Source organism: Microbulbifer maximicatervae (SeqCode) (assembly GCF_052467305.1).
Genome location: NZ_CP174306.1, coordinates 4977202 through 5092544, shown reverse-complemented (window position 1 = coordinate 5092544; position 115343 = coordinate 4977202). Strand labels below are relative to the sequence as shown.

Annotated in this window: 72 protein-coding genes (2 of these 72 only partly in view); 20 read left to right on the top strand and 52 right to left on the bottom strand. The window is 51.2% G+C overall.

What is annotated here, in order from left to right; translation table 11 throughout:
* From ACJJI4_RS22170 to ACJJI4_RS22160, 3 genes are all read right to left on the bottom strand, one after another.
* Positions 1-20762, bottom strand: the 5' portion of a protein-coding gene (locus ACJJI4_RS22170) for a filamentous hemagglutinin N-terminal domain-containing protein (protein ID WP_444926491.1). 472 nt of this gene lie to the left of the window's left edge; 20762 of the gene's 21234 nt are visible here — the first part of the coding sequence; the start codon lies at positions 20760-20762; the stop codon falls past the left edge of the window.
* 111 nt (positions 20763-20873) lie between these two features.
* The gene (locus ACJJI4_RS22165; protein ID WP_444895413.1) at positions 20874-22859 is read right to left on the bottom strand and encodes a ShlB/FhaC/HecB family hemolysin secretion/activation protein; all 1986 of its coding nucleotides are present in this window, start codon (positions 22857-22859) and stop codon (positions 20874-20876) included.
* Positions 22860-22942: 83 nt separating this feature from the next.
* Positions 22943-25564, bottom strand: a complete 2622-nt coding sequence (locus ACJJI4_RS22160; protein WP_444926490.1) for a bifunctional serine/threonine-protein kinase/formylglycine-generating enzyme family protein — start codon at positions 25562-25564, stop codon at positions 22943-22945.
* Between the two features lie 589 nt (positions 25565-26153).
* Here ACJJI4_RS22160 and ACJJI4_RS22155 point away from each other — a divergent pair.
* The 6 genes from ACJJI4_RS22155 to ACJJI4_RS22130 all read left to right on the top strand — a co-directional run bounded on the left by ACJJI4_RS22155 (position 26154) and on the right by ACJJI4_RS22130 (position 31473).
* Positions 26154-26642, top strand: a complete 489-nt coding sequence (locus ACJJI4_RS22155) for an Hcp family type VI secretion system effector (RefSeq protein ID WP_413664127.1) — start codon at positions 26154-26156, stop codon at positions 26640-26642.
* A 164-nt stretch (positions 26643-26806) separates the two neighbouring features.
* Positions 26807-28714: a type VI secretion system Vgr family protein gene (locus tag ACJJI4_RS22150; protein WP_444926489.1), complete on the top strand. Its 1908-nt coding sequence runs from the start codon at positions 26807-26809 to the stop codon at positions 28712-28714.
* A gap of 13 nt (positions 28715-28727) precedes the next feature.
* Positions 28728-29306: a DUF6931 family protein gene (locus tag ACJJI4_RS22145; protein ID WP_444926488.1), complete on the top strand. Its 579-nt coding sequence runs from the start codon at positions 28728-28730 to the stop codon at positions 29304-29306.
* A 3-nt stretch (positions 29307-29309) separates the two neighbouring features.
* The gene (locus ACJJI4_RS22140) at positions 29310-29603 is read left to right on the top strand and encodes a PAAR domain-containing contractile injection system baseplate protein (protein ID WP_413664124.1); all 294 of its coding nucleotides are present in this window, start codon (positions 29310-29312) and stop codon (positions 29601-29603) included.
* Positions 29604-29662: 59 nt separating this feature from the next.
* On the top strand, positions 29663-30079 hold the full coding sequence (locus ACJJI4_RS22135) for a DUF6795 domain-containing protein (RefSeq protein WP_444895416.1): 417 nt from the start codon (positions 29663-29665) through the stop codon (positions 30077-30079).
* Between the two features lie 224 nt (positions 30080-30303).
* Positions 30304-31473, top strand: a complete 1170-nt coding sequence (locus ACJJI4_RS22130; RefSeq protein WP_444906601.1) for a lipase family protein — start codon at positions 30304-30306, stop codon at positions 31471-31473.
* A 118-nt stretch (positions 31474-31591) separates the two neighbouring features.
* Here the strand turns inward: ACJJI4_RS22130 and tssH are convergent, their stop codons facing one another.
* The 18 genes from tssH to ACJJI4_RS22040 all read right to left on the bottom strand — a co-directional run bounded on the left by tssH (position 31592) and on the right by ACJJI4_RS22040 (position 55950).
* Complete coding sequence (tssH, locus tag ACJJI4_RS22125) at positions 31592-34261, bottom strand: type VI secretion system ATPase TssH (protein ID WP_444926487.1); 2670 nt, start codon at positions 34259-34261, stop codon at positions 31592-31594.
* Positions 34262-34302: 41 nt separating this feature from the next.
* A complete protein-coding gene (gene tssG, locus ACJJI4_RS22120; protein WP_444926486.1) occupies positions 34303-35433 on the bottom strand; it encodes a type VI secretion system baseplate subunit TssG in 1131 nt (376 codons plus the stop codon).
* Entirely contained in the window at positions 35397-37226 is a 1830-nt protein-coding gene (gene tssF, locus ACJJI4_RS22115; protein ID WP_444926485.1) for a type VI secretion system baseplate subunit TssF, read from the bottom strand. Before tssF ends, tssG begins: the two co-directional genes overlap by 37 nt.
* On the bottom strand, positions 37226-37699 hold the full coding sequence (gene tssE, locus ACJJI4_RS22110; protein WP_444895421.1) for a type VI secretion system baseplate subunit TssE: 474 nt from the start codon (positions 37697-37699) through the stop codon (positions 37226-37228). The genes tssF and tssE overlap by 1 nt, the downstream gene beginning before the upstream one ends.
* A gap of 5 nt (positions 37700-37704) precedes the next feature.
* On the bottom strand, positions 37705-39219 hold the full coding sequence (gene tssC / locus ACJJI4_RS22105) for a type VI secretion system contractile sheath large subunit (protein WP_444926484.1): 1515 nt from the start codon (positions 39217-39219) through the stop codon (positions 37705-37707).
* Between the two features lie 107 nt (positions 39220-39326).
* Positions 39327-40814: a type VI secretion system contractile sheath large subunit gene (gene tssC, locus ACJJI4_RS22100; protein ID WP_444895423.1), complete on the bottom strand. Its 1488-nt coding sequence runs from the start codon at positions 40812-40814 to the stop codon at positions 39327-39329.
* Positions 40811-41332, bottom strand: a complete 522-nt coding sequence (gene tssB / locus ACJJI4_RS22095; RefSeq protein WP_413664115.1) for a type VI secretion system contractile sheath small subunit — start codon at positions 41330-41332, stop codon at positions 40811-40813. Before tssB ends, tssC (ACJJI4_RS22100) begins: the two co-directional genes overlap by 4 nt.
* Positions 41333-41376: 44 nt before the next feature.
* A complete protein-coding gene (gene tssA, locus ACJJI4_RS22090) occupies positions 41377-42681 on the bottom strand; it encodes a type VI secretion system protein TssA (RefSeq protein WP_444926483.1) in 1305 nt (434 codons plus the stop codon).
* A gap of 178 nt (positions 42682-42859) precedes the next feature.
* Positions 42860-43630 (bottom strand): hypothetical protein, encoded by a 771-nt coding sequence (locus ACJJI4_RS22085; RefSeq protein ID WP_444926482.1) that lies wholly within the window; start codon positions 43628-43630, stop codon positions 42860-42862.
* Positions 43631-43779: 149 nt separating this feature from the next.
* Positions 43780-44505 carry a SapC family protein gene (locus ACJJI4_RS22080; RefSeq protein ID WP_444926481.1) on the bottom strand — a complete coding sequence of 242 codons (726 nt, stop codon included), beginning with the start codon at positions 44503-44505 and terminating at the stop codon, positions 43780-43782.
* A gap of 16 nt (positions 44506-44521) precedes the next feature.
* Positions 44522-45199, bottom strand: a complete 678-nt coding sequence (tagF, locus tag ACJJI4_RS22075; RefSeq protein WP_444895427.1) for a type VI secretion system-associated protein TagF — start codon at positions 45197-45199, stop codon at positions 44522-44524.
* Positions 45200-45213: 14 nt separating this feature from the next.
* Entirely contained in the window at positions 45214-48756 is a 3543-nt protein-coding gene (tssM, locus tag ACJJI4_RS22070) for a type VI secretion system membrane subunit TssM (RefSeq protein WP_444926480.1), read from the bottom strand.
* Positions 48757-48813: 57 nt separating this feature from the next.
* Entirely contained in the window at positions 48814-49677 is an 864-nt protein-coding gene (gene icmH, locus ACJJI4_RS22065; protein WP_413664109.1) for a type IVB secretion system protein IcmH/DotU, read from the bottom strand.
* A gap of 1 nt (position 49678) precedes the next feature.
* Positions 49679-51016, bottom strand: coding sequence for a type VI secretion system baseplate subunit TssK (gene tssK / locus ACJJI4_RS22060; RefSeq protein ID WP_413664108.1), 1338 nt, complete (start codon positions 51014-51016; stop codon positions 49679-49681).
* A 72-nt stretch (positions 51017-51088) separates the two neighbouring features.
* The gene (gene tssJ, locus ACJJI4_RS22055) at positions 51089-51748 is read right to left on the bottom strand and encodes a type VI secretion system lipoprotein TssJ (RefSeq protein WP_413664107.1); all 660 of its coding nucleotides are present in this window, start codon (positions 51746-51748) and stop codon (positions 51089-51091) included.
* Complete coding sequence (gene tagH / locus ACJJI4_RS22050) at positions 51726-53567, bottom strand: type VI secretion system-associated FHA domain protein TagH (protein ID WP_444926479.1); 1842 nt, start codon at positions 53565-53567, stop codon at positions 51726-51728. The genes tssJ and tagH overlap by 23 nt, the downstream gene beginning before the upstream one ends.
* A gap of 86 nt (positions 53568-53653) precedes the next feature.
* Positions 53654-55150, bottom strand: coding sequence for a type VI secretion system contractile sheath domain-containing protein (locus ACJJI4_RS22045; protein ID WP_444926478.1), 1497 nt, complete (start codon positions 55148-55150; stop codon positions 53654-53656).
* Positions 55151-55230: 80 nt separating this feature from the next.
* Positions 55231-55950, bottom strand: a complete 720-nt coding sequence (locus ACJJI4_RS22040) for a transposase (protein ID WP_444895432.1) — start codon at positions 55948-55950, stop codon at positions 55231-55233.
* A gap of 190 nt (positions 55951-56140) precedes the next feature.
* On the opposite strand from ACJJI4_RS22040, the gene ACJJI4_RS22035 reads away from it, so the two are divergent.
* The 3 genes from ACJJI4_RS22035 (at position 56141) to ACJJI4_RS22025 (ending at position 61227) form a co-directional block, all read left to right on the top strand.
* Positions 56141-57004, top strand: coding sequence for a Stp1/IreP family PP2C-type Ser/Thr phosphatase (locus ACJJI4_RS22035; protein ID WP_444926477.1), 864 nt, complete (start codon positions 56141-56143; stop codon positions 57002-57004).
* A 23-nt stretch (positions 57005-57027) separates the two neighbouring features.
* The gene (locus tag ACJJI4_RS22030; protein ID WP_444926476.1) at positions 57028-60111 is read left to right on the top strand and encodes a DUF6531 domain-containing protein; all 3084 of its coding nucleotides are present in this window, start codon (positions 57028-57030) and stop codon (positions 60109-60111) included.
* A gap of 93 nt (positions 60112-60204) precedes the next feature.
* On the top strand, positions 60205-61227 hold the full coding sequence (locus ACJJI4_RS22025; protein WP_444926475.1) for a succinylglutamate desuccinylase/aspartoacylase family protein: 1023 nt from the start codon (positions 60205-60207) through the stop codon (positions 61225-61227).
* Positions 61228-61234: 7 nt separating this feature from the next.
* Here the strand turns inward: ACJJI4_RS22025 and ACJJI4_RS22020 are convergent, their stop codons facing one another.
* The 13 genes from ACJJI4_RS22020 to ACJJI4_RS21960 form a co-directional block, all read right to left on the bottom strand.
* A complete protein-coding gene (locus tag ACJJI4_RS22020; RefSeq protein ID WP_444926474.1) occupies positions 61235-62455 on the bottom strand; it encodes a lytic murein transglycosylase in 1221 nt (406 codons plus the stop codon).
* 177 nt (positions 62456-62632) lie between these two features.
* Positions 62633-63286: a PAQR family membrane homeostasis protein TrhA gene (gene trhA, locus ACJJI4_RS22015; protein ID WP_282930278.1), complete on the bottom strand. Its 654-nt coding sequence runs from the start codon at positions 63284-63286 to the stop codon at positions 62633-62635.
* 141 nt (positions 63287-63427) lie between these two features.
* Positions 63428-64750 carry an adenylosuccinate synthase gene (locus tag ACJJI4_RS22010; RefSeq protein ID WP_444926473.1) on the bottom strand — a complete coding sequence of 441 codons (1323 nt, stop codon included), beginning with the start codon at positions 64748-64750 and terminating at the stop codon, positions 63428-63430.
* A 112-nt stretch (positions 64751-64862) separates the two neighbouring features.
* A complete protein-coding gene (locus ACJJI4_RS22005; RefSeq protein ID WP_413664099.1) occupies positions 64863-66056 on the bottom strand; it encodes an ATP phosphoribosyltransferase regulatory subunit in 1194 nt (397 codons plus the stop codon).
* Between the two features lie 199 nt (positions 66057-66255).
* Complete coding sequence (gene hflC / locus ACJJI4_RS22000; RefSeq protein WP_282930281.1) at positions 66256-67128, bottom strand: protease modulator HflC; 873 nt, start codon at positions 67126-67128, stop codon at positions 66256-66258.
* Positions 67129-67139: 11 nt separating this feature from the next.
* Positions 67140-68294 carry an FtsH protease activity modulator HflK gene (gene hflK, locus ACJJI4_RS21995; protein WP_282930282.1) on the bottom strand — a complete coding sequence of 385 codons (1155 nt, stop codon included), beginning with the start codon at positions 68292-68294 and terminating at the stop codon, positions 67140-67142.
* A 186-nt stretch (positions 68295-68480) separates the two neighbouring features.
* Entirely contained in the window at positions 68481-69791 is a 1311-nt protein-coding gene (gene hflX / locus ACJJI4_RS21990; RefSeq protein ID WP_444928261.1) for a ribosome rescue GTPase HflX, read from the bottom strand.
* Between the two features lie 131 nt (positions 69792-69922).
* Positions 69923-70207 (bottom strand): RNA chaperone Hfq, encoded by a 285-nt coding sequence (gene hfq, locus ACJJI4_RS21985; protein ID WP_020413623.1) that lies wholly within the window; start codon positions 70205-70207, stop codon positions 69923-69925.
* Between the two features lie 191 nt (positions 70208-70398).
* Positions 70399-71322, bottom strand: a complete 924-nt coding sequence (gene miaA, locus ACJJI4_RS21980) for a tRNA (adenosine(37)-N6)-dimethylallyltransferase MiaA (protein ID WP_444928260.1) — start codon at positions 71320-71322, stop codon at positions 70399-70401.
* Between the two features lie 70 nt (positions 71323-71392).
* Positions 71393-73279, bottom strand: a complete 1887-nt coding sequence (mutL, locus tag ACJJI4_RS21975; RefSeq protein WP_413664096.1) for a DNA mismatch repair endonuclease MutL — start codon at positions 73277-73279, stop codon at positions 71393-71395.
* Between the two features lie 45 nt (positions 73280-73324).
* Complete coding sequence (locus ACJJI4_RS21970; protein ID WP_444926472.1) at positions 73325-74635, bottom strand: N-acetylmuramoyl-L-alanine amidase; 1311 nt, start codon at positions 74633-74635, stop codon at positions 73325-73327.
* 55 nt (positions 74636-74690) lie between these two features.
* Positions 74691-75185: a tRNA (adenosine(37)-N6)-threonylcarbamoyltransferase complex ATPase subunit type 1 TsaE gene (tsaE, locus tag ACJJI4_RS21965; RefSeq protein WP_444926471.1), complete on the bottom strand. Its 495-nt coding sequence runs from the start codon at positions 75183-75185 to the stop codon at positions 74691-74693.
* On the bottom strand, positions 75185-76666 hold the full coding sequence (locus tag ACJJI4_RS21960) for an NAD(P)H-hydrate dehydratase (RefSeq protein WP_444926470.1): 1482 nt from the start codon (positions 76664-76666) through the stop codon (positions 75185-75187). The genes tsaE and ACJJI4_RS21960 overlap by 1 nt, the downstream gene beginning before the upstream one ends.
* Before the next feature lie 134 nt (positions 76667-76800).
* Between ACJJI4_RS21960 and queG the strand changes: the two genes are divergently transcribed.
* A complete protein-coding gene (gene queG, locus ACJJI4_RS21955; RefSeq protein WP_444926469.1) occupies positions 76801-77910 on the top strand; it encodes a tRNA epoxyqueuosine(34) reductase QueG in 1110 nt (369 codons plus the stop codon).
* 13 nt (positions 77911-77923) lie between these two features.
* Here queG and orn read toward each other — a convergent pair whose 3' ends face one another.
* Positions 77924-78463 (bottom strand): oligoribonuclease, encoded by a 540-nt coding sequence (gene orn, locus ACJJI4_RS21950; RefSeq protein ID WP_444892595.1) that lies wholly within the window; start codon positions 78461-78463, stop codon positions 77924-77926.
* An 86-nt stretch (positions 78464-78549) separates the two neighbouring features.
* Between orn and rsgA the strand changes: the two genes are divergently transcribed.
* Genes rsgA through asd form a run of 3 tightly spaced genes read left to right on the top strand, consistent with a single transcriptional unit; the run spans position 78550 to position 81270 of the window.
* Positions 78550-79590 carry a small ribosomal subunit biogenesis GTPase RsgA gene (rsgA, locus tag ACJJI4_RS21945; protein ID WP_444926468.1) on the top strand — a complete coding sequence of 347 codons (1041 nt, stop codon included), beginning with the start codon at positions 78550-78552 and terminating at the stop codon, positions 79588-79590.
* Positions 79587-80381 carry a sulfurtransferase gene (locus ACJJI4_RS21940; RefSeq protein WP_444926467.1) on the top strand — a complete coding sequence of 265 codons (795 nt, stop codon included), beginning with the start codon at positions 79587-79589 and terminating at the stop codon, positions 80379-80381. Before rsgA ends, ACJJI4_RS21940 begins: the two co-directional genes overlap by 4 nt.
* A 25-nt stretch (positions 80382-80406) precedes the next feature.
* Positions 80407-81270: an archaetidylserine decarboxylase gene (gene asd, locus ACJJI4_RS21935; RefSeq protein WP_444926466.1), complete on the top strand. Its 864-nt coding sequence runs from the start codon at positions 80407-80409 to the stop codon at positions 81268-81270.
* Positions 81271-81323: 53 nt separating this feature from the next.
* Here asd and ACJJI4_RS21930 read toward each other — a convergent pair whose 3' ends face one another.
* The 11 genes from ACJJI4_RS21930 to ACJJI4_RS21880 form a co-directional block, all read right to left on the bottom strand.
* Positions 81324-82676, bottom strand: a complete 1353-nt coding sequence (locus ACJJI4_RS21930) for a cyclic di-GMP phosphodiesterase (RefSeq protein ID WP_444926465.1) — start codon at positions 82674-82676, stop codon at positions 81324-81326.
* Between the two features lie 170 nt (positions 82677-82846).
* Positions 82847-83926, bottom strand: a complete 1080-nt coding sequence (hemE, locus tag ACJJI4_RS21925; RefSeq protein WP_108731435.1) for a uroporphyrinogen decarboxylase — start codon at positions 83924-83926, stop codon at positions 82847-82849.
* A 160-nt stretch (positions 83927-84086) separates the two neighbouring features.
* Positions 84087-85505 (bottom strand): glutamate synthase small subunit GltD family protein, encoded by a 1419-nt coding sequence (locus tag ACJJI4_RS21920; protein WP_282930294.1) that lies wholly within the window; start codon positions 85503-85505, stop codon positions 84087-84089.
* A gap of 20 nt (positions 85506-85525) precedes the next feature.
* Positions 85526-89974, bottom strand: a complete 4449-nt coding sequence (gene gltB / locus ACJJI4_RS21915) for a glutamate synthase large subunit (RefSeq protein WP_444926464.1) — start codon at positions 89972-89974, stop codon at positions 85526-85528.
* A 344-nt stretch (positions 89975-90318) separates the two neighbouring features.
* Positions 90319-91404, bottom strand: a complete 1086-nt coding sequence (gene aroB, locus ACJJI4_RS21910; protein WP_444926463.1) for a 3-dehydroquinate synthase — start codon at positions 91402-91404, stop codon at positions 90319-90321.
* A 67-nt stretch (positions 91405-91471) separates the two neighbouring features.
* Positions 91472-91993 (bottom strand): shikimate kinase AroK, encoded by a 522-nt coding sequence (gene aroK, locus ACJJI4_RS21905; protein WP_444928259.1) that lies wholly within the window; start codon positions 91991-91993, stop codon positions 91472-91474.
* On the bottom strand, positions 91993-94167 hold the full coding sequence (locus ACJJI4_RS21900; RefSeq protein ID WP_444926462.1) for a type IV pilus secretin PilQ: 2175 nt from the start codon (positions 94165-94167) through the stop codon (positions 91993-91995). The genes aroK and ACJJI4_RS21900 overlap by 1 nt, the downstream gene beginning before the upstream one ends.
* Positions 94167-94697, bottom strand: coding sequence for a pilus assembly protein PilP (locus tag ACJJI4_RS21895; protein ID WP_444926461.1), 531 nt, complete (start codon positions 94695-94697; stop codon positions 94167-94169). Before ACJJI4_RS21895 ends, ACJJI4_RS21900 begins: the two co-directional genes overlap by 1 nt.
* Complete coding sequence (locus ACJJI4_RS21890; protein WP_444926460.1) at positions 94694-95314, bottom strand: type IV pilus inner membrane component PilO; 621 nt, start codon at positions 95312-95314, stop codon at positions 94694-94696. The genes ACJJI4_RS21895 and ACJJI4_RS21890 overlap by 4 nt, the downstream gene beginning before the upstream one ends.
* A gap of 15 nt (positions 95315-95329) precedes the next feature.
* On the bottom strand, positions 95330-95902 hold the full coding sequence (locus ACJJI4_RS21885; protein ID WP_444926459.1) for a PilN domain-containing protein: 573 nt from the start codon (positions 95900-95902) through the stop codon (positions 95330-95332).
* Position 95903: 1 nt separating this feature from the next.
* A complete protein-coding gene (locus ACJJI4_RS21880; RefSeq protein ID WP_444926458.1) occupies positions 95904-96980 on the bottom strand; it encodes a pilus assembly protein PilM in 1077 nt (358 codons plus the stop codon).
* A 148-nt stretch (positions 96981-97128) separates the two neighbouring features.
* Between ACJJI4_RS21880 and ACJJI4_RS21875 the strand changes: the two genes are divergently transcribed.
* Entirely contained in the window at positions 97129-99789 is a 2661-nt protein-coding gene (locus tag ACJJI4_RS21875; RefSeq protein WP_444926457.1) for a penicillin-binding protein 1A, read from the top strand.
* A gap of 63 nt (positions 99790-99852) precedes the next feature.
* Here ACJJI4_RS21875 and ACJJI4_RS21870 read toward each other — a convergent pair whose 3' ends face one another.
* From ACJJI4_RS21870 to pilG, 6 genes are all read right to left on the bottom strand, one after another.
* Positions 99853-100332, bottom strand: a complete 480-nt coding sequence (locus tag ACJJI4_RS21870) for a chemotaxis protein CheW (RefSeq protein ID WP_413664076.1) — start codon at positions 100330-100332, stop codon at positions 99853-99855.
* A gap of 35 nt (positions 100333-100367) precedes the next feature.
* The gene (locus ACJJI4_RS21865; protein ID WP_444928258.1) at positions 100368-106610 is read right to left on the bottom strand and encodes a hybrid sensor histidine kinase/response regulator; all 6243 of its coding nucleotides are present in this window, start codon (positions 106608-106610) and stop codon (positions 100368-100370) included.
* 163 nt (positions 106611-106773) lie between these two features.
* Positions 106774-108915, bottom strand: coding sequence for a methyl-accepting chemotaxis protein (locus ACJJI4_RS21860; protein ID WP_444914978.1), 2142 nt, complete (start codon positions 108913-108915; stop codon positions 106774-106776).
* Between the two features lie 160 nt (positions 108916-109075).
* Positions 109076-109615 (bottom strand): chemotaxis protein CheW, encoded by a 540-nt coding sequence (locus ACJJI4_RS21855; protein WP_444926456.1) that lies wholly within the window; start codon positions 109613-109615, stop codon positions 109076-109078.
* Between the two features lie 16 nt (positions 109616-109631).
* Positions 109632-109994, bottom strand: coding sequence for a twitching motility response regulator PilH (gene pilH / locus ACJJI4_RS21850; protein WP_108731421.1), 363 nt, complete (start codon positions 109992-109994; stop codon positions 109632-109634).
* A 235-nt stretch (positions 109995-110229) separates the two neighbouring features.
* Entirely contained in the window at positions 110230-110625 is a 396-nt protein-coding gene (gene pilG / locus ACJJI4_RS21845) for a twitching motility response regulator PilG (RefSeq protein ID WP_020413651.1), read from the bottom strand.
* 350 nt (positions 110626-110975) lie between these two features.
* Here pilG and gshB point away from each other — a divergent pair, with 350 nt between their 5' ends.
* From gshB to ACJJI4_RS21815, 6 genes are all read left to right on the top strand, one after another.
* Positions 110976-111932 carry a glutathione synthase gene (gene gshB / locus ACJJI4_RS21840; protein ID WP_444926455.1) on the top strand — a complete coding sequence of 319 codons (957 nt, stop codon included), beginning with the start codon at positions 110976-110978 and terminating at the stop codon, positions 111930-111932.
* A gap of 92 nt (positions 111933-112024) precedes the next feature.
* On the top strand, positions 112025-112936 hold the full coding sequence (locus ACJJI4_RS21835) for an energy transducer TonB (protein WP_444914979.1): 912 nt from the start codon (positions 112025-112027) through the stop codon (positions 112934-112936).
* Between the two features lie 34 nt (positions 112937-112970).
* A complete protein-coding gene (locus tag ACJJI4_RS21830; protein ID WP_282930307.1) occupies positions 112971-113555 on the top strand; it encodes a YqgE/AlgH family protein in 585 nt (194 codons plus the stop codon).
* 20 nt (positions 113556-113575) lie between these two features.
* Entirely contained in the window at positions 113576-113998 is a 423-nt protein-coding gene (gene ruvX, locus ACJJI4_RS21825) for a Holliday junction resolvase RuvX (RefSeq protein ID WP_444926454.1), read from the top strand.
* Between the two features lie 77 nt (positions 113999-114075).
* Positions 114076-114993: a hydroxymethylbilane synthase gene (gene hemC, locus ACJJI4_RS21820; protein ID WP_444926453.1), complete on the top strand. Its 918-nt coding sequence runs from the start codon at positions 114076-114078 to the stop codon at positions 114991-114993.
* A gap of 1 nt (position 114994) precedes the next feature.
* On the top strand, positions 114995-115343 hold the 5' portion of the coding sequence (locus ACJJI4_RS21815) for a uroporphyrinogen-III synthase (protein ID WP_444926451.1). The gene runs 434 nt beyond the window's last position; only the first 349 of its 783 coding nucleotides appear in the window; the start codon lies at positions 114995-114997; the stop codon falls past the right edge of the window.

Below are 115343 nucleotides of genomic sequence, written 5' to 3'. Positions count from 1 at the left end.
GCCGTAATATGTGTATCTCCGTAGGTTTCAGCAGTAAGTGCCCCAAAGCCTAAGCTCGCCAGCTGTACGTTACCTCGCCCAGCATCGATTTCATCAATTACCAGGTCCTCTTGAGCCAGTACAGTTATATCAACATCAGGACCAGAGGTCGCTATCCCAAGAACACCAACATCAGATTCAATGTCTACTTCTCCAGCAACGGTAAGCTCTGCACGATTTGCTTTCAGCACACCTCCGATAGTGCCGCTCGAACTGCTCACCACACTAATATCTCCAGTGCCATCGTAGCCCAATCGCATGCCACTAGAATGGAAAGATAATCCCGCCCCGTCACTATTAAATGGACCAGAGTAATCGCCACCATCGACAAAATCAAAACTCAAGTCTGTTTCCAGAGATAAATTACTCGCGGTGTTATCAAGCAGCTCAAATTCAGAGAAATCGTAATTACCTACACTATTTCCTGTAGAGAAAATCTGCCAAACATCGTCGGACATATTGTACTGGAAGGAATCGTTTCCAGAGCCGCCGGAAAGTGCAACAGCATGATCTCCCGCAGTATCCACCTGTAAATAGTCGTCACCGTCACCTAGCGAAATACTATCGATAGTAGTGCCAGAAAGCGTTACTGCATCGTCGCCTTCTCCACTGTCTATACCGTTAAGCTGCCCCCCAGACAAATTGAAGATATCCACTCCAGTACCAGCATAAATATATTCTATACCGCTAAATGAAAGTGACTTCTCGCTTGTCGACACACTATTTTGCGAGGCCGTTATATCCCAGTTTGCATCCACATTAGCGCCATAAAGCGAATCTTCAGCACTACCAGCAGATAAACTCTCCAAACCAGCAAAGGTTACCCCGCCTACAGTCATCGTATCCAAGCTGCTAAATACGTACTCACTAGCAACATCTTGGCCAACATAAACACCGGCGCCCTCAACAAGCTCTAGATTATCAAACTCAACAGAAATACTATTAACCGTAGCCACAGCGCCGCCGCTTACTAGCGAATTATCATTGACGCTAGAAGTCCAGGTTGCTCCATCCGCGATTACCGTATCATCTCCAGTCCCGGCATCAAGTATTTCCAGGCCTGTAAAATTGATACCTGCAACGCTGATATCCCCCTCAGAAGAGAGGGTAAATTGATCATTACCTGAAGTACCAATTAACTTATCCGCACCATCATAACTTGTAACCGAATCAATTCCGGTAAAAGAAATACCTGCTGACTCAAGCCCATTATCAGTTAGCTCAAAAGTGTCATCAGCCCCAGTACCAAGTAATTGAGCATTATTAGTTGCAACTGCATCTATACCACTAAACTCAACATCGTTAACTGTGACTTCGCCATTCACACCGCTGAGTTGCCAACTAGTTGCATCACTTGAAATTTGGTCGCCAACACTTGTGCCAGCAGCTACTTGGGAAACCGAGCTGAAAGTAATTCCGCGAACCTTCAGTTCTTGCCCTAACTTACTTAGCTCAAATACATCCGACTGGTCATAGGTTGCTGCATCAACAATTGCGTTGTCAGCATCCACCATTTCAATGCCGCTGAAGTCGATACCCGTGATAGCGATATCGCCCTGATTTTGACCTAAGGTCCAACTCTCACTACTAATACTTTCTGTGCCAATAATCGAGTCTGAGGTTCCCGATGCTGCAATGCTAAACAGCGCAGAAAACTCCATATTGTCGACTGTAACCAAAGCAGCGCCACCCTCACTACTAATAGTGAAGTCGTCACTATTACTGCTGCTCAGGCTGCCGTCGCCACCGCTCAGGGCTTCGGCGCCGGTGATGGTGACGCCGTTGTGCACCACTTGGTTGTCGGTGGCGGTCAGGCTCCAGCCGTAGTTGGCGCCGCCGCTGACACTGTCGGCACTGCCGCTGGCGGCGATGCTGCTGAGGTCGGCGAAGACCATGCTGTCGACGGTCACTTCGTCGGCGTCATCATTAAAGCTGTAGCTGTCGGTTTCGCTGCTGCTCAGGCTGCCGTCGCCACCACTCAGGGCTTCGGCGCCGGTGATGGTGACGCCGTTGTGCACCACTTGGTTGTCGGTGGCGGTCAGGCTCCAGCCGTAGTTGGCGCCGCCGCTGACACTGTCGGCACTGCCGCTGGCGGCGATGCTGCTGAGGTCGGCGAAGACCATGCTGTCGACGGTCACTTCGTCGGCGTCATCATTAAAGCTGTAGCCGTCGGTTTCGCTGCTGCTCAGGCTGCCGTCGCCACCACTCAGGGCTTCGGCGCCGGTGATGGTGACGCCGTTGTGCACCACTTGGTTGTCGGTGGCGGTCAGGCTCCAGCCGTAGTTGGCGCCGCCGCTGACACTGTCGGCACTGCCGCTGGCGGCGATGCTGCTGAGGTCGGCGAAGACCATGCTGTCGACGGTCACTTCGTCGGCGTCATCATTAAAGCTGTAGCTGTCGGTTTCGCTGCTGCTCAGGCTGCCGTCGCCACCACTCAGGGCTTCGGCGCCGGTGATGGTGACGCCGTTGTGCACCACTTGGTTGTCGGTGGCGGTCAGGCTCCAGCCGTAGTTGGCGCCGCCGCTGACACTGTCGGCACTGCCGCTGGCGGCGATGCTGCTGAGGTCGGCGAAGACCATGCTGTCGACGGTCACTTCGTCGGCGTCATCATTAAAGCTGTAGCCGTCGGTTTCGCTGCTGCTCAGGCTGCCGTCGCCACCACTCAGGGCTTCGGCGCCGGTGATGGTGACGCCGTTGTGCACCACTTGGTTGTCGGTGGCGGTCAGGCTCCAGCCGTAGTTGGCGCCGCCGCTGACACTGTCGGCACTGCCGCTGGCGGCGATGCTGCTGAGGTCGGCGAAGACCATGCTGTCGACGGTCACTTCGTCGGCGTCATCATTAAAGCTGTAGCTGTCGGTTTCGCTGCTGCTCAGGCTGCCGTCGCCACCGCTCAGGGCTTCGGCGCCGGTGATGGTGACGCCGTTGTGCACCACTTGGTTGTCGGTGGCGGTCAGGCTCCAGCCGTAGTTGGCGCCGCCGCTGACACTGTCGGCACTGCCGCTGGCGGCGATACTGCTGAGGTCGGCGAAGACCATGCTGTCGACGGTCACTTCGTCGGCGTCATCATTAAAGCTGTAGCTGTCGGTTTCGCTGCTGCTCAGGCTGCCGTCGCCACCGCTCAGGGCTTCGGCGCCGGTGATGGTGACGCCGTTGTGCACCACTTGGTTGTCGGTGGCGGTCAGGCTCCAGCCGTAGTTGGCGCCGCCGCTGACACTGTCGGCACTGCCGCTGGCGGCGATGCTGCTGAGGTCGGCGAAGACCATGCTGTCGACGGTCACTTCGTCGGCGTCATCATTAAAGCTGTAGCTGTCGGTTTCGCTGCTGCTCAGGCTGCCGTCGCCACCACTCAGGGCTTCGGCGCCGGTGATGGTGACGCCGTTGTGCACCACTTGGTTGTCGGTGGCGGTCAGGCTCCAGCCGTAGTTGGCGCCGCCGCTGACACTGTCGGCACTGCCGCTGGCGGCGATGCTGCTGAGGCCGGCGAAGACCATGCTGTCGACGGTCACTTCGTCGGCGTCATCATTAAAGCTGTAGCTGTCGGTTTCACTGCTGCTCAGGCTGCCGTCGCCACCGCTCAGGGCTTCGGCGCCGGTGATGGTGACGCCGTTGTGCACCACTTGGTTGTCGGTGGCGGTCAGGCTCCAGCCGTAGTTGGCGCCGCCGCTGACACTGTCGGCACTGCCGCTGGCGGCGATGCTGCTGAGGCCGGCGAAGACCATGCTGTCGACGGTCACTTCGTCGGCGTCATCATTAAAGCTGTAGCTGTCGGTTTCGCTGCTGCTCAGGCTGCCGTCGCCACCGCTCAGGGCTTCGGCGCCGGTGATGGTGACGCCGTTGTGCACCACTTGGTTGTCGGTGGCGGTCAGGCTCCAGCCGTAGTTGGCGCCGCCGCTGACACTGTCGGCACTGCCGCTGGCGGCGATGCTGCTGAGGTCGGCGAAGACCATGCTGTCGACGGTCACTTCGTCGGCGTCATCATTAAAGCTGTAGCTGTCGGTTTCGCTGCTGCTCAGGCTGCCGTCGCCACCACTCAGGGCTTCGGCACCGGTGATGGTGACGCCGTTGTGCACCACTTGGTTGTCGGTGGCGGTCAGGCTCCAGCCGTAGTTGGCGCCGCCGCTGACACTGTCGGCACTGCCGCTGGCGGCGATGCTGCTGAGGTCGGCGAAGACCATGCTGTCGACGGTCACTTCGTCGGCGTCATCATTAAAGCTGTAGCTGTCGGTTTCGCTGCTGCTCAGGCTGCCGTCGCCACCACTCAGGGCTTCGGCGCCGGTGATGGTGACGCCGTTGTGCACCACTTGGTTGTCGGTGGCGGTCAGGCTCCAGCCGTAGTTGGCGCCGCCGCTGACACTGTCGGCACTGCCGCTGGCGGCGATGCTGCTGAGGTCGGCGAAGACCATGCTGTCGACGGTCACTTCGTCGGCGTCATCATTAAAGCTGTAGCTGTCGGTTTCGCTGCTGCTCAGGCTGCCGTCACCACCGCTCAGGGCTTCGGCGCCGGTGATGGTGACGCCGTTGTGCACCACTTGGTTGTCGGTGGCGGTCAGGCTCCAGCCGTAGTTGGCGCCGCCGCTGACACTGTCGGCACTGCCGCTGGCGGCGATGCTGCTGAGGCCGGCGAAGACCATGCTGTCGACGGTCACTTCGTCGGCGTCATCATTAAAGCTGTAGCTGTCGGTTTCACTGCTGCTCAGGCTGCCGTCGCCACCGCTCAGGGCTTCGGCGCCGGTGATGGTGACGCCGTTGTGCACCACTTGGTTGTCGGTGGCGGTCAGGCTCCAGCCGTAGTTGGCGCCGCCGCTGACACTGTCGGCACTGCCGCTGGCGGCGATGCTGCTGAGGTCGGCGAAGACCATGCTGTCGACGGTCACTTCGTCGGCGTCATCATTAAAGCTGTAGCTGTCGGTTTCGCTGCTGCTCAGGCTGCCGTCGCCACCACTCAGGGCTTCGGCGCCGGTGATGGTGACGCCGTTGTGCACCACTTGGTTGTCGGTGGCGGTCAGGCTCCAGCCGTAGTTGGCGCCGCCGCTGACACTGTCGGCACTGCCGCTGGCGGCGATGCTGCTGAGGTCGGCGAAGACCATGCTGTCGACGGTCACTTCGTCGGCGTCATCATTAAAGCTGTAGCTGTCGGTTTCGCTGCTGCTCAGGCTGCCGTCACCACCGCTCAGGGCTTCGGCGCCGGTGATGGTGACGCCGTTGTGCACCACTTGGTTGTCGGTGGCGGTCAGGCTCCAGCCGTAGTTGGCGCCGCCGCTGACACTGTCGGCACTGCCGCTGGCGGCGATGCTGCTGAGGCCGGCGAAGACCATGCTGTCGACGGTCACTTCGTCGGCGTCATCATTAAAGCTGTAGCTGTCGGTTTCGCTGCTGCTCAGGCTGCCGTCGCCACCACTCAGGGCTTCGGCGCCGGTGATGGTGACGCCGTTGTGCACCACTTGGTTGTCGGTGGCGGTCAGGCTCCAGCCGTAGTTGGCGCCGCCGCTGACACTGTCGGCACTGCCGCTGGCGGCGATGCTGCTGAGGTCGGCGAAGACCATGCTGTCGACGGTCACTTCGTCGGCGTCATCATTAAAGCTGTAGCTGTCGGTTTCGCTGCTGCTCAGGCTGCCGTCGCCACCACTCAGGGCTTCGGCACCGGTGATGGTGACGCCGTTGTGCACCACTTGGTTGTCGGTGGCGGTCAGGCTCCAGCCGTAGTTGGCGCCGCCGCTGACACTGTCGGCACTGCCGCTGGCGGCGATGCTGCTGAGGTCGGCGAAGACCATGCTGTCGACGGTCACTTCGTCGGCGTCATCATTAAAGCTGTAGCTGTCGGTTTCGCTGCTGCTCAGGCTGCCGTCGCCACCACTCAGGGCTTCGGCGCCGGTGATGGTGACGCCGTTGTGCACCACTTGGTTGTCGGTGGCGGTCAGGCTCCAGCCGTAGTTGGCGCCGCCGCTGACACTGTCGGCACTGCCGCTGGCGGCGATGCTGCTGAGGTCGGCGAAGACCATGCTGTCGACGGTCACTTCGTCGGCGTCATCATTAAAGCTGTAGCTGTCGGTTTCGCTGCTGCTCAGGCTGCCGTCACCACCGCTCAGGGCTTCGGCGCCGGTGATGGTGACGCCGTTGTGCACCACTTGGTTGTCGGTGGCGGTCAGGCTCCAGCCGTAGTTGGCGCCGCCGCTGACACTGTCGGCACTGCCGCTGGCGGCGATGCTGCTGAGGTCGGCGAAGACCATGCTGTCGACGGTCACTTCGTCGGCGTCATCATTAAAGATGTAGCTGTCGGTTTCACTGCTGCTCAGGCTGCCGTCGCCACCGCTCAGGGCTTCGGCGCCGGTGATGGTGACGCCGTTGTGCACCACTTGGTTGTCGGTGGCGGTCAGGCTCCAGCCGTAGTTGGCGCCGCCGCTGACACTGTCGGCACTGCCGCTGGCGGCGATGCTGCTGAGGTCGGCGAAGACCATGCTGTCGACGGTCACTTCGTCGGCGTCATCATTAAAGCTGTAGCTGTCGGTTTCGCTGCTGCTCAGGCTGCCGTCGCCACCGCTCAGGGCTTCGGCGCCGGTGATGGTGACGCCGTTGTGCACCACTTGGTTGTCGGTGGCGGTCAGGCTCCAGCCGTAGTTGGCGCCGCCGCTGACACTGTCGGCACTGCCGCTGGCGGCGATACTGCTGAGGTCGGCGAAGACCATGCTGTCGACGGTCACTTCGTCGGCGTCATCATTAAAGCTGTAGCTGTCGGTTTCGCTGCTGCTCAGGCTGCCGTCGCCACCGCTCAGGGCTTCGGCGCCGGTGATGGTGACGCCGTTGTGCACCACTTGGTTGTCGGTGGCGGTCAGGCTCCAGCCGTAGTTGGCGCCGCCGCTGACACTGTCGGCACTGCCGCTGGCGGCGATGCTGCTGAGGTCGGCGAAGACCATGCTGTCGACGGTCACTTCGTCGGCGTCATCATTAAAGCTGTAGCTGTCGGTTTCGCTGCTGCTCAGGCTGCCGTCGCCACCACTCAGGGCTTCGGCGCCGGTGATGGTGACGCCGTTGTGCACCACTTGGTTGTCGGTGGCGGTCAGGCTCCAGCCGTAGTTGGCGCCGCCGCTGACACTGTCGGCACTGCCGCTGGCGGCGATGCTGCTGAGGCCGGCGAAGACCATGCTGTCGACGGTCACTTCGTCGGCGTCATCATTAAAGCTGTAGCTGTCGGTTTCACTGCTGCTCAGGCTGCCGTCGCCACCGCTCAGGGCTTCGGCGCCGGTGATGGTGACGCCGTTGTGCACCACTTGGTTGTCGGTGGCGGTCAGGCTCCAGCCGTAGTTGGCGCCGCCGCTGACACTGTCGGCACTGCCGCTGGCGGCGATGCTGCTGAGGCCGGCGAAGACCATGCTGTCGACGGTCACTTCGTCGGCGTCATCATTAAAGCTGTAGCTGTCGGTTTCGCTGCTGCTCAGGCTGCCGTCGCCACCGCTCAGGGCTTCGGCGCCGGTGATGGTGACGCCGTTGTGCACCACTTGGTTGTCGGTGGCGGTCAGGCTCCAGCCGTAGTTGGCGCCGCCGCTGACACTGTCGGCACTGCCGCTGGCGGCGATGCTGCTGAGGCCGGCGAAGACCATGCTGTCGACGGTCACTTCGTCGGCGTCATCATTAAAGCTGTAGCTGTCGGTTTCACTGCTGCTCAGGCTGCCGTCGCCACCGCTCAGGGCTTCGGCGCCGGTGATGGTGACGCCGTTGTGCACCACTTGGTTGTCGGTGGCGGTCAGGCTCCAGCCGTAGTTGGCGCCGCCGCTGACACTGTCGGCACTGCCGCTGGCGGCGATACTGCTGAGGTCGGCGAAGACCATGCTGTCGACGGTCACTTCGTCGGCGTCATCATTAAAGCTGTAGCTGTCGGTTTCACTGCTGCTCAGGCTGCCGTCGCCACCGCTCAGGGCTTCGGCGCCGGTGATGGTGACGCCGTTGTGCACCACCTGGTTGTCGGTGGCGGTCAGGCTCCAGCCGTAGTTGGCGCCGCCGCTGACACTGTCGGCACTGCCGCTGGCGGCGATGCTGCTGAGGCCGGCGAAGACCATGCTGTCGACGGTCACTTCGTCGGCGTCATCATTAAAGCTGTAGCTGTCGGTTTCGCTGCTGCTCAGGCTGCCGTCGCCACCGCTCAGGGCTTCGGCGCCGGTGATGGTGACGCCGTTGTGCACCACTTGGTTGTCGGTGGCGGTCAGGCTCCAGCCGTAGTTGGCGCCGCCGCTGACACTGTCGGCACTGCCGCTGGCGGCGATGCTGCTGAGGTCGGCGAAGACCATGCTGTCGACGGTCACTTCGTCGGCGTCATCATTAAAGCTGTAGCTGTCGGTTTCGCTGCTGCTCAGGCTGCCGTCGCCACCGCTCAGGGCTTCGGCGCCGGTGATGGTGACGCCGTTGTGCACCACTTGGTTGTCGGTGGCGGTCAGGCTCCAGCCGTAGTTGGCGCCGCCGCTGACACTGTCGGCACTGCCGCTGGCGGCGATACTGCTGAGGTCGGCGAAGACCATGCTGTCGACGGTCACTTCGTCGGCGTCATCATTAAAGCTGTAGCTGTCGGTTTCACTGCTGCTCAGGCTGCCGTCGCCACCGCTCAGGGCTTCGGCGCCGGTGATGGTGACGCCGTTGTGCACCACTTGGTTGTCGGTGGCGGTCAGGCTCCAGCCGTAGTTGGCGCCGCCGCTGACACTGTCGGCACTGCCGCTGGCGGCGATGCTGCTGAGGTCGGCGAAGACCATGCTGTCGACGGTCACTTCGTCGGCGTCATCATTAAAGATGTAGTGGTCATCATAGATACTGCTGAGGGCACCATTGCCGCCACTCACAGTGCCGGCATCAGCAATAGTAATTCCAGCATGGACCACCTGATTATCACTACTTGCCAGCGCCCAGCCATAACCATCTAAGCCTATTACTCCAGCATCGTCAGCAATTAGAAGGGTTACACCTTCAAAATTTATCTCGTAATTAGTTGCTGCATTTTCTGCTGTAACAATCCAATCCTCACCGGTATAGCCTGTAACACTATTTGCAAACCCATTAGTTATTACATTTTCCACACTCGTGAAGTTGTATTCATATCCATTGCTCAGATCACCATCGGTATCTGATGCGATATGGCCACTCCCAAGAACATGAAAGTCACCTGACTGATCTGCTCCAATCGACAGGTAGCTCGCAGCGATGTCACTTAAATTAAGGAATAGAATGCCATTAATTTCACCGTCGTCTATATAAGCTTCATCGACTTCGAGCGTATCTGCTCCGCCAAGCGCATCAACAGTTTCCAGGTTGCTAAAGACAAGGCTGCCACCAACTTCTAGATCACCGCTATCAGTAAGGGCAAACTCATCTACTCCATCGGTGCCCAGTAGGATATCGGTATCTGAACCATCCCCTTTGCTATTAGCATCAATAGTGCGATTAAAGCCGGTAAACGCAATCTCATTCGCAGTGATTTCACTGTCACTCACCAGAGTAAAGGTATCACTCTCCTCAGAACCAACGATTACCCCTGTTGTGCTATCAGTAAACGTCACACTATCCATATTCTGGAAAGTAATGCCGGTATTAATTAGCTCTTTGGCAGTACCGGTGAGATCTACTTGTGTTGCGGTAATCAGGGTATCCGCATCACTGGCATCAGACTCGATACCCGCGTCGATGGTGCTGTTAAAGCCCGTAAAGCTAATCTCGTTTGCGGTAATTTCCGAGCTGCTGACGATCTCGAAAGTATCACTGTTACTGGAGCCCGCAATAATGCCGGTTGTGGCATCACTAAACGCCACACTGTCCATATTCTGGAAAGTGATACCGGTATTAATTAGCTCTTTGGCAGTACCGGTGAGATCTACCTGAGAAGCGGTAATCAGGGTATCCGCATCACTGGCATCGGACTCGACGCCCGCGTCGATGGTGCTGTTAAAGCCCGTAAAGCTAATCTCGTTTGCGGTAATTTCCGAGCTGCTGACGATCTCGAAAGTGTCACTGTTACTGGAGCCCGCAATTATGCCGGTTGTGGCATCACTAAACGCCACACTGTCCATATTCTGGAAAGTGATGCCGGTATTAATTAGTTCTTTGGCAGTACCGGTGAGATCTACCTGAGAAGCGGTAATCAGGGTATCCGCATCACTGGCATCGGACTCGACGCCCGCGTCGATGGTGCTGTTAAAGCCCGTAAAGCTAATCTCGTTTGCGGTAATTTCCGAGCTGCTGACGATCTCGAAAGTGTCACTGTTACTGGAGCCCGCAATTATGCCGGTTGTGGCATCACTAAACGCCACACTGTCCATATTCTGGAAAGTGATGCCGGTATTAATTAGTTCTTTGGCAGTACCGGTGAGATCTACTTGTGTTGCGGTAATCAGGGTATCCGCATCACTGGCATCGGACTCGACGCCCGCGTCGATGGTGCTGTTAAAGCCCGTAAAGCTAATCTCGTTTGCGGTAATTTCCGAGCTGCTGACGATCTCGAAAGTATCACTGTTACTGGAGCCCGCAATAATGCCCGTTGTGGCATCGCTAAACGCCACACTGTCCAAGTTTTGGAAAGTAATGCCGGTATTAATTAGTTCTTTGGCAGTACCGGTGAGATCTACTTGTGTTGCGGTAGTCAGGATATCCGCATCACTGGCATCCGACTCGACGCCCGCATCGATGGTGCTATTAAAGTCGGTAAAAGTGATGTCGTTAGCAATAAGTTCCGAGCTGCTGACGATTTCGAAAGTGTCACTGTTACTGGAGCCCGCAATAATGCCCGTTGTGGCATCGCTAAACGCCACACTGTCCAAGTTTTGGAAAGTGATGCCGGTATTAATCAGCTCTTTGGCAGTACCGGTGAGATCTACTTGTGTTGCGGTAATCAGGGTATCCGCATCACTGGCATCGGACTCGATACCCGCGTCGATGGTGCTGTTAAAGCCCGTAAAGCTAATCTCGTTTGCAGTAATTTCCGAGCTGCTGACGATCTCGAAAGTATCACTGTTACTGGAGCCCGCAATTATGCCGGTTGTGGCATCGCTAAACGCCACACTGTCCATATTTTGGAAAGTGATGCCGGTATTAATTAGCTCTTTGGCAGTACCGGTGAGATCTACTTGTGTTGCGGTAATCAGGGTATCCGCATCACTGGCATCGGACTCGATACCCGCGTCGATGGTGCTGTTAAAGCCCGTAAAGCTAATCTCGTTTGCAGTGATTTCCGAGCTGCTGACGATCTCGAAAGTATCACTGTTACTGGAGCCCGCAATAATGCCGGTTGTGGCATCGCTAAACGCCACACTGTCCATATTCTGGAAAGTGATGCCGGTATTAATTAGCTCTTTGGCAGTACCGGTGAGATCTACCTGAGAAGCGGTAATCAGGGTATCCGCATCACTGGCATCGGACTCGACGCCCGCGTCGATGGTGCTGTTAAAGCCCGTAAAGCTAATCTCGTTTGCGGTAATTTCCGAGCTGCTGACGACCTCAAAAGTATCACTGTTGCTGGAACCTGCAATAATGCCGGTTGTGGCATCACTAAACGCCACACTGTCCATATTCTGGAAAGTGATGCCGGTATTAATTAGCTCTTTGGCAGTACCGGTGAGATCTACTTGTGTTGCGGTAATCAAGGTATCCGCATCACTGGCATCCGACTCGATACCCGCGTCGATGGTGCTGTTAAAGCCCGTAAAGCTAATCTCGTTTGCAGTGATTTCCGAGCTACTGACGATCTCGAAAGTATCACTGTTACTGGAGCCCGCAATAATGCCGGTTGTGGCATCGCTAAACGCCACACTGTCCATATTCTGGAAAGTGATGCCGGTATTAATTAGCTCTTTGGCAGTACCGGTGAGATCTACTTGTGTTGCGGTAGTCAGGATATCCGCATCACTGGCATCGGACTCGACGCCCGCGTCGATGGTGCTATTAAAGTCGGTAAAAGTGATGTCGTTAGCAATAAGTTCCGAGCTGCTGACGACCTCGAAAGTATCACTGTTACTGGAACCTGCAATAATGCCCGTTGTGGCATCGCTAAACGCCACACTGTCCAAGTTTTGGAAAGTAATGCCGGTATTAATCAACTCTTTGGCGGTGCCGGTGAGATCTACTTGTGTTGCGGTAGTTAAAGTATCTATAACACCGCTATCAGCACCGGCATCAACAATTTCCAGGTTGCTAAAGACAAGGTTGCCACCAACTTCTAGATCACCGCTATCGGTAATGGCAAACTCATCTACTCCATCGGTGCCCAGTAGGATATCGGTATCTGAACCATCCCCTTTGCTATTAGCATCAATAGCGCGATTAAAGCCGGTAAACGCAATCTCATTCGCAGTGATTTCACTGTCACTCACCAGAGTAAAGGTATCACTCTCCTCAGAACCAACAATTACCCCTGTTATGCTATCAGTAAACGTCACACTATCCATATTTTGGAAAGTGATACCGGTATTAATTAGTTCTTTGGCAGTACCGGTGAGATCTACTTGTGTTGCGGTAGTCAGGATATCCGCATCACTGGCATCCGACTCGACGCCCGCATCGATGGTGCTATTAAAGTCGGTAAAAGTAATGTCGTTAGCAATAAGTTCCGAGCTGCTGACGATTTCGAAAGTGTCACTGTTACTGGAGCCCGCAATAATGCCCGTTGTGGCATCGCTAAACGCCACACTGTCCAAGTTTTGGAAAGTAATGCCGGTATTAATCAACTCTTTGGCGGTGCCGGTGAGGTCCACTTGTGTTGCGGTAGTTAAAGTATCTATAACACCGCTATCAGCACCGGCATCAACAATTTCCAGGTTGCTAAAGACAAGGTTGCCACCAACTTCTAGATCACCGCTATCGGTAATGGCAAACTCATCTACTCCATCGGTGCCCAGTAGGATATCGGTATCTGAACCATCCCCTTTGCTATTAGCATCAATAGCGCGATTAAAGCCGGTAAACGCAATCTCATTCGCAGTGATTTCACTGTCACTCACCAGAGTAAAGGTATCACTCTCCTCAGAACCAACAATTACCCCTGTTATGCTATCAGTAAACGTCACACTATCCATATTTTGGAAAGTGATACCGGTATTAATTAGTTCTTTGGCAGTACCGGTGAGATCTACTTGTGTTGCGGTAGTCAGGATATCCGCATCACTGGCATCGGACTCGATACCCGCGTCGATGGTGCTGTTAAAGCCCGTAAAGCTAATCTCGTTTGCGGTAATTTCCGAGCTGCTGACGATCTCGAAAGTATCACTGTTACTGGAGCCCGCAATTATGCCGGTTGTGGCATCACTAAACGCCACACTGTCCATATTCTGGAAAGTGATACCGGTATTAATTAGCTCTTTGGCAGTACCGGTGAGATCTACTTGTGTTGCGGTAATCAGGGTATCCGCATCACTGGCATCAGACTCGATACCCGCGTCGATGGTGCTGTTAAAGCCCGTAAAGCTAATCTCGTTTGCGGTAATTTCCGAGCTGCTGACGATCTCGAAAGTATCACTGTTACTGGAGCCCGCAATTATGCCGGTTGTGGCATCACTAAACGCCACACTGTCCATATTCTGGAAAGTGATGCCGGTATTAATTAGTTCTTTGGCAGTACCGGTGAGATCTACCTGAGAAGCGGTAATCAGGGTATCCGCATCACTGGCATCGGACTCGACGCCCGCGTCGATGGTGCTGTTAAAGCCCGTAAAGCTAATCTCGTTTGCGGTAATTTCCGAGCTGCTGACGATCTCGAAAGTGTCACTGTTACTGGAGCCCGCAATTATGCCGGTTGTGGCATCACTAAACGCCACACTGTCCATATTCTGGAAAGTGATGCCGGTATTAATTAGTTCTTTGGCAGTACCGGTGAGATCTACTTGTGTTGCGGTAATCAGGGTATCCGCATCACTGGCATCGGACTCGACGCCCGCGTCGATGGTGCTGTTAAAGCCCGTAAAGCTAATCTCGTTTGCGGTAATTTCCGAGCTGCTGACGATCTCGAAAGTATCACTGTTACTGGAGCCCGCAATAATGCCCGTTGTGGCATCGCTAAACGCCACACTGTCCAAGTTTTGGAAAGTAATGCCGGTATTAATTAGTTCTTTGGCAGTACCGGTGAGATCTACTTGTGTTGCGGTAGTCAGGATATCCGCATCACTGGCATCCGACTCGACGCCCGCATCGATGGTGCTATTAAAGTCGGTAAAAGTGATGTCGTTAGCAATAAGTTCCGAGCTGCTGACGATTTCGAAAGTGTCACTGTTACTGGAGCCCGCAATAATGCCCGTTGTGGCATCGCTAAACGCCACACTGTCCAAGTTTTGGAAAGTGATGCCGGTATTAATCAGCTCTTTGGCAGTACCGGTGAGATCTACTTGTGTTGCGGTAATCAGGGTATCCGCATCACTGGCATCGGACTCGATACCCGCGTCGATGGTGCTGTTAAAGCCCGTAAAGCTAATCTCGTTTGCAGTAATTTCCGAGCTGCTGACGATCTCGAAAGTATCACTGTTACTGGAGCCCGCAATTATGCCGGTTGTGGCATCGCTAAACGCCACACTGTCCATATTTTGGAAAGTGATGCCGGTATTAATTAGCTCTTTGGCAGTACCGGTGAGATCTACTTGTGTTGCGGTAATCAGGGTATCCGCATCACTGGCATCGGACTCGATACCCGCGTCGATGGTGCTGTTAAAGCCCGTAAAGCTAATCTCGTTTGCAGTGATTTCCGAGCTGCTGACGATCTCGAAAGTATCACTGTTACTGGAGCCCGCAATAATGCCGGTTGTGGCATCGCTAAACGCCACACTGTCCATATTCTGGAAAGTGATGCCGGTATTAATTAGCTCTTTGGCAGTACCGGTGAGATCTACCTGAGAAGCGGTAATCAGGGTATCCGCATCACTGGCATCGGACTCGACGCCCGCGTCGATGGTGCTGTTAAAGCCCGTAAAGCTAATCTCGTTTGCGGTAATTTCCGAGCTGCTGACGACCTCAAAAGTATCACTGTTGCTGGAACCTGCAATAATGCCGGTTGTGGCATCACTAAACGCCACACTGTCCATATTCTGGAAAGTGATGCCGGTATTAATTAGCTCTTTGGCAGTACCGGTGAGATCTACTTGTGTTGCGGTAATCAAGGTATCCGCATCACTGGCATCCGACTCGATACCCGCGTCGATGGTGCTGTTAAAGCCCGTAAAGCTAATCTCGTTTGCAGTGATTTCCGAGCTGCTGACGATCTCGAAAGTATCACTGTTACTGGAGCCCGCAATAATGCCGGTTGTGGCATCGCTAAACGCCACACTGTCCATATTCTGGAAAGTGATGCCGGTATTAATTAGCTCTTTGGCAGTACCGGTGAGATCTACCTGAGAAGCGGTAATCAGGGTATCCGCATCACTGGCATCGGACTCGACGCCCGCGTCGATGGTGCTGTTAAAGCCCGTAAAGCTAATCTCGTTTGCAGTGATTTCCGAGCTGCTGACGATCTCGAAAGTATCACTGTTACTGGAGCCCGCAATAATGCCGGTTGTGGCATCGCTAAACGCCACACTGTCCATATTTTGGAAAGTGATGCCGGTATTAATTAGCTCTTTGGCAGTACCGGTGAGATCTACTTGTGTTGCGGTAATCAAGGTATCCGCATCACTGGCATCCGACTCGATACCCGCGTCGATGGTGCTGTTAAAGCCCGTAAAGCTAATCTCGTTTGCAGTGATTTCCGAGCTGCTGACGATCTCGAAAGTATCACTGTTACTGGAGCCCGCAATAATGCCGGTTGTGGCATCGCTAAACGCCACACTGTCCATATTCTGGAAAGTGATGCCGGTATTAATTAGCTCTTTGGCAGTACCGGTGAGATCTACCTGAGAAGCGGTAATCAGGGTATCCGCATCACTGGCATCGGACTCGACGCCCGCGTCGATGGTGCTGTTAAAGCCCGTAAAGCTAATCTCGTTTGCAGTGATTTCCGAGCTACTGACGATCTCGAAAGTATCACTGTTACTGGAGCCCGCAATAATGCCGGTTGTGGCATCGCTAAACGCCACACTGTCCATATTTTGGAAAGTGATGCCGGTATTAATTAGCTCTTTGGCAGTACCGGTGAGATCTACTTGTGTTGCGGTAATCAAGGTATCCGCATCACTGGCATCCGACTCGATACCCGCGTCGATGGTGCTGTTAAAGCCCGTAAAGCTAATCTCGTTTGCAGTGATTTCCGAGCTGCTGACGATCTCGAAAGTATCACTGTTACTGGAGCCCGCAATAATGCCGGTTGTGGCATCGCTAAACGCCACACTGTCCATATTTTGGAAAGTGATGCCGGTATTAATTAGCTCTTTGGCAGTACCGGTGAGATCAACTTGTGTTGCAGTAATTAAAGTATCTATAACACCGCTATCAGCACCGGCATCAACAATTTCCAGGTTGCTAAAGACAAGGTTGCCACCAACTTCTAGATCACCGCTATCGGTAATGGCAAACTCATCTACTCCATCGGTGCCCAGTAGGATATCGGTATCTGAACCATCCCCTTTGCTATTAGCATCAATAGCGCGATTAAAGCCGGTAAACGCAATCTCATTCGCAGTGATTTCACTGTCACTCACCAGAGTAAAGGTATCACTCTCCTCAGAACCAACAATTACCCCTGTTATGCTATCAGTAAACGTCACACTATCCATATTTTGGAAAGTGATACCGGTATTAATTAGTTCTTTGGCAGTACCGGTGAGATCTACTTGTGTTGCGGTAGTCAGGATATCCGCATCACTGGCATCCGACTCGACGCCCGCGTCGATGGTGCTATTAAAGTCGGTAAAAGTGATGTCGTTAGCAATAAGTTCCGAGCTGCTGACGACCTCGAAAGTATCACTGTTACTGGAACCTGCAATAATGCCCGTTGTGGCATCGCTAAACGCCACACTTTCCAAGTTTTGGAAAGTAATGCCGGTATTAATTAGCTCTTTGGCAGTACCGGTGAGGTCTACTTGTGTTGCAGTAGTTAAAGTATCTATAACACCGCTATCAGCACCGGCATCAACAATTTCCAGGTTGCTAAAGACAAGGCTGCCACCAACCTCTAGATCACCGCTATCGGTAATGGCAAACTCATCTACTCCATCGGTGCCCAGTAGGATATCGGTATCTGAACCATCCCCTTTGCTATTAGCATCAATAGCGCGATTAAAGCCGGTAAACGCAATCTCATTCGCAGTGATTTCACTGTCACTCACCAGAGTAAAGGTATCACTCTCCTCAGAACCAACAATTACCCCTGTTATGCTATCAGTAAACGTCACACTATCCATATTTTGGAAAGTGATACCGGTATTAATTAGTTCTTTGGCAGTACCGGTGAGATCTACTTGTGTTGCGGTAGTCAGGATATCCGCATCACTGGCATCGGACTCGACGCCCGCGTCGATGGTGCTATTAAAGTCGGTAAAAGTGATGTCGTTAGCAATAAGTTCCGAGCTGCTGACGACCTCGAAAGTATCACTGTTACTGGAACCTGCAATAATGCCCGTTGTGGCATCGCTAAACGCCACACTGTCCAAGTTTTGGAAAGTAATGCCGGTATTAATCAACTCTTTGGCGGTGCCGGTGAGATCTACTTGTGTTGCGGTAGTTAAAGTATCTATAACACCGCTATCAGCACCGGCATCAACAATTTCCAGGTTGCTAAAGACAAGGTTGCCACCAACTTCTAGATCACCGCTATCGGTAATGGCAAACTCATCTACTCCATCGGTGCCCAGTAGGATATCGGTATCTGAACCATCCCCTTTGCTATTAGCATCAATAGCGCGATTAAAGCCGGTAAACGCAATCTCATTCGCAGTGATTTCACTGTCACTCACCAGAGTAAAGGTATCACTCTCCTCAGAACCAACAATTACCCCTGTTATGCTATCAGTAAACGTCACACTATCCATATTTTGGAAAGTGATACCGGTATTAATTAGTTCTTTGGCAGTACCGGTGAGATCTACTTGTGTTGCGGTAGTCAGGATATCCGCATCACTGGCATCCGACTCGACGCCCGCATCGATGGTGCTATTAAAGTCGGTAAAAGTAATGTCGTTAGCAATAAGTTCCGAGCTGCTGACGATTTCGAAAGTGTCACTGTTACTGGAGCCCGCAATAATGCCCGTTGTGGCATCGCTAAACGCCACACTGTCCAAGTTTTGGAAAGTAATGCCGGTATTAATCAACTCTTTGGCGGTGCCGGTGAGGTCCACTTGTGTTGCGGTAGTTAAAGTATCTATAACACCGCTATCAGCACCGGCATCAACAATTTCCAGGTTGCTAAAGACAAGGTTGCCACCAACTTCTAGATCACCGCTATCGGTAATGGCAAACTCATCTACTCCATCGGTGCCCAGTAGGATATCGGTATCTGAACCATCCCCTTTGCTATTAGCATCAATAGCGCGATTAAAGCCGGTAAACGCAATCTCATTCGCAGTGATTTCACTGTCACTCACCAGAGTAAAGGTATCACTCTCCTCAGAACCAACAATTACCCCTGTTATGCTATCAGTAAACGTCACACTATCCATATTTTGGAAAGTGATACCGGTATTAATTAGTTCTTTGGCAGTACCGGTGAGATCTACTTGTGTTGCGGTAGTCAGGATATCCGCATCACTGGCATCCGACTCGACGCCCGCATCGATGGTGCTATTAAAGTCGGTAAAAGTAATGTCGTTAGCAATAAGTTCCGAGCTGCTGACGATTTCGAAAGTGTCACTGTTACTGGAGCCCGCAATAATGCCCGTTGTGGCATCGCTAAACGCCACACTGTCCAAGTTTTGGAAAGTAATGCCGGTATTAATCAACTCTTTGGCGGTGCCGGTGAGGTCCACTTGTGTTGCGGTAGTTAAAGTATCTATAACACCGCTATCAGCACCGGCATCAACAATTTCCAGGTTGCTAAAGACAAGGTTGCCACCAACTTCTAGATCACCGCTATCGGTAATGGCAAACTCATCTACTCCATCGGTGCCCAGTAGGATATCGGTATCTGAACCATCCCCTTTGCTACTAGCATCAATAGCGCGATTAAAGCCGGTAAACGCAATCTCATTCGCAGTGATTTCACTGTCACTCACCAGAGTAAAGGTATCACTCTCCTCAGAACCAACGATTACCCCTGTTATGCTATCAGTAAACGTCACACTATCCATATTTTGGAAAGTGATACCGGTATTAATTAGTTCTTTGGCAGTACCGGTGAGATTTACTTGTGTTGCGGTAGTCAGGATATCCGCATCACTAGCATCCGACTCGACGCCCGCATCGATGGTGCTATTAAAGTCGGTAAAAGTGATATCGTTAGCAATAAGTTCCGAGCTGCTGACGATCTCGAAAGTATCACTACTGCTGGAACCCGCAATAATGCCGGTTGTGGTATTACTAAAATCTACCGCATCCAAATTCTGAAAAGTAGTCCCATTATTAACAAGCTCTTTTTCAGCACCGGTTAAATCTGCCTGGGTGGCGGTAATTAACTTATCAGTAACGCCACTATTAGAGCCGGCATCTACTACTTCTATATCGCTAAAAGATATACTAGTGGCGGAATCATCCTCACTCTTGGAAACACTAAAACTATGCTCTACAGCCCCGGAGCTAATATATTCAGCTTCGGATGAAAGCGTATATTTATCTTCTCCTTCACCACCGGTGATTACCGCAGTTCCAGAAAATTCTATATCACCAAGTTCGTTTTCTGAGCCCTCGCCAGACTGCCCCACTAAGAATGAAAAATTAGTAGCCTCGATAGAACCAGTATTAACAAATGAATCTGTCGTGTTAACCTCAAGTTGCGCATTGACATCTTCAGTTACTCCGTCAGATAGGAGAGAAACCTCTAGGTCTCCACTGTTAATAACACTCCCACCAGAACCAAAAAGACGAATTTTTCCATCACTGGTATCAATACCTCTAGCCTGAATAGAGCCTTCATTATTTACGGCAGCAGTGAATAAATCACTAGATACATTTGCTTCCATTAAGACAGTTGCAGACTCAATAGAACCACTATTAAGCACCGCACTTTCAACACCTAGCGTATTTTCCGCTACAGCAGATGTCACCTCAACTCCGATCAACCCATCGGAGTCAAAGGTTAAAGCAGCTGCATCCCCTGCTGCTAAAACCACTAACTCAGCTTGAATCAGTCCGGTTGTGTCAGCGAGAGAGGTATCTCCAAGGCTGTTCTCTACGTATTTACCTACGAGGACTGCACTAGATGCGTTAATAACGCCTCTATTAATAACAAAGCCCGCTTGACCATCAACGCCGGCACTTTCAAGTACGAAGTCCGTGTTTAAAAATTCCTCATCCGAGTATTCACTCGGGTCAATAGCAAGCCCAGAAACAGTGAGTGCGCCTACATTTACTGTCGCTGTTTCCGTGAAGAGAACCCCCCGAGGGTTCACCAAAATAACATGACCATCTGCCTGTATTGACCCGTGAATCGTACTTGCGCTTTCGTCAAGAATTCTATTGATAGCAATATCGCTTTCTGACTGCAGAAAACTAACTATCTCATCTTCCTCAACATCAAACGAATCCCAATCAATCGCTAAAAGATCTTGGCCTTGAGTAATGGTGGTTACATTACCAACCGTAGTTATACTGCTATCTTCAGCGCCGACGGTAATTACACCATTCTGTGGCGCAGCATGAACCAAAGGGCTTAGTATTCCAGCTACCATTCCAAAACATGTCAGATTTGACATTCTGATTGCTGAGGCCAGCTTAGTTAACTTCAGAGAATGTTTATTGCTTTTCATACCAGCACCTTTCGTAGAACTCCTGCTCAACTTCAGCTAATAAATAATTTTAACTAATTAGTTATAAAATACAGAAAAATCCGCATATACCGTCGGCTCATCCATATCGAGCCCCGTGCCTTCAATTGATGAGGCAGTCTTAATCGGCCAGGCTACCGATAGTTTACTGGCAAAAAATTCATTCCAGTTAAACTTAAAGAGTAAACCTCCACCGGCAAATCTCGCCCAATCATCTTGTTTGCCTTCTTTATAGTTATTTACGATGCCATAGCCAAAATCAGTAAATAACGCCATTTGAAACATATCATTTAGACGCTGATCAAATAGGATCGGATTTATCATATCTGGAAAAGTCATATACCATTCAGCAGATAATAGTCCTGCGGTATCAGCTGAAAAATCCCTTACATCAAACGCCCGCACCCCATTGGCCCCGCCGAGCGACAACTGTTCAAAAGCTGGCAAAGCACTATCACTATATTGTGCTCGGGCCTTGAGTATCAGACGTGATTGATCATCGCTAAATGGCATAGGTAAAAACAGGAGGGAACTGCCACTCAAAGAAAACTTAGCAAAATTATCACCGCGGTCCTCTTGCAGAGACTCCTCTAGCTCTCTTCGATGCTCTCCATATTGAACATTTGTACTCAATATATTAAGCATGGGAATCACACCACTAGAGAGATGATCAAAGTAAAGGCCCAGCTCTCCACCATATACGTGATCGCCCGGCTCATCAAAAGAAGTGATGGCCAAAAGATTAGACTTTTTCTCTGTTAAACTGAAAGAACCGGTAAGGTTAAAATCCCTAGATCTTCGGAATTTATGATCTAAAGTAATCGCATAACTTTTGTTATCACCATGTATATCCAGCTTATTTACTGTATTATCTGGGTCTTCTACGTCTTTTAAAATAAATTCATTGTGAGCAGCCGAGAATTGAACTCGAGTGCGGGGACCAAAAATTGGAAAACTATACTTAAACTGCCCCAAATCTGAACCAAAATTTGATTCATAATTAGTTAAGCTAGTCGATTTTAAATATCCAACGGAAAGAGCATCACCGATCCCTAAGGGATTTAGCCAGTCAATGGTTGTATAGAAACGTTGGTCGCCTGTGTAAGCTGAGCCATGGTTATCGGTTCTGAAGGTGGCTTTCCAACCTTTTGCATCTCGAACCTTTAAGTTAAGCCGTGTTTCGCCTGGATTTTCTCCTGCACTAAAATAGCCAGTAACATTTAAGCCCGGCAAGTCATTTAGTAGATAAAGCCCCTCCTCAATACTCTCATGATTAACTAATTTTCCACGCTGCCCCTCAAAAGGCTCTGCTAACTGCTCTAATGCATATCCCTTATTGTCTTCCGCAACAACCTGCCCTAACAAACCTTCTTGAACCGTGAGAGTAACCACACCGTTTTCAACTTCCTGTGCAGGAATTTGAACTTGCGCAAGAAATAAGCCTTGGCGACGATAGAAATTAGTGAGTTCCGCGGCTATTTCTTCAAGGTCCGCATAACTAATACCACGTTCTTTATTTTGCTTTTCGATAACACTAATTAATTTTCGCAATTCCGAAGGACCCAATCCGCCTGGATTGAACTGGGCATCCATACCATCCAGCAATACTGCTAGTTCTTCCAGATTCTCCACTGTATAGCCACTAGAAAGGATTTTGTCCTCCTTCATGAACTTAATACGCAGATCCTCAGCCATCTTCTCGACCGTTTCACGATCAATACCGAATTCTGGGTACTCTTCCAGACGGTGGAAATGAAATTTTTTGATTGTAATTCGCGGTCCTTGATTCCTTTGAGATACTTCTGGAATTTCAGTATCCAGATTAGGGGCTTTTGCTTCGTAAGTGCGCTGCAAAAAATCCTTAGTTACATCAGCCTCATTAACTGTGGCTGTATCTTGATCAAAAGCCTCTCTAACCTGACTTCTAAAACTCGAACCTTCATCCTGAGCATAACCAGGACATTGAAACAGTAAAAAGCTAGCAGCCACCGCGAATGCCAGCTTATTTTTTTTAAGCCCGAGCATTTTTCCCCCAGACAATTAATTTAAGAAATTTCAGTATGCCAAGCTGTTGTGTACTTATTTCAGTCTCGGTCAAAAACAGATTATTAATTTACATCCCTAACAATACGAAACCCTGTTAATCGATCTGGCTCGCCAGTATGGTGCTTCTTGGTTATTGCCAAACAACGACTCATAGGGTCCTCTCGGCTACCGCCAAGTGCCATTATCTCTTCGCCAGTGCCACGAACCCACTCTTGAACATTCCCCACAGGGTTTACCAGACCAAACCCGTTTGCGGAACCAGAGCTCACCGGTACTAGCTCAGCACCTTTTTCAATACCCCCATACTTCAAGTGACAGTTGCGGTCTGCAACTTCACCCTGCCCATTAGCACTCGCAGCCGCGAACCATTCCTGCTCAGTGGGCAAGCGGTATTTATACCCGGTTTCATCGCTCAACCAGTTCAGATAAGCCTCAGCTATCTCAATGGGTAAATTATTTGCTGGCAACGCTGATAAACCCAGCTGCAATGTCCCACAACCGCCAATGGTGTCACAATAAATTTGGAGGTCTCCATTACTCACCTCATATTTCCCTACAGCCAAATGGCGCCCACCTTCTCCCTTGATAACGACCATCGCCGGGCCTTGAGTTCCATCTGCCAAGCGATCACGACAACTGTATCGCTCACCTCGCCCACCACTGCCCGGCGGGAGGTGGCCGCAGAAATCCAAGCGAAACTCCTTCAAAGGTTGATAAGTAGGTACAAGAGCTCTGAACTGATCGACTAAGGACTCCGTTTGAACTGGGTCCCTCGCACCCAAGGTTGACGCACATTTCGCCAACTCAGCGCCGACGACAGGTCTAATTTTTCTCGCTTTTACCGCATCAAGGCGTGCAAGCCGGGAAAGCTGTGCACCAACACCTGGAACGCTCATTTCAAAGCTGCAAGTCAGTGCAACCTCCATATCATCGAGCACCGCATCAATTTCTTTTTGCTTAGCGGCGGCTACACGACGGCGCTCGGCCCTCTCCTCAGCCAGACGAAGTTGCTCAGCCTCTCGTTCTGCTGCTACTCGCTCAGCTTCTAGCCTCTCCCGCAAACTTTCTCTATCTGCAGCTAGCTGCGACTTGATCGCCGCCGCTTCACTGGAATCACCATACCAATTAGCCACGCCCTTGAGCATCACATCTGCCTGATCAAGATTGCCTAGATTCAATTGACCTGTAGCGGCTGCCAAAAATAGCTCTGATATCTGGCGACGCGAAGTATCTTGAAACTCTTTATCAGCAGGGTTCAACTCAGCGTACTCTGCCAATTCAAGCCTGAGATCCTCCTCCCACGCAGGAGTCAGAATACTCAGTGCGATTAGCCTAGATATTGCCTCTTTTTTGTCCGCAGTACGGCGCTCCAACAACTCCTGCTCATGTTTGCGCTCAAGCTCGACTCTGACCCGTTCCTGCTCTACTGCATTCTGTTGCTGCAGGTGGCTATAGCCCACTACTGCTCCACCTAAGACCAACACAAACGCGCTTCCCAGGGCCCACTTCCACGTATGGCTAACAAAGAACGCTTGTACAAACTTCTCTACGGTGCTCGTGCGGTTTTCGCGCTTTAGTTCGAGTGCTGACTCAAGTGCGCGCCACTGCCTACGATTAAGCCCTTTGATCCGCTTGGGCCGCAGGCCCTGCTCCATGGCTTTATCGGCAGGTGTCTTGTCATACGGGTGACGACCGCAAAACAGCTCGTAGGCAACGCAACCCAGCGCAAACACATCGTCACTCGGTGCCGGTTCAGCTCCCTTGAGCATCTCTAGGCTCGCATATGCCGGAGTCAGAGCTCCGAGAGTGCCCGCATCAAATACTGTCGTTTCGCCAGCCTTATTAGCGATTCCCCCCTCTGAAACAGCTCGAGCAATACCAAAGTCAAAAACTTTTGCACCTTTCTTATTGGTGACAAAGATATTGCCTGGCTTAAAGTCCGAGTGAACAATTTTATGGGAGTGGGCATATATCAGGGCTTGGGAGATATCCCAAAATACCGAGCGGGCACGCTCGGGCTCCAGCCCAACATCGGCATGGTCGCGCAACAACTTGTCCAATGGAGCACCCTCAAGGAACTCCATTGTCATAAATACGCGATCACCATCGCGGTCAAAATCGTAAACCGTTACGATATTAGGGTGTGCAAGCGTTTGTGATTTACGCGCTTCCCGCTGGAGGGAAATAAAAGCATCGGGATGCTTTTGGAAATCATCATTAAGCAGCTTGATAGCGACATAGGGCTCGCTGTCACTGGCTTCCAATTTACGGCGATCAAGGGCTTTGTAAACTGCCCCCATCCCCCCAACACCCAGGAGTTTGTCAAGCTCAAATCGACCTTTGATTACAGTTTTAGTTACTGCATTTGAGCCGGAAGCTCCAAAGGGTTCAGGTATTACTGCCGAATCAGCAGAAACACCACCCAAAACTTCATTTGCCCCAGCCCCACTTTCCATCCGATTAGGATTAGGAGAAGGCGCAAAGACAGTAGCATCTGAGCTAAAGCTGGCAGCAGCCGAAGGGATTACCGGTTGGGCACCTTTAACAGGGGGGTGATCATTTGCTCCAGTCTTATCCTGCTGCACAACAACGGTGATATCACCATCTTCTGTCAGCCCACTGGTTGATTGGCCTGAGCCCGGCGGAGTGTCACTCGGCCGAACAATACGCGTCTTATCGTTCAATTCCGCCTCCATGGGAAACCATTACGACACATCCAAATCCGCAAAAAATTTGTTATTGATCTAATGGGCAAGGCAATAAAGTAGGGTGCGAAGTATATCGAACAGCCTATGTGGCAACAATGAATCAATATTCAAATAAATTTGCCTTAACACGCCATCAAACTATTATTTTGATCCAGCCCCCGAAAACACTGAGTATCGCTCCGATATCAGGCTGAATTACATATTATTACAAAGCAAGCTTATCAAAAAAATACCAGTAAATGCTTTCAAATAGATATTTGACTGTCAATCAATATCCATGACTCAAACCACTTATTTATCCCCGTTAGAGATTTATTACTTTTTAGCAATATTAAATTAGTGTCAGAGTCAATTAGGGCAAACAGGCATAAATCGTAACAGCATAAAACTGCCTCTCGAAATTAGTGCCAGAGTCGATTAAATAACTCGAAAATTAGTTTGTTTTTAGCTTTCTCTTTGTTTAAATCATCACAGTTGCCACCGCGACGACCACCTGAACTACTGCGAATCGCGGTGGTAAGGGATTAACCACCAACATCACACGCCAACTAATGAGGGACATCCCATGGCTATCTACATGAACTACAACAACAAAGCCATCAAAGGCAATGTTACTGCTTCCGGCTACGAGGACTGGATCGAAATTGACAGCTTCAACTTCGGCGTTGGCCGCGGCATTACCATGGAAGCTGGCGCCATGTCAAACCGCGAAGCTTCTCGTCCAAGCCTGAGCGAAGTAAGCTTCACCAAGCGCATCGACGCTGCTTCCGGCGGTCTGTTCAAATCTTCTGTAACCGGTGACGAAGGTGTTACCGTTGAGATCCACGTAGTACAAACCGGTGCTAACTCTGTAGAGAAGTACGCTGTTTACAAACTGGAAAACACCCTGATTTCCTCCTACAGCATCGGGGCTTCCGCTGGTGGCGCTCCGGCTGAGTCTGTATCCCTGAGCTACGCTAAAATCGAAGCGGACCTCAACCACGCAGACAAGACCAATAAGAACCCCAAAAATATGCGTGTTGGATACGACCTGGAAACAGCCAAGCCGCTGTAAGCCAGCAGAATCTGATCTGCATATACAATGGTCTGCAGGAAATTCTGCAGACCATTATTTTGCAGTTATTTAGCTGAGCGCTTATTGAGTTTTCAGCTAAATAACTGAATGTATAATAACTAGTACTATTCTCCAAGGCACCGTAGGGATAGTAGGGGCTGCCCATGACTACATTAAATCAAGATAGAAGACTGATTAAAGTCGACAGCCCGCTCGGCACCGATGCGGTAATCGCTACCAGCCTGCAAGGCGAAGAGCATATATCCAAACTCTTCCGCTATGAACTTCAGCTCCTATCCGATGACCATGCAATAAGCCAGAAAGATATCGTCGGCAAGGCTGTTACCGTTTCTGTACACCACTCAGAAACTCCTCGCTATATCAATGGTTACGTTACTCAACTGTCTCTGCGCGATGTAAATGCTGAGGGAGTACGAAGTTATAGCGCCACGATTCAACCAGGCCTTTGGTTTACCAGCCTTGGGGGCTCCAACAGAATTTTTGAAAAGAAATCTGCTAAACAGATTCTTGAAGAAGTTTTGGGCGAGTACAGCAAAGTTATAAAGCTAAGCGTTAAATTAAATGCTGAATACATAACTCGTGAATATTGCGTGCAGTTTGATGAAAGCGATTTTGAATTCATCAATCGCCTTATGGCTGAAGAAGGTATCTCCTATTACTTCAAGCACTCAAATGGGCAACACGAACTTGTACTTTGTGATGATAGCCAGGACTTCTATGACTGTGAAAGCGAACAGATAGAGTACGATGGGAGCGGCAGTCATCCGACAAAAAATACTGTAAGTAGCTGGCAGCGAAATTTCAATTATCATGGTGGCGGATTTGAACTGAAAGATTATTGTGAGTTCACCGCAACAAAAGATAATAAACAGCAAGTTAAAACTACCAGCCAACTGAATGATGTCAGTAATTACATGCGCGGCCTTTATGGGCTAAACCATTTCCAGGCTGACGGTGAAAATAAGCACAAATTTACAGATAGCTACCATAAGGCTCTAGCCGAGCGTTCAATGGAAGCACAAGAAGCTTTATTTGATGTGAGCCATGGGCGCAGTGACTGCCCCTCATTCACAGCTGGTGGCCGTTTTAATTTTGACCACACATTATCGTCAGAGAAAGGGAAGTACCTGATTACTTCCGTACGTATCTCTGCTACAGATGGCAATAGTGCGGAAACACATTTCCACAATACTTTCAGTTGTATCCCATCATCAGTAACTCCAAGACCTGAACCGAATGTTTTCGCGAAGAAGGTACACTCTCCGCAAGTCGCACGCGTCCTTGAAGTTAAAGCAACCACTTCTGACAGTTCACAAGATCCCTATACCCAAATCAAAGTGAAGTTTCCATGGAATTCACAGCAAAACAGCTGTTGGGTACGGGTGATGCAGTCATTTGCCGGAAAAAACTGGGGCGCCAATTTTGTCCCCAGAGTCAATCAAGAAGTTATTGTTACTTATATTAATGGTGATCCAGATAGACCGCTGATAACTGGAGCCGTATATAACGGCGACAATCCTGGTCCCAACTACACTGCGACTCAAAGCGGCTGGAAAACTGAGTATGAAGGTAGTGCCTTTAACGAACTTCGGTTTGATGACAAAGGCGGAAGCGAAGAGCTTTATATGGAAGCCGGCAAAGACCATAACTTTGTCGTCCATAATGACCAAACAGGTAAGATAGAGAACAAACAAACCCTTGAAGTTAAGCAAGACCGGACTATTACGGTTACCGATGGCAATGAAGTTGTCACCATCTCAAAAGGTGATCAGAAACTCAATGTCAGTAAAGGCAATCAAGTTGTTACTATCGGGTCAGGAAATCACACACTCAAGGTCAGTAAAGGTTCTCAAACTACTGATGCAATGGGTGCAATTAAGATTTCCTCCAAAGCATCCATTGAATTAAAAGTCGGCGGTAGCAGTATTAAACTGACTCCAGCTGGTATCACCATCAAAGGAACAATGCTTTCCTGTAAGGGCGACGCTACTGCAGAAGTTAAAGGTGGCGGGATGCTGACCCTGAAAGGCGGCGTAACCATGATTAACTGATGGGGATATACCAATGACAGACCTCATTAAAGTAGAAGCTCTCACCGCAGATGAACTACTTAAGAATTTTGAAGTTAGTGACGAGGCAGAAGATCATCTGGTACCGGATACAGCACCAGAAGTCAGCATAAACCGCCTTGTGGAAGCAGGCCTATTTCCAGACGCGATCAAGTTGCTTGCTCATGGCCTTCCAAAGCGGGAAGCTGTGTGGTGGGCTTGCCTCGCGGCACGTGATATCCAAGGCCCTCAAACTGACGATGACAATGTTAATGCGCTTAATGCAGCTGAGACCTGGGCTAAAAAGCCCAGTGAGGAAGCCCGCTTACGCTGCAAACTATTCGGCGCTAAAACAAAACATAAAACTCCAGCGAGCTGGGCGGCTACTGCAGCGAGTTGGTGTCATGGGAGTTTAGCAGCCGAAGGTGAGCCGGTAGTAGAGCCGCCAGAACACCTTTATGCTCATGCAGTCGCAGGCAGTGTTACCCTTGCTGCCGTGCTATCTGACCCAGTCGATCCAAACAAAAGGTTCATGCGCTATATGGAGCAAGGTCTCGATCTAGCACGAGGCGGAAACGGTAGGGTTGAGGGATAAACTATGGGTAAGCCAGCTTCCCGTATTGGTGATATGCATGTATGCCCAATGGTCACCGGCACAGTACCTCATGTGGGTGGCCCAGTAGTAAGCCCAGGAGCACCCACCGTTATCATCGGTGGGATGCCTTCAGCAACCGTTGGTAGCACTTGTACCTGTGTTGGACCGCCCGATACGGTCGCCATGGGAAGTACAACGGTAATGCTGCAAAAGAAACCTGCAGCAAGAATGGGAGACACCACAGGGCATGGTGGAAAAATAGTTATCGGTTGCCCGACGGTATTAATTGGCGGCTGAAAATGTCTAGATTTCTCTTATTTATTGTAATAATACTTTCATCCACTAGCGGAGTATCTATGTCAATTTTCACAAAAGATGAGGTTTTCCTTTTTTCTCCCGTTAATGGCTATTTAACATATGAAAACTCCCCAACTCAAAATACATCAGTAAAAAGAGTAGTGGAATGTGATGGAAAAACTTATGAAGATATTACTATAACTGATAGTTACGGCCACTTTTCTTTTGAACCACTCACAAAACTAGAGAGAAATTTGCTTCCCAAAGAGTTCGTTTCTCATCAAAAAATAATAGTTAACCATAATGGAAAAGATTATTTAATTTGGGAAACAGTAAAGAGAAGCGAAGAACTGAACTCTGAACTTGAGGGTAAAAAACTAGATTTCCAATGCGAAATAACAGATGAATACAAATTTATTCATTTGACATTCAATTCTGTGGGCACCAACTGTAAACTTAAAACACAAGACAGTTAACAACCCTAAAGTATTAATCAATTGCCCACATAACATCTACCACTCATAAAAATAATAAGCCTTTAACAATAAAGGCCTAATAATCAGCACGTGTGTTACGTATTAACACTTAATCATGATCAGAAAACCATCTGGTCAAGATATGTTGTATTTCATACTTATTTATCGGAGTTAATTAGCAACAAACCACCGAGGTATTTCATATCACGGTTAGGAGGACTAGGATGGGAAGTACAATTACGCATAAAGATGCTGCATTATTAGCAAGCTCAGTTTACGAAATTCAAAGCGATAAATTCACCCCGCCAACTATTGATCGTTTTAAAAACCAATGGGATTTTTCAAATCACGACGATGTCATTGACGGCAATTCAGGGACATTATGGGTTATAAAGAAAAGAACCGGTTTTGGTATCGTAGCAAACGGCAAGGGAGAGTTTGAAAATGATGTACTCGTCCTCCTGAGAGGAACAGACAATTACTTTGACTGGGCAACGGATGCAACTGTTGGATTTTCTCCTTCAGAAACAAATAGGCTTGTGCATACTGGCTTCAATAAATGCTTTGGTAGCATCTTGCCAGAGTTAAAAGAAAAAATCTCTTCCCTAGGTCATAATGTTAGAACAATCCACTGTGTTGGACACAGCCTTGGAGGGGCTCTAGCAACACTTACCAGTGAATGGTTAAAAAAATCAGGGCTATCTCCGACTAACAACATAAAACTATATACTTTCGGCAGCCCAAGAGTTGGGGCTTTAAGTTTTGTTAAACTTGTTACCAGCGAGTTAAATAAAGGTAAAGATATATATCGGGTGTATCATAAAACTGATGTTGTTCCTATGGTGCCAATGTGGCCCTTTTATCATTTGCCATATGGGGAGAAAGCATATTGTCTGAACAGTCCCGGGAATTCACCTTCAGGTGAATATCATAAAATGTTTAGATATATAGAGAGTGTAAATAAAGCTAGCTCTTGGGATACCATGTATGAACTAGAGCCACCCACCTCTCCATCAGAAATTGAAAATTGGCTAAAATCTGATAGTCCAATAAGCTTCACAATTAACACAATGGAAATGATCAATAAGGCCATATCTTATGTGATCTTGAAAATTCTTAAGCTAACCGGAATAGCTATACAATTCGGCATAGCCACCGGTGTGACACTGTTAGACATGCTAGCTTATGTTTTACAACAAGGGATTGATTTCTCTAAAAGTCTATCTTCTTGGGTTTATAACTTGATCAAGAAGATAATGATTATGCTAGGAATGAAGGTTAAAAAAGACATCAATCTAACATATCAGTTTATTCGATACATTCTGACCTCATTAAAGCAAAAAATTGATCTTCTTGTCGAAAAAGCAGCAAGATCAATATTTAGAGATGAATAAACTTATAAGTCACTAGAGCGAAAGCTTACAATATATTTTATTTAAAAAAAAAGAATTTAATCAACACTTATACTAGTGAAGGCTAGGTGGCTTTTACACCACCTAGCCTTCACTATTATTAAACTACGTTATAGGCAAATTCCCCATCCTCAGCTGCGGATACTTTAATTGCTTTCACTTCTTCACCGCGCGCCATTTTATCCAAACATTCACTAGCCAACTCCGGCAATAATGTTTTGTTCAGAATAACTTCAATATTACGAGCACCTGTATCAGCTTCGTGACAACGAGCAACAATGTTAATCAAAACATCCTCGTCATAGCTAAAGGAAGCTCCGTAATGCTCGTGAACGCGCTTTTCAATCTTACGCATATTGATTCTGCAAATCTCTACCAGATTCTCATCATCGAGAGGGTAATAAGCAATCACATTTGCTCGACCGAGGAAAGCAGGCTTGAATTTTTGTAGCAGATGTGGGCGGATATTGTCCATCAATACATCTGGCTCGGGCTTTTCTTCTACCTGATTGAAGATAGCTCTAATTGCATCCTCGCCTGCATTGGAGGTCATAATTATTACGGTATTCTTGAAGTCAATATCCCTTCCTTCACCGTCTTTAATGGTCCCCTTGTCAAACAGGTTATAGAAAACATCCTGTACACCTGGGTGGGCTTTTTCCATCTCATCCAATAAGATTACTGAATAAGGCTTACGGCGTGCAGCTTCGGTAAGAACACCGCCCTCTCCGTAGCCGACATAGCCGGGAGGAGAGCCCAAAAGCATAGATACTTTATGCTCTTCCTTGAATTCAGCCATATTGATGGTCGTGATATTTTGCTCACCACCAAATAGCTCGTCAGCCAAGGCAAGCGCAGTCTCTGTTTTACCTACACCACTAGTACCACAGAACATAAACACACCCACCGGTTTACGTGGGTCTGTCAAGCCTGCTCGAGAAGTGCGAATTGCCTGAGCGACAGCCTCGATAGCATGGGGCTGACCAATAACACGTTTATTCAGGCGCTCTGCCAAAGTTTTCACAGCAATAATTTCATCGCTAACCATCTTACCGACAGGAATTCCAGTCCAGTTGGCAACTACTGCGGCAATAGCCTGTTCATCTACAGCTGGCTGCATTAACGGGGTATCCCCTTGGATAACTTCCAAGTCCGCAGTTAATGTTTTGAGCTGCTGCTGATAGTCGGCTAGTAAGGCCTCGTCGGGTGTATCTGCACCTTCACCACCTTTGGCTTTCATAAACTCTACATCGATCTGATCGCGGAGTTGCTGAATCTGTCCGATTAGTTCATTCTCTTTAAGCAGTTGCTGTTCGAGAACTTCCAAACGCTTTTCTTCAGAAGCGTTAAACTCTTTTAGCTCCGCCAGTTGCTCCTCATGCTCACCCATTGCCGCATTTTCACGCTCAATTTTAGCCAGGGTAGTATTAGTGCGATCTATATTGATACGAGCATCTTCAATCGCCCCAGGAGTAGCAGACTGGCTAAGAGCGACACGCGCGCAGGCCGTATCCAATAAGCTAACAGACTTATCTGGCAATTGGCGCCCGGGAATATAACGATGAGATAATTTGACCGAAGCTATGATAGCTTCATCCAGGATACGTACTTTATGGTGCTCCTCCAACGAGGTTGCAATACCACGCATCATATCAATCGCGTTGCTCTCATCAGGCTCTTCAACTTTTACTACCTGGAATCTTCGGGTCAGAGCAGGATCTCGTTCAAAATACTTCTTGTATTCCGCCCAGGTTGTGGCGGCTAAAGTACGCAATTCACCGCGTGCCAGTGCAGGCTTCAGGAGGTTAGCGGCATCCCCTTGCCCCTCTTTACCACCCGCGCCAATCATAGTGTGCGCTTCATCAATAAATAAAATAATAGGCGTTGCAGATGCTCGCACTTCCGAAATTACAGACTTCAAGCGGTTTTCAAATTCACCTTTTACACTAGCACCAGCCTGAAGAAGCCCTAAGTCAAGCGTGCGTACGGCTACACCACGCAATGGCTCAGGTACATCACCACTAGCTATTCGAAGAGCAAAACCTTCAACGACGGCAGTTTTACCAACACCTGCTTCACCAGTCAGGATTGGATTATTTTGGCGCCGGCGAGTTAAGATATCGATACATTGGCGTATTTCCTCATCACGACCAAGTACAGGGTCAATCTCTCCCTTCTTCGCTCTTTCAGTTAGGTTGATTGTATATTTGTCCAGAGCCGGAGCTTTAGAAGCTGCTGCAGCAACTGCAGCTGCGCCATCATCCATATCCGCCGTGGCGCTAATATGGCTAGATTCTCCACTTTGCCCAAACATTGCACGAGCGGTTTCGCGAATCGATTCTGGAGCTATCTCTTTCAGTTCTGGGCAGGATTCTAAAATCTGGCGACGGGAGGTTTCTTCCAATAAAAGCGCAGCCAAAAAGTGTCCGGAGCTGATTGCTCTATGCCCATAATCAATAGAAGCCAGCATCCAAGCATTCTTCGCTGCTTCTACGATAGTTGGGGACAGGGCTGGTGGACGGCTGCTGCCGGCCCGAAATCCAGCAATCGCTGTAGCCAGCTGCTTGGCAAAATTTGCTGGATTACAGTCGTGTTTTTCCAATAGATGGTAAAGGTCAGTATCAGACTGATCCAAAAGTTTCAGTAACCAATGCTCTAATTCAACATTGTACTGGTTCTGTGACAGACAAAGCCCAGCAGCGCCCTCTAGTGAGTCACGCATATGCGGTGTCATGGTATCAACCAATCGCTTCAAATCGATATTGATCACGTTGAATATCCTTTCCTAAATAATAAAGTTATTAATTTTACTTATGCAGCAGGTAAAGCTTCATCAGGTGAAATATTGTCTGCACTTAAGGTTATTTGTACTAACCTTTCACCATCTTGTTCACTAGCCATGTGAGTATTCCATCCCAGTAAAGGTTCATTCTCAGCTTTTCTATTTAGCTGAACAGGTGCCACCTGGCTGGTTGAAAGTGTCACCGACAACTCAAAATCCAATTCAATACCAGCACTAAAGTGAATAAACTCCTTAAGCGATTCCAACTTTTTCGTACCCGGAGCAATAGTCATAAATTGCTCATAAGGCATTGACTCAATAATTACTCGAAATTTATTCTGGGCTTGGAAGCAGTGCGTACCCAGAATGGTATTTACTCCCAAGCAATTATTAACACCCTTCGGCACCTGAGCACTGGGCAGTCGACACAAGATATCATCCGGTAACTCATCCCACTGTCCCTGGAATTGTTCGATGCTTACCGTTAAATCAAAATAATGCTTGATCATGCTGGATAAAGCGGTAGCGGAACAGCGTCCGCTGGAAAGATGTCCTCCCATTCCAACAAGTGCTTCATCCGGTATCGGCATTCGATAGCGCATTTCACTTGTGCCAAGCCCTGCTAGGGATGTAAGAGCCTGGGTAAACTTGTCTGGCTCTCTAGAATTCTGCAGGCGTTGCCGTTCATAATTCACAGGCAACTGGTATTTATGCCAAGATTGGTAAAAAAGAGAGATGCTCCGGTGATTAAACATATCCAGAAAATCACGCAGTGCCGTATTGTTCTCCCTAAGTTCCCTTTGCACTAACTCTGTCAGATAATACGGCATCACCCCCTGACTACCGATTAACCCTGTAAAACCCACCTCCATATGCCACTGATGAGTCTCATTTTCATCGGGCTCTTCATGTTCAACGTTTTTCTTCTCTAGACGTAAAACATCCGAACTAACAAAAGACAACCCAGATTGAGCACTAAACCGAATCAGCTCTTTATTCGGAGGGGCAGCGCTCGCTATAGGTTCTTTACTGAAACCTGTACCTGCCAGATGTACTGCACGCTCTACCAGCCTTACCGCTTGAAAAAAATCAAAGTTATAAGGCTCTCGGCGTAAACGCTCAATTACAGTAAAGCTTTTTCGCCGGCGCGAGGTGGCCATCGCTTCAACTCCCCATCTCGACCACTCATAGTGGCAATCAGTTTTGTAAATGAATTAATTGAACAGTATAAGCCCAGGAAACGCTCTATGATGCTAGCAAATAACAATGGACTTGTTCCTGTTAACATCATGGAATCAAGTTCAATCTCAACTTCTGTGCCGCGACATAAAACTACACTTTGATCAATCTGAATCGGAGCAGTAACCGGTTTAGTATTAAGCTTCAAGAGTGATTCAATCAGGTTGCGAGTACTTGCCGAATCACGAAAATCGTAAAGCCTAAAAATTTCTTTTAACGCATTACATCCCTCTGCACCTGATAGGGAAAGATGATTTAAGTTAAGGTGGGAAATTAACCTCCAATATCCTCGCTCTCGTCGAGGCGGCCGTATAGTTGCCGTTGGGGAAACCACACAACTAATTCGGCTAACTGGCAAATCACCGTCAACAACCTCTAAATAAGGTTGGGCGCTACCACTAGGTAATTTCTTGGCCAGATTACGATTACAACACGTTAACTTAATATCTAATGTCTGATCACTAATTCGATGCGGATTAAAGTCAAGATCGACTAAGCTTATATCTATCTCGGATGCTTGTTCATTCCGATGCTCCCCTTCGATCACATCTCTGCGACGACCAAACCAAAAAGCAGATTGATCAGCATGATGTTGACTGTGTCGAATTCCATAGAAAGGCCGGTAACTGGTTGTCTCTCCATCACCATTAGTTGCCGCAACTTCATCCACTGAATATATTTCTAGGCCATCATTTCTACGAGCATCAGGGACCACATGGTAACTATACTGCGAGTGATTAAGTGGAATAGGATCTGCACTTTGCTTAAATAAATTAACAACCGGAGCACAGCCCAGAGCAAACATGCTTGGAGAAATCTGTTTTTCTAACTCTTCATGAGTTTCGGATAAATAAAAATACAGATTTAAAGTATCGTCAAAGCTCTCGTTTAACGCCTCACCAATATTTAATATATCCAAAAAAAGGAACTTTTCCGGAAATGCAAAATATTCAGTTAGGAGTCGATATCCTACGAATGCGGTATCAGGATATGGCAATAAACCCTCATCTGGACTTAGCCCCACTTGACATATTTCATCCGGAGAGAGAAAAGTTGGCTTTGGATCACTCTCCCCATTGGAAACAACCAACCTTACACACTTACTGAGTAGCAGGTCATATAAACTATAGATATGAGATGGTTGGCCACGAAGGAAAAATCGGAGACTCTCAGGGTTTAAATCAGAAAATTTTATGCTTGGGCTAAAAGTTTTAAGAGACAATTTTAAAACTCCATTAGCGCCCTGAATGTCATTACAGCCCGGAGCGATAAATGGCCTTGGCATCAGAGTGGTACTTACCGCCTGAAATGGACAAATTTCTGCCGGATAACAAGTAGTAAAGCGGCAGGTTTGCCCTTGAAAGCTGTCACTTTCGAGTAACGTCTTTGTTTCTACGCGAGTTATTGCATCCAAATCCTTTTCCGGTTCAAACTGAACAATGGCACAAGAGGGAATAGGACGAAGATAATGAGGATACAGAGTTTCCAGCATTGCATCCGTTAACTCCGGAAAATCATCACTCAGCTTTTGCTGCACCCGAGCATTCATGTAAGCGAAGCCGGACAACAGTCGCCCTACTAAAGGATCATCAACTGTGTCTGCATCCAGCTGAAGTCGGGATGCGGCAGCTGGGTGCATCTTTGCAAATTCAGCAGAAGTTTGCTGAATGAATGCGAGCTCGCGCTCGTAGAGATCTATTAACTTTTCACTCATCACATAATCTCAGAGACATCCACCAGCTGGGTAACTGGGTTGAGTGCCGAATCAAATACAATAACTTCCGATGCTGGATTTACATGTAATACAGCTTCTACACGAAAGCGTATACTAGGATCTTCGACATCTACTTTGTCTTGGGTGGTTACTTTTACCGAACGTATTCTGGGCTCAAAATTTAAAATTGTTTTTTCAATATCTCGACAAAACTGTTTTCGGCTAGCGGCAGAAGAAAGATTGACTGTTGATAGGTCTGGCAACCCATAATTAATATTCGACTGTTCTAAACTTTCATGAGTTGAAGGTGCGGAAATACATTTAAATCTTGTGTTGAACAAGTATTCCAAATCACGACGCACCCCTTCGCGCAACTGTCTCAACACTTGATGGGATTGATGTACATCCAATTTACTAGATGATTGTAATAATCGATCCAATACCGGTGCCAATAGTCGCTTTTCTCTAACCATAATAATTAGGTAGCTCCGACGCCGATTGTTGCCAATGCGGTTGTAAGTTTTAGCTCGGATACAAGATGGTCAACGGTGTAATGACTCTTGAGATGAATCACACTTTGATAGCTACCCGCTTTACCTGGCTCATCCGTTACTTGCACCCGGGACTCCCGTAGAGGGTATCGAGCCTGCATTTCCCAGGAAAGATCATCCCTTCCCGTTGTATATTCATCCAGCCAATGCTGCAACTGCCGCTCGCAGTCTGCTGCATTCATATAAGCACCCACCTTATCCCTTATCATTACCTTGATATAATGAGCAAATCGAGATGCACAAAGTATTTGTTGTAACATGGAGCTAATACGCGCATTAGCCGTGGCTGCTTTAGAAGTGAATTGCTTCGGCCTTTGAAGTGATGGAACACTATTAAAGGCGCTGTAAGGGGTATCGTAACAATGACTCAAGCATACATACCCTAAGTCACTTAAATCCCGCTCAGCAAAATCAGTTACCAAAATTGAAGTGGCCATTCGAATCATGCCAGGAGTACTATCTGGCCTAAAAGGCACCATTGGTAGCTGGGTTACCAGCCCTCCCCCCAAATGATCACGAGCAACTCCTCTAATATGTGAAAACCAGCCAACTTCACTAAATTCTCTTAATAGCACGGCACCCAATGCAAAGCAGGCGTTTCCCCATAAATAATTCTGGCTATGGGGTGCCCGTACCTGTTCCTGAAACCTCAAACCACGATAGGATGAAAACTCCTGATTATAAGGTTCTCTCATCAAAACTTGAGGAAGTGTTAAGGCAATAAATCGGCTGTCTTCCAGGTCCCGAAGGCCATTCCATCGAATGTATTCCTTTTGACGGAACACTTCTGAAAAATTGATAGGCTTTGCTAGATCCGAAAAGTTGTCTACGCCAAAAAGTTGTGGGGCTGATGCACAAACAAACGGGGCAAAGGCTGCGGCTGCAGTATGTGCGATGCCCTGCAAAGTAAAGACATCATCATAAGGGTGATCAGGCAGTGGCCGATGAGATACATAGTAATCTCCAAGCAACAAACCAAATGGCTCACCGCCTGGAGTACCGAACTCTTCATTGTATATAAGATGAAACAGGCCAGATTGGTCAAAATCCGGGGCCCTCTCCATATCCTTCGTCAGCTCTTTCCAGCTGGCATCTAAGAGTTTGATTTTAATATTTTCAGCATGGGGCGTATCAAACACTAAGAGTGATAGCCCCCGCCAGCTCGCTTCAAGTCTCTGAAACTTCTGGTGATGAATTATACAATTCAGCTGGTCACAGATTAGTTCATCCAACTCGGCGATAATTCGGCCAAGATAATGGCGAACGGAATAATTATCCCTATTTGTACGAGGGGATAATTCTGTGAGCCAATATTCAAATGCAAAAAGGTCATCCGGTTCCTGCAGAAATTTATGTAGCTCTCTCTGCTGCCCTCTCGCCAATTTCTCCGGTAGAACATCTGGTTGATCTTCCGATATTTGGTCATGTGCTGCACGGGGCACCGGTATACTCCAACAAGAATTATTATTTGAATAAATAATGGTGAAACGCTGGCCTTGAACAAGGCCATGTGAAGAGAGAACCCGCCCCTAAGAGCGGGCCCGGAGCCTTATCCCGCAGATGGGATATTTGCCACCATACGCAAGGATGTCGTCAATTCTTCCATCTGTAACCAGGGTTTCAGATAGGCAATCGCACTGTAACATCCAGGCTGACCCGGAATCTCTTTTACTTCTACACGCGCTTCAGAAAGCGGGTACTTCGCTTTCATTTCAGGGCTCGCATCAGGATTGGAGTTAGTGTACTGGGAGATCCACTTGTTCAACCAACGCTCACAATCACCGGCTTCCATAAAGGAACCCACTTTATCGCGCGCCATTACCTTGAGGTAATGTGCAATACGGGAAGTCGCCATTAAATAAGGCAAGCGGGCAGAAATAGCTGCGTTAGCTGTGGCGTCAGGGTCATCGTATGCCTTTGCCTTTTGCGCACTTTGAGCACCAAAGAATACGGAGTAATCCGTATTCTTGTAGTGACACAGAGGCAAGAAGCCTTGAGCGCTTAACTCCGCTTCACGGCGATCGGTAATACCAATCTCTGTGGGGCATTTCTGATCGAGATCCCCATCGTCACTCTTGAACACGTGAGATGGTAGCCCTTCTACTTTACCACCACCCTCAGCACCGCGAATTGCAGTACACCAGGAGTTCTCAGCGAATGCTTGAGTCATGGTGGTGCCCATAACATAAGAAGCATTCATCCAGCAGTATTGATCGTGCTCTGCTGGACGGGAAACGCCGTCTTCATCCACTTCAAATTCTTCGAAGTCAAAAGCTTCAATCGGCTTGGTGTTAGCACCATAAGGAGTACGGGCCAGGGTACGCGGCATTACCAAGGTGACAAAGCGGGAGTCGTCACTGTCACGGAAACTGCGCCACTTGATGTACTCGGCGGATTCAAAAATACCACCCAGATCTCTCGGCTTGGAAAGCTCCGTGTAGTCATCAAAACCAAACATGCCGGCACCGGCAGCTGCAACAAACGGACAGAAGCCAGCCGCAGCAACATTAGACATCTTGCTCAGAAGCTCGATATCCTCAGGGTGGCTGGTGAACTCGAAATCCCCGATCATTACGCCGTAGGGCTCACCACCCGCGGTACCAAACTCTTCTTCATAGATTTTTTTGAAGGTCTGGCTCTGGTCGAACTCAACTGCCTTATCCAGGTCGCGGAAGAGCTCGCGCTTGCTCAAATTGAGCATGCGGATTTTCATGGTAGCGCCAGTTTCCGAGTTCATGACCAGGTGATTCAGACCGCGCCATGATCCTTCCAGCTTCTGGAATTTCTCGTCATGCAAAATCGCAGACAGCTGCTGGGACATGGCCTTATCAATCGCGCTAACAGCTTTCTTGATGGTCTGGGTCAGGTTGCGATCCCAGGTGACCGTCCCTTTCATTACTTGCTCTGTCAAATTCGCAAGCAAGTCTTGTGCTTCTTGAGGCTCAGTTTGTTTAGTTGCCGCAATCGCCTGATCTAGAAGACTCGCCGATTGCTCTTCAGCTTCACTTCCTGCAACATTTTCTACTTCAGTGCTCATTCTGAGTCCTCTCCTTTATCCTCATTCAAGCCCAACTGGTCAGAGATAGCGCTGACGTTTTCTGTGCTCTTGAGAATATCCTCAAGTACTTTTTCAAGCTCCTCAGAGCGATCAGCTTTACTCAGCAGATCACGCAGCTTGCTACGGGCTTCAAGCAATTGCTTTAGTGGCTCAACCTGCTCAACAATCTGCTCCGGCGAGAAGGCGTCCATGTTGTTGAAGTCGAGATCAACAGCCATCTTGCTACCGTCACCAGTCAGGGTGTTTTCAACCTGCAAGTTCAACTTTGGGTTTACTTTACCCATTACGTCGTTGAAGTTATCGCGGTCAATTTGGATAAACTTACGATCTTTCAGTGCTTTGCGATTCTCGGCATTATCACCAGAGTAATCACCCATAACACCCGCCACAAAAGGAAGCTCCTTTTTGACTTCGGCTCCGTTAGTTTCAACATCGTAAGTGATATGTACACGCGGCTTACGCACGCGCTTAAGTTTGTTGTGGATGCTTTCAGACATCTAAGGTCTCCTTTCCGACTTTAGGGACTGCTGTTCTCAGTTAATTACCAACCAGTGCTGGCTTCTTCTTGCGGTTGCTCACCCCAACCATCATCAGAGACTGGCGCGGATACACTTTCAGTAGGTGTATCTGCGGCAACCGCAGGAGCTGATGAGGTGCCACTCGTAGTCACTGGTGGGGTTATATATTTTTGCGTATCCGTGCCATCGAGACGAACTCCCGTCAACTGGGAGTAAAGAGCCTTCGACTGGTCATCGGGTAGCAATTCAGACATCAATTGTGAGACGGTCATTCGTCCCCAGCCTATCAGCCTCTCCAGGCCGGGCGCCAGCGGCGTATGCGGCTCATAGGTACGAAAATACTTTGCCGCCTGCTCAAGCAATTTTAAGGCATCTTCTCTGGACACTACCGGACCGGTAGGGACAGCTACAGCAGAGGCAGCCACAGAAGTAACCGCTGCTGCAGCTGCACTTCCAGCTTGAACTTCCCCAGCAGGCTCTTCTGACGATTCAGGCGCCGCATCTTCTTGAGTCTGCTCCATAGACTCCAAGTGCGTCTTATAAATAAAACGGCTTGTCCGCAACACCTCATCCAATAGAGATGAAATATTCGTGGATGGGGGGGCATCATGGCCGCAGCTTTGTCGCAGGCTATCATTTATGGTCTTAAAGTGCCCCAGCGCTGCCTCGATTGTCTGGACGAGGTTTTGAGCCCATTCACCACTCGCACTGTTTACACATTGATCAATCTGCTCAAGGTTGTAACCCAGCGTTTCTATTCGAGCAGCCTTAGCATCGTCATCTGCAATTCTGTCAGCATCCCGAGCCTGTTGGAATTGGAAGAATGAATAGTCCCCATAATCCCCTTCGGGAGTAATACCGGCACTGCGAATAGGCATTAGCAAGGTGCCATCACCACCATCACCATTCAAACCTGTCAGGGGTGCTACTTTTGTCTCAAGGCCGTCTTCGTCTGGTAAGGGATACAGACCTTCCCAATATTGCTCTACTAACGAGTCGATCACCTGCAGGCCATCTCTCAAGCCAATAAAGCCATGTAAGCGAATCAAGGCCTCGGTATACCAGCTGGCAACCTCTAAGTCCTTACTCTTTTTCCCTAGGATATTTTCTGCAGCTTTTGCTACATCCCTCCAAGGTGCGAGTAGGTCTGTGTCTGCATCATCGAACATTGCGGAGCGTTCAGCAGCTCTTGCACTGTTGCGAGCATCTTTGATCGAGTAATAATCAGAAGTTGGCGAACGATCCTCTCGGATATCTTCCCCTACGGGATTATCCTCTGAGATTGGAGCAACTAATTCATCGATATTTATCGTGTTTGGGAATGCCATCAAAAAAGGCCCTTATACCGAATCAAATCCTTTAATCAGAATTCTGAGAAGAGTACACGTTGTAGATATCTAATCAAGGCAAATAATGCGCTTGGTACCTATTACTTTAAAAAACATGTTCAGTTGACAATTTTACGCTATTTATTTTTGTTAGATTTTGGCTTCTTATTCCAAGCTATTACATCGGAACTAATGTTGGATCGCAACTGGCCGTATTAGCTACAAGTGTAAATGTGGTAAAAATATGCAAAAATTCAGTTCTACTTCTCTCAGAATCTCGAATAGATGACCACAAAAACACAGAATAGAAACTGTCCTGACATTGAAAAAATGTGACTAAGTAGTGAACTGGCGTTTCTGTAATATCAGCAGACATCTCATAAATATGTCCACTATGGTTACCCCCTCTCAACACTTCTGGTCCTGATATAAGAACACCATTCTCCACTCTGGTCAGGCATTGCTGTATTTGGGCTTTTCCAAAATGGTCAAGTAACAAACCCTGGGGGAGCTGACTTCGTTCCTGTCTCAATACAATCAAGTAGCGACTCAACTCTGGACTTCCCGCCTGAATTACCGCTTCCCGATTCAAGCTATCAAACTTTTGCCACCCCGAAGGAACCCCTATAGAAATCGTTCCCTCTTTATCTTCTAAGAAGGTAAGAGTCGGGGGCAAAGGAGATTCACCATAATTACTAGACTTTGCAGTACAGTGTATCAATTGATCATTCTGATAGAGCTGAGTGTGCCAGCCAGCCAACCAGAATTTATTCACTATCTGGCGGGCTTCCCCTCTATCATCTGTAGATTTGATTTGTGATTTTACACCTGTCAGAAGCCCCTTTATCTGACTAAAATTCAAGCCAAATTCGCGTCCTAATGCAGCTATTGCATAGCGTCGCTCCACAGAACTTCTTTTCTCCCCAGTAAAAATTATTCCGTAAGACATATCAGCAACCTTCGCTTCCTGCTCTGATACCTTCTTGACAATCCAGAGCCTTTGCTCCTTCCTTCTAGTTTCATTCTGCCCTTTCGCTTCATTAAACTGACGCTCTGAGGCAATAACACTTAATTAGATGTAGGTTGTTTTCTTCTAAATCAATGAAGCACTTTTACTTTATACTTCTGGTACAACGCACTTAAAGCTGATGCTTTCTGTAAGGAAAATAAATGAGAATAAATAAATGGAAGGTAACCCAACTCTCGTAACTTTAAAAATTTTTCCGCTTCAAGCTTTTGTAGCCTCGATTCAGAAATGCAATATACCCCTGTAAATTTATGCTTAAGGCCATCAGCCAAATCTATATTAATTATCTTTTCTTCTAGCAAATTGAACTTCTGCAAAATATCAACAAATTTCCAGACCTGCATCCTATTAAAGTGGCTTTTTTTTAGCCGGCGCTGTATTTCTAAGAGGTCTTTGCTTGCCTTTCCATCTACCTCAAATAAATTAACACTAGGAGAAGTGCATTTACCGGCGGATAGGAGCGAAGATTCGATACAAATATATGCACTGGAAAAATCATTTTGTTTATACTTCAAACAAAAAGGATAATTACGAACAGATTCAGGAACATATTCCCCTTGCCACTGCCCTTCTTGCCAGAAAAGATTTTCTCCTGGTTTCACACCAAGCAATGCACTACTTTCAAGCTTCCCAGAGTCTTTTGACTTAGCAAATATAATAGGGCATGCATGCGCTACCGGTATAAACTCAGTCAAAAGAATTGAACAAACATGTAAATTCTTACTGTGGGAAAGATCGCTTTTAAGTAATCTAACATTACGATGCTTTTTCTTATCCAACACGACCCACTGTTTCACTTTGCGCCCCCACATCCTAATTCATATTTTGCTGCAATCGTACACCAAGCATTGAACTGTACAGTTCTGGGCTCGGCAATGATGGGCACAGCAAGGTTGTTGGGGCCAAGTGTTGAGACCCCTCACTCCACCACAGACTATATGCGGAGTAGCTACTTTTGCTCATCTGCCCTAATAGACCTGCAAAACCTCTTTCCAGACTATTCGATTGGCCTGTGGAGACAACAAAGTCTCCCTGTGCTGGAGGCAGAGAGATAATGCCCGCCCTGTCAGGGGGAGCACTAAATGCCTCACATAACTGGTCTGCATGTAGCATATTTTGCAGCGATGTAATTGCTAATTCAGATAAGCTCTGGAACCAGCTCTTAGCATCAGACATAAAAGCAAATGCATCCACTACCGGGGATAGAGGAGCAGCAAATGTCAACGGAAAATAGCGCCCCACACTATCCACACTAGGCACTAAAATTCCGGCCCACGCATTGGCATCAATGATGCCTTTGCTGTGGACAAACCTCCAAACAGGACTGGTCAAGTAGTAGTCCAACCACTCTTGACCAACGAGTTCACGAGATCCAAATACCGCTCGTTGTAACCAGCCATCCCATACAGTGACAAAACTACCGGGCAGCTGCCGCTGAACAAAGTCCCCGTGACCCGGCAACTTACCAAAAATACCAACTGTATTTTGCAAATCATCTACTCCGTCTACAGGGTCTCAGGGCATCGATATCCGCGCAGTAAACTGCGGTCGAATGGATTGTTTACATTAGATGCAATCAATTTAAATTGAGCCTTTCGCCCTTCCTCAGAGAAAGTGACAAAGTGTTCTGCATTACTTCGCCCGGCTTCCAAATCTGAGCTCGCTAACAGTCTGTACCATGCCCAGTCCCCTTCAAAATGCTTGCGATGAACAGTCTCATTCAGATCTTCAAAGATAATGCGGACGCGATTACTTTCACCACCACGCCAAGTCAGCTTTTTAGTGGTTTTAGGGCCATGGGAGTAAGGAACTCGTTGCTCTCCAAGTTCAAGTTCAAACAAACGAACACTGGAATCCAGTTTCGTGGGCTCAATACGGAAGGAGTAAGAAGCTCCTTCGCCGGCACTGAAGAAAGTTTTTCGAATACGTTCAGCTCGACGCAACTGGGAAAGGGCTTCCCTTGAAAGGCTAATACCCTGCCCTTCAACGTATTTGATTTTCCAGTTTCTGGTATCCACAAATGGTTTCAGATACTGATTGACAAATTTCTCCTCAATACCACCTGGTTTGAAGTACTGGTTAAACTCCATCACCGGCACTTCCTGGTCACGGTCGCTGCGCAGTGGGTACCGGTTTGCCAGGCTATTGCTATAGCTTTGATACACCTCTTCACGCCAGACACGGTTTATATGCGCCTTAGTCTTGGCCATTACCAGCCCCCAAGCGCTGTCAGCAATATCTGTCAGCCACTGGTCAAAAGGTGCTGGTGCATTAGCAGCCTTAACCCTTAACTGTTTAATCGCATCGCTACCGCCGGCAAAACGCGCTTTGGCACGTCCAAAAGCCGCTTGATTCGAATCGGGAGCGCTGTCGATCTCAGTGAGGTATTCCTGAATTTTATTAATAGTATCCAGGTATTCTTGGATACGCGCTGGCCGCCCCTTCTCACTCTGAGTGATTCGCTGGACCTCCTCAAACCTAACATCAACAATGTTTGGCTTGTAATGATCCTGCAAGGCACTGGTTGCACTACCCAGTGCGGCTTGTCCCAACTTTCGAGTAGTACTGGACACAGGTAGCGGTACCCCAGAAGCATCGACTGGAACCTCAGGACGAAGGGTCAGACGAGTGTTATCTGAAGTTATCTCGGTAATCGCAAGCAGGGGTGAGTAAATAGGATCAGACAACTTTGACAACACATCCAATGCCTGTGAAGTGCTACCAAACCTCTGTATTTTGAACCCGCCAAGGAAGCCCTGCCAACGCTGTAAATACTCCCCAAGATAGATTCGCTTTACTTCCTCACCAAGCTTTTCACGGTCGGCTTCGGTAAAGTCCTCACCACTCAGATCTCCTCCATATATCCAGCGCTCTTCAGCCATATTTGTCATCAGCTGAGAGTCCGCTCCAAAGTCCAGTTCTTTATAACCCGCCTTTGTATAGAGGAAGGGAATCGTGAAGTTTGGATTATTGGCTCCCATACCAAAAATTTGCTGAGTGTCTCCACCAATTTCCTGGTAGAGATCTACAGGGGTCAATCCGAAGTCACTATTTTGTAGTTGAGCAAATAACCGCTGAGGTACAGGGATACGACGCAGTTGCTGTCGCGCGCGAGCTACTACCCTCTCATTCTCTTTAATTGAATTGGGAAGAGACTGAATAAATAGTTGATCTAGGTGGTAGCGCAACTCTTCCTGCCTCCCGGCTTCACCGGGTAACTGACGCTCCCAGCGAGCAGTGTAATAAGCCTCTATGGTTTTCAAATCCATTTTATCTGGATTAAAAAACATCAAATAGGTTTTGAGAGTACTTACCAAAGCGGGATCATTACTTCCGAGACGACTTAAGTCACTCTCTATATCACGAAGTAAAGCGGGAAGATAAATAGTTTCTAATTTATGGCGATAGAGATCATTTGCTGCAGTATCAATTCTGGTGTCATAAAGCCCCAAATTGCCAATCCACGGATGTTCCTCACGGTCGTAGACCGCACTAGCCCGCTTTAAAGGCTCTAACAAATTTAAGGCACTGATGGGCGTAATATTTTTGCCTTTCAGCTCACTTTCTGCGCCTTGGTATGCGCTGAGATTATCGCCAACCTCTCCCATGGATAATTTATTCTGTGCGAGACTGCCACTCCATAAGAAAATAGCTCCGACAAAGCCTCCCGCCAAAGTAGCAAAAACTCCCCGGCGTAACCAAAGGTTAGCTGACTCAATCCGGCGATTAACGCCCACTAATTCAGCCTCGGGGAAAACGACATCCTTCAATAATCGATGCAAGAAAAAGCTCTTACCAACACCCTGGAATTTTGGCCCGACGCTACGCTCTAGTCCAAAATCAGCAGTTACGGAGGACATCATACGGTCAACAGGACTGCCCTCCTGAGTGCCACTAGTAAAGTAGACCCCTCTGACCATAGGGACGGTTTCGTAACGATTTGGACCGAAAGTCTGCTTTACAAAATCTGTCAGAATATCTGTAAGGCTTTCCATTCGGGCAGGAAAACCTTGCAACAACGCCCGCTTCTCTACATTCCTCTCCTGATGAACACGCCACAATACGCGCTGGTTCAAACGCTCTATCAGCTGCTCAAATTCGGCTTTGAAATTATCGAGAGGGGCCCCAACAGTGGCGTTAGCTTCACGGGGAAAACTCATTCCCCAAACTTGCTCACGCTCAGCTTGAGAGAGGTTGTCGAAAAACTCTGTAAACCCTGCAACTAAGTCACATTTTGTGAAAGTGAGATAAATCGGGAAGCGAATACCCAATTCCTGTTGCAGTTCATTTATACGCTGGCGGATAATTTTTGCCTGGTGTTGGCGCTGCTCTTCCGTTTGCACCATTAAATCTTGCAAGCTAATTGCAACCAGAGCACCATTGATCGGGCGGCGGCGGCGGTATCTTTTCAATAAACTCAGAAAAGCTTTCCAAGCGCTATTATCGTAAACCCGGTGACTGTCCTGAGTCGTATAACGCCCTGCGGTATCAATTAAAACTGCATCATTGGTAAACCACCAATCACAGTTACGGGTGCCCCCTACCCCACCCAGGGCTTCCTTCCCATGACTCTGCGCCAGCGGGAATTCCAACCCGGAGTTCACCAGGGCTGTTGTTTTACCACAACCGGGAGGCCCAATAATGATGTACCAGGGAAGCTGATAAAGGGAAACTTGTCCCTTGTCAGATTTAAACCGAGCACTACGTAATACACCCATCGCTTCACGGAAGCGACCAGAAAGAGCATTCAACTCTTCCAGCGAGCGTTCTTCGTCTGGATCTGTAGAATCGGCTTCTTGTGATTCCTCAATGCCTTTTATTAAAGCCTGGTTTTGGCGTCTCTCTACCAACCATTGGCTGATATTCCACACAAGCCAAATAGCAAAAATAAATACAATAATAGTTAGTCGGACAGAGTGAGAAAGCGTGGCATTATCACTACCAAACTTAATGTAATCAGCCGCAAACCAAATGAGGAGGGAAAGAGCTGAGAGCCCTATGAGCCCCAACACCCACTTATTGGTAAAAAAGTTACGCAAGCGTTTCATGAATTGCTCCGTCTTCCAGGGTATCGACCATACCCAGGATCAATATCAGCCCGAGTGTTACCCTTCTCCTTGCGGAGACTCATCATCACTTTTGGACAAATCTAAAATCTGGTCTGCGACCGGTGTCGTCGTTTCATAGAGCCACCAGCGATAACCACTATAAGTTGCAAGTAACAATCCCAGGACAACACTCATAATCACCCAGAGGGGTATATAGTGAATCAGCCGGGATTTTCGCTCTACGCATCCTTGCCAACGCGGCGAAAGATCTCGGTCCATTGGCTGCTTATGCTGTTCAATTGTTCTGTAGAGCTCATCACGAATCTGTTCTATTTGTTCGTGTCCACGCTGTACGAGCCGATACTTACCCTGAAAGCCCAAGCTCAAACACAGGTAAAAAAGCTCAAGGAGTTCCAAATGACTTGCGGGAGTTTCCAGCATGCGTTGCAAAATGACAAAACACTTCTCCCCTCCAAAAGTCTCTTTGTGAAACAGGCTAAGAAGAGAGTGCTGGCTCCAACCGCTAGCTGTACCCCAAGGTGTGGTCAAAACAACCTCGTCCACGACAGTACATAGTAAGTAACGGGCTGTTAGCACTGATTCAGGTGTTAAAGCCAGTTGCTTTGCCTCACGCTCGAAGCTTTGGATTTCCGTAGTAAGTCGCTTGTGCAAATCAGGTACGTTGGCGTGATTCATCGTTGTGCGTAATTTGATAATTACGCCTAACAATTTTGAAGCCGCAGACACCAATGGATTAAGGCTGTTGCGGACCTGAGCCTCGACCGGGGCATCTTGGCTGGCAAAGAATTGTGGCTGAGCCTGAGCTGCTGCCGGTGCCGCTGCAGCACCGGGTGTCGGTATCAAAACCGTTCTATCCCCAGCATTAGGGGCCCGTGGAGGAGTAAAGCTGTCATTACTCATATTAATTATTCCTTATGGCCCAGAGTTCCATAGTTAATCCAGGGAACTCTGCGCCCAGATGCACTGCAAAACCACCCGAGCGAGTCATGGCCTGCCATAACTCTCCACTGCGCTCCACCTCAAAGTAAGTGAACCCTGCGTGATAGGGGATTTGTCGAGGAGCCACGGGAAGAGGGCGCAGAGTCAAGCCGGGTAACTGCGCTGAGATAAGTTCTCTAATCGCCTCGACAGGGGCAACTTTTGCCTGCGTGGGGAAGCGGCTGCGCAATAGATCGCCAGGCATATCCGCTTTTGCGGCCATAATAAAACTGGCTGATTTTAATAATGAAGGATCAGTAACCGGCGCAACATATATCCCAAATTTGCGCTGCACCAATTCCATTGCAATCGCTGTTTGCTCCAGCACTGTGGAGAGCGACTGTCTAAGCGCTGAAAACAGCCCAGCAAAGCTAACTTGCAGGTCTTCATGTGCATACACTGGAATTTCTGGAGGGCGCTTAGATTGAGCAGTAAACGTCGAAAGTTCGCCTGCCAACTGCAATAATTCAAGAAATAAATTGTGCGGATGTAATCGGGGCTGAGCCGTGATCTGCTTTAATAAGGGTTCAAAGCGGTTAATAACCTGCAGTAACAAATAATCAGCAATTTCTGCAGATCCGCTTCTTCCGCTGTCGCTCAAACGATGCCCCAAAGCCGAGCCTCGATGGTCGAGCAATCCTTTTACTTCTTCAATATATGCATTGATAACTGCAGAAGTCTCCGCATTTAACAGCGGTGGGATATAGTCAGAATCAAGCTCTACCGGCTTTTCCGGTTGGCGCTCTTTAATTCGGGCAACCCCAACCGCAGCATAGCCACTCAGATCATCACTACCTAATTTGAGACAAGCTCTTAACTTTCCGACTTGGATACGCGCGGACTCACCAGAAGACGCCGCACTATTACGGGCATCAAAGTTCGAAGCCTGATAACGTGCCTGTGGGAAATCCTCTTGATCTCGAATCGACTCCTGACTACCTGGGCGCTTCATCGGCACACATAAGTAGACTATTTCATCACGAGTATTAACCGGAACATCCAGAACATCCGGCAAATGCTCATTTTCAGGGGCAAGTATCGGGGTACCATCGGGAAAAACAGCTTTCACTCTCGATAGAGAAATTTTTCCCATCGATAACGGCTCACTATCGATCGCCAGCTCTACAATCCCCCAGGTATAAGGCCCGAGCGGAGCTGTGCGCGCTTCGACAAGCTGTTCGAGATAGCGATCCTGCTGTTGAAAATGCTGAGGGCGTAAAAACATGCCCTCGCTCCAGATCACTTTATTGTTTGCCGACATAAATGTTCCTTAAAAAGCTCTCGTAATATTTCCAGGGCAGCAATTTTTATTGCCCGGGCAATAATTTCTGCCCTATTGAGACCGCTGCATATCAGGGAGCGTTTTTTTCATTCTTTCATAATCTTCTTTGGAGATTGTTACTGTTTCCCCACTATCATCTTCACTGCCACGAGTAGTCAATTTTGCTCGTCGACGCTTGGCAATATCATCTGGCGAACCAATTCGTACATCGGCCAGCGATACTTCATATTCATTTTTTTTGTGGTCTGTAATTGGCAGCACCATTAGTGCCTCTGCATCCTGATACTGTACAAACTCAGCTAGAAGCCCGATATATTTTACGTCCGGCGTTAAAGCCAGTTCTTCTATACGCTGTTCCCCTGGAGCAAACTCTTTAAGGATTACAGTATCAATCAAATCCTTGCCGAGGCGGGATTGAGCATTCTCGTAAAGGTTAAGAAAATCTTCACGGGCAAACTGGCGCTCATCCGCGAGCATAAACACTCGTATAACAACGGGAGAAGCTCGGCCATCATCATCTGGGTTTACGTCATTCTGTGTCTCTACAACCAACTCGAGACTGGTATCCAGATTTAGAGTCCGCCTCGTTGTTTGGCAACCAACAACTGCAACTGCCAAAACAGCGATTAAACTGACCTGAAATAATTTTTTTATCGACACAAGCAATTCCCTCTTTTCCGTCAACTTATTAATTTTTAATGCTTCGCGCATTTTTTAACTCTGATAATTGATTTTCATAAGTAACTGCAAATTCATCACCAAACAACTTGCGATAGCAATTATCCGGATCACCAACTAGCTCCCTGTAAATTGCAGTAAATCCTTCCCATTTTTTTGCATTTTTGTTTCCAAAAACGCCGGAAGTATTCCCCAGTCTGCGCTCAATATTCTCCGGGCTAAAGAATTTGAGCATGGCGTTGTAACCTGCTCTCATTCCAGCCAAAACCGCAACTTGATGATCCGACAAATCATCAAAACTATCCTTCACTGCCTCAGCGGGATTCATAAAAGCACCGGTACCCGCAAACATGGCTTCCAATGCATCCCGTTCCGTAGCACTAAATTTCAGCGGATTATTAGCTTCCGTTTGAATCATGGTTCGCTGCACACGCAGCTCATTCTTTATGCTGTTTCTTGCGCGCAAAAGGTCAATAAGACGAGCTACTGTTTCCCGGACAATTTCAGCTGCTTGCTGGTCCGCCTGTTGCAACTGGACCGTGTTCATATTCAGGCCGAGAGTAGATGCAAAAACGCTCCCCCCTGAAGAACCTGTGGGCTGAGTTACTGGGGATTGCTGTAAATGCGAAAACTGCTGAGCTTGGGCAGCCAAATCCAGTTGTGGATTTGGTTTTGGCTGTAGTTGCGGTTGCGGTTGCGGTTGCGAGGACGATTGCCCGGAACCAAACCCTGGAGCGCCATCAACTTGTTGCCCCTGCATAGCAGCGAAAGAGTCTGCAAAGGGGTTATCTTGAGCAGGCGGAGAAATTGGTTGCTGATTAAACCCTTGGGGCTGCCCTAACGGCTGAGATTGCATTGCCTGTGGCTGTAGCTGTGGCTGTAGCTGTGGCTGTGGCTGTGGCTGTGGCTGTGGCTGTGGCTGTGGCTGCATAGCCTGAGGTTGTGGTATCGGAGTTGCGACAGGTTGCTGTGAAATCCCCTGGAAACCACCCATAGGAACTTGCGGCTGCGGAGATACCACTTGAGATTCAGGCACCGCAACCGTCTCAACGACAGGTTCCGGTACCGGCTGGGGATTTATTTGCATTGAGTGCTGGTCAGCTGGCACATGATCATCGTCACTACCATCTTTCCACCACTCATCATCAGACCATTGATTACTGGATTGCTGCTGACCCGTAGAACCCACTAAGCCACCGACGGGTGACATCTCAGGAGCACCACCAACAAGACCAGACGGGTCAGATTGGCCAAAGGCAGCAAGTGGGTCCAGAGGGCCCGATTCCGAGGTGAGAAGACTATCGCTAGTTGGGGTATTAGCCTGATTACCCAGCCCAATCGAGCCCCACTCCCCAGTTTGAGCCACATCTGACTGCGGGCTGGAACCCGGCTCAAGCCAACTATCCAATTCTTTCGCTTCTGCCTGGCTTTGCATTTTTGCCATGGCATCCGCGCTGAATGTTGTTCGATCCGAGGTATCGAGAAAATCTGCACTTCCCAGACCTTTGGGAAGATCTCCCTCTTCCTTAGGCTGTCGCAGTGAAACTTTCAATTTATATTCCCCGAGAACGATCATGTCGCCCTCTTTTAATGGGACTTGATTTCCCTTTCCTAACGGATTTTCTGAATCATTGTAATAGGTTCCATTAGTACTAGTATCTACCAGAAAAAACTGATTATCGGTAAAGGAAATCTGTGCGTGTTTTGAGGAAACCACTCGATCTGGATCGGGTAAAACCCAATAATTATCGGCAGAGCGACCCAAACTGCCACCAGCTTTCGTGAACAGTTTTGTATGTTTAAGCATATTGGCGCCAGAAGGGTCGGCCAATACTGATAGAATTAGATCCATTTATTCCTGACTCACAATAGTGGTTTATTCATAGTCTTCAGGTAGATTTTTGCCTGCATATTCCTGTAAAGATCCAACCCCTACACTTACACCCAAGGGCCTTTGAGTGTACCGCCACTCAGAGAACTAAAGCTCGGAAGAATGACTTGATCCCGCCCTTGCACCGAACGCATAGTGCTAATGCCAGCCTGCATAAATTTTTCAGCTGCCCTATCTGTCAGGAGCGCTTCTGCACAGGGCGTCAATAATTCGCCATTGGGTAACTTGCGTAAATGAAGGGGTAGGTCTTCATAGCTTGCAGACGAAGGCGGCTGTAATTTTCCAGTTTGAGAAAAACCTTGGCAAACAGCTAAACCCAATAAATAAACACTATTACCCCAAAGATAATATTCATGACCCTGCTCTGGGGTTAATTCTTCAAAATTGAAATGCTCTGTTGTAGAGGTATTTTTCCCAAAGGGGAGTCTGAGCATAAATCTGGGAGCTGCCAATGCAACATGCTCACTAGCAGAGTATTCACGGACCGCCTGCCAACTTTCCGCAAACTGATCGCTCAACGGATAGTACCAATCATCAGGATCTACTGAACCTGACAAGTTTGGACAACCTGCTAATTTTGGATCCCCACCCAATAAAAGTGCGCTTCCCGCAGCTTCTGCAATCGTGGATAAATCTATCAGCAGGTGAAGGTCTCGCTCCTCATCAGTAACAAAGTAATCCCCTATGACTAGGTTATAGGGCATATTCCCAGAAGCTGTTTCACGCTCAACCAGTAACTTAAATGTCTGCGACTTTTCCAAGTCGCTTTCGGCTTCCGCAAAATCAGCTAGAAGCTCTTCTTTACTAACGTCTATTAAGTAAAAATCCAGGTTCCCGTGCTCTTCGACACGTCTCAACAAAAGTTGCAGACTCAGCCAACTAGCCTCTAACTGACGAAAATCACTATGATGCATCAGTTTACGCATCGCATCAGACGTAGCTTCAGCCAGGGCATTTAGATATTCACCCTGGCGAGGGTCCTCACTTTTCTGCACGTAAGGAGCGACAATATCTTTGATTAGCTGGTCAACCTGGAAAGTATTTTGGCCTTCCTTTGCATTACGCTCTCGACCGGCAGCCAGGATTTCATCCAATATCGACTGCTCGCTATCGCGCTGACCCAAGCCCTGCTGAGTGGCTAACTCTGGTTTCCACTGTTGAATTTCCTCAGCAGCCTGCTGGAACTGACGCGGATCGAGCAGCCTGCGCTCCAGCTCAATAAACTTCTTAAACAGTGGCACACGGCTATAAAGGTAATCTGGGTGCAAATCATCAAAGCATGGTAATCCCAGAGGGCGATCCAGTACGGGCAACTGCAAACTCACACCTAGATCAGCAAAAACGCCCTCAAAGGTATCGCGGTTCAACAGGTATACCCTTCGACTGGAAATCGTTTCGGGTTCACACTGGCGGCGACTCGCTCTCCCGCTGAAATCACCCAGGATCGCAACTTTCAATCTATCAGTGCCAAAATCCATAACTGGTTTTTCCTTATTGTTATCGCCAAGGATCTGAAATCCCGTTGAAATGCTGGGCCTACTCACAATTTGTCACCTGCTGACAGGGCTTAATTACCCTACTTCTTATGGCCTTTTAACGCCCTCAACCCGACATTAGGTTTTAGCTAGGCAGTTTCTTTTGGTTCTTTTTCGACTTTATTTGCTTTTTTAGGGCGACCACGCTTAAGCGGTCGCACTCTTTGGTTAACAATCTGCTCAATTTTCTCTTTAAACGCATCCCCGCCAAGCACATGGCCTAACTTAATCGTTTCAGCGATATAGTCGAGCAACTTTCGATCAAAGCTATACTGAAATAACTTCCTGTAAGATTGTGCCCTCTCCATCACGGTATTCCCTAAAGAAAGATACAAACGGTGATCCTTAATCAAATTATCTTTCTTAATGTTTGTGTGATGGTTAAAACTTGACCATTCATAGTCTTCAAGAGAATCAGCTAACCCCAAATAGAGGGGACGTAACTCCACATACCGGTAACACGTCAGTAAGTACGCATCAGAATCAATTAAGCTGGACTTATAACGCCCCCGCCATAGTGTTCCTGAGCGCTTGTAACGGTGATTAACAAATTGAACATAGCGACGTCCAAGGGATTGCATCATAGATGATATCCCATCCGGTATCGTGGGCGTAGCTATGATCTGAATCATATTGGGTAATAAAACATATGCGTGAACGTCAACGCCATATTGGTCTGACGCGTTACGCAAACTAATCAAATAATATTGGTAATCTTCCTCATCAAAGAAACAGGGCAGATTATTGTGACCTACCTGCACAATATGCTGGGGAACATTTATCAAATTGAGCCTGGGCAAACGGGGCATTTTGCCTATGGGTCCTTTTTTAGCTGGCTAAAAGCCTTTTCTGTAGAGAGGTAAAGCTCTTATTATCGCAAATCAGTGAAAAGTATTTCAAACTTGGCATGCGAGCAAGTTAACATTACCTTCGGTGATCGGTTGTAATAATATTGCGCCGCATTGTATTGCTTTTTATTAAAGGGGAGTTGCACCAGACATGGATCAAATTAGTCTGGCGGTCAACGGGCGTACTGACATTGGTCAGGTTCGTGAGGAAAACGAAGATAGTATTCGCTGGTACGCATCTGCGGAACAGCCTTTTGCCTATATAGTGGTGGCCGACGGCATGGGCGGTTACACCGGTGGCGCAACCGCCAGTAAAATTGCAGCTGAGACGGTTCAAGCCCACCTCGATGACCTGCTGAAACACACTTTTTTCTCCTGCACGTCTGAACAGCAACAGCTTATATTGCGCGCCACCCTTATCGACGCAGTCAACAGCGCAAATACAGCTCTAATCAACACCAAAAACCTGAACCCCCAGTTTTCCAATATGGGAACAACTTTGGTTGCCGCGGTCATGTGGCGCGACTTTTTAATCGTTGCACATATTGGCGATTCTCGCGCATACCTGTGGAACAATTATGGATTGCAGCGCCTTACACGAGATCACAGCGTTGTACAGGAGATGATTGATTCAGGTCAATTAACCCCCGAGCAAGCCAAAGAGTCCAATGTTCGCAACCATATTACCCGTGCCTTGGGGGTTTCCAGCTGTGTAGAGGCGGATATAAATAGCTGGAAACTCACGCAAAACGCACTCCTTTTGTTATGTAGCGACGGGCTCACTGAATATCTTGATGATCATGCGATAGAGCGCGTACTGGCCACTCATCGTCCGGCATTAGAGTCTGTATATCGTTTTATTGACGATGCTAATCGCCTAGGAGGGCGCGACAATATTACTGCAGGAATATTGGAATATTCTTCACAATCATTGCGTCAAATTCTACCCCACGAACAAAGTGTTACCGAACGTCCCAGCTCCCCCGACGTAACAATCCGAAAGTTACACCGCTGATTTGATTTATCGGACACTACAAAATGACACCGGAACGTCTTACCCAGCTAATACCCGACTTACTCAATAAGCTTACCCCCCCAACAATTAAATTCTCTCACGAGAACCCCGCATCAGTTATACGCTGGCTTTCCCAAATTGAGCGAACACCAGAAGACATCTCTCTCAATTTACGGAGAGAAGATTTTTGGCCAAAGCTGCCAGGCATTGAAGCCAATCGATATAGTATCGATTCGGCACCTATGGTTCCCCTCTTGCATGAGGTAGACGGCAGCCCAACCCAACTGACTAACCTCCCAGGGGTCAATCCAGCAAATAAGGTAATTCCAGCTCTGGAACGCAGCCATCAGATCGCTGAACACGTCGTCAGCAATACAGGGGAAGTCGCTTTTGAGCGAACAGACGTCATTATTCCAGGGCCATTGCCATTTGAATGGAAAAGGTATTTCCGCTCTTCCCTCAACGAGGACACTGGCATTGGCGCGGGCTGGCGACACTCCTTAAGTGAAAAACTTGTTGTACACGACCACTTCGTCAAGCTATTCACTGCCGAGGGCAGATCTGTAACCTTTAATTTACCCGCTATAGGTCATGGTTGTTACAATCGTTTTGAACGGTTAATGTTATTTCGGCAAAGCTTACACAGTTATCGTTTAACGACATTCGATCAATATCATAAGATTTTTCGCGCCGACGGCGTGAACAGCGCTTTACCACTTGCAGAAATTAGGGATCAATTTGGAAACGCCTTAACTATCGATTATCAAGAAGGTTTACCTAAAAAAATAGTCAGCTCTTGGGGCCGGGTTATTGAATTTAACTGCCAAGATGGTCATATCTTCAATCTAGTGAACGGTCACGCTGTAGAAGGGCAAAATAACCTCTGCGCTTACAACTATAAGGAAGGGCAATTAGTCGAAAGCTGCTGTGGGCTTAAAAGGGAAAAATATCAATATGACAATTCTCAACTGGCTCATCTGCACAGCAGCGAGTCTGGAAGCTATCAATTTATATATGATGAACACAATCGATGCTGCTCATTAAATTCAAATGAGTTATTCACTAACTTAAGTTGGCTTGCGAGTAACAATAGCTGCACAGTCGAATCAGAATTATCCGGCCCGATTCATATACGCTTTAACAAGTTCGGTCAGAGAGTCTCTGAACAGCAAGAATCACGTATCTGTACTTGGCTGTATGACTCCTACGGCAACCTCTGCGAAGAGATTAAGGCTGATGGCCGTAGACTTTTCTTTCGACACGATGAATTCGGCCGACTGGTTCGCACCACTTCTCACAATGTGAGTAATCGATACTTTTACGATGACCGAGGTTACCTGCGTGCGGCATCTATCAACGATGAGACTCTGTGGCAATTCCAGTTCAATGCAAAAGGCCGCCCAGAACGTATCATTGATCCAGCAAAACAAGTCTGGAAATTTCTCTATACGGATCGGGGTCAGCTCACACAGATCCGGGACCCCGAAGGTGGCAAGGTAGACTTCAGCTGGGATGGGCAGGGGCAGCTGCAATCGATATGTAGAGATAAAAAGCTCCTAGGCCTGGAATACGACCACTGGCAACGAGTCATTTCGCTGAAAATGAATGGCGAACTGTGGCGTGAATGGAGCTATGGTAGTGCCGGTGAACTGCGAGAAGCTCGCCTAGGCATTCACCAATACGGCCTGGACTATTCCGAACGAGGCCTTACCAACGCTATTCACGGAGATAGCGGCCAAAGTATTCTTTGCGACCATGATAACGCCGGTAGACTCTGTCATATCAATTTTGCCGACGGCAACAATTGGGACCTCAGCTATAACCCAATCGGTGAGCTAGTCTGCCTGGAATGTCCCGCAGGAAACTACACTTGGGGATATGACTGCTTCGGGCAATTAGTTAGCCACGAGGCACCACAGGATCGAACTTGGCGTTGGCATTACAATATAGACGGCAGCCTGCATGAATATTGTGATAATGACTCTCGCTGGTACTTCAATTATAACGACAGCGGTGTATTAACCGGTATTCGCAATAACAGTGGCCAAAATAGTGAGTTCCACTACGACCAACATAACAGGCTAGTACAGGCAGACAATGCCCTTTCTTCGGTGCGATTTAAATACGACAGCCGCGGTCGGGTAACCGCAGAGCATCACGACAGTGCAGATATCCGGGATTTCAGTCTTCAGTATCAATATGACAAACGCGGCTGGTTAAAGAGTGCCAGCTCCGACAATCTCGACTTGTCTTATACATTCGCCCCTTGTGGAGCCCTGTATGGAATCGATGCCAATGGTGAAGCCATTGTTCGCACCGAATCCAAAGGCCAAGATATCCTCCAGGTTCAAGGGGAGGTTCGCAGTAATCACAAATATTTATTTGGGCGCCTGGTAGGTATGGAGTCCGGTCAAGCACTTTCCTGGCACTTTGAGAAATCCCCTCCCCTGCAAATGACCAACCCGCTGCGGGCACAGCAAAGTCCGACTCAACCTCAAACAGAAAGTGACAAGCGCGGCAATATTATTAGTGAAAGCAACATACCAGGCCGCAAGGATTATCAATACCAGTACGACGGCTGGGGCCTGATGAGCCACGCGGAGTGCGGGGAATTTAAAACCTATTTCCGCTACGACCCTTTCGGTCGGCGGTTAAGCAAGACATGTACCCACCGAAAATCAACCCGGCAGCGCCGCGTTGTCACTATTTGGAGCAGCCTGGGTATCTGGGGGGAAATTCACAATATTGACGGCAAGTCCCGAGGTTTAAGCCATTGGATTCACCAACCCCAAACCAATGCCATTCTCTGCCAATGGACTGCCGACAATATCGAGCATTACCTTTCCAACCCCGACGGCAAGCCACTCGCGATTTTTGATACTCAAGGTGCCGCTCAGTGGTCACAAGGTGGGGAGGCTGGAGAGAAAGGAAAAGACCCCCACAATCAAGGGCCGAGTGCCTGGCGGGGAACTAACTTGCTCGCGGATGTAGAGACCGGGCTGTGGTACCACCCCTCCGGCTACTGGAGCCCAGCCCTCGGCATTTGGCTAAATGGGGACCGCTCACATAACCTGACGACTTCTGCCCAATCAATCGGGCAGCTGTAGCGAAGTACTCGGGCAGCTGCATCAACAATTGCTGCCCGGGTCAACTCTTATCTACCTATACACTATGGGTATATCTATTTACCCGTGAGTGTTATGGAAGAGCGCTCGGATTTTGAGATCGGTGGGGTCCATGTCGCCAGGGGCGAGTCCTGCCATATCGATCTGCCCGTTGTGCGGCTTTACACAAGCACAGAAATGGCAATCCCAGTTTATGTGCAGCGCGGTAAAAAAGATGGTCCCAAGATGTTCGTTTGTGCCGCCATACACGGTGACGAACTCAACGGTATTGAAGTAATAAGCCGGCTTATCCAAAGCGGCCGCCTAAAGTCATTACGCGGGACCCTGGTTGCAGTTCCGATGGTTAATGTTTACGGGGTACTGCAACACACTCGCTACCTACCTGACAGGCGCGACCTAAACCGCTCATTCCCTGGGTCAGCAAAGGGGTCTCTCGCCGCACGTATGGCTCACGTCTTCCTCAAGGAGATAGTCACCAAATGCGACTATGGCATCGATTTACATACAGGGGCCGTACATCGCAGTAACCTCCCCCAAATTCGCGCTAACTTGGACGATGAGCAAACCCGAAAACTCGCCAAGGCCTTTGGTGTTCCCGTACTAATCAACGCTTCTATTCGCGACGGGTCCCTGCGCCAAGCAGCCGCAGATCTCGGGGTGAGAGTATTACTGTATGAAGCTGGTGAAGCCCTGCGCTTTGATGAACTCAGTATCCGCGCCGGTGTTAAAGGTGTGATCAACGTGATGAAGCACCTGGAGATGTTGCCGCAAACCCGAAAGACAAATGTGATAGAGCCATTTGTTGCTCGCCGCAGTGGTTGGCTTCGCGCGGGGGATAGCGGTATCGCCAATCACCTTAAGGCACTCGGGGATCAGGTCTACCAGGGCGACCTGCTGGCGACAATTGCAGACCCATACGGCCAGGAACTGGACCAGCTGATCTGCAATGAGGATGGAATCATTATTGGGCGACAGAATATCCCCCTGGTCCAGGAAGGCGAGGCGATGTACCACATCGCCTACTTCCGTGAACCCGAGGGTGTTGTCGAGAACCTGGAGCTACTTCAGGATACGCTCCTACCGGATGAGAACTTTTAGGGACTCCCTATTGTTTCTTCAACATCTCCAGGACTTCCTTGCTCGGGTAGCCCTGAACTTCAACGCCAGCACTCTTTTCAAATTCACTCACCGCTTTGCGGGTACCCGGACCTGCCTTGCCATCAATTTCTCCGGTGTAAAACCCTTTCTGTTTGAGCAACTTCTGCAACTCTTCCACTTGAACACTATCCAGTGGAGTAAAAGGGCGCTTCCAATCATTTACCAAGGGCGCACCGCCGCCAATCCGATCTGCCAACAAGCCAATAGCTATCGCATAGCGATCTGAATTGTTGTAACGCTTGAGGACAAAGAAATTCTTGAACACTAAAAACACCGGGCCATTGCGGCCGTCTGGTAACTTTAATTCGGCAATGGCTTTTTTGTTGGGAAAAGGCTCGCCATTGGCTCGTGTGACGCCGAGCTTCTCCCATTCGGCTACCGACATTTTCCCCGCAGGCATTTTACGAGCGGGAATCTTGACCTCATAACCCCAGGGTTTTCCACGCTGCCAGCCGTTACTGGATAGCAGGTTGGCAGCGGTGGCGAGCGCATCCGGAATCGAATTCCAGATATCCCGTTTACCATCACCATCGATATCCACCGCATAGGCTTGATAGCTAGTGGGAATAAATTGGGTATGCCCCATAGCCCCTGCCCATGAGCCCAACAAGTGCTCACCCTCGATATCACCGGCCTGCAATATTTTTAGTGCAGCCAGCAGTTGCTGACGGCCAAACTTCTTACGCTGGGGATCCGCGTAGGCGAGTGTTGCCAGTGAGCGAATGACACTGCGCATTACCTTGTCATTACCGAGGATGCCGCCAAAACTAGATTCCACAGACCAGATTGCAAGCAGGATATTGGGGTCCACCCCGAAGCGCTTCTGGATCTTGTCCAACCAGGGCTTCATTTTTTCTTTTTCCCGCTTGCCTCGTTCGATCGCTCTCTTTTGCACCCGATTATCAAAGTACTGCCACACCGGTGCTTTGAATTCGGGCTGATAGGCTGCGCGATCCAGAACCCATTGGTCTGGAGAAGTGATTCCTTTAAAGGCTTGGTCGTAAACCTCCGCAGAGATTCCACTCTTGATCGCGGTTTTACGGAACTCCTTTACCCACTGTTCGAAGGCCGGATCGGCTTTCTCTTGTGCATGGGTACTGGAAACCAGGAGAACCGCGCTTATCGCGAGGATGGCAGACAGATATTGAAACCATTGCAATTTGGGCATGGAGTTACCTTCGACACAACTTTTGCTCGCTCAAGGGTAGAACGAGCCACTCTTATCCGAAAGGTGGATTGGCCGGTAACCGTTGAACTTCCCACCTACTATTAAACTGGACAGTCACATGAGAGGGAAGTTCGTGCTGCTCACCTTTAGGGTGAGCTCTGCCGCAAAACGGGAAGATTAGGGAATGACGTAAAACAGCACCGCAAAGAAGTGCAATATACCGCCCGCCAGTACAAAGAGATGCCAAATTGCATGGTGGAAGCGCAGGCTGCGCCAGAGGTAAAAAGCGATTCCGCCGGTGTAGCAGAGGCCACCGAGAACTAACAGCCACAAACCGCCAGTTTCCAGGCTATCCGACAGCGGCTTGATAGCAGCCACCACGACCCATCCCATCAAGGCACTGAGAGTGATAGATAGAGCTCGAATCTTCTTCAGCGGGGTGAACTGAATAATCAATCCGATCAGCGCGAGCCCCCAAATAATACCGAACAGCCACCAACCCCAAGGGCCCCTCAGGGTAACCAGGGTGAAGGGAGTATAGGTTCCAGCAATCAATAGAAAGATTGACGAGTGGTCCAGGGTCCGCAGTATCGCTTTGGCGCCGATATGGCTGACTGCGTGGTACAGCGTGGAGGCTAGGAAACAGAGTATCAGGGTGGAGGCATAGACGCTGGAGCTGACAATATGCCAGGCGTCCCCGCGCAGGGCAGCAAATCCGGTCAATACACCCAGACCGGCAATCGCCAGAAGCGCTCCAACACCATGTGTCACACTGTTGGCGATCTCTTCAGCAAAACTGTAACGACTGGCAACGGAAACGGAAGATGACATAAATTAGCCCGGTTAAATTCAGGTCATAAGCCTGCGTGTAGTGCACGACCAATAACTTGGAACAGGTCTAATGATCAGAGGCCTCACTTAAAATAGCAAGGCCATCACCAGACTGCACATTCACAACCGGGCGGTCAGGGCTTAAACGCTAGCGTTGTGAATACCCATTTCGCACAAAGCGGAAGATTCGCGAACAATAGTTTCGTTGCGATCTGGGCCTGTAGAAACAATGTCTACCGGAGCGCCCACCAGCTCTTCGATTCGAGCGATATAGGCGCGTGCATTGGCCGGCAAATCCGCTTCACGACGCACACCGACAGTGTTCTCTGTCCAACCGGGCATAGACTCATAAACCGGCTCGACAACTTCCCAACCTGCGGCATCAAATGGTACTGGGACTTCTTCACCAGCGCTGTTGCGGTAGCCCACACAAACCTTTACCTCCTCGAGGCCATCGAGAACATCCAGCTTGGTCAGGCACAGGCCAGAAATACTGTTGATTCGGATCGCGTGGCGCACAGCAACAGCGTCAAACCAACCGGTGCGGCGCTGGCGGCCAGTGGTAGCGCCAAACTCGTGACCTTTTTCACCCAGGTGACGACCAACTTCGCAGTCCAGCTCGGTAGGGAAAGGACCACCGCCAACGCGGGTGGTGTAGGCCTTGGTAATGCCCAATACATAATCCAGGTACAGAGGACCAAAACCAGAACCAGTAGCGGTACCGCCAGCAGTGGTATTAGAGGAAGTTACGAACGGGTAGGTACCGTGGTCAATATCCAGCAGGGAGCCCTGGGCGCCTTCGAACAGGATATGCTCTCCGTTTTCGCGCGCTTTGTGCAGGTGATCGGCAACGTCGGTGATCATCGGCACCAGTTGCTCGCGCCAAATCTTGGCCTGCTCTACGGTGTCCTCATAGCTGACCGGGTCAACTTTGTAGTATTCGGTCAGAGCGAAGTTGTGGTAATCAATCAGCTCTTTCAGCTGGTGGCAGAAGTTATCCCAGTTGCACAGATCACCCAGGCGAAGACCGCGACGAGCAACTTTATCTTCGTAAGCGGGACCAATACCGCGACCTGTAGTACCGATCGCTTTGGCGCCGCGTGCTTTTTCACGGGCCTGATCGAGGGCAACATGTACTGGCAAGATCAGCGGACACGCCGGGGAAAGACGCAGGCGCTCGCGAACAGGAACTTCACGCTCTTCCAGCTCAGCCATCTCTTTCAGCAGCGCCTCCGGGGAGAGCACCACACCATTGCCGATCAAGCAGGTTACGCTGGGGCGCAGGATACCGGAGGGAATCAGGTGCAGTACAGTTTTTTCGCCATCGATAACCAGGGTGTGGCCCGCATTGTGACCACCCTGGAAACGCACTACCAGCGAGACCTTCTCGGTTAGCAAATCGACAATCTTGCCCTTGCCCTCATCGCCCCACTGGGTACCCAGTACTACTACGTTCTTGCCCATCTGTATAAATCTCTAAACTCAGGTTTTTCTCTGCGGGAGCCGGGGCCCCACATAAATGGATGTCTGCGGGTAGGCCCGCGCGATAATAGGCACATCCACTGCGCCCGAAAAATCAGTCTCGTGGTTTTACTACCCACGAATCACCCTCAGCAACCAACTCGCGGTCACAGCGGGAATCCAGTTCACTATCGGCACCACCAGCGAGGGCTGTGATGACCACTTCGCCTTGAGCCCGCAGCTCGTGAATCGCCTTCCACAGTTCAGCGCCCTGGGAGCCTCTGACATCTGGTGCCAATATCGCAGCGCCCTCTTCAACGGCGGCGCTGCCCAGATTACTCAATGCCACCAGGTCACTACTAAAGCCTGTTGCTGGGCGATCGCGCCCAAACACGGCCCCGATACCGTTGTAGCGTCCACCGTTGGCCAATGCCTGGCCGTGGCCCGGTGTGTAGGCGGCGAATACCAGACCTGTTTCATAGTCGTAGCCGCGTACTTCACTCAAATCGAAGAACAGTGTCACCTCTGGATAGCGCTCATTCAGAGCCTCAGCTACCTGCCTCAAATCGGAAACTGCCGCCAGCAAATTTTGCGGGGCTCCAGAAAAGAGTTCGCGGGCCTTATCCAGGCACTCCCGTCCCCCAACCAGCCCCGGGAGCGCCTTCAGCCACTCGGCAGCCTTCTGGTCGCCAACATTCTCCTCAACCCACTCGCACAGATCAGCAGTCGCCTTGCTCTGTAACATTGCCAACAGGGCGCTGCGCTGCTCGTCATTGAGGCCCGCCGCTTCAACCAGACTCTGGTAAATCGCGACGTGGCCCAGGTCCAGGTGCACTTGGCTGACACCCGCTACCTGAAGGCTTTGCAGCATCAGCGAGATCACCTCGAGGTCTGCACCGAGGTTGTCCACACCAAACAGTTCGGCACCAACCTGTATCGGCGCTCGCGAACCCATCGGGGTTCGCGGCTTGGTGTACACCACCTGACCGGCATAGCAGAGGCGGTTAGCGCCTCTGCGGGGAAAGCTGTGGGCATCGATCCGGGCAGTCTGCGGAGTCATATCCGCGCGTATACCCAAAGTGCGACCAGATATCTGGTCGGTGACCTTAAAGGTGCTCAGATCTACATCATGGCCCATCCCAATCAGGAGGGACTCGGTGAATTCCAACATCGGCGGTATCACCAACTCGTACCCCCAACAGTGGTAGAGGTCCAGTAGTTGGCGGCGCAGAGTCTCCAATTGCACGGCATCCGCAGGCAGAATTTCTGCAATGCCATCCGGTAACATCCAGCGATCGGCTTGAGTCATGATGAAATGAATTCGTCAGCGAAGAAATTGCGGTGCCACAGCGCTTGCCACAAACCAGCCGCAGCACTTCCCACAAAAAAACCGGGCTGGGCCCGGTTTGCGTGATTTTAGCATCAAGTGCTAACAGGAAGGTAGGGTTATCGAATCTAACCCGGCGCCTATAGCACCAGTTGCCCAGTGCTACACAGCATTTTCAGCCCTACTCTCCTTTCGGGTCTTTCAGGTAGCGGAAGAATTCGCTATCTGGATCGACCAGCAGCATATCTGACTTGCTCCGGAAGGACTCCTTGTAAGCCTGCAGACTGCGGGTAAAGCGGTAAAACTCCGGATTCTTGCTGTAGGCGGCAGCGTAAATGGCTGCAGCCTCTGCATCACCCGCACCGCGTAACTCTTCCGCCTGGCGGTAGGCCTCAGACTCAATCACCACTCTTTGGCGATTGGCATTAGCCTTGATACGCTCACTGGCCTCCTGACCCTTGGCGCGATGATCCCGCGCCTCCAGCTCACGACCAGCGCGCATACGCTGGAACACAGACTCGGAGACTTCCGGTGGCAGGTCAATCCGCTTGACGCGCACATCAATCACATGCACTCCCAGGTCATCCTGAGCCACCTTATTCAGGTTCTTGGTGATCTCCGCCATCAACTCATCGCGCTCGCCACTGACTACCTCATGCAGATCGCGCACACCAAACTCGTTCCGGAGCTGATCATTGATCCGCTCCGACAGCAGGCGCACCGCATTGCGATCGTCACCACGAGTGGCGATATAAAACTTATCCACATCAGAGATTCGATATTTGGCATACGAATCAACCATCATGAATTTGTTTTCACTGTTGAGCATACGAACGGGACTGGAATCCACCGTCTGAATACGCGCATCAAACTTGCGCAACCTTTCCGCAAAAGGGATTTTGAAGTAGAGACCCGGCTCTGTGTAGGTGCGCACCAGCTCACCAAAACGCAGTAGCACGGCTTTTTCAGTCTCTTTCACTACAAAGGCGCTGGAAGAAAGTACCAATACTCCAACCAGGATGACAACAATGATACCCAGTGTTTTGTTATTCATATCATCCCCTCCTAGCGAATAGTCTGACTGCGACGGGTGCTGGCGTCATCCCGACGAAGGCGCTCAATAACACGCTGATAGACTTCCTCAATCATTACAGGCGAGGTGTCCTGGCTTTGGGCTGCTCGCGCTGCTCCAGCGCCGCCTTGCGCCAACTTATCTAGCGGCAGGTACATCATGTTATTGCCACCCTCGACATCCACCATCACCTTGGAGGTGTTGGCCATCACATCCTGTACCGCATCCAGGTAGAGACGCTCGCGGGTAACTTCCGGGGCACGCTCATATTCAGCCAGCAGTTTCTCAAAGCGCACAGCTTCACCTCGGGCACTCTCGATGACGCGGGCTTTGTATGCCTCGGCCTCTTCAATAATGCGCTGAGCCTGACCACGGGCAACCGGGATTATCTGGTTAGCATCAGCCTGAGCTTCATTTTGCAGACGCACCTCGTCCTCACGGGCTTTGGTCACATCGTCAAACGCATCCTGCACTTCGCGCGGTGCCTTAGCATCAGTGAGGTTAACCACATCAATGCGTATACCGGTCTGGTACAGGTCCAGGTATTCTTGTAATCGTTCCTGCGTATCGGCAGATACTTGGGTCCGGTTCTGGGAAATCACACCGTTTAAAGTGAGAGAGCCCACCACGTGACGAAGGGCGCTGTCGGTGGCTTCCTGCAAGCTCTTCACCGGATCGCGAACACGCAGCACAAAAGACTCAGCATCCCCAACCTGCCACTGCACAGTGAGTACCACTTCTACGATATTGGCGTCCTCAGTCAGCATCTGACCGGTAGTGCGCTCGGTACGCACCTCAGTCATATTGACCTTGGTGACGTTATCGATAAGCGGCGGATTCCAGTGCAGGCCGGCAGATTCCGTGGAGTGGTATTTGCCCAGGCGCAAAACAACCGCCTGTTCGTTGGCGTTGACCTGGTAAATCCCCAGGCCGCCATAAATCAATACGGCGAGACCAATAACCAGTACCCAGGGAAATTTGACAGAGTCGCCACTTGGGCTGCCGCTGCCACCACCACCAAACAGGCCACCTAGTTTCTGCTGAATTTTTCGCAGTAGTTCATCGAGATCGGGCGGGCCTCCGTTATTGCGGTTACCGCCACCACCCCAGGGGTCTTTATTGTTACCACCCGGCTCATTCCAGGCCATTTAACTTACTCCAACTATGATCACTTAATCTTTTACTTCGGCGGATTCTAGCATCCATTGCCGACAAAATATTGCCGACAGGCCCTAGCCTGAGGCAAGTGGGCAGTCTGCGGAGACCAACCCCGAACAAATTCGACTAAAGGTCGCAATATGACCTGAATTTTAAAATCAATGTTTATACGACAACTACTCGGCAATGGGTTCTTCCAAAACCCATTCCGGCGCGTCATTGCCAGCAATATGTGGCGCCAGCAGACGCTGGAAATCACTACGCGGCAATAATATTTGCAATTCGCAGTCACCATTGTCGCGGTAGACTTCCGACTGCACCGCATTAATTTCAAATAGCTGCGCTCGCAGCCTGGACTGATGAGGCTTCACTACCAGTTGCCCGCGCACCATTTGCTCGCCCAGGCGCTCGGCAATAGCCTCAATCAAAAGTTCACAACCCACACCTGTTACCGCAGAGAGCCAAACTGCCCGGGGTACACCCTGATCATCCCGGTCTATACGCGGTTCAAAATCTGCCAGCAGATCAATTTTGTTATAAACCACCAGTTGCGGCAGTTCCGAAGCATCAATTTCCTCCAGAACCGTTTGCACCTCTTCCATCAGGTGTAATCGGTCATCTGCCGCAGCGTCCACCACATGTAGAAGCAACGTCGCACTGGCGGCCTCTTCCAGGGTTGCCCGGAATGCCTCTACCAGTTTATGCGGCAAGTGAGAGACAAATCCCACCGTATCAGCCAATACCATGGCGCCAACATTGGGTAATTCAACCCTGCGCATGGTCGGGTCGAGGGTGGCAAACAATTGGTCCCTGACATAGACATCTGCATCGGTCAGGCGATTAAACAGGGTCGACTTGCCCGCGTTGGTGTAGCCAACCAGAGATACTGTGGCCATTTCTGCCCGGGAGCGCGCGCGGCGCCCCTGCTCCCGCTGGCGGCGTACCTTTTCCAGCCGCTTCTCGATGGAGTCTATGCGCGCGCGCAGCAGTCGCCGGTCTGTCTCCAACTGGGTTTCACCGGGCCCACGTAGGCCGATACCACCCTTTTGCCTCTCCAGATGGGTCCAGCCTCGCACCAGCCGCGTTGCCATATGGCGTAGCTGGGCCAATTCCACCTGAAGCTTACCCTCGTGAGTTCGCGCACGCTGGGCAAAAATATCCAGAATAAGCCCTGTGCGATCCAGCACCCGGCACTTTAATTCGCGCTCAATATTGCGCTCCTGACTCGGAGACAGGATGTGATCAAAGATAACCAGGGCGGCTTCCTGATCTTTCACCACCTGGCGAATCTCCTCCAATTTACCTCGGCCAACAAAGGTCTTCGGGTCTGGAGTGGCGCGCTGGCCGAAAATAAAACTGACAGGATCTGCTCCGGCAGATAGGGCCAACTCCTCAAATTCACGAGGGTCGTCGGGACTGTCGATGGCGGAGAGTTCTAGGTGTACCAGTACTGCGAGCTCACCGGATTCCGGTCGATCGAAAAACAATGGGAATTCTCTATTGCGAAAAGGGCGCGATAAGCCCTGACTGAGGTGACAACCGGCAAGCCCTGCAAGGGGCTCACCGAGCTGCTGGCGCCCCGGCAAAACGGGGTGCAGGTGAAATTGATACGGATCTTTTAGCTAAAGGATTCGCGCTCACCGCCTTCACCATTACCCTCGCCGCCGTGCTGGGCTGCGGGATTCAATAGCGGTACGCGCACTGCACGCGACGGAACAACCGTAGAAATGGCGTGCTTATACACCATTTGGCTCACAGTATTTTTGAGTAACACCACGAACTGGTCGAAGGATTCAATTTGCCCTTGGAGCTTGATGCCGTTTACCAGATAGATAGAAACCGGAATACGCTCTTTGCGCAATACGTTGAGGTAAGGGTCTTGTAAGCTGTGCCCTTTTGACATCTTTTTTCTCCTTGTCAAAAAGCTGAATGCGGTATGCAGGCCGCAATCGCACCCGCGAAGAGCGCGGATCAAAAAACGACTGAGGTTGAATACGCGTATAAGTAGTGTAGTAGCGAGCCGGAAAAGGCCGGACTCTGTGAAAACTGACTGAACGGGCTTGTCGTTTAATAGCCCAACCACGTTATGGATGCTTAAGCGAGAAATTTCAAGGCTTCAGCCAATATTTCGTCATTCTCACGCACCCCACCTTGCTCATCCTGAGTGTACAAAGTTAGCAGGTCTGGCCAGCGCCGCAGCCAGGTTAACTGGCGCTTGGCAAGCTGCCTCGTCGCCGCAATTCCAGCGGCCACCATATCATCGTAATCGGTTTGGCCTTGCAAGTGTTGCCAAACTTGTCGATATCCCACCGCGCGAATTGCCGGTAAGTCCTCGTGCAGGTCTCCTCGGTCCAGCAGACCCTGGACTTCATCAATAAAGCCCGCTGTGAGCATCTTGCGAAAACGCAGTTCAATTCGCTGGTGAAGCAGGGAGCGATCGCGGGGCATAATGGCCATCTGGCACACCTGGTACTGCTCCTGTATTCCCCCAGCTTCCTGCTCGCGACGCAACTGCGAAAGCGGAACACCGGTGAGGCGGTAAACTTCCAGCCCCCTTTCGATACGCACCGAATGGTTGGGATGTAGCTCTGCCGCCAACTGCGGGTCCACCTGGGCCAGCTCCGCATGCAATGCAGGCCACCCTTCACGCTCTGCGCGAGCTTCAATTTCTGTTCTCACCGCTGCGTCCGCTTCAGGCAATTTTGCCATGCCTTCCAACAGAGCACGGAAATACAACATAGTTCCGCCAACCAGTAATGGCACTTTACCAGCAGCGGTAATTTCTGCCATAGCTTCCAGAGCATCTTTACGGAAACGACCTGCCGAATAAGACTCAGACGGGTCACAGACATCGATCAAACGGTGAGGGTATGCAGCTAGCTCTTCTACTGAGGGCTTGGCCGAACCGATATCAAGGCCTCGATATACGAGAGCAGAATCAACACTAATTAATTCCACGGGCAAACGATCGGCGAGCGCCATGGCCAGATCCGTTTTGCCGGAGGCCGTTGGACCCATCAAGAAAATTACACGGGGCTTATCACCCGGCAAGCTGTTATTCAAACTACCACCCACTTCTGCCGCGTACCTATTGGCCGCGCATAAACCACTTATCCATATCTGCCAGTTTAACCTGGGTCCAGGTCGGGCGACCGTGGTTGCACTGGCCACTGCGCTCCGTGCGTTCCATGTCCCGCAGCAGAGCATTCATTTCCGGGATTGTCAGACGTCGGTTTGCGCGAACAGAACCGTGACAAGCCATTGTCCCCAGCACTTCGTTGATGCGCTCACCAATACGGGCGCTGTCGCCTTCGCCGAGCAGGTCCGAGAGTACATCGCGCACAAGCTGTTCCACTTCCGCGCCGTGCAGCATTGTGGGTACCTGGCGCACCAGTAAGGTCTCCGGACCGGCCCGCTGCAATACGAAACCAAGCGCGGTAAACACCTCGCTGCGCTCCTCGAAGCAGTCCGCTTCCCGCTGGCTGACAGCCAGACTCACTGGAACCAGGAGGGGCTGAGCCTGAATTCCACCGGCCGCATAAGCCACTTTCATCTGCTCATAGACAATGCGCTCATGGGCAGCGTGCATATCGACAACAACCATCCCATGCTCGTTTTGCGCGAGAATATAGATTCCATGCAACTGCGCCAGAGCAAAGCCCAGCGGCGGCACTTCGGATTCGCTTTCAATGCCCGCACCGGCCCCTATGGTCGTCCCGGAAGATGCTTGGGGCACGGGCACTGGCCGGCTGGTAGGAGCATCCTGCGGCTGTTGTGTCGCCGGGGATGAGTCCTGATACGGTTGGTGCAGAGCGCCGTAAGCATTCATCTGCTCGCGCAAATTTGAGGGCGAGGGACGATTGCTGAGTGGCATTTTATGCTGCCCGGCAAATTCACCGGCCTGCAAACCCGTGACCTGTTCCTGGCGCTCCTGCTCTGGCTCGCTTTCTGTTTCCTCTTTCTGCCCCGGACGCACATCCGCCAGGGCCCGGTGCAAACTGCCAAACAGGAAGTCATGCACCAGGCGACTATCGCGAAAACGCACTTCGTGTTTGGTCGGGTGCACATTCACATCGACGGAAGCCGGGTCCAGCTCCAGATAAAGTACAAATGCCGGATGGCGACCATGGTACAAAACATCGGCGAACGCCCGGCGCACCGCGTGGCTGACCACCTTGTCGCGAATAGCCCGGCCATTGACATAAAAGAATTGTAAGTCGGCCTGGGAGCGCGAGAATGCGGGTTCCGCAACCCACCCCCACAGGCGCAGGCCGCTGCGCTCCACGTCGATATGCAGCGCATTCTGCATAAACGCCGGCCCACACACCTGGGCGACACGGCGCTCCATTTCCACCCGCCCGGTGCCCGCACGCAGATTATGCACACCCTTGCCGTTGTGGCGCAGGCTGATAGAGACATCAAATCGGGACAGCGCCAAGCGCTTAATCGTCTCGTCAATGCGATTGAATTCTGTTTTTTCTGTGCGCAGGAATTTCCGCCGAGCGGGCGTATTGAAGAACAGATCGCGCACATCCACAGTGGTGCCACGGGGGTGAGCCGAGGGCGCGAGCTGCGCCTGCATGTCGCGGCCCTCCGCACTTACCTGCCAACCCTTGCCACTTTCATCGCGGCTGCTGGTCAATGCCAGGCGCGCCACCGAGGAAATACTGGCGAGGGCCTCACCGCGAAAGCCCAGGGTGGCCACCGCCTCCAGATCTTCCAATGCATGAATCTTGGAAGTCGCGTGGCGGGCCAGGGCCATTGGCAGGTCTTCCCGCTCTATGCCCTTGCCGTTATCGCGCACTTTCATGCGCTTGCTACCACCGCCGTCCACATCGACCTCTAGCCGTGTAGCGCCCGCATCCAGGCTGTTTTCCAGCAACTCCTTGATTACTGATGCTGGGCGCTCAACTACCTCACCAGCTGCAATCTGGTTGGCGAGGCGGGGAGAGAGTTGCTGGATTTTATCGTGCATGAATCTGGCCTGTTAATGCTGCAAGGACCGCTCGACACTGAGGTCTCAGCCGGAAGGAATACTCAGGGTCTGCCCCACTCGAATCACGGAGTTCTTGATGCCATTCGCTCTCATCAGGGCGGCGACGGAGATATTATATCGCGCCGCGATACCCGAAAGGGTCTCCCCGCGAGCGATAACGTGGTTGCGAGACTTATCGCTCTGGTTGGCGGCGAGCCAGGTATCCGCCGGGGGGCGGCTCTTAAAGTGCGCCACTATACCGTCACTGAGCTTTTGCGCCAGCTTGCGCTGGAAACTGGGATCGCGCAGGCGTTTCGCTTCCTGGGGATTGGTAATAAAACCCGTCTCCACCAAAATTGAAGGCACATCCGGCGAACGCAGCACCGAGAAATTGGCCTGCTCCACCTGTTTTTTGTGCAGGTGAGTGACGGTGCCAATCTGTGACAGCACACTGGCGCCGATATCCAGGCTGGCATTCATGGTGGCAGTCATGGAGAGGTCGAGCAATACGCCGGCAAGGGTGTCATCCTTATCGCCTAGGCTCAAACTGCCGGCACCACCGATAAGATCGGACTCGTTTTCCCTCGCGGCCAAAAAGCGGGCGGTTTCACTGGTTGCGCCCCGGGAGGAGACCGCATAAACCCCGGCGCCACGGGCATCTTTACGGGTAAAGGCATCGGCGTGGATCGACACAAAAAGGTCCGCACGCATATTGCGCCCAATTTTTACCCGTTCCCGCAAAGGAATATAGTAATCCCCTGTACGCACCAGTTTGGCGGTAAAGCCCTTCTCACCGTTTATCTTTTTGTGCAGCTGTTTGGCAATCGCCAGCACCACATCCTTTTCCCGCAAGCGACCGGGACCGGAAGCCCCGGGGTCTTCCCCGCCGTGCCCTGCATCAATAGCGACAATGATATTGCGTTCACTACTGACCTGCTCCAGCGTCTTCTCGCTGCCTTTAACCTCGTCATAAAGGTCGATCACCAATCGATCCGGCAGGTTTTCATGGCGCCGCAAAGCAAAGCTGCGCGGATTGGCCTGCTGCTTTAGGTCCAATACAACCCGTAGATCTTTTTTATTCTGACGGGCATGGCGCACCCGGGCGATCGGCGTCTTGTCCAGATCCAACTTGTCCAGCTCAGCCTTCAACCCGGTATCAGAGAGGTCGACAACCACCCGGTGGGGGTCCTTGAGGGTAAATAACTTGTGCTCTGCCGGGTCGCTTAAATCAAAAACCAGACGCGTATGGTCGGGTGCTCTCCAGACGCGCACACCTTCCACTTGCGTCGCAGAAGCCGGCAGGAAAACTGCCAACCACAGCGCGACAACTAACAGAGACCGCCACATAAAACTCATTACTTCCCAGCCCCTTTGCTTATTGGTATCAGTATTTCCCTGTGTTCAGGCGTTTTCAGGATGCTCGCAGCAGCTTTTGCAGCAGGTCTATTACGCGCTCACCCTCGGGCGAGTGCGCAATTAACCTGAGCTGGCGACCACTTTCCGGTACTTCCAACTCAACTTCCAAGTCTGGATCGGGCAATATGCCCTCGCCCCGCTCGGGCCACTCTACAAGACTCAAACTCTGCGCAGAGAAATAATCCCGCACCCCCATAAACTCCAACTCTTCCGGGTCACCCAGACGATAGAGGTCGAAGTGGTAAACCCGGTGAGCCTCGAGTTCGTAGGGTTCCACCAGGGTGTAAGTGGGGCTCTTTACCGCACCCTCGTGCCCAAAGGCCCTCAGTACCCCCCGACAGAAAGTTGTCTTTCCCGCACCCAGCTGGCCATTTAAATACAGCGTCAGGCCCTGTTGCAGGCCCGCCGCGAGACAGGCCTGCCCAAGCAAGTTGCCGCCGGATACGGTGGCTGCTTCATCAGCCAAATGTAATTTCAATTCACTCGCCATCAATCTACCAAACGTCTAATCCAGGGCAATAAGTCCGTAGCGAGTAATCCCCGCATACCCTCTTCGGCAGCGCGATTACCCGCCTCTCCGTGTAACCACACCGCCAGTCGGGCAGCCTCCACCAGCGGCAAGTGCTGGCCAATCAATGCTGCAACAATACCGGTGAGGAGGTCTCCCATACCACCGGAAGCCATGCCCGGGTTACCGCTGTTAATCAGGTCAACACCACCATCATGTGCAATCAGGGTGCCGGCGCCTTTTAATATCACCACGCCACTGAATTTTTGCTGAACTGCAATAGCAGCTGCGCGCGGATCGGCGAGCACCTCGGCGGTATCACAACCCAGAAGGCGGGCGGCCTCCCCCACATGTGGGGTCAACACCCAGTCATCCCGCCGAATCCCGGCCAGAACCCGGCCCTCGGCGAGAATATTCAATGCATCGGCATCTACGACCAAGGGCGCCTCAGCTCGGCCGGCTCGCGCCAGCAGCTGCTCACTCCAGGGGGAGCGTCCCAAACCGGGGCCCACTGCAATCACGCTGGGGCCTTCGAGCAGCGGTTCCAGCTCCTGCCCGGAAATCACCGGATGAGCCATCACTTCTGGACTGCGAGTTAACGCTGCGGACAAATGCTCAGGGCGGGTCGCCAGGGAAATCAGCCCGGCTCCACAGCGCGCTGAGGATTGCGCAGCCATCAATGCGGCACCGCCAAATCCGGTATCACCGCCGACAACCAAAATATGGCCAAATTGGTTTTTAAAGCTATCGGCGGCACGCGCTGGCAGGCGACGGATGGCATCAGCCTCGTATCGCATAACCAAAGGCTCAACTGCTCGGTAGGCAGCCTCAGGTGCCCCCAAACCTTCGAAAATTACCTCTCCGCAGAGCGCCGGGCCGCGACCGCAGTAGAGCCCCATTTTGCGGCCGATAAAAGTCACCGTCATATCGGCACTGACCGCCTCGCCGGCACTGCCGGTATCGGCACTCAGACCGGAGGGGATATCCACAGCCAACACCGGGCCGGGGCTTTTGCGGATTCGCTCAACCGCATGGGCCACGCCGGAGCGCAGCTCACCGCTAAAGCCTGTTCCCAGCAATGCATCCACAATCAGTGTACTGGCATCCGCCGTATCCAGCTCTGCGAGGGAGTTCACCACATGGACACCTTCCCGGCAGGCGTACTCATAGGCCTCCCGGGCATCGCCACTCAGGTGCTGAGGATCGGTACACGCATAAACGGTGACCGGGGTTTTCTTTTGCGCGGCGAGGGCGGCAATCACATAGCCATCCCCACCGTTGTTCCCACCACCGCAGAAAACCTGGAGGCGGCCGATCTCCGGCCAGCGCCTGCGTAGATGTGAAAAAGCCGCGCGACCAGCGCTCTTCATCAGTTGAATGGAGGGGATTTCCAGTGCAGCAATCGTCTGTCGATCCAGCTCACGTACCGACTCGGCACTGTATAGAGGTTGAGGCGTGTCCATGCAGCTCCCGCGATGTGGTCAAGAATTCATCTGTGGCAAAATAGGCAATTACATCGCCATCGTTTGCGCCAATCGCAAAGTATACCGCCCCGGCCAGGCATTGTGCTTGCAGGGAATATCGAGCCGCTTTATCTATGACCGAATCACTGCTCGCCGACTTAGCCCAACAGATCAAAATTTGGGGCAGAGAACTGGGCTTCCAACAAGTGGGTATTACCGATTGCCAGTTGGAGGAGGAAGGGGAACGCCTGCGCGCCTGGATTGATGCGGGCTATCACGCTGATATGGACTGGATGGGCGCTCACGGTGAGAAACGCTGGCGCCCCGAGTTATTGGAGCCGGGAACACTGCGGGTAATCAGCGTGCGTCTGGACTACCTGCCGCCGGACACCCAGCCGATTAAAGTGTTGAAGGATGCGAGTAAAGCCTATGTATCCCGCTATGCGAATGGCCGCGATTACCACAAGTTGATCCGCAAACGCCTGGCCAATCTATCAAAGCAAATTGATACCTATTGCGCCGAGCGGGGCATTGAATCGAAAGGTCGGGCTTTTACTGACAGCGCCCCGGTGATGGAGAAGGCCCTGGCAGCTAAGGCCGGCCTGGGCTGGATTGGTAAAAATACGCTGGTACTCAACTCGACCGCCGGCTCTTACTTTTTCCTCGGCGAAATCTACACCAACTTGCCACTCCCCATAGATATCAGCGAGGAGCATGATCAGTGTGGCGACTGTGTCGCCTGCCTCAGGGTTTGCCCCACCGATGCCTTTATCGATGACCGCACCCTGGATGCGCGGCGCTGCATCTCCTACCTCACTATTGAAAACAAAGGCCCAATCCCTGAGGAATTTCGCGAGCCCATCGGCAACCGAATATACGGCTGTGACGACTGCCAGATAGTGTGCCCCTGGAATAAATTCGCCAAGCCCACCAAGGAAAAAGATTTTCATCCCCGACACGGACTGGACAATGGTGAGCTACTGAAGTTGTTTACCTGGAGCGAAGAGGAGTTCCTGCGCAAGACTGAGGGTTCGGCCATTCGCCGAATCGGCCACGAGCGCTGGCTGCGCAACCTGGCTGTTGCCTTAGGCAATGGGGAGGCCACGCCCGAAGTCATCAATACCCTGGAGAGTGCGCGCGCCGGCGCCACGCCCCTGGTTCTGGAGCATATCGATTGGGCGCTGGAGCGGTTGCGCAGCGGGCGCAGGCGCAAGCGTAAAATCAAACGCAAGCCCGCTGGCTAATCGGGAGTGGGGGTCAGAGGCGGAAAAAAGTCTCGCGGTAGTGGCGCAATTCCTCAATAGAATCGCGGATATCGTCGAGCGCCAAATGGCTGCTGTGTTTTTTAACTCCATCCAAAACCTCCGGGCGCCAGCGACGAGCCAATTCCTTCACCGAGCTGACATCCAAGTTGCGATAGTGGAAATAGGACTCCAACTCCGGCATATATTTCACCAGGAACCGGCGATCCTGGCCGATAGAGTTGCCACACATGGGAGATGCTCCCTCAGGGACCCACTGTCGCAAGAACTCCAGGGTCTCCCTCTCCGCGTCCCTTTCGGAAATACTGGATTCTTTGACCCGAGCTACCAGCCCGGAACCACCGTGCTGTTCGGTATTCCATTCATCCATTGCATCTAGCAAGGCATCGCTCTGGTGAATGACCATTGAGGGACCTTCGGCGAGAATCTCCAGGCGTGAATCCGTCACGACTGTGGCAATTTCAATAATGCGCTCTTTGTCCGGATTCAGGCCTGTCATCTCCAGGTCAATCCAGATCAGGTTGTTCTGATCCACAACGGCTCTCCTCAAACTTTCCGCGCAAGTTACCGCAACTACCCTGCAATAGCTATAATCCGCCGCTAGTCTCCAGGTGCTAGTGCATGAGTAAACGCAAATTAAATCGCCGCCAACAGTGGCGTATCAACAAAATCCAGCAGGAACGCGAAGCCCGCGCCCGCAAGCGCGAGCAATCTGCCGAAGAGGCCCTGGAAGAGGGGCAACTGGGGCAGGAACAGATTGGCCTGGTTATCGCCAACTATGGCACACAGGTTTTAGTGGAGAGCGAGAGTGATCCGAGCCTGCGCCAGCGCTGCCATTTGCGCGCCAATATCGAAACCCTGGTGACCGGCGATCGCGTTGCCTGGCACCCTGCCAGTGAAGATAGCGACGGGGGCATTGGTGTTATCGGGGCGCGCCTGCCGCGCAATTCCGAGCTGCAAAGACCCGATCGCTACGGCGACCTCAAAACTGTCGCAGCCAATATCGATCGCATATTGATCGTTATCGCCCCTTACCCCGAACCTTTTGCCAATGCCATAGACCGCTACCTGGTAGCCGCAGAGACCACCGGCATAGCACCCATGCTGCTGCTCAACAAAACCGACCTGATCGATGAACGCAATCGCGATTCATTGGAGGAGCTACTCGCCCCCTACCCGGGGCTCGGCTATCCGGTTTTACGGTTATCCACCAAAACTGGCGAGGGCCTGCCGGAGCTGCTGGAAACCCTTGCGCAAGGATGTAGCGTTTTTGTAGGACAGTCCGGGGTGGGCAAGTCATCCCTGGTCAACGCACTGCTTCCCAGTGCCGGCGCCCGCACCGGTGCTCTGTCAGAGGCCACACAGAAGGGGACTCACACCACTACAGCGGCGGAACTGTTTCACCTGCCCAGTGGGGGTGATCTGATAGACTCCCCCGGGATTCGCGAGTTTGGACTCTGGCATATGGAGGAGGCCGCCCTACTGGAAGGGTTTGTGGAATTCCGACCATTTATCGGGCACTGCCGCTTTCGCGACTGCCGCCACCAGGGCGAACCCGGTTGCGCTATCCAGGAGGCTCTGACCGATGGAAAAATTAGCGAGCGCCGCATGAATAGTTTTCTGCATTTGCGCAACAGCCTGGAATCGGAGAACAAGTTTTGAAACTGATCATCGAAGCGGAAGAACTCGCGACTCAGCTTGAGCGCAAAGAACTGCTGATTGTAGACCTCAGCTCACCCCACAATTACCTCAACGGTCATATTCCAGGGGCTATTCATCTGCCGTTCCAGGCGCTGATGGCTGGCACCGCGCCCGCACCAGGCAAACTTCCCGGTATCGAACAGCTGACCCAGATTTTTCAAGCTATCGGCTTAAAGCCGGAACAACATGTGGTCGCCTGTGACGACGAAGGTGGCGGTTGGGCTGGGCGCTTTTTGTGGACCTTGGAAATGATAGGCCACCGCAATTACAGCTACTTGAATGGTGGCATGTTGGCCTGGCGAGGCGCCGGCCTTCCTCTCACTACCGAGGCACCGGATATTGAGCCGAGTGATATTCAAATCACCGTCAACAGCACAGCTGCGATGGACGCCCAGCAAATCCAGGATCAACTGGGCAATGATGAATTCCTAGTTTGGGATGCTCGCTCCCCCCAGGAATATCGCGGTGAGCGGGTCCTGGCCATGAAGGGCGGTCATATCCCGGGAGCAATCAATTGCGAGTGGACCCAATTGATGGACCCGCAAAAAGATCTGCGCATTAGATCGGATGCCCGCGAATTCCTCGCTGCACAGGGAATTGATAGCTCACACAAGATTGTCACCCACTGCCAGAGCCATCACCGCTCCGCTTTTACCTGGTTAGTGGGCAAGTCCCTGGGATTGGATATTCGCGCTTATCCAGGCTCCTGGAGTGAGTGGGGCAATTTGCCCAATACTCCGGTACAGCAGTAGATACATTGAGAAAAGACGTAGATTTATGAACCCTAAACTTTTTGCCGCCCTGCAATACCTAACGCCGCAACACGCACTCTCCCGCGCTGCCGGCTGGTTGGCGAATACAGAGCTCAAGTGGATCAAGGATCCTTTCACCCGCTGGTTTGTTGAGAAGTACGGCGTGGATATGCAGGAGGCCAAAGAGAGCGACTGCACTGCCTACCGCACCTTCAATGAATTCTTCACCCGCGAACTGGTGGACGGAGCCCGTCCCATTATCGAAGGGCAACACACCCTCGCCAGCCCTGCCGACGGCGCCATCAGCCAGCTGGGCCAGATCCATAACGGCCGTATTTTCCAGGCTAAAGGTCACGACTACAGCTTGGTTGAAGTGGTGGGCGGTGATCCCAAGGTAGCGGCGCAATTTAATGACGGACACTTCGCCACTGTGTATCTGTCACCGAAGGATTATCACCGGGTGCATATGCCCATGGCCGGCACCCTGCGCAGCATGACCTATGTGCCCGGGCAGCTTTTCTCTGTAAATACGGTAACGGCAGAAAACGTTCCGCGCCTGTTCGCGCGCAATGAGCGTCTGGTCTGTGTATTCGATACGGAAGCCGGACCCATGGCAATGATCCTGGTGGGTGCAATGATTGTCGCCGGTATCGAAACCGTATGGGCCGGACAAGTCGCTCCTATCCAGCGCAAAGTCATCAATACGGATTATCTGGATAAGGCACCCATCCACTTGGAGAAAGGTGAGGAGATGGGACGCTTTAAGCTGGGCTCTACCGTCATTATGCTATTTGGCGCAGACCAGGTGAGCTGGCTCGACCAGCTTGAAGCCGAGTCGCCCGTGCGCATGGGTGAGCATTTCGGTAATTTATTATCCGGCAAGGACTGATATTAGTAAGGGACAGCGGCAGTTTTCACTGCCGCCTCTGAAAAAGAGAGCATTTACTTTGTCAGGCGCGTCAGCAGCTGCCCCAGTCGGCCACCGCGGAATAAATAATTGTCGCGAATATTCGCCGCATCCACCTGGGGGTAAGCTCCGGGCTCTATATCCCTGAGGATACTGACCTTTTCCTCGACACTCATCTTGCCACGCTCGATAAGCTTCTGTTCTCGATCCTCAACTTCAGCCAAGTCACACAGGCGAGGCCTGCTGAGCGTTTGTTTTTGCCCATCGAGAACGATCATTACCTTTGGTCGCAAGCGCCGGTCGTAAGTCTGTTCCACCACCACGCCGACTTCTCCGGTGGACAACTCTACCTGGGTACCCGTGGGATAGAGGCCAATAGCCTGAATGAACTCCACTACCAACTGTTCCTGGTAAGCGATACCCCGCAGGTCATACAACTTGGCAACTGCCCGGGATGGCGCTACCGGCTCACTGGAACCTCTAGGGTTAGTGGCTTCATCATAGAAAGTCACTATTCCGCACATGCGCGCCAACACTGAAATCCTGTCACCGCGCAAGCCCTCAGGGTAACCACTACCATCGTGGCGCTCGCAGTGGGCACTAATGACTTCGATAACCTTCGGATCTATTTGTGGGTCTGCCGACAGCATCTTGACGCTGTGCTGCACAAACTTTCGATACTCCAATTCACTGCGCGGATCGCGCTGCTTCATCTGCAGCACTTCCCCGTCGATAGCCAGCTTGCCTACATCCTTCAGCAGAGTAGCCACCCCGAGCTTTAGTAAATCACTGCGTGAAAGACCGATATGGCGGCCGAATAGCACCGCCCAAATACTGGCACGTACCGAGTGACTATAAGTGTGCTCATCCTTATCTCGTACACGAGCCAGCCAGGCAAACGCATCGGGACTGCGCAGCACACTTTCTACTAAATCCTCAACGACTTGGTTGACCTGCTGTATCGGTATGGGCCTGTTGTTAGCAACAAGCCCCATCACTTCACTCATACCATAGAGGATCTGGCCGTGAAGCTTACGCGCGTTACTGGCTTCTCGCTGCGCCGGCTGCGGAGGGGGGTATTTTTTATGGGAAACAGTGACAGGCTTACAAGGGATAGTGACCGCTGTGCGGCCAGAAGAACGACCCCTTGCGGAAATGTCGCTGCCTCCGAGCAATCGACGCAGGGTAACACCGGCACTACCGACAGTTTTGTGGACATCGACATAAACAAACCGGCAGTATTTCTGTAGCTGGCGGATTTCTTCCAAATCGCGGATATAAAAACCCTGCAGCGCAAATGGGGTTCGTGTCCAAGGCCGGTCGAGCTTGGAGACGAACATGCCGCGCTGTAAATCACCGACAGAAATTTTTGCTTGTTCGATTGCCACTGGGGAAGGTGCCGACAACTGTAGTTAACGCTAAAACGCTGCCCTGAAAGACCCCGTGGCGTAAGATCCTCGGTCCTCTGGGCAAGCTCACCTTTATATCATGGAGAGATATTAAGGTTCACCCGCCCAAAGTGAGACTGTATTCACAGACTCAGAGATCAGTGGCTAGTTTAGGCGTGATATTGGGCTGACAGCTCTACCACAGCTTCAATCATGGCTCCGGCATGTTTGGGATCTACCTTCGGGGTAATTCCGTGACCTAAATTGAAAACGTGGCCACTACCTTGACCAAAAGACTTCAAAACAGCCGCCACTTCTGTGCGAATTCGTTCGGGACTCGCATAGAGAACAGCAGGGTCCAAGTTGCCTTGCAGAGCCACCTTGTCTCCCACTCGGGCGCGGGCGCTGCCAATGTCTGTAGTCCAATCCAAGCCCAGGGCGTCAGCGCCAGTATCAGCCATTGCTTCCAACCACTGACCGCCTCCCTTAGTGAACAGGATGGCCGGCACTCGACGACCGTCGACTTCTTTAATCAGCCCCTGGAGAATTCTCTGCATATATTTCAGGGAGAATTCACGGTAAGCACTGTGGCTGAGTGCCCCGCCCCAGGTATCAAAGATCTGTACGGCCTGGGCACCAGCGCGAATCTGGGCGTTCAGGTAATCGGTAACAGAGTCGGCCAGCACCGTGAGTAACTGGTGCATCAGCTCAGGGCGGTTGTAGAGCATTTCCTTACAGCGGGCAAAATCCTTGCTGGAGCCACCTTCAACCATATAAGTCGCCAACGTCCAGGGGCTGCCGGAGAAGCCGATAAGTGGCACGCGACCATTCAACTCGCGGCGAATGGTGGACACCGCATTCATCACATAGTCCAAATCCTTTTCGCTGTTCACCACTTCCAGAGCTTCGATATCGGCCGCCGTTCGCAGGGGCTTGTGGAACTTGGGGCCCTCTCCTTCAGAGAAATAGAGACCCAGGCCCATGGCATCGGGAATAGTCAGGATGTCGGAAAACAGAATAGCGGCATCCAGCGGGTAGCGCTCCAGGGGTTGCAGCGTTACCTCACAGGCCAGCTCAGTATTGCGGCACAGATCCATAAAGCTGCCGGCTTCGGCGCGGCTGGCTCGATATTCCGGCAGGTAGCGCCCCGCCTGTCGCATCATCCATACAGGCGTTCGATCCACTGGCTGGCGCAGAAGGGCGCGAAGAAAGCGGTCGTTTTTCAATTCGGACGGTTTGGTATCAGACATAGGCACACCGAGCGGGCTAAAAAAACGGGCATTGTACAGGGGCTTGGCCGCTATACACAGGGTGGCAAAGATATTGCGAGGTGCCTATTGGGACTGGCACAAATGTGCACGGAATAATTGGGCAGTGAGGGACCGTGCCCCCACTGCAAATCAGAAACGATTAAATATCCAGGTAATCGAGGATACCTTCACCGGCCTGGCGCCCTTCCCAGATAGCGGTCACTACCAGGTCGGAGCCGCGCACCATATCACCGCCGGCAAACACCTTCTCATTGGAGGTCTGGAATTTGTATTTTTGTTTTTCTGGAGCGACGACACCACCCCAGTCGGCAACTTCAATATTGTGCTGCGGAAACCACTCTGCCGGGCTGGGACGGAAGCCAAAGGCCACCAGAACAATATCCGCCGGGATAATTTCTTCAGAACCGGGCACCACCTGAGGGCGACGGCGGCCGTTTTCATCGGGCTCACCGAGCTCCGTAGTGACCACTTTAACCCCGGCCACCTTGCCATCTCCAACGATCTCAACCGGCTGGCGATTGAACAGGAACTGTACGCCCTCTTCCTTGGCATTGGCCACTTCCCGACGTGAGCCGGGCATATTTTCCTCATCGCGGCGGTAGGCACAGGTTACGCTCTTAGCGCCCAATCGAATCGAGCTGCGGTTACAGTCCATGGCGGTATCACCACCACCGAGAACCACCACGCGCTTGCCCTCAACCGAAACAAATTCGGAAGCATCGCGCTCCCAGCCCATATTGCGATTTACGTTGGCAATCAGGAATGGCAAAGCATCGTGAACACCGGGCAGATCTTCACCGGGGAAGCCGCCCCTCATGTAGTTGTAAGTGCCCATCCCCATAAAGACAGCATCGTAGTCATTGAGCAGCTGCTCAAAACTGATGTCCTTACCCACCTCAGTATTGAGGCAGAACTCAACGCCCATCTCAGTAAACACTTCCCGGCGCTGCTGCATTACCGACTTCTCCAGCTTGAACTCGGGAATACCAAAGGTAATCAGGCCACCAATTTCCGGGTGCTTGTCGAACACCACCGGCTGCACGCCATTGCGTACCAAAATATCAGCGCAGCCCAGCCCCGCCGGGCCGGCACCAATCACCGCTACTCGTTTACCCGTTTTCTCAACATGGCTTAAGTCCGGGCGCCAACCCAGGGCGAAGGCTGTATCAGTAATGTACTTTTCCGCATTGCCGATGGTGACCGCACCAAAGCCATCATTGAGGGTACAGGCGCCCTCACAGAGGCGGTCCTGGGGGCACACCCGGCCACAGACTTCCGGCAGAGTATTGGTTTCGTGGCAGAGTTCGGCTGCCTCAATAACATTGCCTTCGCTGATCAGCTTCAACCAGTTGGGAATGTAGTTGTGTACCGGGCACTTCCATTCGCAATAGGGGTTGCCACAATCCAGACAGCGGTGTGCCTGGCTGGCCACCTGTCGCTCACTGAAAGGCTCATAAATTTCAACAAACTCGCCGGTGCGGGTGATGATGTCCTTCTTCGGCGGATCGATGCGACTTACGTCGATAAACTGGAAGTCGTTGTTCAGTCTGTCTTTCATACTGTTTCTCCACCCCGCCTTTATTCGCCGCGCTTGCGCACGTCGGAAAGAAGATCTGCAAGGCTCGCCGCCTTTGGTTTAACCAGCCAGAAACGGCTCAAGTAATCATCGAAGTTATCCAACAACTCGGCGCCCCAGGCGCTCTGGGTCTCCGCCGCATACTCCTCGATAACTTCGCGCAGGTGACTCTGGTGTGGCTCGAGAATTTCGCTGCTGATTCGGCGCAGCTCGATCAACTCATGGTTGCAGCGATCAAAGAAATCCCGCTCCATATCCAGGACATAGGCAAAGCCACCGGTCATACCGGCGCCGAAGTTAAATCCGGTGCGCCCGAGAACCGCGACCATACCCCCGGTCATATATTCACAGCAGTGATCTCCCGCCCCTTCCACGACCGCAAAGGCACCGGAGTTGCGCACGGCGAAGCGCTCACCGGCACAGCCCGCCGCAAATAACTTGCCGCCCGTGGCACCGTAGAGACAGGTATTGCCGACAATACTCGTTTCCTGGGAGGCGAATGAGCTGCCTTGCGGCGGTCGTATAACCAGCTTGCCGCCAGCCATACCTTTGCCCACATAGTCGTTGGCATCGCCATCCAGATACATATCCAAACCACCGGCATTCCACACACCGAATGACTGGCCGGCGACCCCTTTGAGGCGCAGTTTCACCGGAGCTTCAACCATACCCTGGTTACCGTAGCGCTTGGCGATCTCACCAGACAGGCGCGCACCTAAGGATCGGTCACAGTTGGTCACGTCGTAGCTGAACTCGCCACCTTTAAAGCCTTCGATGGTAGGCAGGATATCCGCCACCATCCGCTCCGCCAGTTCGCCCTTATCCCACGGATCATTGGTCGCGGACTGACAGGTTTGCGGCTTGCTTTCCAACAGCTCATCCGTATGCAACAGAGGCGCGAGATCCAGCTTCTTCTGTTTGTCAGTTTCGCCATCCAGTACGCGCAGCAAATCCACACGCCCCACCAACTCTTCCAGGCTGCGTACCCCGAGCTTGGCCATCCACTCGCGGGTCTCCTCGGCGACAAAACGGAAGAAGTTCATCGCCATTTCTGCGGTGCCGATATAGTGCTCGTCACGCAGGTCCTTCTTCTGGGTGGCGATACCGGTGGCACAGTTATTCAAGTGACAGATCCGCAGATACTTACAGCCGATCGCCACCATGGGTGCCGTACCAAAGCCGAAGCTCTCAGCGCCGAGAATTGCCGCCTTGATCACATCGAGGCCGGTTTTCAGGCCGCCATCGGTTTGTACCCGAACCTTGCCGCGCAAATCATTGGCACGCAGGGTCTGGTGGGTTTCCGCCAATCCCAGCTCCCAGGGCGACCCGGCATAGCGAATCGAGGTGATTGGGCTGGCTGCTGTGCCGCCGTCGTAGCCGGAGATGGTGATCAAATCCGCATAGGCTTTGGCAACACCCGCAGCAATGGTGCCAACCCCGGGCCGCGATACCAGTTTTACCGAGACCAAGGCATCGGGATTGACCTGTTTGAGGTCGTAGATCAGCTGCGCCAAGTCTTCGATGGAATAGATATCGTGATGCGGCGGCGGGGAAATCAGGGTCACACCGGGCACCGAATAGCGCAGCCGCGCGATCAATTCGTTGACCTTGCCACCGGGCAGCTGACCGCCTTCACCGGGCTTGGCGCCCTGGGCTACCTTAATTTGCAATACCTCGGCATTTACCAGGTAGTGCGGTGTTACGCCAAAACGACCGGAGGCAATTTGCTTAATCTTGGAGACTTTATCAGTGCCAAAACGGGCTGGATCTTCACCGCCCTCGCCACTGTTTGAACGCCCACCCAGGCGATTCATCGCTTGGGCCAGGGATTCATGGGCTTCGGGGGACAGGGCCCCCAGTGACATGGCCGCCGTATCAAAGCGACGCAAAATCTGCTCTGCTGGCTCCACGTCTTCCAGAGCTACCGGTTCGATGTTCTCCTTGAAGTCCAGCATATCCCGCAATGTCGCCATCGGGCGCTGGTTAACCAGCTCCGCGTAGTCCCGCCACGCGGCATAGTCACCGGTGCTGGCAGCGCGCCGCAGGGTAGTCACCACATCCGGGTTAAAAGCGTGATACTCCTGGCCGTAAACAAACTTGTGCAAACCGCCGGGGGAAACCGGTTTGCGGGCTTTCCAGGCAATATCGGCACGGGCCGCCATATCGGCTTGCAGCTCGGGGAAGCCGGCACCTTCGATGCGAGTGGGTGCTCCGGGGAAACACAGATCCACCACATCCCTGGAAATGCCCACCAGCTCGAACAGCAGTGCGCCGCGATAAGAGGCAACGGTGGAAATGCCCATCTTGGACAGGATCTTTAACAGGCCCTTGATAATGCCGTTACGGTAATTTTTCTGCGCCTCAGCGGCATCCAGCAGCAATTCACCGGTATCGATCAGGTGATTGATAATGCTGTAGGAAAAATACGGGTGTACTGCGGTGGCACCGACGCCGACCAAACAGGCCAACTGATGTGCATCTCGGGCGCTGGCAGTATCCACCACAACATTGGAATCACAGCGCAAGCCCGCATGTACCAGGTGGTGGTGCACCGCGCCTGTCGCCAGCAGTGCATCGATGGGCAGGTGCCCCTCGCGAATATCGCGATCGGACAGCACTACAATCACAGCCCCCGCCCGCACTGAGGCCTCAACTTTGGCGCAGAGCTGTTCAATCGCCGACTTGAGGTCCTGTTCAGCGGGGTCGTAGTTCAGGTCGAAGATCTCCGCTTCGAAGCCCGGGCGATCAAGGGATAAGAGTGCCGTGTACTTCATATGGGAAAGTACTGGCGAAGACAGGATCACCCGATCCGCGTGCTCGGGGGTTTCCTCAAATACGGATTTCTCTCGACCCAGGCAGGTCTCCAGAGACATCACCACGGTTTCCCGCAGGGGGTCAATTGGCGGGTTCGTTACCTGGGCAAACTGCTGGCGGAAGTAGTCGTAGAGCGAGCGGTTGTAGCGGGACAAAACCGCCATCGGCGTATCATCGCCCATTGAACCGACCGCTTCCTGGCCCGCTTCAGCCATGGGCCGGACGACTTTATCGCGCTCTTCCAGGGAGGAGCTGAACAGCTTTTGGTAGACCTTGAATTGCTGGTGGGAGAAGTTGTTGTCCACCGGCGCGGTAACCAAAGTAGAGCGGATACGGCGTGCTTTATCCTTGAGCCAACGCTTATAGGGCTGTGCCCGCTTGAGCATATTATCGATGTCAGCGGTGTGGTAGAGCTTGCCCTCTTGGGTGTCTACCGACAGCATCTGCCCCGGTCCAAGGCGGCCCTTAGCCACAACATCTTCAGGGGCATAGTCGTACACGCCAACTTCAGATGCCACGGTGATCAGGTCATCCTTGGTAATCACCCAGCGCGAGGGGCGCAAGCCGTTGCGGTCCAGGGTACACACTGCGTAGCGGCCGTCGGTCATCACCAATCCAGCCGGCCCATCCCAGGGCTCCATATGCATGGAGATATATTCGTAAAAGGCGCGCAGGTCCGCATCCATTCCTTCAACATTTTGCCAGGCCGGCGGCACTAGCATGCGCACGGCCCGGTGCAGCTCCATGCCGCCCGCCAACAGCATCTCCAGCATGTTGTCCAGGCTGGAGGAGTCGGAACCCTCACGGTTAACCAGGGGCACCAGCTCATTCAGCTCTGGAATCAGGTCAGTGGCAAATTTACTGGTGCGAGCAACAGACCAGTTACGGTTGCCGGTAATAGTGTTGATCTCACCATTGTGCGCCAGCAAGCGGAATGGCTGAGCCAGGGGCCAGCGGGGCATGGTGTTGGTAGAGAAGCGCTGGTGGAAAACACAGATCGCGGTTTCCAGGCGCGGGTCGGCCAGTTCTGGGAAAAACTTGGGCAGATCAGCCGGAATCATCAGGCCTTTGTAGGAGAGGACACTGGTTGAAAGGCTGGCAATATAGACTTCGCTACTTAAGCGCAACTCGGCTTTGCGACGGGCCACATAGAGACGGGCATTGAATTTCGCCTCGCCGAGGGGCTCGTCTGCATTGTTGATCAGCAACTGCTCAAAGTGTGGCAGGCAATCCCGGGCAATAGGGCCCAGGCATTCCGGGTTGGTCGGTACGGTGCGCCAGCCGACGGTCTTTAGGCCCTGAGCTTGCAACTCAGTTTCGAGAATTTTGCGGGCTTTATCGGCTTCGGCTTGATCCAGTGGGAGCATGATTGATCCCACTGCGTAGGTTGCTGTCAGCTCAGCACCAAACAGGGTCTTGGCTTCTGCGCGAAGGAAAGCATCCGGCTTTTGCAGCAAAAGACCGCAACCATCACCGGTTTTACCATCGGCGGCAATACCACCCCGGTGGGTCATGCAAGTGAGGGATTCAATGGCCGTCTGCACTAACTTGTGACTTGCCACACCGTGCAAATGAGCGATCAGACCAAAACCGCAGTTGTCCTTAAACTCATCCAACTGATACAGACTGCTACCCATAGAATTCCTCGTCGCTATCGATTGGGGGACCACTGGCGCTTAAAAAAAAAGAAGTGCCTGTTATGGGCGAATGTCACTTTAAGCTTCGCGCTACGCTCTCCTGCGGTCCCTTGGAAAAAGATCCCGAGATAAAAAAAGCCCTCTGCTGGGGCTTTTTTTGTTGTTATTGGCGGTTTTTTGCCCCGCCTTTCCTTTCGGGGGGGCGCAATATTACTTGTCCAACACTACATTTTCAACTTTTAACAGTGTATTAGTCTGTCAAATCAAACAAAACCAAACTTATCTTCTAGCAACTAACCTTTCTGGTACTCAGTCCTATTATTTAGACAATAAGAGCAGGGTTATCACTCGGCACCACAGTTTTTCAGTGCATTTATAATCATTTTTCTGGGGGTATCATCGACAATAATTGCTTCTCCCAGTGCCTTTAGCAGCACCAAACGCAATTTTCCGTCCAGCACCTTCTTATCCACCTGCATTACTTGGAGGAATTCATCGGTTGTCATGCCCTGCGGTGCCTGCTGCGGCAAATCAGCCGCCTCTAGTATCGCTCGCAACCGTTCCACCAGCTCTGCATCGATATCTCCGCGCAACCTGGATAACTCCAGCGCCATAACCATTCCGGCGGCAACGGCCTCACCATGTAACCAACTGCCATACCCCTGCACTGCCTCAATAGCGTGGCCGAAGGTATGGCCAAGATTCAGTATCGCCCTACGACCACTCTCGCGCTCATCACTGGCAACAACATTCGCCTTGTCGGCGCAGCAGCGCTCAATAGCGTAAGCCAGTGCATCGGGCTCCCGAGTTAATAACTTTTGTAAATTCTCTTCGATCCAATCGAAGAATGGGCTGTCACAGATCAATCCGTATTTAATGACCTCGGCGAGGCCTGCGGAAAATTCACGTGCAGGCAATGTGGCAAGGGTTTCGGTATCCGCAAGGACAAGACGGGGCTGGTGGAAGGCGCCAATCATATTTTTACCAAGGGGATGGTTAACGCCGGTCTTTCCCCCAACAGAGGAGTCAACCAAAGACAGCAGGGTAGTCGGTACCTGAATAAAGTTAACCCCGCGCTGATAACAGGCTGCAGCAAAACCGCACATATCTCCAACGACACCACCGCCCAACGCGATTAGTGTCGTAGTGCGGTTGTGACGCTTTTCCAGCAGCACATCAAAAATTCGATTCACTGTGTCGAGTGATTTAAAAGCTTCACCATCGGGAAGCTCGACAACATCCACTTTATCGAGCCCTTTTAGCCCTTCCAATAATGTCGCCAAATAAAGAGGAGCAATAGTTTCATTGGTAACAATGCAAACTTGCCGGCCTTTAATGTAAGGGAGGATATATTGCGGGTCACCGAGCAAACCTGAACCAATAATTATCGGATAACTACGCTCGCCGAGTTCTACGTTAAGGCTTTGCATACTGCTCTCAATCCCCTAGTGCTTATCTCAACAGAAGTGAGACGCACTTTAGCACAGACGCTTGGGACTAATCGGACAGCAGGCTGCCTAAGTGTTCTGCGACCAGGAGGGATGCTTGCTTGGGGGAGAGGTCATTGGTGTCGCAAATAATATCTGCAACCTCACGATACAGAGGCTCGCGTTCCTGCAAAATTTCCGCAATACGCTGACGGGGGTTGGGTACACGAAGCAATGGGCGATTGGTATTCTTAGAAGTGCGCTCCAAGAGCTGATCGATATTGGCCTGCAAATAAATTACATGGCCATATTTTTGTAGCTGCCGCCGATTCTCCTCGAGCAAAACTATTCCGCCACCGGTACCGATAACCTGGCACTCACCCTGGCAGAGCTCTTCCAATATTTCACTCTCACGACGGCGAAATCCCGCTTCGCCTTCCACATCAAAAATCCAGGGAATATCCGCACCAGTGCGCTCTTCGAGCACTTTGTCGGTATCGGCAAAAGGCAGCTGCAATTGCGCTGCCAACAACCTGCCGATCGTAGACTTGCCGGCCCCCATGGGGCCGACCAGGAAAATAGAGCGGGTGATCACTTAGAGTAGAAAGCCTCATCTTCAAGAATACGCGGTGTGATAAACATCAGGATCTCACGTTTATCGTCCGTGCGTATAGTCTTTTTGAACAAGTTGCCTAGATAGGGAATATCGCCAAGTAATGGAACCTTAGTTACACCCTCAACGACGTTACTCTCAAACACCCCACCTAGCACGATCGTCTCGCCATTTCGAACCAATACCTTGGTTTCCAATGTATTAACATTGATCGAAGGCACTTGCCCACCACCTACAGTAACATACTCACCAACACTATTTTGTTCGAGGTTTAAGCTCATAATAATATTGTTGTCGGGAGTAATCTGAGGAATTACATTGAGTTCCAATACTGCCTCACGGAATGTAATAGCAGCAGCACCGGAAGAGGTTGTCTCTAAATAGGGGATCTCAATACCTGACTGAATAACAGCTTCCTGCTTATCACCCGTAACAACTTTTGGCTGTGAAACAACTTCAGCTACACCGACCTCTTCAAGAGCTGATAATTCCAGGCTCAAATAAAAGTCATCTTTTAAAATAGCGTAAGCAATACTCCCTGCGGGGTTAGCCACCCCAAGATCCACCAAGAGAGGATCAAAATCACCAGTCAGGCTACCAAGCGCAGTGCCATCATCTAGGGCTAAACTACCAGAACCTACGCCAGTGGCATTGTCAGAAAGCTCAGCGCTTCCTACATAATCCCACTGAACCCCTAATTCTTTTTGAAAATCACTGTTGGCAGTAACAATCCGAGCCTCGATCATCACCTGGCGAATAGGAACATCGATAACCTCTATCAGCTCTCGGAACTGAGCAATCTTGCTCTCCGTATCAGTGAGGATGATTGTGTTCGTTCGCTCATCAACAATGGCTCTACCTCGAGAGGAAAGGATACTCATCTGCTGATTGCTACTACCCTCACTACCCCCATTGCCCCCAGCTATACCGTCGGCCCCACCTTGACCTGAGAACAAGTTAAAAATCTCGCCAGCATCCGCGTATCGCACACTTATAAACTCTGTAAGCAAAGGGGCGAGGTCCTCTAGCTGTTTGCGAGTTTCAAGTTCTTGGCGCTCCCGCTCAGCTATTTCTGCCGCCGGTGCCACCATGATAACGCTGCCTTCCTGACGTTTATCTAGCCCCTTCGCTTTAAGGATTAGAGCCAACGCCTGATCCCATGGTACACCGTCAAGGCGCAGAGTTATTCTGCCCTGCACTGTATCACTAGCAACCAAATTAAGATCGGTAAAATCGGCGATAACCTGCAGGACGGAACGGACCTCAATATCTTGGAAGTTGAGGGACAACTTCTTCCCATTGAACTGAAATTCCTTCTCCTTCTCACGAATCTCTTGTGCAGATAAAGGCTTAATACTCAATACATACTCTGTATCAGCTTGATAGGCCAAGTAATCATATTCAGTATCATTGGGATCAACTGCAATTACCGTGTTGCGCCCATCATAGTCCACAGTAATATTATTTACTGGGGTGGCGAAATCAGTAACATCTAGTCGCTGACGCAATGACTCAGGTAAGTCCGCGCCTAAAAATGTTAGATAAATTTTACCGTTAGTCCGTTCAACATCGATATTAACCGCGGGATCAGTAAGGCTAACAATAACCTTGCCTTCTCCTTCCTCCCCTCGGCGAAAATCCACATTATTTACTGCAATACTTTCTGAGCGCTGAAACTGCTTTTCGCCGCCGAGGTTTAAGCCACTATCATGTTCGACTGTATTTTGCAGTGGACGATTACGTTCAGAAGACTCTGCACCAATTACCACCACCAACTGATTACCTTGCCGTTCACTCGAATAAGTCGGGAGTTGGTCAAGATTTACTATAAGGCGGGTGCGATCTTCACTGGAGACAACCACTGCACTTCTGGCCGCACCAATACCTAAAGAATATTTTTTTTGTGGGAGAGTGCTCTCTACACCCGCAAAATCCAAAACAATTCGAGCGGGCTGCTCTATCGTGTAACCTGTGGGTTCTGGAGGCACATCATTAAAAGTTAAGCGCAGCTGAACTCGACTACCCGGTAACTCCGCAAACTGTATATCATTAAGCTTGTTTACCTGGGCATTAGAAGCTATTGGAAACAGCAATAAACCAAGTAGCAGCAACTGAACCCGAGCCATTAAATAGGCAAACCGTTTTCCGTTCATTATCCGTTGTCCCTCTCTTCCAATGCCAGCGCCCGCGGCCGCTCAATCCAGCCTCCGGTGCCATCAGGTATAATCTCAAGAATATCTAATTGGGTGCTTGTTGCATTTACAACGCGACCGTGGTTCTTACCCAGGTAATTGCCCACAGTAATCCGGTGAATTCCACCAGTTCCATCATTAATCAGTGCCCATATTTGACCCTCACGGGCTAAACTGCCAACCATCGATAAGAGGTCAATATTAACCCCTTCCAATAATTCACGCTGACGCGTCAAGTCCGGAGCAATATCTAATTTGCGCCCTACTATTCGCTTTTCAGACTCCAATACCGGGCGAGTAAAGGGACTACGCCTTGCCGCAGCAGCATAAACATAGGGACTATAAGGTGTAAAAGTGGGGATAGGCTCTATCTGCCCCTTAGGCTTGCGTTCAATTGCTGCCATTCTCTCTCGCAAATCACTATGGTCGGCATTTAGACTACAACCAGAAACAAAGAATAGGGCAAGAAGTATAGGTAGGTATTTTATCATCCCTCTTCACCTTGCCCCTTGTATCGGTAAGTTTTTGCATTAATGATCATATTAAGAAGCCCTCCATCGCCGCGCTCAGTAGAGACATCAAAGTCATGCAGGGTAACAATTCTGGGCATTCCTGCTATACCGCTAACAAAAGCTCCGAACTCGTGATAACTTCCTTGAACTTCTATTCTTATAGGCAACTCTACATAAAATTCGCCTACTCGCTCTTGCTCCAACTCAACTTTGTTAATTGTAAGGCCACTACCACTACCAAACTCGTCAATATCTTCAAGCAAGCCTGGAACCTCTGTATCTTTCGGCAGTTGTTTTAGTAAAGCACCGAAGGTTTCTTCCATCTCAAACAGTTGGGCCCTATAAGCCTCAAGATTTGCAGCCTCAAATTGCTTTTTCTCAAACTGACTAAAGAGGTCTGACTCTTTATTTACGGAGAATTCAAACTTGCTATAAATATCTTTAATCAGAAAGTAATAACCAGCACCGATTACCAGTGCCGCACTAAGTACTAAAACAGCAATTCGCCCCGATAGAGGCCAAACACCTATCCGGGTAAAATCAATATCATTGAAGTCAATTTCATTAAGCTGTTTTATAGTATCTGCCAGTGCCATTACTGAAGTCCTTTACTATTTTGCGCTATCTTGATCATCTTCTTTCTTGCGCCCACTGACCTTCACCGTAAGTTGGAACTCACTCGCCTGATCGCCGTATTGCGGGGTTGCGGTTACACCTGTTAATTGGGGGGCCTCGTACCAATCTGAATGGTCTAAATTTCGCATAAAAGAAGAAACGCGATTATTGGATTCAGCCACGCCAAGTAAGTCTAATCGATCACCTTCTCTTTTTAGCTCACTAAGCCATAGCCCCTCGGGGGTTGCTCGCACTATCTCATCAAAGTAACGCACTGCGAGAGGTCGATTACCTTGCAACTCCTGAATTACCCGCATTCGATCAATCAATTCCTGGCGGCGCTTCTTCAGGTCTTTTATTTCTCTTACCTGAACATTAAGAGCGTTAATACGGGTTTGCAGGATCTGGTTTCTTTCATTTTGTCGAACAACCTGTTGATCAACCGTTTTCATCCACAGAAATACCGCCATTGCAGCCGCAATAAAAACCAGCAATGCCAATTGCTGGAATTCTTTTTGCTTTTGAGCGCGGTACTCCTGACGCCAGGGAAGAAGGTTAATTTTTGCCATGTCAGTAGTCCTTCTCCCTCATAGCCAAACCTGTGGCAATCATCAGGGATGGAGCTTCACTCGCCAAAGCTAGTTGGTTGACTCTTGACGAAACACTCATCCGCAAAAATGGATTAGCAATTAAAGTGGGTCTGCCCAACTTTTCGCTAATCAAATCACCGACTCCCTCCATAGCGGCAACACCGCCACCGAGCAGGATAAAATCTACATCACTAAAGGATGTGGAAGAGTAAAAGAATTGCAGGGAACGGGTTACCTGTTGCACGACTGCATCACGGAAGGGCTCCAACACTTCAGCAAAATAGTCATCCGGCAGCCCGCTCCCTCCCTGACGTTTCGCTAAAGTAGCCTCCTCCGCGGAGAGACCGTAGCGACGCTGGATCTCATCGGTGAGCTGCCGCCCACCAAAAAGCTGCTCTCGGGTATACACGGTCTTACCGTCCACAAGGACAGATAAAGCACTCATTGTCGCCCCAACATCAATAACGGCTACAACTAGCTGCTCCTGGGGAGGAAGTTGGTCTTCCAATAGAGAGTAAGTTCTCTCTATTGCGTACGCTTCAACATCAACAACACCGGGCTCAAGGTCCGCCTCTCCCAAGGCGGAGATTCGCTGTTCAATATTCTCTGTACGACAAGCTGCAAGTAGAACCTCCACTTGCCCCTCCCCCTTCTCAGAAGGCCCCTGTACTTCAAAGTCCAGGCTAACCTCCTCTAGCGGATAAGGAATATATTGGCCAGCCTCAAATGCAATTTGAGCCTCAAGGGCCTCATCATTGAGATCTGCCGGCATTTCAAGGGTCTTGGTGATCACCGCCGACCCAGACACAGCGACAGCCGCTTGGCGCAGGCGAGTTTTGGAGCGTCGTACAACTTTGCGAATAGCCTCAGCCGTCGCCCCCACATCATTGATATTCTTATCAACTACGGCATTGGGTGGGAGAGGTTCCACGGCGTAACTTTCGACACGATATTTGTCGCCGTTGCGACTTAGCTCCAGCAACTTGACCGCAGTAGAGCTAATATCGAGTCCCAACATGGCCTTGGGGCCTTTGCTCAGAAAAGGGAAAATTCCCATTTTTTCTTATCTTTTCCGTGGGTTATGAGGGTTTGATGTTATAGCACTTTAAATTAACGCTTCAACCTGCATTTGCATAGGTAATAGCGCACAATATTCGTATAATTATTCACCTAATCACTTTGATGAAGTACACAGAAGCAGTTTCATGACCGTAAAAGCCCGCAATCGTCTGCTCGCACTGCTTTGGCTCGGCCTTGCCGGTGTAGCCGCTACAGCAATGGCCCTAGCCAGTATCTACCTCTATCTCAAACCGGGGTTGCCCTCAGTGGAGAGCCTCCGCGATATCCGCTTACAGACCCCTCTGAGGGTCTACTCACGGGATATGAAACTGATCGGTGAGTTCGGTGAAAAGCGGCGCAACCCTATCACGATCGAGCAAACGCCAGAACCCTTTATCAAAGCGATTCTCGCCGCTGAGGATGCCAGCTTTTACTCCCACAATGGTGTTTCCATCAAAGGTTTGATGCGGGCCGCCTCGCAGCTGATTAAGACCGGTTCTATCCAGTCTGGTGGTAGTACACTGACAATGCAGGTGGCGCGCAACTTCTTTCTCAGCCGAGAACAGCGTTTTGTGCGCAAGTTCAATGAAATTTTGCTATCGCTGCAAATCGAACAGGAGCTGACCAAGGACGAGATCCTCGCCCTTTACATCAATAAGATCTTCCTTGGAAACCGTGCCTATGGTTTCCAGGCTGCGGCTCAGGTGTATTACGGCAAAGATATCAAGGATCTGAATCTGGCCCAGTGGGCTATGATGGCGGGACTCCCCAAAGCGCCATCAACCTTCAACCCTCTCGCCAACCCCTCCCGAGCCCTAGTACGCCGCAACTGGATCCTGATGCGGATGCTCGACCTTGGCTATATCAACCAGGATCAATATAACCAGTCTATTACTGCGCCAGTAACAGCCAGCTATCACAGCCGCGACCTCGACCTGGATGCACCCTATATTGCCGAGATGGCACGGAAAGAGGCAGTAGACCTCTTTGGCGACAACGCTTATACCGATGGCTACCAGGTCATAACAACGGTAGACAGTCGCCTGCAGGAGTCGGCTCGCAATGCGCTTCAGCACGGTCTGGAAACCTATGATGCGCGCCACGGCTATCGTGGCCCAGAACAGCGTCTTGCACCGGAATTGCTGCAAGATAGCGACCAACTTATCGATTTACTCAACGAGATTCCGATTCTCGGCGGTTTGGAACCCGGCGTTGTCACCGCAGTAGAACCCAAGAAACTTCAGGTTCAACTGAGAGATCGGCGCGTAATTGAATTGCCTTGGAGCAATGGGCTCAGTTCTATCAGGCCCTATATTTCTGAGAGCGCTCGGGGCGCACGCCTTCAGTCCGCTGAAAAAATGTTTGCGCCCGGAGATGTTATTCGGCTGCGCAAGGTCGTTAAGGAAAAGAAAGAGAGCAACTCCAGTAGCGAGATGATCGCCACCGCTGTAGATGAGCCACTTCAGGCCGATCCGTTTGCGGATCCCGAGAGCGGTGATACCAAGCCTGCCGAACCCCAGGTGACTGAAGAGTGGGTTCTAGCCCAGGTCCCGGAAGCACAGGGCGCCCTGGTATCTATTGAGCCCGAAGATGGGGCTATCCGCGCCCTTGTCGGTGGTTACGACTTCCGCCAGAGCCACTTCAATCGGGCCACTCAGGCAGCCCGGCAACCCGGCTCCAGTTTCAAGCCCTTTATTTACGCCTCTGCGATCGAGCGCGGATATACAGCGGCGAGCATTATCAATGATGCCCCGATTATCTTTGAGGAAACCAACCTGCAAGATGTATGGCGGCCTGAGAATGACGGGGGGACCTTCCTCGGCCCAACCCGCCTGCGTATGGCTTTGTACAGGTCCCGCAATATGGTCTCAATCCGGTTGCTACAATCCCTAGGACTGGACTACGCCCTGGGCTTTGTCGAGGGCTTTGGGTTTGAGCGCAGCAAGCTCGCCCGCAACCTGACCATTGCTCTGGGTAGCTCCGCTCTCACGCCCCTGGAGATGGTGCGAGGCTATGCCGCCTTCGCTAATGGTGGCTACCGAGTGGAGCCCTACCTGGTTGACCGGGTATTGGATGTTAATGGCGAAGTCCTGTATCAGGCACTGCCTCTCACTGTGTGCGATAACTGTCCTGAGCCGGGCACAGGCTCTGAAACCCTGTCCGCTGAACCCGTCGATCTCGCGGAATTACAACTGGAAGGACAAGGGGTCGATCAAGGTGAAGAGCCAGCGGAACTACACGTACTGCCCGTTGGCCCCCTCGACCCGAGCAAGAGCCAAGCGCGTCCTCGCGCTCCGCGAGCCATGTCCGCAGAGACGGCATACATAATGGATTCGATGCTTAAAGATGTTATCAAAAAGGGCACCGGGCGCCGCGCTCTGGCGATGAAGCGCGGTGATATTGCCGGAAAGACCGGTACCACCAATGGTCCACGGGATGCGTGGTTCTCGGGTTATAGCCCCTACCTGGCAACCAGTGCCTGGGTTGGCTTCGATTCCTATGGCGAACTGGGTAAAAATGAATACGGTGGCTCGGCCGCCCTGCCTATCTGGATCGATTTTATGAGCAGTGCCCTTGAAGGTCTTCCCGAGCGCCACCTGGCTCAACCAGATGGCATAGTTACGGTACGTATCAACCCTCAAAATGGCTTGCGCACCTCTTACGGGGGCATGTTTGAGATATTCAGGACCAACCGGGTGCCCGGCCGCGAGGTATATAACCCATATCGCAATCGCTACACCGATGAAGATATGGATATGCCCAGCCAGGATGGCCGGGAAGATTCTTTACCGGAAGAGCTGTTCTAAGCGAACAGCCCAATCAAAAAAGGGGCCTCTGGCCCCTTTTTTGTGATACATCAGCAAAACAACTCAGTCACTGCGATAGCGCAGGCAGGCCCGCTCTAATCCCTGCAGATCGGGAATAACCGCCTCCTCACCAGAAAGCGCCACATGCATTAACTCTCCAGGGTTTAGTGGCTGCTCTCGCAGCGCCAACTCCTCAGGGGTAACCCGCACTAGGCGCGGAGTGCCGCGCAAGAGCAATGCAAAATACGGCAGCTCGCCATCGGGATTTCCCGTGCTCAGCACCGCAATACGCCCCTCTTCTGCAACTGCTCCCAAGGCACCACCACGCATCACTTCAAAAGATACCACCGGCAGGCGCTGTTCCCGCCAGATCAGATCTCCCAAATACCACTCGGGTACATCTTGAACTGCCATCGGCGTCTGCATTGCAACAACCTCTGAGAGGCTGTCCACCGGCACCAGCAGCTGCCCCTGCTCAAGGGGCAATAACAGGCTGCTCACTTCCTGGGGGACATCTACCGGCAGCGCTTCAACTTCACTCATTGCCTATCTCTATATTATTCCTGATATTTGCCGTCTCAGCTTCCGACAGCTTCGGCATCCGCGTACTCACGAATAGCCGCCAAAAGTACATCTTCCTGGTAAGGCTTACCCAGGTAGTGGTTAACTCCCAGGGACATAGCGTGATCGCGGTGCTTATTACCGGTACGCGAGGTGATCATTACGATAGGAATATCCCGCAGGCGGCTGCTGGAGCGAATATGGCGCGCAACTTCGAAGCCATCCATGCGCGGCATCTCAATATCCAGCAAGATCAGATCGGGGATCTTATCCTGCAGCTGGATAACCGCATCCTGACCATCCTTTGCAGTGCTAACCAGATAGCCCTCTCGCTCCAGGAAGCGCGTCGTTACCTTGCGCACTGTAACCGAGTCGTCCACAACCATAACGGTCTGCTGGCGCGCCTCCTGCTCGGACTGCACTTCAGGCTCTTCCTGAATTTGAAGCTGTGGCACTTCCGGCCTTGCCAGCTGGGTGGCCTGGCGACGCAGCAGGGCGTGAGCGTCGAGAATCACCACGACGCTACCATCACCAGTTACTGTTGCACCTGATACCCCTTGAACCCCGGAGAACTGCGGGCCGAGGCTTTTCACTACAATCTCGCGACTGCCCTTAATGGCATCCACCTGTAATGCCATAGCGTGCCCTTCAGAGCGCACCAACAAAACGGGCAGTTGCATATCATCGACACTGAGCTTGGGTTGAGCACCAGACTTCAGCAGAGTACCGAAATAGCTAACCTGATAGAGTTCCCCGGCGTATTCGAAACGCGCATCATCTGAGCGATAGTAGTGCTCCAGCTCAAATGGGCTGAGGCGCACAATACCTTCGATGGTATTCAGCGGCAGTGCAAACAGGTCATCGCCAATTCGCACCATCAAAGCGCGGTTAACCGAAACTGTGAACGGCAGACGCACGACAAATTCTGTTCCTGCGCCTGCCTCTGAGTTGATATGGACGCTGCCACCGATCTGCTTAAGCTCGGCGGATACAACGTCCATTCCCACACCCCGGCCAGAGATCTGGGTAACTTTTTCTGCAGTGGTAAAACCGGCCTGCAGAATGAACTGAAGAATCTCATTATTCGAGAGCTCAGCATCCGGCCTCATCAGGCCATTTTCCACCGCCTTTTCACGCACCCGGATCAAATTGACACCGGCACCATCATCGCGGATGGTGAGGACAACTTCACTGCCCTCCCTTTTCAGCGCCACATCGATACGCCCACGCTCAGACTTGCCGGCAGCCAAACGCTCCTCTGGCATTTCAATGCCGTGGTCCACAGCGTTGCGCAGCATATGCTCCAGTGGCGCAACCATACGCTCCAACATGGACCGGTCCAGCTCGCCTTCAACGTTGGAGAATCCCAACTCGACCTGCTTGCCCAGCTCAGCACTTACTTGGCGCACGATGCGACGCAGGCGCGGTACCAGACGGGAGAAAGGTACCATGCGGCTGCGCATCAGACCTTCCTGCAATTCGGTATTTACTCGGGACTGCTGGAGCAACAGGGTCTCTGTATCCCGCGCCTTGTTATTCAGGGTGGAGCGCAGCTCCATCAAGTCAGATGTGGACTCCAGCAGGGAACGGGACAATTGCTGAATAGACGAGTAACGGTCCATTTCCAGCGGATCGAAGTCGCCGTCCTGTTCTGCCAACTGCTCCTGGCGGAACAGGATCTGAGCCTCGGTCTCGCGGTCCAGGCGGCGCAGCTGTTCGTTGAGACGCACCAGCGTCACATCCATCTCGTCCAGGGCGAGACCGAACTCACTCATCTGCTCTTCAAGACGACCACGGGAAATTGCAGTCTCACCGGCGAGGTTTACCAACTCCTCCAGAAGTTCAGCAGCGACACGCACCATCTCCTGGGGCTGGTTCCGGGTCGGTGCCGCTACCTCCTGCTCTGCATTACCGGCCTTGCGGATAAATGGCAAAACGTTATCGCTTTCCTGACCTACAGCGATCTCGGGCAGCTGCGTAGCAACTACATCAGCATCCGGCTGAGTACTCTCGGCCGCAGTGACTTCATCACCTTGTTCCGTATCCGCTACGAGAACAGTTTCTTGAGGTTGTTCGTCTGAAACTTCAGATTCAATCACTGCTTCTGCAGCTGCCGAGTTAGCCGGCTTCTGATCCGCCCAATCGGTGCTGACCAGCTGTACAAAAGCATCAAGCTGTTCACCAGCCATCCAGGCGCGAACTGTCTCTACTCCATCGGCGAGACGATCGTGGATACCATGGGCATTGGCGAAGAAATCTGCGGAGGGCTGATCGTTGTCGCGCATGCCTTCGATCACCGTTTCAAAACGGTGGGCTACTTCACCCAACCCCATTAGGCCAGCCATACGTGCACCACCTTTAAAGGTGTGCAATACACGCTTCAGGGCCTCACCTTGCTCGCGGCCTTCCGGCTGCTCTTCCCAACTCTGGATCAGTTCCTCCAGCTCATCGGTAAGATCTCCCGCCTCCTCCATAAAGACATCGACAACATCCGGGTCAATATCTGCCAACAACTTCTGTAAATCGACTGATTGAGCGGAATCCTGTGATGACACCTCGCTACCCGGTTGCTCGATAGCCAGGTCGCCAGCAGGTTCAACTTCAGGTGCAGAGAAGGGTTCTTCAAATTGAGAAACGTCCTCAACGGCGGCCTCAACTTCTATGGCCTGCAATTGAGGAATTTCCGAATCCTCAGCCTCGCCATCGAGAGATTCCCCGTCGTGCGACACCTGTAATACAGGTGGCTCAATCCACTCATCAGGGGATGCTTCTGAAACCAGAAGCTCGGTTACTTCCGTGGGCTCCGGCGCCTGCTCTTCAGGCTCGGCAATAGCCAGTGCTTCGCTATCGATTCCCAGTTCATCGAGGTCGTAGTCATCTTCTGCTGATGAACTGGTTTCCTCACCCTGAGCCAGGTAGCGAAGCGCCTCTTCCACAGCTTCGCTGACTTCAGGGAGGTCTTGTGCTGCTGCTACTGCATCGATTAAATCGAGCAACTCGTTGTGTCCCTGCTCAAGAGAGGCCCATAGCGCGGGCTCCTGCTCAAGGTCACCCGCAAGGACTTTGCGATAAACATTCAGCAACAGCTCAGCGAGCTCAGCCAGGATCGGCAACTGCGCTCGGCTGGCCGCCTCCTGCAGAACATTGAGCTCATCAGCGACCAATACAACACGACTTTTATCTGCCGGGTCGGCGCGCCACTCCGTCAGCATTTGGTCTGCATCAAGCAGCACCCGCATGCCATCAGCCATCAAGACTTCGAGAAGCTGGGGATCGACCGCGCGAGGTTCATTCGCCTCGCGCTCGCGAATCAAGTGACCTACAGAGCGCTCCTGTAATTCGGCAACGCGAGCAAGGAACTGTTCCGATTTCTCTATTGCGAGAGGCTCTGAAGAGCGAATCTGTTCCAGCACCTCACGCACATAGGTGGCGCTATCATTGATCAGATCAAAAATATCTGCATCGATAGGCACCTGATAAATACGCAGCTCTTTAGCGAAGCGCTCCAGTGGCGCCATAATTTCGGCAACCACTTTGACTTCCGCCATATGTGCGGAGCCTTTAAGTGTGTGGAGTGCCCGGTGCATTGGATCGCTGGGAACACCATACAAAGGCGCGGCAGCCTGCATATCCTGCAAATACTCATCTACGACATTGAGGTGCGTCTCTGCCTCCTGGGCAAAAATTTCCCAGAGTTGAGCCAGGTCTTCTCCGGTGTCCTCAACAACGTCAACTGCCGCGACACCGCCTGCACCTTGGGCTTCCAGATCAGCGGGCATCTCTCCCGCACTCAGCTGCTCAGCCCAAGCTTGTAACTGCAGGGTAAGCTGCTGATCGGGGTCGCTCTGTCCGTGTTTAAACGCCTCAATCATTGAGGGGAACTTCTGATACACCTGCTCAATCAGGTATACATGGGCAGGCCCGGGTTTCACGCTGCCATCGATAACCCGGTTGAGCATATTCTCCACAGACCAGGCCAGTTCACCAATATCCAGGGCCTCGACCATACGGCCCGACCCCTTCAGGGTATGGAAGCCCCGACGAAACTCTACCAGGGCATCCTGATTGGCAAAATTGGCAGCCCACTCCGGGAAGTAGCAACTGATATGCGCAAGAACTTCCCCGGCTTCTTCCAGGAAGATCTCGATAATTTCATCGTCAATCAGGCTCTCAGTGTCATCACCGAGTTCCTCCGTCGTATCCGCGACCTCTGCAACTGCAGCAACCGGCTCAACCTCAGCAGACTCTACCATCGGTGCAGCTTCAATGAAGTCAGCAATCTCAGCAGGCGCTTCCTCAGCCTCAGGAGCCTCTATCCCAGTTTCAACTTCAAGTACCGGAGCAGCTTCAACCTGAGGAGCCCCATCAGAGAACCAAGACTCCTCCGGAACAGACTCTCCATCGATTTCCAGCTCAGACTCCACAACAGAATCTGCTTCATCCATAGGCAGCTGCAAAGTTATGGCAGATGACTCTTCCGCATTTATTTCAGCTTGAGAGTCCAGAGATTCATCAGAAACCGCAGTGGCTTCGTCATCGGGGATTAAATCGTAATCAATAAGATCTGGCAGTTCGGGTTCTGATATCGGGGGCGCTTCCAGACTGGCGTCGGCCTCACTCTCATCGACGATCTTCAGCGAAACGCCCAAAGCCTCTACGCTATCTTCAGCCAGTGCCAAAAGCATTTCTGCATCAGCCAGACCTTCCGCACGGCGCTCCAGGTAGTATTCAACACTGGTAATGGCATCTGCCAGAGTATCCAGCATTGTCCATTCGGGCTGTTCTCCAGCCTCAATCAGGGAGCTGCCAATATAGCGGTTGCAAGCGGAGATGATTTCACCCGCTCGCTGGTAACCCACCATTTCGAGACCACCACAGACTTCCTGTAAGCGCTGTGGCACACGGCTCAGGTAACTGATATCCCAGTGGCTGGCCACATACTCCATGACCGCTTCTTTTACCGCTTCCAGACCGAGTCTGGCCTCGCGTAATACAGAGTCAGTGGCGTCGCCCATAATGGGCTGCTCATCGTCGACTTTTTTATTGCGATCGACGGTGGCGGCAAGCGCTGAATCGAGCTGAACCAATTCCCCGGCGGCACGCATCAAGTACTCTTCAACGTCAGTACCACGGGAGGCATCGCGAAGGTCTTCGTAGACACTGCGAGCGCGAACCCGCTGCGCTTCCAATCCCAAAATACCGAGTGTATCCGCGAGGCGCTTGGCCACAGCGGCCGTATCTGACAGCGAGGGTTGTTCTGTATCGGTTGTACTGGGCTCCAGTGCTTCACGCACCAATTGCAGTTCATCGCGCACTGCAGCAATTGCACTGCCCAGGGCTTCTGGCCCCATCGCCAATACATCTTCAGTATCCGGGCGAGGCGTACCGGGAACCGCCTTATCTAGTGCGAAGCGCTGGTAGAGTTTCTCGCAGTGCGGCCCATTCGGACCGGCGAGGTAGACATAAAAAAGTAGGTTGCGCAGAAAGTCCTGATCCAGGCGCGCGTCCAATACCTTTGCGCCACGCCCCTGCAACAACCTGAATTCAATATCCACCTTGCGCAGTAAATGGCGCAGTGCGGGCTGCACATTAATACGGTGTTCGCCGAGCGCCTCCAAAATACCGAACAGTACTTCCCACAGGGATTGGCGGCAGCTACCACTGTAAAGCAGCTGCATTTTTTCAATAATCTTGGTGAGGTAAGCCAGGCTTTCGCCGCTGTTTACATCCCGGATCAGACCCGCAGCCGCTACGTGATACATCTTGCGCAACTTGGTGACCAGGTCATTTAAGCGGGCGCTATCGGCGACGAGGGGCTGGCGCTTTCCAATCACCGTTGCCAATGAAGACAGTTCTGGCGAGAAAAGCGCTCCTTCACTGATCAATCGCTCGCGGCGCACTGCGCGCAAGTCATTCATCAGGGGAAGTAAGAGAACGGCATTGTCACGACGCTGAAAAGAAACCTTTTCGAGGTAAAGGGGCAACTCCAGCAATGCGCGCATCAAAAATTCGCGCGTCTCGTCGGTATTTTCAACCGCACCAGTGGCGAGGGCCTGGATAAGTTGCTCCATCTCTTCTGCTAACATCGCGGCACCACTTAGCTGTGCCATATGTAAGCTACCGTGCACCTGGTGCACCAGCGACAAGCTGTTTTGCAGAAGAGAGGCACCCGCATCGGGTTCTACAGCGAACGTCTCAAGAAATTGGCGCGCTTGTGCCAAAGTCTCGTTAATTTCACCGATCAGCCAATCCAAGGCCATGAAGTTCGGATTGTCGTGACTCACGCCAAGTCCCCAATAATTTATTCAGTACTCAAGCGCTACAGTTTTCTGCGAGAAAAACTCGCGGATTTATCGGAAGCAATTCCGTGCGCCCCTTTTGCGCCCGGCCAACTTTCATAATGGCCGGGCATTATTGTGTGGGTTAGGCCAGGGCCCGGTCTTCGCGGGACTCCAATGAATGAGTATCTTCACCTTCAATAGTGAAAGTATCTGTATCCATTTCCGGCAACTCCACGTCATACAGCTCGCTGTTGCTTTCAACACTTTCCTCTTGCGGAAGTTTGAAGCCGGCAACGGATTCGCGCAGTGCACTCGCGGTCTGCGCCAGGTTACCAATGGACTGGGCGGTAGCTTGGGTACCCGCAGAAGTCTGCGAGGTAATTTCCTGAATCACGTTCATCGTGTTGGAAATGTGGCCGGCAGACGAAGCCTGCTGACGAGCAGCGTTAGAAATGTTCTGAATCAACGATGCCAGGTTGTTGGATACACTTTCAATTTCTTCCAGTGCAACACCCGCATCCTGGGCCAGACGAGCTCCACGTACCACCTCACTGGTGGTTTGTTCCATGGAGATTACCGCCTCGTTGGTATCGGACTGAATCGCTTTTACCAGACCTTCGATCTGCTTGGTTGCAGCTGCAGAGCGCTCCGCAAGTCGCTGTACCTCATCCGCAACCACCGCGAAGCCTCGACCGGCATCACCGGCCATGCTCGCCTGGATCGCGGCATTCAATGCAAGAATGTTGGTCTGGTCAGCAATGTCGTTAATCAAACTTACGATATCGCCAATTTCCTGGGAGGATTCACCCAGGCGCTTAATTCGCTTGGAAGTATCCTGAATCTGCTCGCGGATGTTATCCATGCCTTTGATGGTGTTCTGTACCACCTTGGCGCCATTACTTGCGATATGTACTGAGCGCTCGGCTACCTGGGCAGATTCAGAGGCGTTCGCAGATACCTGGTCAATGGTGACCGCCATTTCGTTAACCGCGGCGGAAGCTCCGGCAATTTCCTGCGCCTGGTGCTCAGAGGCCTCGGCGAGGTGCAAGGCAGTCTGCTGGGTTTCCTGGGACAAGCCAGATACTTCCTGTGCAGCACCATTAATCCGCGATACCAGCACACGCAGCTGGTCAATAGTAAAGTTAATGGAGTCGGCAATCGCACCAGTAAAGGCTTCGGTTACCGTTGCAGAGGTGGTCAAGTCACCGTCGGCGAGGTCGGCCAGCTCGTCCAGCAGCTGCATAATCGCGTGCTGGTTACGCTCGTTGGTATCTTCCTCTTTTTTCAGGTTTCGGCGGGTACCGGAGAATGCCATCGCCATCATACCGAAGATCAACAAAACGAAGACCAAAGCCAGTGCAGCAATGGTCAAGTTGTTGGGCTGGCGATCATCTGAAAGGTTTACGATTCGGTCATTCAGCGTACTCAATGCTTCGATCAGCTGGGGAGATGACGCGATAATGCCGTCAGAGGCCTGGCGGGTAGCAAACAGGGCCGGAGTTGCTTCGAAGATATCTCGTACGGAGGTGCTTACGAAGCCGAACAGCTCAGTAATTTCATCCAATGAGTGGCGAGCCTCTTCATCGGTAATACGGGAAATCCCCATCACCACATCGCCGCTCTTCATACCGTCAACCACCTTACCGAAAAGACTGGCGTCGGTATTAAACTGGTCAGCGGCGGCTTCGGCATCATCGCCACCTTGGAGCATTTTATCGATATTTCGACCAATACGCTCCGCACGCCAAACCTGTAACTGGGCCTGTTCCACCTGATTTGCCGGAGCATTGTTAGCCAGCAGAATTTCTACAATATTGTTGTGCTCAGCCTGTAGTTCGGGAAGCGAGTCACTCAGCGTAGAAGCGATATCGTTAAGAAATACGATGGTTTCCTGGTTGCCGATGATCGTGTCGACCTGCTCGCGCAAGCTGCGCCAAACCTGATCGTAGGCAGACAGCTGAGCACCCAGGGCGCGGCGACTATTGTCATCCATTCGCTGAAGCTGGTTCCAGGCATTAGCCATTTCTTCGGTAACATTTTCCAGCTCGGTAAAGGCCTCACTATCGCCTGCGGTTGCCGCCGGCGCATAGGAAACTACCTGATAGGAAAGGGCCCGCAACTCGGCGACTTGCTGCAGGTACTCTTTATCCTGCTCGTCTCGAGTCTGTACCAAATAAATACTGACAATAAGCCCCGCCAGCGTGGCGAGTACCAGTAGACCTAATACCAGCGCGGCAGGATTACTGCGCAGCGCGGAAAAGGAACTCTGGGAGCCTGGTTTCATAATTTACTCCTAGCGGGCCATTGCATTAGGCCGGTTTAATACCACTTTAGTTTTAACGCTTTAATGACAAGACCCCTCAGTCAGTGCTGTACATCCCTGCACTAATTGCGGGCCATCCGGTCGACCACCCTCGGCTACCGGAAAGAAAGAACTGGATTAGTCAGCGTAAAGCTGCATCCATAAAACGCGCATCCTTGATCAGTGCCCGCATATCGAGAACGAGCCAACGATGCTGCTGTAAAACAAACTGGCCGTGCACCATTGGCGCAAATGGTTCACTCAAATCTGTCGGTGCCTCACGGGCATACTCAAACGCCAAGTGCTGCATCCCAAACAATTTATCCACGATAAGCCCCACGTAGGTCTTATCCCTCTCGAGCACCAAAACACGACGTTGCTGGCGCGGACCTGAGAGGTAGCCGCCATAAAAAGTTGCGAGATCAATAAGGGGAAGCAGGCGACCACGAACATTAGAGACGCCTTTTACCCAAGGCTGAGCGCCCGGAATAAAAGTGTGCTGTGGCACTTCGAGCAATTCCACAACGTCATCCATGGAGGCGACAAAATGGTTATCCAGAAGAGAGAAACCGATACCGGTCCAGTAGGGTTTGATTTCCCGGCGGCCAGGCAGGCCAGTGGCCTGCGCTTTGGCGCGCCGTGCAATATCAACCAGAGCTAAATAAGGTGTTTGTGACTGCACTTTTCGCAGCTGGCTATTAGGCCAACACCTCCCCGATCGCATCCAGCAATTTGCTCTCATCGACAGGTTTGGTCAGGTAAGCCCTGGCTCCCTGGCGCATACCCCAGACACGGTCTGTATCCTGATCTTTGGTAGTTACCATAATGATCGGAATTTCACCGGTATTGCTGTCTTTGCTCAATTGGCGGGTGGCCTGGAAACCGTTGAGACCCGGCATCACAATATCCATCAGGATCAGATCGGGGCGCTCGGCGCGGGCTACTTCAACTCCGCTTTCACCGTTGGGAGCGGTGATTACTGCGTGGCCATTTTTTTCAAGAATGGTTGTCAGCTTATGTGTTTCTGTAGGAGAGTCATCAACTATTAGTACTCTTGCCATCATTTCCCCCATGACATCTTTTCGGCAACAACTACTGCGCTCGGCGGTTTTTGTTGTGATTATCCTCGCTAGCATGTGCCGAGATGCACTATGACTACCGATAGTGTGGGTACAAAAATCAACCGGTCTGTAACAACCGGAAAATCTGTACTCTAATTAAATTTTGGTACCGAGCTTGTGGGCACAATGCCCACAATGGAGTCCGTTATCTATATTTTCTTTTTCTGTAGGCCACTTATGCGGCATGGTGCGGCTTGGCATGAGCGGAAATAGCACCCAGCAGCTCGCTCTTACTAAAAGGTTTGGTCAGATATTGATCGCAACCAACAACACGCCCTTTTGCCTTATCGAACAAACCGTCCTTACTCGACAACATTACAACAGGGGTGGAGCGGAATTCGCTGTTATTTTTTATTAACGCACATGTTTGATAGCCATCCAGGCGCGGCATCATAATATCGACAAAAATGACATCCGGACGGGAGTCCGCGATTTTTGCTAACGCATCAAAACCGTCTGTCGCGGTGACCACGGTACAGCCCGCCTTTTGCAGCAACGTCTCCGCAGTGCGGCGAATTGTCTTACTGTCGTCGATCACCATGACAGTCAGACTTTCCCAGTTAAGCTCCATAGTCTTTTTTGAATCCCCTGTTTACTTATTTTCGGGCACGCGAAAACTTTAGTTGCGCCCTTTTTTCAAACCGCTTGCGGGGTCCGGGCGCCTAGCCTGGCGAAGGTCGCACGCTGAGACGAACTTTTATCACAGAACCCCAGGCGAATCTAGCTGAGTCGACACACTGCAGGCGACGCAGTTCAAATTATCACCACTTATACATTCATTGGAGGTATTGCGTTAAGAAGGTTGCACCTTCGCAAAGCTGCTCTTACCTTATCTATCCAACAACGCTGGTAGCGGCCACAAATTTGGGAGCAAAACCAGTGATAACTGGGATAGAAATACCCAACGATTTGGAAACCCGTATGAATTATTCCCTCGGTGTGGTGATGGACCCCATCGCCCAGATCAATTTTAAAAAAGATACGACGCTTGCACTGTTACAAGCCGCACAAGATTGTGGTTTCCAGCTGTTTTATTTCGAGCAGAGCCATCTTTACCTGGAGAATGGGCGCGCAACTGGGCGCGGCTGCCCTATGCAGGTTTTTGATGATGAGAATCGTTGGTTTTCTCTGGAAGAGTCCAGAGAAATGCCTCTCGGCGAGCTGGATGTAATCCTGATGCGTGTCGACCCCCCCTTTGATAATGAATATATTTATTCCACTTATATTCTCGAAGCCGCAGAGCGCGAAGGTGCAACGGTAGTCAACAAGCCCCAGGCGCTACGCGACTGCAATGAGAAAATTTTTGCGACAAGTTTCCCCCAGTGCTGCCCACCGGTTCTAGTCAGTCGCGATATGGCCAAGCTGCGGGAATTTCACCGAACTCATCAAGATGTCATTTTTAAACCCCTAGATGGTATGGGCGGTGCGGGCATCTTTCATTGCAAACCGGACGGCGCCAACTTGGGAGCAATTTTGGAAATGCTTACCGAGCACGGCCGCCAGCAGATTATGGCGCAGCGTTACATCCCCGAAATCAAAGACGGTGACAAGCGTATCCTGGTCGTTAACGGTGAAGCGATTCCCTATTGCTTGGCGCGAATTCCGGAAGCGGGCGAGACTCGCGGCAATCTTGCAGCCGGCGGGCGCGGCGAAGCACGCCCCCTGACCGATAGAGATCATTGGATCGTTGAGCAAGTCGCTCCCACTTTGAAGGAAAAAGGTCTGTTATTTGTCGGGCTGGACGTTATTGGTGACTACCTAACAGAAATTAACGTTACCAGTCCCACTTGTGTACGGGAAATTGATGCCGCTTACAATACGGACATAGGCGCGCGACTAATGAGCGGCATCACACACCTGCTGGCACAAAAAAGGTAAACTGGGCGTTTGATAACTCTCAGGGCGGTTTACCACTGAGAACAAGGCTGTGTGAAACGCACGCCCGAATAAGTAGTAGTTGATAATAGATAATGAATTCCTCTGCCAACGCGACACAGTTTCATGCAATGCAGCGTGAACGCTTTGTGTTCTCATTATTTCTAGCCGCCGCGTTACATGCGCTAATTGTTTTCGGAGTGGCTTTTGCTGCTCCGAAAGGTGCACAGGCGCCACCGACACTTGAAGTCACACTTTCTTTGCAAAATTCCGCTCAGGCCCCAGAGGATGCTGACTACTTGGCACAGCACAACCAATTAGCCAGTGGTACCGCAGACTCTCGGAAAGAGTTATCCACTAAGCGCCGTGCCGAGTTTGCCGATACGCAAATTCATCGCGTGACGCCTTTGCCACAACAACAATCTGCGCGGCCAGCAGAACAACGCCGCCTGTTAATTACCACAGTTGGTGAGAGCCCGATTCAGGCTCCTGAACTTTCGGCAGAAGATAAGTTATCCGAGGAAAAGCGCGGCGACGCACCCAATGACCTGCCATTGAGCAACCCTAAAATAGCTAGCCTAGAGGCGCGTCTCGATAAAATTCGCCAAACTATTGCCGAGCGCCCCCGAGTACGCAGATTGACATCTGTAGCTACCAGAGCCTCAGCCGATGCCGCTTATTTACATGAATGGCGCCAGAAGATAGAAGCTGTTGGCAGTGATAACTTTCCCGAAGAGGCCTTGGAAAAACAAATTAGTGGCGAGTTACGCATGATGGTGCGGTTGCTTCCCACCGGAGCCGTCGAGAAGGTTGTTATTCTTCAATCCTCCGGGGAGCGCATTCTCGATGATGCGGCCCAACAAATTGTGCGTCTGGCTGCTCCCTTCGCTCCCTTCCCAGTAGAGATCAAAAACGAGGTTGATCGACTGGAAATTATCCGTACCTGGCAATTCGAAAGAACCGGGGGGCTTACTACTTCTGCGGGGGATCTGCCCAACCGAGGCTAAAATGGGCTTTCAACTGGCGGTTTATTACTGATCTATGCCTAATTCGAATATCGATAGCGACCTGACTCACGGAAACCTGCGCGGCCAGTTCCTTCTGGCTATGCCCGGTATGGAGGACCCGCGCTTCAAACACGCTATCGCACTGATTGTTGAGCACAATAGCGACGGTGCCATGGGCATAGTGATCAATATGCCCAGTAAAGTGCACTGGCACGAGGTATTCGAGCAGCTATCTCTGGAGGATCTCAGCTTGCGCGGTGACGAACCAGTTCTACTGGGCGGTCCCATGTCACCAGAGCAGGGATTTGTACTGCACGGCACCGGCATGCACTTCGACTCTACCACCGAAATCAATTCAGATATCAGCCTGACTGCCTCCAAGGACATCCTCGAATCCCTCGCCGCAGGGCGCGGCCCTGACGATGTACTACTCGCCCTCGGCTACGCAGGCTGGGGGCCCGGTCAGTTGGAGCAGGAGCTGACAGAAAACGCCTGGCTGACACTGCCAGCAGAGCCCGAAACCCTATTCGCCACACCGGTCGAAAAACGCTGGCAAAGCGCCGCCGCCCGCCACGGCATCGATCTTTCCGGCCTCGGCTCCCAAGCTGGCCACGCCTAACAGAAAAATTACTGACCCCTATGAATCAACCCGTCACAGCGCTAGCTTTTGACTTTGGAACCCGCTCTATTGGCGTAGCTTACGGCCAGAGCCTTACCGGTGGAGCACGGGAACTGGCCCCACTGCCCGCCAAAGATGGCAAGCCCAATTGGGACTCCGTCGAAGGTCTGATCAAAGAGTGGCAGCCCCACCTTTTACTAGTTGGCCTCCCCCTCAATATGGATGGCAGTGAAAGTGAATTTGGCGTGCGTGCTCGAAAATTCAGCCAGCGCCTGCACGGTCGCTATGGCCTACCGGTAGAGCTGATCGACGAGCGTTTAAGCACCCGAGCCGCCAAGGAAGAGGCCAACGAACGCGGGCATCGTGGCAACTACGCACAAGACCCAGTGGACTCAATAGCCGCACGGATAATTCTCGAAGACTGGCTGCGCACCAGGGGCTAGCCCCCCGGCTACAGAGAACCTCACGGCATTGCGACTCTGTTAGAATGGCCGCTTCAACCAATAAGTGATTGAGCCGCATGTCTATAGATCGTATTCGCATTGCCACCCGACAGAGCGCTTTGGCTCTGTGGCAGGCCAACTATGTCAAAGACCGCCTGCAGCAGGCGCACCCCGAACTTCATATCGAGTTACTGCCCCTCACCAGCCGGGGTGACCAGGTTTTGGACATCCCACTAACCAAAGTGGGCGGCAAAGGCCTGTTCGTTAAAGAACTGGAAGTGGCGATGCTCGAAGGCCGTGCGGACATCGCAGTTCACTCGATGAAAGATGTCCCCATGGAATTCCCCGAAGGACTTCACCTGCCGATTATTTGCGAGCGTGAGGACCCCCGCGATGCCTTTGTCAGTAATCTTTATGACAGCCTTGATGACCTGCCCCATGGAGCAGTAGTCGGCACTTCCAGCTTGCGCCGACAATGCCAATTACTTGCCCGTCGCCCGGACCTCAAAGTCACCTTTTTACGGGGCAATGTGAATACTCGACTGGCCAAGCTGGATGCCGGCGATTACGACGCAATCATCCTCGCTGCGGCCGGACTGCTGCGACTTGAGATGCCGGAACGCATCCGCAGCTTCCTGGCAACAGACATCCTGCTCCCCGCTGGTGGACAGGGCGCAGTGGGTATCGAGTCGCGCCGCGATAGCGAACTGGAAGCCTTGATCCAACCGCTCCACTGTCCGGAAACAGCAGCCCGACTCAGTGCGGAGCGCGCCCTGGTTAAGCGCCTCAACGGCGGCTGCCAAGTGCCTATCGGCTGCTATGCCGAGCTGGATGGTGACACCCTGTGGTTGCGCGGACTCGTTGGCAGTCCCGATGGCAAAACCATGATACATGCCGACTGTCGTGGCCCTGCCGCTGAGGGAGAGCGCCTGGGTACTGAGCTCGCGGAACAGTTACTGGCCGATGGTGCCGATAAAATCCTCGCCGCTATCTGATATGAGCGATCTCACCTCCGACCTGCTGCAAGGTAAACGTATTCTCAGTACGCGGCCAACGCAGCAGGCTGATAACTGGTGTGCGCTACTGCGCGGCCTGGGGGCCGAGGTAGATAACATCCCCATGCTCGATATAGAGCCAATTGAGGATCAAGCTGCCATACAGGCCTTAAAAAACTCAATCCTCGATTTCGATCAAACGGATGTCGCGATCTTTGTTTCCCAGAACGCCGTGCGCTACGGCGTAGACTGGCTTGAAGACTATTGGCCACAACTACCCCAAGGACCTCGCTTTTTGGCGATCGGCGCGGCAACCGCAAGCGCCCTGGAGAAGCGCGGTATACCCTGCG

Excerpts from the sequence above, each read along its gene's own strand:
- ACJJI4_RS22165 (WP_444895413.1), bottom strand. The coding sequence starts at position 22,859 with ATGCTCGGGCTTAAAAAAAATAAGCTGGCATTCGCGGTGGCTGCTAGC.
- ACJJI4_RS22155 (WP_413664127.1), top strand. The coding sequence starts at position 26,154 with ATGGCTATCTACATGAACTACAACAACAAAGCCATCAAAGGCAATGTT.
- ACJJI4_RS22150 (WP_444926489.1), top strand. The coding sequence starts at position 26,807 with ATGACTACATTAAATCAAGATAGAAGACTGATTAAAGTCGACAGCCCG.
- ACJJI4_RS22145 (WP_444926488.1), top strand. The coding sequence starts at position 28,728 with ATGACAGACCTCATTAAAGTAGAAGCTCTCACCGCAGATGAACTACTT.
- ACJJI4_RS22140 (WP_413664124.1), top strand. The coding sequence starts at position 29,310 with ATGGGTAAGCCAGCTTCCCGTATTGGTGATATGCATGTATGCCCAATG.
- ACJJI4_RS22135 (WP_444895416.1), top strand. The coding sequence starts at position 29,663 with ATGTCAATTTTCACAAAAGATGAGGTTTTCCTTTTTTCTCCCGTTAAT.
- ACJJI4_RS22130 (WP_444906601.1), top strand. The coding sequence starts at position 30,304 with ATGGGAAGTACAATTACGCATAAAGATGCTGCATTATTAGCAAGCTCA.
- tssG (WP_444926486.1), bottom strand. The coding sequence starts at position 35,433 with ATGGCCACCTCGCGCCGGCGAAAAAGCTTTACTGTAATTGAGCGTTTA.
- tssF (WP_444926485.1), bottom strand. The coding sequence starts at position 37,226 with ATGAGTGAAAAGTTAATAGATCTCTACGAGCGCGAGCTCGCATTCATT.
- tssE (WP_444895421.1), bottom strand. The coding sequence starts at position 37,699 with ATGGTTAGAGAAAAGCGACTATTGGCACCGGTATTGGATCGATTATTA.
- tssC (WP_444895423.1), bottom strand. The coding sequence starts at position 40,814 with ATGAGCACTGAAGTAGAAAATGTTGCAGGAAGTGAAGCTGAAGAGCAA.
- tssB (WP_413664115.1), bottom strand. The coding sequence starts at position 41,332 with ATGTCTGAAAGCATCCACAACAAACTTAAGCGCGTGCGTAAGCCGCGT.
- tssA (WP_444926483.1), bottom strand. The coding sequence starts at position 42,681 with ATGGCATTCCCAAACACGATAAATATCGATGAATTAGTTGCTCCAATC.
- ACJJI4_RS22085 (WP_444926482.1), bottom strand. The coding sequence starts at position 43,630 with ATGTCTTACGGAATAATTTTTACTGGGGAGAAAAGAAGTTCTGTGGAG.
- tssM (WP_444926480.1), bottom strand. The coding sequence starts at position 48,756 with ATGAAACGCTTGCGTAACTTTTTTACCAATAAGTGGGTGTTGGGGCTC.
- icmH (WP_413664109.1), bottom strand. The coding sequence starts at position 49,677 with ATGAGTAATGACAGCTTTACTCCTCCACGGGCCCCTAATGCTGGGGAT.
- tssK (WP_413664108.1), bottom strand. The coding sequence starts at position 51,016 with ATGTCGGCAAACAATAAAGTGATCTGGAGCGAGGGCATGTTTTTACGC.
- tssJ (WP_413664107.1), bottom strand. The coding sequence starts at position 51,748 with ATGCGCGAAGCATTAAAAATTAATAAGTTGACGGAAAAGAGGGAATTG.
- tagH (WP_444926479.1), bottom strand. The coding sequence starts at position 53,567 with ATGGATCTAATTCTATCAGTATTGGCCGACCCTTCTGGCGCCAATATG.
- ACJJI4_RS22040 (WP_444895432.1), bottom strand. The coding sequence starts at position 55,950 with ATGCCCCGTTTGCCCAGGCTCAATTTGATAAATGTTCCCCAGCATATT.
- ACJJI4_RS22035 (WP_444926477.1), top strand. The coding sequence starts at position 56,141 with ATGGATCAAATTAGTCTGGCGGTCAACGGGCGTACTGACATTGGTCAG.
- ACJJI4_RS22030 (WP_444926476.1), top strand. The coding sequence starts at position 57,028 with ATGACACCGGAACGTCTTACCCAGCTAATACCCGACTTACTCAATAAG.
- ACJJI4_RS22025 (WP_444926475.1), top strand. The coding sequence starts at position 60,205 with ATGGAAGAGCGCTCGGATTTTGAGATCGGTGGGGTCCATGTCGCCAGG.
- ACJJI4_RS22020 (WP_444926474.1), bottom strand. The coding sequence starts at position 62,455 with ATGCCCAAATTGCAATGGTTTCAATATCTGTCTGCCATCCTCGCGATA.
- trhA (WP_282930278.1), bottom strand. The coding sequence starts at position 63,286 with ATGTCATCTTCCGTTTCCGTTGCCAGTCGTTACAGTTTTGCTGAAGAG.
- ACJJI4_RS22010 (WP_444926473.1), bottom strand. The coding sequence starts at position 64,750 with ATGGGCAAGAACGTAGTAGTACTGGGTACCCAGTGGGGCGATGAGGGC.
- ACJJI4_RS22005 (WP_413664099.1), bottom strand. The coding sequence starts at position 66,056 with ATGACTCAAGCCGATCGCTGGATGTTACCGGATGGCATTGCAGAAATT.
- hflC (WP_282930281.1), bottom strand. The coding sequence starts at position 67,128 with ATGAATAACAAAACACTGGGTATCATTGTTGTCATCCTGGTTGGAGTA.
- hflK (WP_282930282.1), bottom strand. The coding sequence starts at position 68,294 with ATGGCCTGGAATGAGCCGGGTGGTAACAATAAAGACCCCTGGGGTGGT.
- hfq (WP_020413623.1), bottom strand. The coding sequence starts at position 70,207 with ATGTCAAAAGGGCACAGCTTACAAGACCCTTACCTCAACGTATTGCGC.
- miaA (WP_444928260.1), bottom strand. The coding sequence starts at position 71,322 with ATGGGTCCAACGGCCTCCGGCAAAACGGATCTGGCCATGGCGCTCGCC.
- mutL (WP_413664096.1), bottom strand. The coding sequence starts at position 73,279 with ATGCACGATAAAATCCAGCAACTCTCTCCCCGCCTCGCCAACCAGATT.
- ACJJI4_RS21970 (WP_444926472.1), bottom strand. The coding sequence starts at position 74,635 with ATGAGTTTTATGTGGCGGTCTCTGTTAGTTGTCGCGCTGTGGTTGGCA.
- tsaE (WP_444926471.1), bottom strand. The coding sequence starts at position 75,185 with ATGGCGAGTGAATTGAAATTACATTTGGCTGATGAAGCAGCCACCGTA.
- ACJJI4_RS21960 (WP_444926470.1), bottom strand. The coding sequence starts at position 76,666 with ATGGACACGCCTCAACCTCTATACAGTGCCGAGTCGGTACGTGAGCTG.
- queG (WP_444926469.1), top strand. The coding sequence starts at position 76,801 with ATGACCGAATCACTGCTCGCCGACTTAGCCCAACAGATCAAAATTTGG.
- rsgA (WP_444926468.1), top strand. The coding sequence starts at position 78,550 with ATGAGTAAACGCAAATTAAATCGCCGCCAACAGTGGCGTATCAACAAA.
- asd (WP_444926466.1), top strand. The coding sequence starts at position 80,407 with ATGAACCCTAAACTTTTTGCCGCCCTGCAATACCTAACGCCGCAACAC.
- hemE (WP_108731435.1), bottom strand. The coding sequence starts at position 83,926 with ATGTCTGATACCAAACCGTCCGAATTGAAAAACGACCGCTTTCTTCGC.
- ACJJI4_RS21920 (WP_282930294.1), bottom strand. The coding sequence starts at position 85,505 with ATGAAAGACAGACTGAACAACGACTTCCAGTTTATCGACGTAAGTCGC.
- gltB (WP_444926464.1), bottom strand. The coding sequence starts at position 89,974 with ATGGGTAGCAGTCTGTATCAGTTGGATGAGTTTAAGGACAACTGCGGT.
- aroB (WP_444926463.1), bottom strand. The coding sequence starts at position 91,404 with ATGCAAAGCCTTAACGTAGAACTCGGCGAGCGTAGTTATCCGATAATT.
- ACJJI4_RS21900 (WP_444926462.1), bottom strand. The coding sequence starts at position 94,167 with ATGAACGGAAAACGGTTTGCCTATTTAATGGCTCGGGTTCAGTTGCTG.
- ACJJI4_RS21895 (WP_444926461.1), bottom strand. The coding sequence starts at position 94,697 with ATGATAAAATACCTACCTATACTTCTTGCCCTATTCTTTGTTTCTGGT.
- ACJJI4_RS21890 (WP_444926460.1), bottom strand. The coding sequence starts at position 95,314 with ATGGCACTGGCAGATACTATAAAACAGCTTAATGAAATTGACTTCAAT.
- ACJJI4_RS21885 (WP_444926459.1), bottom strand. The coding sequence starts at position 95,902 with ATGGCAAAAATTAACCTTCTTCCCTGGCGTCAGGAGTACCGCGCTCAA.
- ACJJI4_RS21880 (WP_444926458.1), bottom strand. The coding sequence starts at position 96,980 with ATGGGAATTTTCCCTTTTCTGAGCAAAGGCCCCAAGGCCATGTTGGGA.
- ACJJI4_RS21875 (WP_444926457.1), top strand. The coding sequence starts at position 97,129 with ATGACCGTAAAAGCCCGCAATCGTCTGCTCGCACTGCTTTGGCTCGGC.
- ACJJI4_RS21870 (WP_413664076.1), bottom strand. The coding sequence starts at position 100,332 with ATGAGTGAAGTTGAAGCGCTGCCGGTAGATGTCCCCCAGGAAGTGAGC.
- ACJJI4_RS21865 (WP_444928258.1), bottom strand. The coding sequence starts at position 106,610 with ATGGCCTTGGATTGGCTGATCGGTGAAATTAACGAGACTTTGGCACAA.
- ACJJI4_RS21860 (WP_444914978.1), bottom strand. The coding sequence starts at position 108,915 with ATGAAACCAGGCTCCCAGAGTTCCTTTTCCGCGCTGCGCAGTAATCCT.
- pilH (WP_108731421.1), bottom strand. The coding sequence starts at position 109,994 with ATGGCAAGAGTACTAATAGTTGATGACTCTCCTACAGAAACACATAAG.
- pilG (WP_020413651.1), bottom strand. The coding sequence starts at position 110,625 with ATGGAGCTTAACTGGGAAAGTCTGACTGTCATGGTGATCGACGACAGT.
- gshB (WP_444926455.1), top strand. The coding sequence starts at position 110,976 with ATGAATTATTCCCTCGGTGTGGTGATGGACCCCATCGCCCAGATCAAT.
- ACJJI4_RS21835 (WP_444914979.1), top strand. The coding sequence starts at position 112,025 with ATGAATTCCTCTGCCAACGCGACACAGTTTCATGCAATGCAGCGTGAA.
- ACJJI4_RS21830 (WP_282930307.1), top strand. The coding sequence starts at position 112,971 with ATGCCTAATTCGAATATCGATAGCGACCTGACTCACGGAAACCTGCGC.
- ruvX (WP_444926454.1), top strand. The coding sequence starts at position 113,576 with ATGAATCAACCCGTCACAGCGCTAGCTTTTGACTTTGGAACCCGCTCT.
- hemC (WP_444926453.1), top strand. The coding sequence starts at position 114,076 with ATGTCTATAGATCGTATTCGCATTGCCACCCGACAGAGCGCTTTGGCT.